At 41.0% G+C, this 115,343-nt stretch carries 85 protein-coding genes (2 of these 85 cut by a window edge); 25 read left to right on the top strand and 60 right to left on the bottom strand.

Annotation, left to right across the window (positions count from 1 at the left end; genetic code table 11):
* From GR929_RS11110 to nirB, 24 genes are all read right to left on the bottom strand, one after another.
* Positions 1-604, bottom strand: the 5' portion of a protein-coding gene (locus GR929_RS11110; protein ID WP_159519752.1) for a site-specific integrase. The gene continues 605 nt to the left of window position 1, outside the view; only the first 604 of its 1,209 coding nucleotides appear in the window; the start codon lies at positions 602-604; the stop codon falls past the left edge of the window.
* A 345-nt stretch (positions 605-949) separates the two neighbouring features.
* Positions 950-2,899 (bottom strand): glycoside hydrolase family 97 protein, encoded by a 1,950-nt coding sequence (locus GR929_RS11105; protein ID WP_159519750.1) that lies wholly within the window; start codon positions 2,897-2,899, stop codon positions 950-952.
* A 2-nt stretch (positions 2,900-2,901) separates the two neighbouring features.
* Complete coding sequence (locus GR929_RS11100; RefSeq protein WP_159519749.1) at positions 2,902-5,208, bottom strand: heparinase II/III domain-containing protein; 2,307 nt, start codon at positions 5,206-5,208, stop codon at positions 2,902-2,904.
* 21 nt (positions 5,209-5,229) lie between these two features.
* Entirely contained in the window at positions 5,230-6,624 is a 1,395-nt protein-coding gene (locus GR929_RS11095) for a glycosyl hydrolase family 28 protein (protein ID WP_159519748.1), read from the bottom strand.
* A 12-nt stretch (positions 6,625-6,636) separates the two neighbouring features.
* Entirely contained in the window at positions 6,637-7,614 is a 978-nt protein-coding gene (locus tag GR929_RS11090) for a family 43 glycosylhydrolase (protein ID WP_159519746.1), read from the bottom strand.
* A 32-nt stretch (positions 7,615-7,646) separates the two neighbouring features.
* Positions 7,647-9,668, bottom strand: coding sequence for an alginate lyase family protein (locus GR929_RS11085; RefSeq protein ID WP_159519744.1), 2,022 nt, complete (start codon positions 9,666-9,668; stop codon positions 7,647-7,649).
* 163 nt (positions 9,669-9,831) lie between these two features.
* The gene (locus tag GR929_RS11080; RefSeq protein ID WP_159519742.1) at positions 9,832-11,514 is read right to left on the bottom strand and encodes a glycoside hydrolase family 43 protein; all 1,683 of its coding nucleotides are present in this window, start codon (positions 11,512-11,514) and stop codon (positions 9,832-9,834) included.
* A 29-nt stretch (positions 11,515-11,543) separates the two neighbouring features.
* A complete protein-coding gene (locus GR929_RS11075; protein WP_159519740.1) occupies positions 11,544-12,749 on the bottom strand; it encodes a glycoside hydrolase family 88 protein in 1,206 nt (401 codons plus the stop codon).
* 160 nt (positions 12,750-12,909) lie between these two features.
* On the bottom strand, positions 12,910-14,184 hold the full coding sequence (locus tag GR929_RS11070) for an alginate lyase family protein (RefSeq protein WP_201300973.1): 1,275 nt from the start codon (positions 14,182-14,184) through the stop codon (positions 12,910-12,912).
* A 71-nt stretch (positions 14,185-14,255) separates the two neighbouring features.
* Positions 14,256-15,653 carry an IPT/TIG domain-containing protein gene (locus GR929_RS11065; RefSeq protein WP_235934275.1) on the bottom strand — a complete coding sequence of 466 codons (1,398 nt, stop codon included), beginning with the start codon at positions 15,651-15,653 and terminating at the stop codon, positions 14,256-14,258.
* Between the two features lie 70 nt (positions 15,654-15,723).
* Positions 15,724-17,490 (bottom strand): RagB/SusD family nutrient uptake outer membrane protein, encoded by a 1,767-nt coding sequence (locus GR929_RS11060; protein WP_159519736.1) that lies wholly within the window; start codon positions 17,488-17,490, stop codon positions 15,724-15,726.
* A gap of 12 nt (positions 17,491-17,502) precedes the next feature.
* On the bottom strand, positions 17,503-20,715 hold the full coding sequence (locus GR929_RS11055) for a SusC/RagA family TonB-linked outer membrane protein (protein ID WP_159519734.1): 3,213 nt from the start codon (positions 20,713-20,715) through the stop codon (positions 17,503-17,505).
* A gap of 336 nt (positions 20,716-21,051) precedes the next feature.
* Positions 21,052-23,841, bottom strand: coding sequence for a two-component regulator propeller domain-containing protein (locus GR929_RS11050; protein WP_159519732.1), 2,790 nt, complete (start codon positions 23,839-23,841; stop codon positions 21,052-21,054).
* Positions 23,842-23,988: 147 nt separating this feature from the next.
* Complete coding sequence (locus GR929_RS11045) at positions 23,989-24,198, bottom strand: hypothetical protein (protein ID WP_159519730.1); 210 nt, start codon at positions 24,196-24,198, stop codon at positions 23,989-23,991.
* Between the two features lie 98 nt (positions 24,199-24,296).
* Positions 24,297-24,440 (bottom strand): hypothetical protein, encoded by a 144-nt coding sequence (locus GR929_RS11040; RefSeq protein ID WP_159519728.1) that lies wholly within the window; start codon positions 24,438-24,440, stop codon positions 24,297-24,299.
* Between the two features lie 701 nt (positions 24,441-25,141).
* Positions 25,142-25,855: a Crp/Fnr family transcriptional regulator gene (locus tag GR929_RS11035; protein WP_159519726.1), complete on the bottom strand. Its 714-nt coding sequence runs from the start codon at positions 25,853-25,855 to the stop codon at positions 25,142-25,144.
* Positions 25,856-25,864: 9 nt separating this feature from the next.
* Positions 25,865-26,650 carry an ABC transporter ATP-binding protein gene (locus tag GR929_RS11030; protein WP_159519725.1) on the bottom strand — a complete coding sequence of 262 codons (786 nt, stop codon included), beginning with the start codon at positions 26,648-26,650 and terminating at the stop codon, positions 25,865-25,867.
* 20 nt (positions 26,651-26,670) lie between these two features.
* Entirely contained in the window at positions 26,671-27,528 is an 858-nt protein-coding gene (locus GR929_RS11025) for an ABC transporter ATP-binding protein (protein ID WP_159519723.1), read from the bottom strand.
* A gap of 68 nt (positions 27,529-27,596) precedes the next feature.
* Positions 27,597-28,691: an ABC transporter permease gene (locus GR929_RS11020; protein ID WP_159519721.1), complete on the bottom strand. Its 1,095-nt coding sequence runs from the start codon at positions 28,689-28,691 to the stop codon at positions 27,597-27,599.
* Between the two features lie 151 nt (positions 28,692-28,842).
* Positions 28,843-30,225: a CmpA/NrtA family ABC transporter substrate-binding protein gene (locus GR929_RS11015; RefSeq protein WP_159519719.1), complete on the bottom strand. Its 1,383-nt coding sequence runs from the start codon at positions 30,223-30,225 to the stop codon at positions 28,843-28,845.
* Positions 30,226-30,270: 45 nt separating this feature from the next.
* Complete coding sequence (locus GR929_RS11010) at positions 30,271-31,620, bottom strand: alginate export family protein (protein ID WP_159519717.1); 1,350 nt, start codon at positions 31,618-31,620, stop codon at positions 30,271-30,273.
* A gap of 625 nt (positions 31,621-32,245) precedes the next feature.
* Positions 32,246-32,959: a Crp/Fnr family transcriptional regulator gene (locus GR929_RS11005; RefSeq protein WP_159519715.1), complete on the bottom strand. Its 714-nt coding sequence runs from the start codon at positions 32,957-32,959 to the stop codon at positions 32,246-32,248.
* A gap of 88 nt (positions 32,960-33,047) precedes the next feature.
* Complete coding sequence (nirD, locus tag GR929_RS11000) at positions 33,048-33,401, bottom strand: nitrite reductase small subunit NirD (RefSeq protein ID WP_159519713.1); 354 nt, start codon at positions 33,399-33,401, stop codon at positions 33,048-33,050.
* A gap of 5 nt (positions 33,402-33,406) precedes the next feature.
* Positions 33,407-35,899: a nitrite reductase large subunit NirB gene (gene nirB, locus GR929_RS10995; RefSeq protein ID WP_159519711.1), complete on the bottom strand. Its 2,493-nt coding sequence runs from the start codon at positions 35,897-35,899 to the stop codon at positions 33,407-33,409.
* Between the two features lie 174 nt (positions 35,900-36,073).
* Here nirB and GR929_RS10990 point away from each other — a divergent pair, with 174 nt between their 5' ends.
* Entirely contained in the window at positions 36,074-36,658 is a 585-nt protein-coding gene (locus tag GR929_RS10990; RefSeq protein WP_159519709.1) for a DUF4202 domain-containing protein, read from the top strand.
* Here GR929_RS10990 and GR929_RS10985 read toward each other — a convergent pair.
* The 13 genes from GR929_RS10985 to GR929_RS10925 form a co-directional block, all read right to left on the bottom strand.
* Positions 36,655-37,371 carry a HesA/MoeB/ThiF family protein gene (locus tag GR929_RS10985; protein ID WP_159519707.1) on the bottom strand — a complete coding sequence of 239 codons (717 nt, stop codon included), beginning with the start codon at positions 37,369-37,371 and terminating at the stop codon, positions 36,655-36,657. The genes GR929_RS10990 and GR929_RS10985 overlap by 4 nt on opposite strands.
* A complete protein-coding gene (locus GR929_RS10980; RefSeq protein ID WP_159519705.1) occupies positions 37,368-37,835 on the bottom strand; it encodes a molybdenum cofactor biosynthesis protein MoaE in 468 nt (155 codons plus the stop codon). Before GR929_RS10980 ends, GR929_RS10985 begins: the two co-directional genes overlap by 4 nt.
* Before the next feature lie 75 nt (positions 37,836-37,910).
* On the bottom strand, positions 37,911-38,159 hold the full coding sequence (locus GR929_RS10975; protein ID WP_159519703.1) for a MoaD/ThiS family protein: 249 nt from the start codon (positions 38,157-38,159) through the stop codon (positions 37,911-37,913).
* 2 nt (positions 38,160-38,161) lie between these two features.
* On the bottom strand, positions 38,162-39,133 hold the full coding sequence (locus tag GR929_RS10970; protein WP_159519701.1) for a GTP 3',8-cyclase MoaA: 972 nt from the start codon (positions 39,131-39,133) through the stop codon (positions 38,162-38,164).
* A 10-nt stretch (positions 39,134-39,143) separates the two neighbouring features.
* Complete coding sequence (locus tag GR929_RS10965; RefSeq protein WP_159519700.1) at positions 39,144-40,598, bottom strand: rubredoxin; 1,455 nt, start codon at positions 40,596-40,598, stop codon at positions 39,144-39,146.
* 7 nt (positions 40,599-40,605) lie between these two features.
* On the bottom strand, positions 40,606-44,103 hold the full coding sequence (locus tag GR929_RS10960) for a nitrate reductase (RefSeq protein WP_159519698.1): 3,498 nt from the start codon (positions 44,101-44,103) through the stop codon (positions 40,606-40,608).
* Positions 44,104-44,108: 5 nt separating this feature from the next.
* Complete coding sequence (locus tag GR929_RS10955) at positions 44,109-45,437, bottom strand: MFS transporter (protein ID WP_159519696.1); 1,329 nt, start codon at positions 45,435-45,437, stop codon at positions 44,109-44,111.
* Positions 45,438-46,067: 630 nt separating this feature from the next.
* Entirely contained in the window at positions 46,068-48,377 is a 2,310-nt protein-coding gene (locus GR929_RS10950; RefSeq protein ID WP_159519694.1) for a PAS domain-containing sensor histidine kinase, read from the bottom strand.
* 604 nt (positions 48,378-48,981) lie between these two features.
* Entirely contained in the window at positions 48,982-49,434 is a 453-nt protein-coding gene (locus GR929_RS10945; RefSeq protein WP_159519692.1) for a hypothetical protein, read from the bottom strand.
* Positions 49,435-49,525: 91 nt separating this feature from the next.
* Complete coding sequence (locus tag GR929_RS10940; protein WP_159519690.1) at positions 49,526-50,182, bottom strand: hypothetical protein; 657 nt, start codon at positions 50,180-50,182, stop codon at positions 49,526-49,528.
* Positions 50,166-50,657, bottom strand: a complete 492-nt coding sequence (locus GR929_RS10935) for an RNA polymerase sigma factor (RefSeq protein ID WP_159519688.1) — start codon at positions 50,655-50,657, stop codon at positions 50,166-50,168. The genes GR929_RS10940 and GR929_RS10935 overlap by 17 nt, the downstream gene beginning before the upstream one ends.
* A 134-nt stretch (positions 50,658-50,791) precedes the next feature.
* Positions 50,792-52,066: a mechanosensitive ion channel family protein gene (locus tag GR929_RS10930; RefSeq protein ID WP_159519686.1), complete on the bottom strand. Its 1,275-nt coding sequence runs from the start codon at positions 52,064-52,066 to the stop codon at positions 50,792-50,794.
* 665 nt (positions 52,067-52,731) lie between these two features.
* The gene (locus GR929_RS10925; RefSeq protein WP_159519684.1) at positions 52,732-54,966 is read right to left on the bottom strand and encodes an FN3 associated domain-containing protein; all 2,235 of its coding nucleotides are present in this window, start codon (positions 54,964-54,966) and stop codon (positions 52,732-52,734) included.
* 822 nt (positions 54,967-55,788) lie between these two features.
* Between GR929_RS10925 and GR929_RS10920 the strand changes: the two genes are divergently transcribed.
* Positions 55,789-56,307: a YybH family protein gene (locus GR929_RS10920; protein ID WP_159519682.1), complete on the top strand. Its 519-nt coding sequence runs from the start codon at positions 55,789-55,791 to the stop codon at positions 56,305-56,307.
* Positions 56,308-56,377: 70 nt separating this feature from the next.
* Here GR929_RS10920 and GR929_RS10915 read toward each other — a convergent pair whose 3' ends face one another.
* The 13 genes from GR929_RS10915 to GR929_RS10855 form a co-directional block, all read right to left on the bottom strand.
* On the bottom strand, positions 56,378-56,869 hold the full coding sequence (locus GR929_RS10915) for an NAD(P)-dependent alcohol dehydrogenase (protein ID WP_159519680.1): 492 nt from the start codon (positions 56,867-56,869) through the stop codon (positions 56,378-56,380).
* 473 nt (positions 56,870-57,342) lie between these two features.
* Entirely contained in the window at positions 57,343-58,356 is a 1,014-nt protein-coding gene (locus GR929_RS10910; protein WP_159519678.1) for a branched-chain amino acid aminotransferase, read from the bottom strand.
* Positions 58,357-58,549: 193 nt separating this feature from the next.
* Positions 58,550-59,353 (bottom strand): DUF2797 domain-containing protein, encoded by an 804-nt coding sequence (locus GR929_RS10905; RefSeq protein ID WP_159519676.1) that lies wholly within the window; start codon positions 59,351-59,353, stop codon positions 58,550-58,552.
* A gap of 11 nt (positions 59,354-59,364) precedes the next feature.
* On the bottom strand, positions 59,365-60,069 hold the full coding sequence (locus GR929_RS10900) for an HAD family hydrolase (protein WP_159519674.1): 705 nt from the start codon (positions 60,067-60,069) through the stop codon (positions 59,365-59,367).
* A 12-nt stretch (positions 60,070-60,081) separates the two neighbouring features.
* The gene (locus tag GR929_RS10895; protein ID WP_159519672.1) at positions 60,082-61,665 is read right to left on the bottom strand and encodes an aspartate:alanine exchanger family transporter; all 1,584 of its coding nucleotides are present in this window, start codon (positions 61,663-61,665) and stop codon (positions 60,082-60,084) included.
* Positions 61,666-61,745: 80 nt separating this feature from the next.
* Entirely contained in the window at positions 61,746-62,456 is a 711-nt protein-coding gene (gene pepE / locus GR929_RS10890; RefSeq protein ID WP_159519670.1) for a dipeptidase PepE, read from the bottom strand.
* 248 nt (positions 62,457-62,704) lie between these two features.
* Positions 62,705-63,505, bottom strand: coding sequence for an outer membrane beta-barrel protein (locus GR929_RS10885; RefSeq protein ID WP_159519668.1), 801 nt, complete (start codon positions 63,503-63,505; stop codon positions 62,705-62,707).
* 174 nt (positions 63,506-63,679) lie between these two features.
* On the bottom strand, positions 63,680-64,588 hold the full coding sequence (locus GR929_RS10880; RefSeq protein ID WP_159519666.1) for an outer membrane beta-barrel protein: 909 nt from the start codon (positions 64,586-64,588) through the stop codon (positions 63,680-63,682).
* Between the two features lie 131 nt (positions 64,589-64,719).
* The gene (locus tag GR929_RS10875; protein ID WP_159519664.1) at positions 64,720-65,754 is read right to left on the bottom strand and encodes a hypothetical protein; all 1,035 of its coding nucleotides are present in this window, start codon (positions 65,752-65,754) and stop codon (positions 64,720-64,722) included.
* A gap of 3 nt (positions 65,755-65,757) precedes the next feature.
* Positions 65,758-66,243 (bottom strand): RNA polymerase sigma factor, encoded by a 486-nt coding sequence (locus GR929_RS10870; protein WP_159519662.1) that lies wholly within the window; start codon positions 66,241-66,243, stop codon positions 65,758-65,760.
* A 39-nt stretch (positions 66,244-66,282) separates the two neighbouring features.
* Entirely contained in the window at positions 66,283-67,920 is a 1,638-nt protein-coding gene (locus GR929_RS10865) for a S41 family peptidase (RefSeq protein ID WP_159519660.1), read from the bottom strand.
* A 10-nt stretch (positions 67,921-67,930) separates the two neighbouring features.
* Positions 67,931-68,356, bottom strand: coding sequence for a deoxycytidylate deaminase (locus GR929_RS10860; protein ID WP_159519658.1), 426 nt, complete (start codon positions 68,354-68,356; stop codon positions 67,931-67,933).
* A 125-nt stretch (positions 68,357-68,481) separates the two neighbouring features.
* On the bottom strand, positions 68,482-68,856 hold the full coding sequence (locus GR929_RS10855; RefSeq protein ID WP_159519656.1) for a response regulator: 375 nt from the start codon (positions 68,854-68,856) through the stop codon (positions 68,482-68,484).
* A 376-nt stretch (positions 68,857-69,232) separates the two neighbouring features.
* On the opposite strand from GR929_RS10855, the gene GR929_RS10850 reads away from it, so the two are divergent.
* From GR929_RS10850 to GR929_RS10825, 6 genes are all read left to right on the top strand, one after another.
* Positions 69,233-72,448, top strand: coding sequence for a PAS domain S-box protein (locus tag GR929_RS10850; RefSeq protein ID WP_159519654.1), 3,216 nt, complete (start codon positions 69,233-69,235; stop codon positions 72,446-72,448).
* Between the two features lie 129 nt (positions 72,449-72,577).
* Positions 72,578-72,841, top strand: a complete 264-nt coding sequence (locus GR929_RS10845) for a DUF427 domain-containing protein (protein ID WP_159519926.1) — start codon at positions 72,578-72,580, stop codon at positions 72,839-72,841.
* Positions 72,842-72,907: 66 nt separating this feature from the next.
* Positions 72,908-74,227: a rhodanese-like domain-containing protein gene (locus GR929_RS10840; protein ID WP_235934269.1), complete on the top strand. Its 1,320-nt coding sequence runs from the start codon at positions 72,908-72,910 to the stop codon at positions 74,225-74,227.
* A 3-nt stretch (positions 74,228-74,230) separates the two neighbouring features.
* A complete protein-coding gene (locus tag GR929_RS10835; protein WP_159519652.1) occupies positions 74,231-75,193 on the top strand; it encodes an L-histidine N(alpha)-methyltransferase in 963 nt (320 codons plus the stop codon).
* Between the two features lie 10 nt (positions 75,194-75,203).
* Positions 75,204-76,061 (top strand): hypothetical protein, encoded by an 858-nt coding sequence (locus GR929_RS10830; protein ID WP_159519650.1) that lies wholly within the window; start codon positions 75,204-75,206, stop codon positions 76,059-76,061.
* A 277-nt stretch (positions 76,062-76,338) separates the two neighbouring features.
* On the top strand, positions 76,339-77,286 hold the full coding sequence (locus GR929_RS10825; RefSeq protein ID WP_159519648.1) for a pyruvate, water dikinase regulatory protein: 948 nt from the start codon (positions 76,339-76,341) through the stop codon (positions 77,284-77,286).
* Here the strand turns inward: GR929_RS10825 and GR929_RS10820 are convergent.
* Positions 77,222-77,554, bottom strand: coding sequence for a TraR/DksA family transcriptional regulator (locus tag GR929_RS10820; protein WP_201300972.1), 333 nt, complete (start codon positions 77,552-77,554; stop codon positions 77,222-77,224). The genes GR929_RS10825 and GR929_RS10820 overlap by 65 nt on opposite strands.
* Positions 77,555-78,056: 502 nt before the next feature.
* Here GR929_RS10820 and GR929_RS21775 point away from each other — a divergent pair.
* Positions 78,057-79,520: an MFS transporter gene (locus GR929_RS21775; RefSeq protein ID WP_201300971.1), complete on the top strand. Its 1,464-nt coding sequence runs from the start codon at positions 78,057-78,059 to the stop codon at positions 79,518-79,520.
* 40 nt (positions 79,521-79,560) lie between these two features.
* Positions 79,561-80,535: an ROK family protein gene (locus GR929_RS10810; RefSeq protein WP_159519646.1), complete on the top strand. Its 975-nt coding sequence runs from the start codon at positions 79,561-79,563 to the stop codon at positions 80,533-80,535.
* Between the two features lie 56 nt (positions 80,536-80,591).
* Here the strand turns inward: GR929_RS10810 and GR929_RS10805 are convergent, their stop codons facing one another.
* Entirely contained in the window at positions 80,592-81,614 is a 1,023-nt protein-coding gene (locus GR929_RS10805) for an NAD-dependent epimerase/dehydratase family protein (RefSeq protein WP_159519644.1), read from the bottom strand.
* 392 nt (positions 81,615-82,006) lie between these two features.
* On the opposite strand from GR929_RS10805, the gene GR929_RS10800 reads away from it, so the two are divergent.
* Positions 82,007-82,222, top strand: a complete 216-nt coding sequence (locus GR929_RS10800) for a hypothetical protein (protein WP_159519642.1) — start codon at positions 82,007-82,009, stop codon at positions 82,220-82,222.
* Here the strand turns inward: GR929_RS10800 and GR929_RS10795 are convergent.
* Positions 82,219-82,701: a pyridoxamine 5'-phosphate oxidase family protein gene (locus GR929_RS10795; protein ID WP_159519640.1), complete on the bottom strand. Its 483-nt coding sequence runs from the start codon at positions 82,699-82,701 to the stop codon at positions 82,219-82,221. The two genes, GR929_RS10800 and GR929_RS10795, sit on opposite strands and share 4 nt — an antisense overlap.
* A gap of 9 nt (positions 82,702-82,710) precedes the next feature.
* Positions 82,711-84,663, bottom strand: a complete 1,953-nt coding sequence (gene dnaG / locus GR929_RS10790; protein ID WP_159519638.1) for a DNA primase — start codon at positions 84,661-84,663, stop codon at positions 82,711-82,713.
* 142 nt (positions 84,664-84,805) lie between these two features.
* Between dnaG and GR929_RS10785 the strand changes: the two genes are divergently transcribed.
* From GR929_RS10785 to GR929_RS10770, 4 genes are all read left to right on the top strand, one after another.
* Complete coding sequence (locus GR929_RS10785) at positions 84,806-85,495, top strand: SIR2 family NAD-dependent protein deacylase (RefSeq protein ID WP_159519636.1); 690 nt, start codon at positions 84,806-84,808, stop codon at positions 85,493-85,495.
* A 1-nt stretch (position 85,496) separates the two neighbouring features.
* Positions 85,497-86,123 carry a porin family protein gene (locus GR929_RS10780; protein WP_159519634.1) on the top strand — a complete coding sequence of 209 codons (627 nt, stop codon included), beginning with the start codon at positions 85,497-85,499 and terminating at the stop codon, positions 86,121-86,123.
* A gap of 139 nt (positions 86,124-86,262) precedes the next feature.
* A complete protein-coding gene (locus GR929_RS10775) occupies positions 86,263-88,617 on the top strand; it encodes a TonB-dependent receptor (RefSeq protein ID WP_159519632.1) in 2,355 nt (784 codons plus the stop codon).
* 5 nt (positions 88,618-88,622) lie between these two features.
* Complete coding sequence (locus GR929_RS10770; protein ID WP_159519630.1) at positions 88,623-89,486, top strand: DUF4249 family protein; 864 nt, start codon at positions 88,623-88,625, stop codon at positions 89,484-89,486.
* A 31-nt stretch (positions 89,487-89,517) separates the two neighbouring features.
* Here the strand turns inward: GR929_RS10770 and GR929_RS10765 are convergent, their stop codons facing one another.
* The 4 genes from GR929_RS10765 to GR929_RS10750 all read right to left on the bottom strand — a co-directional run bounded on the left by GR929_RS10765 (position 89,518) and on the right by GR929_RS10750 (position 93,048).
* Entirely contained in the window at positions 89,518-90,213 is a 696-nt protein-coding gene (locus GR929_RS10765) for a ComF family protein (protein WP_159519628.1), read from the bottom strand.
* A gap of 360 nt (positions 90,214-90,573) precedes the next feature.
* Entirely contained in the window at positions 90,574-91,923 is a 1,350-nt protein-coding gene (locus tag GR929_RS10760; protein WP_159519626.1) for a DUF2254 domain-containing protein, read from the bottom strand.
* Between the two features lie 20 nt (positions 91,924-91,943).
* Entirely contained in the window at positions 91,944-92,096 is a 153-nt protein-coding gene (locus tag GR929_RS10755; protein WP_159519624.1) for a hypothetical protein, read from the bottom strand.
* A gap of 211 nt (positions 92,097-92,307) precedes the next feature.
* Positions 92,308-93,048: a DUF6261 family protein gene (locus GR929_RS10750; RefSeq protein WP_159519622.1), complete on the bottom strand. Its 741-nt coding sequence runs from the start codon at positions 93,046-93,048 to the stop codon at positions 92,308-92,310.
* 735 nt (positions 93,049-93,783) lie between these two features.
* Between GR929_RS10750 and GR929_RS10745 the strand changes: the two genes are divergently transcribed.
* The 4 genes from GR929_RS10745 (at position 93,784) to GR929_RS10730 (ending at position 98,678) form a co-directional block, all read left to right on the top strand.
* Positions 93,784-94,371: a non-canonical purine NTP diphosphatase gene (locus GR929_RS10745; protein ID WP_159519620.1), complete on the top strand. Its 588-nt coding sequence runs from the start codon at positions 93,784-93,786 to the stop codon at positions 94,369-94,371.
* Positions 94,368-96,695 (top strand): type IX secretion system anionic LPS delivery protein PorZ, encoded by a 2,328-nt coding sequence (porZ, locus tag GR929_RS10740; protein WP_159519618.1) that lies wholly within the window; start codon positions 94,368-94,370, stop codon positions 96,693-96,695. The genes GR929_RS10745 and porZ overlap by 4 nt, the downstream gene beginning before the upstream one ends.
* A gap of 15 nt (positions 96,696-96,710) precedes the next feature.
* Positions 96,711-97,436, top strand: a complete 726-nt coding sequence (gene recO, locus GR929_RS10735; RefSeq protein WP_159519616.1) for a DNA repair protein RecO — start codon at positions 96,711-96,713, stop codon at positions 97,434-97,436.
* A gap of 90 nt (positions 97,437-97,526) precedes the next feature.
* Positions 97,527-98,678, top strand: coding sequence for a methionine aminotransferase (locus GR929_RS10730; protein ID WP_159519615.1), 1,152 nt, complete (start codon positions 97,527-97,529; stop codon positions 98,676-98,678).
* A gap of 200 nt (positions 98,679-98,878) precedes the next feature.
* Here GR929_RS10730 and GR929_RS10725 read toward each other — a convergent pair whose 3' ends face one another.
* Positions 98,879-99,388 (bottom strand): SPOR domain-containing protein, encoded by a 510-nt coding sequence (locus GR929_RS10725; RefSeq protein ID WP_159519613.1) that lies wholly within the window; start codon positions 99,386-99,388, stop codon positions 98,879-98,881.
* Between the two features lie 106 nt (positions 99,389-99,494).
* Positions 99,495-99,740 (bottom strand): GIY-YIG nuclease family protein, encoded by a 246-nt coding sequence (locus tag GR929_RS10720; RefSeq protein WP_159519611.1) that lies wholly within the window; start codon positions 99,738-99,740, stop codon positions 99,495-99,497.
* A gap of 356 nt (positions 99,741-100,096) precedes the next feature.
* Here GR929_RS10720 and GR929_RS10715 point away from each other — a divergent pair, with 356 nt between their 5' ends.
* From GR929_RS10715 to GR929_RS10690, 6 genes are all read left to right on the top strand, one after another.
* Complete coding sequence (locus GR929_RS10715; RefSeq protein WP_159519609.1) at positions 100,097-103,276, top strand: SusC/RagA family TonB-linked outer membrane protein; 3,180 nt, start codon at positions 100,097-100,099, stop codon at positions 103,274-103,276.
* Between the two features lie 13 nt (positions 103,277-103,289).
* Positions 103,290-104,885, top strand: coding sequence for a RagB/SusD family nutrient uptake outer membrane protein (locus tag GR929_RS10710; RefSeq protein WP_159519607.1), 1,596 nt, complete (start codon positions 103,290-103,292; stop codon positions 104,883-104,885).
* A gap of 19 nt (positions 104,886-104,904) precedes the next feature.
* Positions 104,905-106,695, top strand: coding sequence for a hypothetical protein (locus GR929_RS10705; protein ID WP_159519605.1), 1,791 nt, complete (start codon positions 104,905-104,907; stop codon positions 106,693-106,695).
* 138 nt (positions 106,696-106,833) lie between these two features.
* A complete protein-coding gene (locus tag GR929_RS10700; protein WP_201300970.1) occupies positions 106,834-108,345 on the top strand; it encodes a cellulase family glycosylhydrolase in 1,512 nt (503 codons plus the stop codon).
* 42 nt (positions 108,346-108,387) lie between these two features.
* Positions 108,388-111,225, top strand: a complete 2,838-nt coding sequence (locus GR929_RS10695) for a TIM-barrel domain-containing protein (RefSeq protein WP_159519603.1) — start codon at positions 108,388-108,390, stop codon at positions 111,223-111,225.
* 78 nt (positions 111,226-111,303) lie between these two features.
* Positions 111,304-115,343, top strand: the 5' portion of a protein-coding gene (locus tag GR929_RS10690) for a hybrid sensor histidine kinase/response regulator transcription factor (protein ID WP_159519601.1). The gene runs 193 nt beyond the window's last position; only the first 4,040 of its 4,233 coding nucleotides appear in the window; the start codon lies at positions 111,304-111,306; its stop codon lies beyond the right edge, outside the window.

Genomic DNA, 115,343 nt, shown 5'->3' with positions numbered 1-115,343 from the left:
AAGATTTAAATGGATAAATGGCTTCTTTTATTCGGCCTCTTTTTATTGCGGCGTTAAAAACAGAACGAATAGATCTCATTTTAACACCAATTCCACCGTCAGTACCCCCTCTTGAGCGTAACCATGATTCATATTTTTCCAAAAATTCGGGTGTGATTTGATGAAAGATCAGCTCTTTGCCCTTGGAGAACTTTTTAACAGAGACAAGAGTGTCAGAGTGAATTCTGGCATTGCCAGTTCTGCCGGCTAATTTTTGTTCTGAGATTATCTCTTCCCAAAATGGATATATCACCTTATTGGCAGGATTGGTTTCAATGCGTAAGGCATTCTCAACATCAGACAAAGTATAATCGGATTTATTTTGTTCCAGATCAGTAACAATATTGGTTGCCCGGTCGATAAACTTTAGAAGCAGTCTGTTTTTCTGTAAATAATCTGAAGCGTGTTTATTGAATTTGCCTTGTTTTTCATCCCATTCCCTTTCTAAAGAAGTATAAGGAGTGCGAAAGAATATAGTCTTTCGGTCTTTAGTAATTCTTAGATAAATGGGATATTTACCCGTAGATAATTTTTTCTTCCTTAGAACTGTCTTAAAACTAATCATTTGGGATGAATTTTGGGTACAACATAGGTACAACAAATAGTCTAATAAAGGTAAATAAATAATAATTTATCACAAAGTTACGTTTTTTAAATGCCAGAATATCAGCTACATGAAGGGTTGTGACGTTAAATGAAAGTCAAAAAACACTTGCTCATAATCAGGTGGTCCCTGGTTCAAGCCCAGGTGGGCCCACTTAAAAACCAGAGAGCTACAACTAATTAGTTGTAGCTCTCTTTTTGTTTGTCACAATTTGCACACAGATTGCAGCTCAATTTGGGCTCAGTTCAATATTGGAGTGGTTAAGAGATAAGATAGTTTATTTTGTCGTGTACTTAGTAAAATCAGTTAATTTGGTTGAATATGAATGGCCACTCCTCCACTTGCCTGCAACTCGAAATTTAGGGTACTCTTATTATCTACTTCTTGTGTATTAATATTCACATTAGTTCGACTATTCAGGCTCATATCGTCATAATAAATGGTTGCCGTATAGCTTTTCCCGGGCTCAAGATATGAGCAGGGAATTTGAATGTTGCGGCCGTCATTGTTTGTTATTGCACCAACATACCATTCATCTCCTGAGCGACGTGCAACCGTAATGTATTTGCCAACTTCACCGTTTATTACTTTCGTATCATCCCAAACCGTTTTTACCGCGTCGAAAAAGGCAATCTCTTTTTCGCCTTGATAAGCAGACGGTTTATCATACCAATAAAGAAACTGCAATGGGCTATAAAATACAACAGACAAGGCCAACTGATGAGCATGTGTTGTTTTTATTCGATTGTTGTAATAGCAAATAGTATAATCACCTGCACCAGCAAGGAAACGAGTGAAAGGGAGTGTGGTATTATGCGTTGCATCCGGCATTTCCTCGTTTCCTCGAATGCCTTCCTGCGTCATAAGATTTGGGTAAGTACGACTAAACCCGGTTGGACGGTATTCATCGTGAATGTCGATCATCAATTGATACTTGGCAGCTTTTTTTACCGCCTCGTGTAACCAGGTTGTCCAACGGTTTGAACCGATGTGAACAAATCCAAATTTAACGCCCCTTACTCCCCATTTCCGGCATTGTTCAAACACTTCATCCAATCGATTAGTTAATGCGCGTTGATTAATGTAGTACATTATACCAACACCTTTGCTTGCCCCATAATTTACCAATTCATGGATATCCAAATCCCTGCTCTCATCAACCGTTGTAGCATCCGAAGTTACGTCCACTTCCGAGCCATACCAGCCGGCATCGAGATGTACATACTGAAGGTTATGCTCCGCAGCAAAATTAATGCATGCTATCGCTTCCTGAGTTGTCAGGTTCGATCGGATAACCTTTCCTGGTTTTATCCACGAAGTATTTTGGATTTGATTGGGTTTATTCAGATTTAATACAATGTCGTTATTTTCTAATAGTTCTCCGGGTGTATCTGCCGCCATAATCACTCTCCAGGGAGTTGAATAGGGGCGGGTAGCGTCAACGTTGCTATACATAGACAGCTTAATGGTATTTGCTTGATGATCATCCAATACAAACTTTCCTCTGCTATAATCAACCATTTGTGCTTCAAGTAGAGCTACATGTAATCCGCATTTCAAGTCCAACGTTAATGGTCGTTCACACTCACCCGGCCAATCTTCTAAAGGCAAATAACTATAAGGCCCCTGGGCCCAGCGTTCATAATAAGCCATAGTACCTTTGGGTAAGGTGTAGCTGGTTTGTTCTCCTTCGATATGTAAAAAAAGGCCATTTGAAGTTTCAGGGAAATGATAAGAGAAGGCAACTCCTTCATTATAAGCCCTCACCAAAAGATCCATATTATAACTCCGACGTTTATCGTAAAACGTTCCGGCATAACCTTCTTCCAAATCACCTTCCGTTCCAAATTTGTTGAAGTGAATCACCATTTCATTATAGTGGTTTTTGACCACGTTCCGTTCTCCATAAACCGGCTTCCAGGTTTCTTCAACCGAATTTCTCTCTACACCTTTAAAATCCAGGTTCTCGCACCACAAGTCACTGGGATCGTTTTCTATTGCCAAAGCCGACTCAAACAGGTTATTTTCTATAATTACTCCCAATTCTGATTCTAAAATGACAGGTTTACCTTCAAAAGAAAGCTGATAATACATTTGCTTTTTCCCATTGCGATCACTTTTCTGGAAAAACTCAAATACAAATTTTTCGTTTGGTGATTTTAAAACCTGTTTGGTGGATTCAATAATTTTTTGGGCATTTGTTTTACTGCTGAATATTAGCAGGACTATAATGATGGCGATATTATATTTTTTCATAGCTATTTAATAGTTGTTTTGATCCGTTTTGTTTGCAAATCATAATCACCATGATAAGTCTTATTATTGACTAAGATTGATGACTTATTTCCTGGAGAATACAGGCTAAAACTGGTTATTGGTTGCCCTTGAAAACTGATATTTGCTTGTCCGTTAAAATCCTCGACCAATGCTGAATATTTCGACAATGCATGCACCAATACCTGCCCATTACTCCTAACATAACTACCGTGGCTTAAAAACAAATCTTTTACGTTTTCTACCTTTGTTTTATCAGTCCCTTCATTAAAGGTTATCGCCATTATGTATGCATCGGTTTCCCATCCGTTGATACTGATAATGCTGTTGCGGTGTTTTAATCGTCCATCTGCTAACAGGTTGAAATAGACCTCAGTTATTTCCCCCTTTTGCGTGATGCGGACACCTAAGAAATCGTTTCCCTGGAAACGTTCAATCAACGGTAAATTAGTTTTGTTTTCTTCATTTTTAAGGATTATAGCAGACAGAAACTTGGTACGGCTTGTTTGCTCAAAATGACTAATTGACCAGTATGCCTGGCTTGTATTGCGATCTTTATATCCCAACTTTTCAGTTAAGCGCATTTTCTCCGGGAAGTCATGGGGTAATCCTCCATTGGGAAATGTTTCCGGAAACAGCGGGCGAACAAGCACCTCTGCGTCACCATCTTTTATTGATAAATCAAGTCCCCGGCGTTCTGAGTCCCCTTCGTAGTGTAGCAACCACTCAAATTGTCCCGGTTCGTCAGCCAATAAATCATCGAATACCAAGATAACATCACCTATCCAAATAAAGCTACGGTAGTTTCTGGAAAGAAGATGTGAGTAAGGTCCGGTTGCATCGGCCAAAAGATATTTAAAATCACTTGTGCCAATTAAATTATGAAGGCTCCCAGGGTTTACCACGCCAAAATACGGGTCTTTTTTTCGCTGCCCTTCACCGTTAAATAACACCACGTTGTGGGCTATACTCTGGCAATCATATTTTGTGTAAAGCGGCGAACTATACCCCGAATGCCCTGAATCGATAATCAGGTTTTTTCCCTTATGAAAAAGGATGTACGATCCGGCATCGGCATGTGTATGATTCCAGGTAAAACCCGATTTAACAGCCAAAAATGAAGCATCCTTTTTCCATGAATCACGTAACATTGCCCAACCCATGTCCGGGAACAGTTGCATTGTAGATAATTCCGGGCTATAACCTTCTTTCAGCTCCGGAAGATCGGGATTAAGAATAAGGCCATTTGCTGTACCAACTGTTAATCCCTCTCTGTCATCGCCATGATTTGTTTGTTTAAGGTACCAGGCATAACGGTCTTTTTGAATACCTAAGTTCCAAAGTAAAACCACACATGCATTTCCGTTTCGATGAGCACCGCCATCGCCAAAATTAACGGCAATCGGCCCATCTTCAGAATAATAAGTTGTCTGAATAAAAAAATCAGCCATAAGTTCCATTTGAGGAATTGCAGGCAATTCTACGTTTGGGAGTACATTTTGATGAGCCAAACGAAAAAGCAGATATTGTGAAAAACCAAAGTTAGCGTAGTTAATGCTTTCGTAAAATCCGCCATTGCGATCGAATGATTTGGGTTTATTTTGCAGAACGCTTCCAGCATAGTTAAACCACTCAACAGAATATGCTGAAACTTCTTTGACCCATTGCCTTGCTTCAGGAATCTCATCTCTTACTGCCAGGGCGGCAACCCCTGCCATATCTACGCAAGCACTCCACCAGTTGTGCCCCATGGTATCGAAAGTGTGGATGCTGGAATCGGCATTCAACCAATCATCCATAGCTGGTTGAATTCCCAGACGGACTATTCCTTCAGCAATCTGGCGACGCTCTTCAGGGTTTAAAAACTCGTAAACACAATCAAAACCAATAGACACATAAAACGTTGTATGTGCGGTACCCAAACCACCTTTCCATGGCGGAGTGCGTTGCAGTAATTCCCGGCCTTCCCAGGTTTCCCTGCTAATAATTTGTAGCAACGTATGCTTTATACGTTTGGCAAATCGTGTATCCCCTGTAACCCGATAAACTAATCCTAGAGTCTGCAAATCCGGTGCTCCGTTCTTGTCTTTTTCCAACAAATCTTCAGCTGTTTCCAGCTGTTTTATCCATGCCTCTTTCACCTCTATATTAGTTTCTATTTGCTTTTTCAGCCGGGCAACATTGGCATCAGTATGTAGTAAATAACTACGTCCGTTTGCGAATATGGAAGAGCCCGTAAAGCATACGATAACAATCAGTAGTATTCTTTTTATAAACAATCTCTTTTGCATTTTATCAGGCTTTCTCTATTTCTATTTGAAATCTACTTGAACAGCATGCTCTCCAATCTTAATATTGCCATCCGTAGCATTACTGATCAGTTTCCCGTTGATTTTTAATCCTTTAATTTGAATATCCTTCACGAGGCGCTCTTCATTATAACCAAGGATAATTGACGGATTAGCTCCCCAACCATTGTATTCAATATTTTCCAACGTAATATTTTCAATTCCCCGGCCAGAAGCCGAGCTGTATTTTGGATTAAATACAACTCTGAAATGAAATAACTGTCCTTCCTGAAAATCTTCTATACGGATGTTTTTGTAGCTCACATTCCTAACCAGGTTATTATCTGCGCACGCTATCGACAAACATCCCTGATAATTTCTGTCATCTTCATCGTGTTCCAAAATATCAATATTGGTAAAAGCTATATTTTCAATGGTATCACCACCAGCTTCTGCATTTCCATGCCCCCCAATATTTATCGGATGCGCAATGTCGGCCCAAAGTGTTGAATTTTTAACCTGATAATTTTGTGCATTACCATAAAACTGCCAACGGTGTCCGTAAATAGCAATACAATCGTCGGAGTTTCGCATAAACACATCGTCAATTACAACATCTGAGCACGCCATAAGGTCTATACCATCGCTCCAGCCCTGGTTGCTAAACGATTTGATATTTCGCACAGTCAAACCAGTTGTTTGACCTCCGTATATTGTGTAATGTTTTGGGTTAATAAAAATTGGTCCATCAACGGTTACATTTTGCGAATGCCGGATTTCAACTCCCCGTTCAGGCTGAAAGACAATTCCATGCCCGACTATTCTAACATCATGTGCATTATCAACTAACAATTTGGCTTTTATAACTGCACCACCATCAATAAATACTGTTTTATCAGAAGGGATGTGAAATACATCGCCAGGCAGATCCTTCGGTTGATGAAGCCCGGGGCCAAAATAAAGCACGTTTGGATCATCAGGATCGGGCTTGTTGGTTAATACAGCATTGGCAAAAATGTGCAGATTTTGAAGTTTATCTCCATTAACTTCAAGCGATATCTTACGTGGTTGATCGAGCGTGAAAGTTATGATTTGCTCCTGCACTTTTGGCGTAATCCCATAGGACAACGGACGGATCTGCACTGCGTTCACCAATCCATTATTCTTTCGAACCTGCACTTCAACCATTCCTGTAAAATCGAATGAAACCATCGACGCAGTACTTTGGGTATCCATATCCACCCCAACTTTATACTCATATAAATCTTTCCAATCGCCTCCGGGAATGCGAACTTTAACGGTAAAATCATCGTTATGCGCAGTATAAAACAACTCTTGCGGCACTTCGTAAGTTGTTAGCTCTTGTGCTTGAATAAGTGAAGCAATACTGATTAAGAATGTACAAATAATATATTTCATGTCGTTTCCTTTTTAGTGAACAAAAGGTGCTACCCCTTGAGGTTTAACGTTTTTGATGATTCCTTCCAGATCAAAATTTAAACTATCGAGGCAAAGTTGTCTTAATACATAGTCTTCATTCTGCGGAAAAATACGATGATAGAGAATATAATCCTGTCCATCGTGAGAAAATACGCAGTGATGACCGGGGCCATAAGTTGTACTATCGGCCGAGGTTTTGAGGATAGGACTATTGGAACCTTCTTCAAATGGGCCCCATGGGCTTTTTGCGGTGGCATATCGAACATTGTAGGTATGATCAATTGCTTTCCCGTTAGAATACATCAGGTAATAGATTCCATTCTTTTTCATCATAACCGGTCCTTCAAAATAATTAGGAGGTGTCACATCTGTTGGCTCTTTCAGAAAATCAACCATATTCGCTGCCAAAGGAACCATAAAACATTTGCCATTCACCCAGTTTAAGCCTGATCCCCAATAAAGGTATGCCTGATTATCGTCATCGATAAAACATTCTGCATCAATCATGTGGTACCCGGGAATCGTATTACCCGGTATGAGCGGAGTGCCATCTTCTTTCGCATTCTTCCAGGGCCCAAGCGGATGCTCAGCGCTCCCTGCCCAAATCTCGTTACCAACTGAAACATACATATAAAACTTCCCATCTGTTCCTTGTACTACAGAAGGAGCCCAAACCATATCATTCCCGGAAGTAGTACTTGTACACGCTTCTTTTGTTGGCCAGTTAATATGCTTTTGTTCGAATTGTTGAAAATCGACCGTTTCGAAAACCGCCAATTCTTCGCCACCCCACGGATCGATGGTAGCATAAATATAATATTTACCGTCATAGTGCACTATCGTAGGATCCGCAAAGTAGCCCTCCATGATAGGATTGGAGATTCTTTTTGCTTCTTGCGGGCTGCAAGCCGATATGCCTGCAACAATCAAAATTAGCAACAACCAATTTTTAATTTTTTTATCGTTCATATTATCGTTTTAAGTTTACAATTGATTAGTTATCAGTTTTCATCCATATTTACTGTTACATGATCAAAAGTTGTCGTGTTTTTTGAATTACTATTTCGGGAACTTACTGCCATACCAGCAAAGCATTGTGAAGTCATTGTTATTTCAACCGAATCAACTTCGAACCATTTTTCACCATCTGATGATTCAAAAACGGTGAATGTGTCTCCGTTACGTTTTAGCCTAAACCAGGCAGGTCGCCAGGTATAGGTATTCCCCAACGTTGATGACATTTCAGCGTTGGTTGACTTTCGGTATCCCATTCGTGCGAAACGGCCTCCGCCTTCACCTAATGTCATTGTAACTACAGGCGAATTGGCATTTAAAGACTCTCTTATCATCAAGCCTGTTTTAGATAATGATCCGGAAATGTCACTTATTCGGCAGGTAATTTCAAAACCGCCTACTACGGGTGTATAACAGAATGTCGCTTTATCTTTATTTCCTCCAATCTGATCGCCATTCCCACTAACAATAAAAGTTGAACCAGCAACATTCGCATAATGGCCCGTTCCGGTTATGTTCTCGCCTATGTTTGCTATTTCCCAGTTATCTGGTAAAACTTTTGGAGCCATTGGTGTTGCAGTAGCCACAGTTGAAAAGTCGCCAGTTCCAGATTGATTTAGTGCAGCCACTTTATAATAATAAATCGTTCCATTTGAAATGTCCTTATCGGTATAAACAGTGTAAGTGTTATCCTCCCATAGAGCAATGGTTTGGAACTCCCCATTTTTACCCAAAGCCCTCTCAATTACATAGCCTGTTGCTGTATAATCTTCTGGTGCTTGCCAGGTTAAAAATACTTTACCGATACCTGCTGTAGCCTTTAATTCTGTAGGCATACCTGGCACAGGGAATGGAGGAAATTTAGAATCTTCCAACGTAAAGGTAAGTGTCCCATATCCAAAATGGTCTTTACTTCCGTGTTCGGGGCGCATCAATTCGGCCATTCGTTGTACGTTGGGTGCACTTAACCCTTGTCGTACAACGTAATGATTGTATAACATTTCCCAAACCGGACGATCGTCCAAGCGCCCGCGTCCGTTAATTGCCGGCCATTTGTGATTTGAAGGTTGACAATTATTATAGAATTGAAAGGGAACTTCCTGCATCTGATTATACTTTGCGGTGTATTCAGCACCTGCAAGCAAGCGATTATTGTCGTACCCGAAAAGATCAAGCCCCTGGTTCCAGGCAATCTGACAGGCAGTACCTAATAGCCCGACTCCCAATTGTGCATGTTCCTGATCGCGACCGCTCTCTTGCCATTGTCCAAGGTTTTCCTCGTGTATATGATAAACAGCGTGTTTTATACTGCCAGTACCTTTACCATTTTTAAAATATTCAACACCTTCATCGTAAATCGCCTGATTATCGCACAACACTCCGATCGCAATTAACGCTGTAATGTTATTGGCATCCCAATTTGCCCAATAATAATCGATACATGCTCCGTTGTGATTTATCAGAAAATCATGGCAAACCGGATAGAAATATTCGACCATCATATTTTTGAATCGTTCAAAATCTTCACCCGACCAGCCATCATAAATTCTCATTATTTCCGCAGCCATAGCTAATTCCGATATGCCGATCCCTCCCAATCCAACAATATCAGTATTGCCACCAGAAGGTATTTGATTGACAACAGACGAATAATCATTGAAAATATTGATCGCACATTTGGCATAACTCTCATCTCCGGAAACATACCATCTGATGGCATTCAAATAAGCTGCATGGGCATCTTTAGACATTAGTTGCCGGAGATTCATATTAGCTTGCGGAGATGCTTTATAAGTATTTTGAGCCAGGGGATCTCCATTCAAGAGTCTCCAGCCATCAATCCAGGGATGTTCCTTTTCTGCAACCTTTGATTTCATTCGGTCAAGATCGGCCTGAGTATGCAAGCCGCCAGGATGAATAAAAGTAGTTTGTGCATTCGTAATAAACATACAGCATATCAATAACGACATTAGTACAATTATGGGTAAATTGAGATTTATTCTTTTCATCTGTTAAAATTGTCTGTTACAGTATCCATCATATAAAATTTCTGATGAGTAAAACCACTCTCTTTTTTGTCGTATCGAATGGTGAAGATTCCTAACAGCTTCTTATTTCTTTGTTTCCGATTCAAACCATCTTTTGTGTTAGCAGCTCTTCGTATTCTTCATATTACTCATTCTTCTGTAATTCAGCTATCCTAAACCAATCAAAATCGGCGTATCCACCTGCCCGTATACCTGGATCCATGACGGCAAAAATGCCAACTTTTGCACCAATCCATAATTCAGGCTGAGCCTGATGTGGCGTGCCTATCTTTTTAAAATTAGTTCCGTCTTCGCTGTAACTGAAGGAACATAACCCCGGTTCAGTAACATCTACCCTGAAAAAAACCTCATTAGATGAAATACTGGCTACCTCTTCCAAATGATCATTGGCTGTGTACCGATCAATCATGCTACCTTTGTACAGTTCAACATTATAACCTTCCTTATCTTTTGCCAGAGCCAAATAAGCGTAATCGTTGCCCATAACGGTCAATCCGGCCTTTTTACTTTGCCACACCTCCCATTCCAAAGTTAGCTTTAGTTTTGTGGTAGCGGTAAATTCAGGTGCCGGAAATTTCTGCATTAACAGGTTAGGCACCATCCATAAAGGCGTTGTTACCTCAGGTTTAGGATACACCAACAGTCGTAAATAATCCTGCTCTGGTAATTGTATCTTCCATTTTATGGAATGATTGGCTGCCCATTGCCATTGCAGCCCCAGTTTTCCATCGCTAAACTCATCACTTGCGGCTGGGGTATTTATCAGAAAGTTTCCACCCACATCAGGTTTTTTATAGCTTAGTACCGGTTCGCCACAACCATCTCCATCGTTGTCAATTCCCATAACCGGCCAACCATCAATCCAATTAACGGGTTGAAGATGAAGAATTCGGCCATATGCACCTTTATCCTGAAAATGAATAAACCACGATTCTCCTGCCTGCGTTTCTACCCAAGCTCCCTGATGTGGCCCATTGATGTTTGTTTTACCCTGTGCCAATACCACTTTTTCTTCATACGGGCCATAAATATTTTTTGATCTCAACACCAGCTGCCAGCCGGTTGACACTCCTCCTGCCGGTGCAAAAATGTAATAGTAACCATCTTTTTTGTACAACTTAGGCCCCTCAACTGTATGATGATTTTCGTGTCCATCGAAAACATGCTTTCCTTCAGAAATAATTTTTGTGCCCTCCGCATTCATTTCCCAAATGGTAAGCACACTGTTTATATTGGCTCGGCTTGCTGCCCATGCAGTTACCAGGTACAATTTACCATCTTCATCCCAAAGCGGACTTGGATCGATGACACCTTTTGCTTCTTTTATCAAAACGGGATTGCTCCACTTGCCAAAAGGATTGTTGGTTTTTACCATATAAATTCCCCAATCGGGATCGCCCCAGTAAATATAATATGCTCCGTTATGAAATTTAAAAGAGGGAGCCCATACTCCTTTCCCGTGTTGAGGCACATCAAAATTCTCTTTATAATTGAGATGAGGCAAAGCGTAATTTACAATTTCCCAATTCACTAAGTCTTTTGAATGAAGAATAGGTAACCCCGGACTACAATTAAAACTGGAAGCTGTCATAAAATAATCATCGCCAACCCGCAGAACATCAGGGTCGGAGTAATCGGCATGCAAAATTGGATTATTATAGGTTCCATCTCCATTATCCGAGATATATACCGATGAAATATCATTAGCCTGAACATCAGAGCATGTTATTCTATCTTCTGTTCGGCTTTGCCGTTGACAGGCAACCAGCAGTATTAAAAGTATTCCGGCTATTGGCTTAATCTTCATTCAATGAATTATAAAGTGGTCATTGAAAATCAGTGCAAGCGTTTGCCGGCATTAATTTTCTTCAGTCTCGTTAATGCCTCAATGTAATAATAATCGGCATAAATAATAGAAGCATCAATCTCACTCCCATTTGGATAATGGCCTGTTGAGTGCATCAAAAAAGCCTGGTTTTTACCGTTTGCCAAATAAGCATCTGTAGACAGGATTGAAAGCATTTTTATAGCTGCATTTTTATACCCGGCTTTAAGATTTTCATTATCCATAAAAGAAGATAATTCAAGCAAGGCCGATGCTGCAACACAGGCCGCCGAAGCATCTTTCGGTGCATCCGGAATTTTGGGGTCATCGAAATCCCAGTAAGGAATACCATCTTCAGGCAATCGTTCAAGAAACCGATCTGCTAACTTGGTTGCAAGATCGAGAAAACGTTCATCTCCGGTTTCACGATATGCCATGGTATAGCCATAAATTCCCCAGCTTTGTCCGCGTGCCCACATCGAATTATCGGCATATCCCTGGTGGGTTACTCCTTTGATAAAGTGCCCATCGATCGTGTCGAAAACAGCAACATGATAAGTAGAATAATCGGGGCGAATCAGAGTCGTCATGCATGTTTCTGCATGTTTTACTGCAATGTCGTACAAATGTTGACTACCTCCGTTTTTCGATGCCCAAAAGAGTAACTCCAGATTAATCATATTATCAATAATCGTGTTATGTGGCCAATTCATTTTTTCGCGCATCGAAGGCCACGATAGTATTGTTCCAACTTTCGAGTTATACAGGGTAGCCAATGAATCAGCAGAGGTCAGGATAACATCCTGATAAGCAGGATTCCCAGTTAAACGAAATCCATTACCATAGCTACTGTAAAGCATAAATCCAAGGTCGTGATTATCAACAGGCACCTCAAGAACTCCACCTAATGGTTCAGTAAAACCTTGCGCACTAGCAAGAATATCCGGGTTCTTCGATTCTTCATAGGCATACCATAATATCCCTGGCCAAAAACCACTACACCAGTCGTTTATCCCAACAAGATTCCAATCGGTCTGTCCAGAATATATATTCCGGGGCAAACTATCGCCACATGACATTGAGCTTAATGAAGCAATAACTTTCTCAACCGTATAGTCAAGCATCTGTTGTTCATCGAACTCCAACTTCTCGCGAGAGTTAGAACTACATGCCGACAAACAGATTAATACAATTATTGTATAAAAAAGGTTATTCATTTTATCTAATGATTCTTTGATATTTATTGAATGAATATCAGAATACAGAGGCAGCAGTTGAAATTTGTAGAAAGCATCCGAGATCTTTCGGATGCTATTCTTCTAACTAAAACTAAACCAAGTTAAACGACTCTGATCTTCTCTATTACTTTTACATTTCTTATTCAATTGTGAATAGTAGTGTTCCAAAACCCAATTGATCATATCCACCACTATTTGGGCCATAATCACCGCCACCGCCTTCAGGGCGATGCACTTTTGCGGCCATTTCGAGATAAGGGAAAGAAATGTCTTTTTTCTTCGTATAGTGATTATAAAGAAGTTCCCAAACGGGGCGTTTACCGCCTATTCCTCCGTCGCTGATTACTGTATGATTGACATTATCACAATTGTCGTAGGGTTCAAAAGGAACATTTAAGTTGGCATAGTTATATTTAGCAACATACTCTGCAGCCTTCAATATTTTGTTGTCATCATATCCAAAAAGATCATCTCCTTGATTATATGCCATTTGCGCAATGGTGCCCAGCAAACCTATGCACAACAATGTGTGCCCCTGGTCTCTACCACTCTCCTGAAGTTGAGCCAATGCATCTCCGTGCACATAATAAATAGCATTATCGAGGGCTCCGTTGCCTTCTCCTTCCATCAAATAAGAAATAGCTTCATTGTAGATGGCGGCATTATCGGTTAATACACCAATAGCCATAACATTGGCAATGTTGCACAAATCCCAGTTGGCCCAATAATGGCTGATACAGGTATTGTTATGCCTGACCAAAAAATCACTACTTACAGGGTAAAATAAATCCAATAGCCATTGTTTAAAGGCGGCAAAATCTGCTGTCTCCCATCCTTCATAATCGCGCATGATTTCCGCAGCATTGGCAAATTGATATCCATACAAACCCGCTGCGAGCTGTATATTTGAATTCCCACTTAGTTTGTCGCAGGTAGAAGCCCACCCATTTAGAATTTTTATGGCTGTTTCGGCATAGGAATCATCTCCCGATATTTTCCATCGTATGGCCGTTTGGTATGCAGCAGCAGCATCATTAAAAGCCTTAGCGTAGTTATCAGGATCGGGCTCTTCACGTGAGCCACCTCCTCTTACTAATTTTTTAACCGGTTGTGGCGTATAGCTGGAGGCGGAATGGTTATTGGCTGTCAGTTTTTCCCAGCCACTAAACCACGGTTCAGCTCCTGCTTGTACTTTCGCCTTCATACGGTCGAAATCTTCTGCCGAATGTAACAGACCTGGATGTATAAATGTCTTGTTCGGGTCAGTTTCTATTTTCTGCGGGGCGGTAGGTTCTTCATTGTTATTGTCATCATCATTGCCGTTAGTTATTGGTTCATTATCACTACCACATCCAACGAATAGACACACCATAACAATTATTACCCACAATATTTCAAGTTTTCTCATCCTCATTTTTACGATATTTATTTTCGAAAAAGGGGACACACAGGGATTTCGCTGTGTGTCCCTTCTAATTTTATGAATTAATTACTTTCCAAGCCATAAAATTCTACTTCTGCAACATTGCAAGAACCACTTGAACTATAGTAGTATATATATCTGTAGCTCGTTGCCTCATTTATCTCTGCTTCTGAATATTCATCAACCCCTGGCTCTGATTCTATCGTGTGAAGCACAGTAAAGTTGTTCAGGTAATCTGGATCATTCGAGGCACGAAGTTCACCGCCAACCATGCGGGCAGGATGAGACGCTCTTGGGGCATACCTGAATTTTGTGACAACAGCAGTTCTTCCATTACCAAGATCGTATCCAACGTAACCGGAGCTCGTAGCTCCATCTACAAAGGTGCTTAGGTCACCATCTACTGCAGCAATAATCTCGGTATCCGGATTATCGTTCCATGATCCAGAGTGTCCAATCAACGTTCCGGTTAATTTAGGAACCTCAATTTTCCCATAAAACTCGATCTCTGAAAGGTTTCCGCCCCCTGAGGCGAAGTATATATATATATACTGGTAAGCCGTGTTCCCAGCTTCTAAATCCACCTGAGTGAACTCTTCTGTATTTGGTGTTTCGGGTATAGTATAAAGAACATCATATTCTCCGCTTGATGGATTTGCTGCATTAGACGGATCGTTTGTACCTCTAATTTCTGCTCCTACCATTCTGCCTGCATGGGTCACTCGAGGGAAGAACCTGATCATGGTGGGAATTACTCCATATCCACCGTCAAGTTTATAGCCCAAATAGCCTACACTTCCATTTGCATCTACAAAGGTTTCGATATCTCCATCCACTCCGGCATCTATTTCCGTATCTGGGTTATTGCCCCAAGATCCAGAATGTCCAAAAAGCTCACCTGTAACTTTTTCAATGCCGACCAAGAATACCGGCCCTTCAATAGTCTGAGCCCCAACTTTCATAACAAAAATACCCGTACTTGTATCAGGTACCCGGAATTGAATCTCGGTATCATTAACTGAAATTATCTCTGCCTCAACTTCATTTATAGTAATATTAACATCGTCTGCATCCGAGCCAAAATTTGTTCCGGTAATTGTAACAGTATCACCCAGTCCTACACTTGTGGAGCTGTAAGAAGCGATCTTAGCTCCCGGTATTACAATAAATTCGTCCATAAATTGCTTTTCCGAAAGCCAAACCTTTACTGATAAATTTCCAGTGGCTGCTTGTTCGGGAACGGTAACGACAATCTCATTGTCTTCGGTACTGGTAACTTCAGCCTCAACTCCTGAAAAGGCTACCGTTACAGCCTCCGTACGGTCGCCAAAATTTGTTCCGGTAATAGTAACGGATGCCCCCGGACGAGCCATCTTTGGGCTAAAATTTTCGATGGTTATTTCGGGATATTCGGCTATTTCAGGATCAAAATCCTCTCGACATGACAGGACAAATCCCAAACCTATAACAATAATAAGTGTTTTATATAATATAGAATTTTTCATTTTCATCATTGTTTTATTACATCAATTAATAACCTGGATTTTGTAATAACTCTTTGTCTAAATTAATTTCATCCAAAGGTATAGGGTACAAATAATTCTTGAGCGTAAAATTTCGATTTACAGCCGGATCCTGAACAATTGCTCTTCTTGAGCCTACGCCGGTATATTCTTTTACAGCTTCTCCGAAGATATAGGATGAAGACTCATATAAATTATCGTCTCCTTCATAAACAGTACCTTCTATGATTGGCCCAAAAATGGTGGCGTTTAAAGCCTCTTCAGCAATTCCCCATCTCTTTAAATCGTTAAACCGGTTATTTTCCTGAAACAACTCCACAGCTCTTTCTCTTCGGATTTCCTGAAGAATATCCAAATTGTTATTGCCCGCCAGTGTATTCGTGAGAGGTGCAACACCTGATCTTCCCCTGACCAAATTAAGCGACTCATTCAATTGCTCATCAGTAATTGCTCCATTTAGCTCATACAAAGCTTCGGCATAAATCAGGTATACTTCTGCAAGCCTGATATGTGGAAAATCTGCTGATTCGGTAGTAGCCTCCCGGTAATTCGGATAATCATAAGATTTAAACTTACGGTTTCCGTAGAAAGGTAATGCTCCATCTACAAATTCTGGTGTTTCCTCTATGATTTCGATCCTTTGCTCATTTTCTCCTACATATGCATACAATCTATAATCACGATTCATCAGTTGTTGATAATGGTTTTGGTACCCCTCGAATAAAGGAGACTTATCGATGGGAAGTCCATCGGTAGCAAGAAACATGTCCATAAAATTTTGATTCACCGCGGAGTAATAAGCAGCATGACTTATGTTGGTTCCTCCCTGACGCAGAATATTATCGTACTTACTATAAAATATAAACTCCTTGTTCGTCGATTTGTCCAGACCCGCGGGGTTAGATCCTTCATCCTCGAGGTTAAAGAGATAATACATACTTAAGTTGTTCAATTCATCATTGTAATTCCATAACTCAAAACCACCATTGTCCATAACATCCTTAGACAATGTAACTGCTTGTTGAAACATATCGTCTACGGACGGATAGCTTTCCGGTTTAGTAGAGCCGGCTCCTTCATTGGTCCCATCTCCATCCGTTGCTGTGCCCACATATTTTTCCCATGTTGCTTCATATAAAAATGCTTTGGCCAAAAGAGATTGTGCAGCTTCCATACTAATATGCCCTTTGTCGCTGCTCGCAATATTAGCCTCCCTCGGCAAATCAGGGATTGCGTCCTCCAAATCTTGCTTAATTTGATTGAAGACTTCATATCTGCTATTTCTTGGCATATCCAGCTCATCTGTATCCAATACTTTTGTAACTACCGGGACTCCGCCAAAACGCTGGAGCAGGAAGAAATGATGGTATGCTCTAAAAAAATACGCAGCAGCAACATATGCTGCAATTTCTTCAGGCTCTCCTGAATATTCTTCAGCTTTCTCCAACAGAATATTATTATCTCTGATCTGCCCATAGGAATGCGACCACACGTCGTCTTGATTGGGAACAGTAATATTCCCTCTTCCATAAGCAGCATAATTTGCATAAGAGATATTTAAATCTGATCCACGGTCTAAAAGAAGTCCCTGAGCATCTTTCCACCCCCATAGGCCATTATAAAAACTATTAGCTGAAGCCCTGTAATGATCAGCGGTCTTATAATAAGACGACTCTGACAGTTTATCCTGCATTTCTAAGTCCAGAAATTTATCTTCACAGGCTGTTGAAACCAAAATTCCCAACAATATTATTATATAATTTATTTTTTTCATCTCTTTCAATTTTTAGAATGTCACATTTAAACCTAAAGAATAGGTTCTGTTAAACGGATAGGAACTATGGCTACTGGCACCAAACTCAGGATCCCAACCATCCTTGATACTGGTAAATTCAAACAAGTCATTTCCTGAGAAATAAATGCGGAAGTTGTCTAAAGCGTAATTACCAATGTTGAGGTTGCTGAATGTGTAGCCAACTACCAGTGTTTTCATTCTGATATAGCGGTTATTTTGCATTACAAAATCATTATTGGCCCAATTCCATTTTGCCCGGGTTGACTGTACTGTTAATCTGGGATAGGATGCGTCCGGTTTTTCTTCCGTCCAGGTCTTGCCTTCATATGCCGTGGTCTGATTGTTACCTACCGTTGCATATGGAAATGCCATATTGTCTTTTCTAACGATATTTTGATTAAGCACTCCCTGAAAGAAAGTACTAAAATCAAATCCTTTGTATTGGAAACCTAAGTTTATACCATAGGTATAGTGTGGCGCATTGTCTCCCATGTATTTTATATCACCGTCACCTTCAACTGTTGATCCTGAGCCGAGAATGATATTATCTCCATCCAGGTTAATTTTCCTGGTGTCTCCTGGACGCAAGCGAATATTTGCATCGCCTCCATTAGGAATATCTCCTCCATTATCCAATTGGTCGTAATAAGCCTGGACTTCTGCTTCATTCGCAAAAAAACCATCGGTTTGATAGAGAAAATACGAATTGAGCGGGTAACCTTGCACCGTTTTGTTGAGGCCAGCCGTATATGTGCTAACACCTTCCATGCTTACCAGCTCATTTCTTGCATCACTCATGTTGAGGGATACATTATATTTAAATTCACCGACGGAAGACCGCCACGAGAGTGCCGCCTCCCAGCCATGCACTTTCAATATTCCACTGTTTGTTTTAGGAGCATTTCCTCCCAGTATATCAGGATAATTTACCGCGATCAGCATTCCATCGTTCTTCTTATTAAAATAATCAAACGATCCTGATAGTTTATTATTAAGAGCTCTAAACTCAGCGCCATAATTAGCCATTCCTATTCTCTCCCAGGTACGGTTCAGGCTGGTTAGCCCATCCACATATGCTCTGGTTTGGTTGTCCGCAGGTGTACCAAAAACAACCGTACGGAGGGCTATTGAAGAAACGTAGTCATGGTTACCAATTCCAACCTGACCTCCCATCTCGCCATAACTAGCCTTTAGTTTGAGGAAGTCCAAACCCGGAATGTCTTGCATAAATGATTCTTCGGTAATAACCCAGCCTACTGAAGCTCCTCCGAAATTTGACCAGCGATAATCGGGATGGAACTTTGATGATCCGTCTCTCCGGCCGGTTAGCTCAAATAAATATTTATCTTTATAATTGTAATTGAATCGTCCTACATAGGACAGAAAGCCCCAGTTCGTAGATCCTCCTTCATTGGTCACATCGTTTTCAAGCGATGCAACATTCAAATCATAAATTCCATAATCTTCGAAACCTTGTCTTTTCCCTTTCAGTACATCTGTCGTTCTTAGTTCCGCAGTAGTACCCACCATTAAACCAAAGTTGTGATCAGTCCAAAGCGTCTTCTTGTAGTCGAGAAAAGCACCGTAATTTTCATAGGTGGTAAAATATTTCTCTTTTTCGAATGAAGGGGTTGTGCCGGGATTCACCGATTCAGGGGCTTTTTCTCCAAACCAAGTATAGGTAGGAACATTAATTTTATAGGTTTCGCGATCCCAAAACTCTTTATCTACACTTGCAGTAACCCTAAAGTTCAGGTCATCCGTAATATCCGCAATAGCGGCCATGTATAGTTTAAACTGATCGGTATATTTCTCTTCACGGCCACCATTTACAACATTAGCCACCGAGTGCCTGTTTCCGGCAATACCAAAGTTGGCATACCACTGACCATAAGGGTTTTTGGAAGGGAACAATGGAGGATCATTGGCCAAAGAAGTAACTCCTAACCCCCCAGATGGAGAGGAAACATGAGACCTCAGATAAGACAAGCCTGTTTCTAATTTTATCCTCTTCGAAATTTTATAATTGTGATTAAACCTTAAGTTATGTTGCTCTTTGCCATCATACGCGGGAATAAGATTACCTACGTTTTCAGCATATCCGGCAGAAATTCTATAGCTGGATTTTTCAGAGCCACCCGAAATACTGAAATTAGTTTGATGCGAGTAAGAAGTTCCATACATATCATCAAACCGGGAAGCGTCTCCGAGGTAAATATCTCCCCAGTACTCGGTAGTATATATGCCCGGTCCTTCTCCCGGTCCATCACCTTGCATTCTTTCCAGCGTTTCCCTGTTTCTCCAGCCCCAATACCAAGCAGTACCCGCATAGGCCAAATCCTCATCGGTAGCCTCCATAAACATTCTGGCATATTGTTTCATGCCTGGTACGGCAGGTTTTATACCAATCGAATTTACCCGAAGATTACTGGTTAAATTCACCTTAATTTTACCCGCCGAACCTCGCTTGGTTTCCACGAGAAGCACACCATTAGCTGCCCGGGATCCGTAAATGGCAGCAGCTCCATCTTTCAGTACACTTATAGACTCAATATCGTCTGGGTTCATGTTATAAAAAGCATCGTCATTCACAACAGGTGCTCCATCAATAACAATTAACGGAGTGCCTCCATTTACCGACGTTGCTCCTCTTATTTGCAAATTGAGGTCTTCGTTGCCGGGCCGCGAAGAAGTGCGGGTTACAACAAGACCCGGGCTTTGTCCTTGTAACGCCAATGCCGGACTTGTTACTGCACGATCTTTAAACGTTTCTGCTTTAACTGTCTCAATGGCTCCTGTAAGCGTTGCTTTTTTCTGTATTCCATATCCCACAGCAACGACTTCTTCCAAACCAATTGCTTCACTAAGCATGGTAATTTCAAAAGTAGTTTTATTTCCAAGAGGTACAGTTTGTGTTTTCATGCCTACGAATGAAAACTGTAATGCCTGCGCATCGGAAGGAACATCAAGCCTAAAATGACCATCCATGTCGGTCACAGTTCCGGTTGTTGTACCATCAACAACAACAGTTACGCCTGGAAGAGTAACTCCGTTTTCATCCTTTACGGTGCCACTTAAGGTTTTTGCCTGTTGAGCAAAAACCGAACTACTTACCAGCACTAATAATATTATAATAATACTGATGAGAGAAAACAGACCTTTACCTCTGTCTTTCAAAAAAACATTCGGATTCTTTTTTTTCATAAATTTTAGTTTTAACTGAATTATTGATTTACGTCATTTCTTGCTTGCCAAAAACTGGCATTTCTTTATCATCTCAGATTTTGTAAAGTTAGGTCAGACAAAAGCTGTTTTTCAAGAAAATGGTACTCTTTGAAGTATCAAATAATTATTTGAAACTCACTGGTCGGGAGTTTGTAAAATGCTGACAGTGTGGGCGTAAAGGCCCGGGTCAGATAAATTTCAAAAGAATTTCGTTCCATAGGGAATTTGGTACAATAAAAGGCTAATCAAAAACATCGTAAATCTTGTCGGTTAGTATTTGTTGCAAATTTGTTAAAGAAGAATATGGATTAGCTCTTAGGATTTAAGAGAATCAATATAATCGATAGGTGTTTTACCAGTGAATTTTTTGAAAACCCGATAAAATGACGTTTTGGAATTAAAACCGCATTGTCGGGCAATCGCCATCAGAGTTAGATTTTTTTGGGCATCGTTTTCAAGCAAATACCGCACTTCTCGCACTCGGTACTTATTTAAGAAATCAGAAAATCCCTGATCTAACACCTGGTTCAATGCTTGCGAGATATGGTGGGTCGGAATATTAAGTTTATTTGCCACCTCACTTAATTTTATATCTGCGTTTAAATAAGCTTTTTCTGTTTTAACATAGTGTCTTATCTTCTCAACGATAACATTCAAATCCTTATCACTGAGCCCAGAACTTTGATACTTGCGTACATCTTCATGCGCTTCAATATATTTTTGCTGAATCTTCATAAGCTTTGTGTAGGTACGATACAGGTATGCACAAATGGCAATTACAACGAGGATTATTCCAATCCAAAAAGTGGCACTTCTTGTAAATGGCTGGCTAACAATAATCTTTAATTCCTTGATGTTTTCAGTTTCTTCCGCAGCACTTACAACATTTTTAATTTTAAATACATATTCCCCTGGTTTTAATCCATCATAAAATATGGTATTCTTGTTGCCATTATTTTGCCATTTTTTATCCAAGCCCTCAAGCATAACAAAGTAGTTATTGTCATAGGGACTTAAATAGTTTAAATCTACAAACCGGAAACCAATGTTGTTAGATTTATAATCTAGAACCAACTCTTCAGAAAATTCAATTGGTTTGTTAAGAGTAGAATTGTCTTCTAATACAACATTCTTACCCGAAGTATATAAATTGGTAATTACAATTCGCGATTCTATAACTTTTTCATCAACATTTTCAGGATAGAATCCCATTAATCCTTTTTCGTTACCAAACCACAGTTGCCCATCGTTTGCCAAATACACAGCAGCAGGCGAAAACACCAAGCCCGGCAATCCATCTGAAATTGAATAATTCTTAAAACTATTTTCCTTGAGGGAGAAATGACAAAATCCTTTGAGTGTACTAATCCAAAAACTTCCGGGGCTGTTTTCGACAATTGAACAAACCGAGTTATCTGGTAAACCATCTTTCTGTTTGTAGACCTTATAATTATCAAGGTCATCATTTAGCATGTACAGGCCACCAATTTCTGTACATATCCACATATTTCCTGCCAGATCCTCGGTGATATAGTTTACCTTATTTGAATTTTCCGCGATTTTCGGAAGTTGGATTTCTTTTAAACTGTCGCCTTCAATGTTGTATACAGAAAATCCCTTGCTAGTCCCAAGCCAAAGCCGATTTTCAGAGTCAGTTGTTAAATAGAAAATCTCATTACTGTTTAATTGAGAATTTTCAATGTTATAGTTATTAATCTTTCCTTCACGCTCTTGAAAACTATAAATTCCATTGTGAGAGGCAATCCACAGCCGACCTTCATTATCCGTAGTAAAAGCGTAGTTATTACTGTTTAGAAATCTGTCATCGTCCAAAAATGAGCTCATATGCCTATTTATTGGATCGTAAACGCTTATTCCCCCTCCGTAGGTTCCAATAAGCAGATGGTTATTAAATGGATAAATGGCAAGAATAATATTCGATCTCAATTGCCCATCTGTATTATTATCACGGAAGAGTTTTATCTCGTCATTTTTATCCATGTGAATGAATCCATTCCTGGTACCAAAATAGCGGTTACCTTCAGGGGAAAAATAAAATGATCGTATGCTTTTATTTACCGTTGTATAATCAGTTGAAATATTGTGGAGATGAAAACCACCTAATACAGTATTTGAGAAATTTACTCCTCCTGAATATGTTCCAATCCATAAACGCTGATTTTCATCAAGAAGAAACGAATAAACTGAATTAGAACTCAATGATCTGGGATCATCCTCTAGTTTTTCAACAACGTCAATTTGATTTGTCCTGAGATTTAGTATCAGTAGTCCTGAACCATTGGTGCCAATATATAATTTTTCTCTATTATCACTTGAAATTGTTGTCACCAGGCAATCTCCAACCGTATTATTTTTTGTGAATATTTTGTTATTTAAATTGAACTCGACAATTCCCTTATTCGCAGTACCCAGGTACATTCTGTTACCAACTACACATAAGGAGGTAAACGTGTTGTAGTCTTCCTGATATTCAGACTCGAAATAATAATTATTAACCTCGTTATCATCAATTGTGATCCTGGTTAATCCATGACGCGTGGCTAACCAGCAGCTACCATGACTATCAAGTAGAATATCGGTTATATAATTTTGAGAACTTGTAGGATTCTCTTTATCAATTAATAAATGCTTTACAACTTTGGTGTTAATATTATAGATCACTAATCCTTTTTCGGTTCCCAGAAATAAACGATTTTCATCGATTAGCTGAATACTATTAATTGAATATTTTTCATTTAATGAAATTTTTATGAAACGATCCAGATTTTGCTGGTATCCATACAGTCCCTCCGATGTGCCAATCCACAGGTTCTTACTTGTATCCTCTTCAATCGACAGTATATTTTCAAGTTGATCTGGAAACTTTTCTGTATAAGGCCTTATCTCAATTCCATCAAAACGATCTAACCCATGAAGTGTCCCAAACCAGATAAATCCATGAGAATCTTTATAAATTACATTTACTTCATTATTTGATAAACCATTCTCAACTGAAAGTTTTGAGAAAGTTAGGACCGAACCATATAAAGCTGGCTGGCATAAAATTATAAAAAATAGAATAACTAGATGTGATAACGGTTTCATTGTCTCCTGCTCAAAACAAATTCAAAGATAAAAAAAGAAGTTTAGCTCAAATGAGAACTCCTCCTATTTATATCAGCCCTCAATTGAAATGTACTACTAAATAAAGCCATTTAGAATAATAAAATAATGATGGCCTTTAAAAATTATTCAATTTTGTTCTGTTCCAAGCCTCTCCTTTTCTATTTTCTCAGCCTGCTCTTTAACCAGTTGCTCATAATCTTTAACTTCATCATGAATTTTCAAAACTGGTGTTGGAACTGCACAAGTTTCTTTCTCAATTTTAGATGTTCGGACTGTTTTAGAACGCATAAAGCAAATTTCTCCATTACGAATATTGGAGTATTTGAGTTTTAACATATCAGCAAAATTAATTCCATCGCACAAGTAAGAAAAGAACCATAAATCACGGTCCCTCTTAGTCGTTTCGTTTCCATCACAATAAATTACAATTGCTTTTATTTGCTGTAAATTAAGAGCCAGCTTACGCCCTCGCCGGTTGGTATTTCAAATTTACCACTTCCAAAAGGATATTGATTTTCTTTTATTACGCCTGTTTTCTTCGCATCATTGACAACGCAACGAATTGCACGACGGTACATCCCTATGGTAGTATAAGATGCGTTTCTGAAATCTGGAGATTATCGTGGTGTTGATTATTTCTATCGGGATTCAGTATTCCTTTTTGAATATAGTAATAGTAAGATTTCTCAAATAGTTCTTTGTACAATTCCCTCTACTTCTGAAGTTAAAATCCACAGGAATTTTGAAGGAAGAATTAGTACAATCGAACAAGTTATTTCATCAAAATATTGATTGAGGGAATATGAATGAAGAAGTTAAAAATAGCTTTCGCTGTTATCTTCAGTTTGTTTTTTTCCAGGTATTCATAATGACTAAAATACGAAATGATTAACCCCAAGATTATGGGGGATAGTGAATATTTTTAACTTTGAATAGAGATAGAACGTTCTTTTTAAAAGGTGTCAAAATCGAGACCTAATTAATGCTGAGCCGTTGCATGTATTTGATAATAAATGTGTTTAAAGGATAGTTCAAGCCCAGGTGGGCCCACATCAATAAACAAGCGGTTACAAGTTTTTGTAGCTGCTTTTTTATATGTGTATTTCGGGAGAGCGCCTTAAACAGAATATTTTTATGATCTGGGTTCGAAGTTTTTTAGATGATTATTGCTGGTGTTTAGCGAGTATTATAGACTATCCAATAATGAAAGGACAGTGAAAGCAACTCATCACAATAGTTGGAGCTGATTTGCAAGGAATTATTTTTTTAAGCTATCGAGTTATCCTTCCAGGAAATATTGTGTTTCTTTAAGTTGCGCTTCAAATTTTTCAACATCTGGCATGCCTAGTTTTTTACCTTTAGCTGTTAACAGTCCTTCTTTTTTTAAGGCCGAAATAACACGAATTACCTGATCGGTTGAAGTGCCTGCAAAGTCTGCAATGTCCTTGCGTGAAAGCGTTATGTTGATGAAACCATCAGTTTGTCCAAACTTTTGCATGATGAATAACAAGCCATTGATTACTTTTTCACGAACGGTCATCTGTGCAAACCGTTTGGCATTGGCCTCGCTTTTCTGAAGCTGATCCGCATAAAAAAGCATAAAATCGAACATTAACGGCGGTGTTTTGTGTAACATTTCTATCAACACATCGGTCGAGAAGTTACAGAGAATAGAGTCAGTTAAAGCACTCGCGCTGATGTCGTATACGTAATTGGTTCCAAAGCCGCGGTGGCCAACAATCTCACCGTTTTTGGAAAAACGAATAATCTGCGAATTTTTGTTGGCTGTTTGTTTAAAAACTTTTACGCAGCCTTCGTAAATAAAATATAGCCCGCTGACAGGAGCTCCCTCGAGAATAAATTGCTGCTTTTTGTTGCACGGGAATGTATTTTTCTGCTTGAGATAGGGCTGTATCGCTTCAGTCTGAATGTGCTTTTTAATCAAGCAATTTTCGTTGGTGCAGGAATGACAGCTATAACTTTTAAGGTTCATGGGTTTATATTAATGATCCAGGAATGTTAGTAAGTGTTGACGATATTTATAAAAATTAGGATGCTCTACTACAGTATGACGTTCACGGGGGCGTTTTAATTTAATGTGAGCCACATCGCCTACTTTGGCATAAGGGCCGGAGGTCATCATAATCACCCGGTCCGACAAGAAAATAGCCTCGTCCACGTCATGTGTAACCATAATCGCTGTAATTTTTTCTTTGGACCACACATCAATCAGAACGTCCTGTAGTTCTACACGAGTCATTGAGTCGAGCATGCCAAATGGTTCGTCAAGTAATAAAACTTTTGGCTTTAAAGCAAATGCCCGGGCAATTCCAACTCGTTGCTTCATGCCCTGCGATAAATCAATCGCCTTTTTATGAAAGGCATCAGCCAGGCCAACTTTGCTCAAATAGTATTTACAAATGTCGTTTCGCTGGGCTTTTGTGGCATGCGGGAAAACTTGTTTCACTCCGATCATCACATTTTCAAGGGCTGTCATCCAGGGGAACAGGCTGGGCGATTGAAAGACAACTGCCCGGTCAGGACCCGCTCCGTTGATTGGTACCTCGTCAAGTAAAACCTGACCTGCTGTAATCTCATTCAAGCCTGCGACCATGGTTAAGAGGGTTGATTTTCCGCAGCCTGAATGACCGATGATCGATATAAATTCTTCTTCTTTAACTTGTAGCTGAAAATCTTCCAGCACGACAAAATCACCTGTTGGTGTTGGATAAGCTTTTGTTAGATCTTTACACTCCAACATGACCTTGGTATCGGTTACAATTTCCATTTTTATGAGTATTTGAAGTGTTAAACAATTGCCTTTTTCTGTCGCGGCAGTTGAGGCTCAATTTGTGGTAAATGATATACTTTTTTGTTTGACGCAGACCGGAATTTACCCAATTCCATTAAGTAGCTATTAATTGCATTACGTTCCTTCTTGAAATTTTCATCAGCATTGATTGTTGCTTTATCTCGCGGGCGTTTGAAATTGATTGGAAAAATGGTTCCCAAGGTAGCTCTTGGGCCCGGTTTCAATGGGATCACCCGATCAGCCAACAAAATACCTTCATCTACATCATTGGTAATGAGCATAACTGTTTTTTTCGACTCGCGCCAAATACGTTCAATTTCAATTTGAAGTGAACCACGGGTTAGGGCATCCAAAGCGCTGAGTGGTTCATCCAGTAATAAAATTTCCGGATCCATAGCTAATGCACGCGCTACCGAAACCCGCTGACGCATTCCGCCAGAAAGCTCGGAGGGCATTTTATGTAGTGCCGACGTAAGGTTTACCATTTCAATGTAACGGGCAACATGTTCTTTGCGTTCTTTTGATTTCATTTTTGGGAAGACCTGTTTCACGGCCATATTTACATTGCCGGCTACCGATAGCCAGGGGAGGAGCGAATAATTTTGAAACACCACACCGCGGTCGGGACCGGGACCTGAGATCCTTTTCCCTTTCAGTAATATTTCGCCCTCATCCGGTTCTATTAATCCGGCAATCAGGCTGATCAGGGTGGTTTTTCCGCTACCCGTAAAACCGACGATAGCAATAAATTCACCTTCTTCAATGGTAAGGTTAATATTTTTGAGCACTTCAACGCGGGATGATCCCGTTCCGAAGCTTTTGGATACATTACGTATTTCTAAAAATGCGGCCATGATTGTGAGTTTAAAGTTTTGATTTTCAAATTCCAAGTTGAATGTGATCGGTGACAAATATGCTTAATTTAAGCTCTGCTTTCGTAGCTAACAGCTTTTTGCACCAACATCATCATGCGGTCAAGGGCGAACCCAATTCCGCCAATAACAAACATAGCAACAATGATTTTCGCGTTCGAATCATTCGCACCATTTTGGAATTCTTCCCAAACGAATGAACCCAACCCAGGACTTTGAGCCAACAATTCAATGGCAATCAAAACCATCCAGGCAACCGATAGGGTAATGCGCAGACCCGTGAAAATAAGTGGTATTGAAGAGGGGAGGATTACTTTAAATACATTGCTAAAAACGCCCAGCCGCAGTACCTTAGAAACATTCAGGTAGTCTTTGTCGACCGAAGAAACCCCCATGGCTGTATTGACCAGAGTCGCCCACATGCTGCACAAGCCAACACTAATAAACGAGATGACAAAGGATTTGTCCATGTCGGCACTGGCCAGAATTGTTTTAACAACCATTGAGACCAATAACAACCAAACAACCGGTGATACGGGTTTAAAAATCTGGATAACCCAGTTTAATGCGGTGCGCAAGGTTTCGCTCAATCCTAAAACAATGCCTGCAGGAATGGCAAGTAGTGCCGCTAATAAAAAGCCGGCAAAGACAGTTTCCAGACTGGTCATAATTTGGTCAACAAAAGAAGGGCGACCGGTGTAGGTAATTGGTTCTTTCCCCTGAGCTTTACGCTTGGCATTGATGCCCGCGGTTTTTTCGCGGAAGGCTTCCTTGTCTGCACTAATCGTTTTGTGGTCTTCAATTAAGGTGACGGCTCCGTTCCAAACATCACCCGGCGAAGGCAACGAGTTCGGTTTACAGCTGAGATCTCCTGAGTCGATGCACTCCTGCATGGCCAATGCCGCTTCTTCACCCTGTGTTGCCAAGGTTTTTTCTATTTTACGTTCGCGTTCAACCGCGTATAAATAGTGGGCGAAATAGTTACAAACTCCCAGAAAAAGCAAAACAGAAGCAATTGGTACAATGACCTTTCGAAAGATAATCAGGCCATTCTTTTTAGGTTCTTCACCACGAATCAACCGGACTAAGGGCTCCAGAAAACTAAAGCCAAGCCAGTGAAATGAATTTAAAATTTTTCGTCCCATAATGAAATGTCTTTTTTTGCTGAAAAATGAGGCCGAGCCTCTCATCGATCGCTAAAGTTGGTGAGTGAAGGGCACACCGAGTTTCCGGAATGGTGCACCCTTACTGACACTTACCAACTAAAAAATATAGCTTGCCTTTTATTAGGATTGATTAAATATCTTTGTTTCCAATTGCAAATTGAGTGAGGTATTCATTTGGTTTCTTTCCGTCATAGAGAGTACCATCAATAAAGTCAGTCGTTGGTGTTTTAAATCCATCGGTTTTAGGAATATCTGAAGCCGGAATTTTTCCTTCTTCAACCAGCAGTTTAGCAGCTTTCATCCAGATGTCAGGCTGATATACTTTTTTAGCAGTTTCAAGGTACCAATCATCTGTTTTCGGCTCCGGTATTTGACCCCAGCGGCGCATTTGAGTCAGGAACCAAACGGCATCCGAATAGAATGGATAAGTTGCGTTGTACTTGTAAAATACATTGAAATCGGGCAACGAACGTTTGTCTCCTTTTTCAAATTCGAAGGTTCCTGTCATTGAGTTGGCAATTACAACAGAGTCGGCTCCAACATAATCAGGCATCGAAAGAATACCGACTGCTTCCGGGCGGTTCTTCGGATCATCCAGCCACTTACCGGCGCGGATCAGAGCTTTAGTAACAGCGACTGCCGTATTCGGATTTTTATCAATAAACTCCTGAGTCATTACAAATACTTTCTCCGGGTTGTTTTTCCAGATTTCGTAGTTGGTTACTACCGGAACACCTATTTGTTTGAACACTGCCTGTTGGTTCCAGGGTTCACCGACGCAATAGCCATAAATTGTTCCGGCTTCAAGGGTTGCAGGCATTTGTGGCGGAGGCGTTACCGATAATAAGACGTCGGCATCAACTTGTCCTTGAATGTTATCAGCTGTGTACATTCCCGGGTTTATGCCGGCTGCTGCCAGCCAATAGCGAATTTCGTAGTTGTGTGTCGAAACCGGGAAAACCATCCCCATTTTAAATACATTTCCGTTCGCTTTGTATTCTTCAATCACCGGTTTTAGTGCATCTGCTTTAATGGGGTGAGCAGGTTTACCATCAGCGCCGGTTGGAACATTGGCTTTCATTTTATCCCAAATGGCGTTGGAAACTGTGATGGCGTTTCCGTTCAGATCCATAGAAAAAGCTGTAACCAGCTGCGCCTGACGACCAAAACCTCCCTGGGCTGCAATAGGCTGCCCGGCCAGCATGTGTGAGCCATCCAGTTCTCCGTCAATTACGCGGTCGAGTACGTTTTTCCAGTTCGATTGCGCTTCGATGGTGACAAATAAGCCTTCATCTTCAAAATACCCCAATTCCTTGGCAATTGCCAGTGGAGCCATGTCAGTCAGCTTAATAAAACCGAAAGTCAACTGAGGTTTCTCAATATCTAAACTTAATGATGGAATTTCTGCAGACTTCTCGCTACTCTGCTTTGAACCGGAACTTCCGCAAGCACTGAACAGAATAGCCAATGTTGCGATTAGTCCGAATGGTCTTAATTTTCTTAGATGTGTCATAGTGTATTATTTTTTAGCTGTATTTATAATTTCTGCATGCAATGTTTAGAGGAATTTTGGAGAGAATGTAAGCATGATCCACCCCCAGCTTTGCATATCGCCTATTTCCTGCAAAGGGGTGCCAAATTTCAATTGCTTCATCGTTTCGGTTACGCCAAATAGTTGAGAGTAGCCGGCTTTTAGTACCAAGCCTTTGGCCAACGGACGAACCAGAACCAAGTCGAGCTCTGTTCCCAATCCGCCTTTGTAGGACTCGTTGGTTGTGCTATTGGTGCGTTCTTCAGCCGAAGCAAAGTAGTGAAGGTGACCAAGCAAGGTGGTCTTTTCAGAAAGTTTGAAAGTTGTTTTTAAGAACACATCAATTAGTCCGGCACTTTTTTCGTTACCACCGCCATGGCCGTTTCCTACATAGAAATAGTCCATAAAACCATAGAATTTGTGGTTAGTCCCGTACTTTGGAGACCAACCTTCCACTTCGGTAGTTGATTCATCATCACCACTCAGGTAATCTACTCCAAACATTGGTTTTCCGCTGACGCCTGTGTGCTGAATAAATAAATTCGCCATGAAACCGTTGAGATCAATGTTCTCATAATCGGAACCAGAATAAGTTTTACCAGCTGCGCCACCTGTGTAGTAAAACTGTCCGCCGAATTTCAAATTACCGGATGAAAAATTAGGGGTGATACCGATGGTAAAATTGCTGTGAGTTACACTTGCAGTATCGGTTGAGGTGTAAGTGTCGTTCAGTAGCATGAGGCCAATGTTGCCCGATTTCCAACTCTTTTTATAATAAGCCATTAATTGGGCTTTTGGAAGCGGCAGATTAAAAATTCGTGGATTTGCACCACCACCATTCATCGTTCGGTAATCGTTGCCAACCAATTTGGCAGGTTCCGGAGCTCCATCTCCATAACCGGTTTGGTTCCAGACGGCCATCAAATCCAATTGGGTTCCTTTACCATCATTAAACAAGTAGCGCACTGCGTCCAGTGAGCGCCCCTGCATAGCCCAGTCGAGGCTACCAAAAAGGCGGTGTCCGTCGTAAATTACTTCCTGTCGACCAACACGGAAGGTCGATTTTGTTGAAGCATAATATTCACCATATGCTTCGTGGGTACTTAATAACTGATCCGACTTGTTGATTTGTCCGGTTTCGCCCCAGATGCGCACATCCTGAAGAGACATTTTAAAACCAAGTTTATCGGTTTTGTACCCTGCAATTAACCGCGCACGGTGTTCGGTGAAAAAAGCCGGCTCTTGTCCGGGGAGAATGGGTTTTTTAAATCCATTTCTGAGTTCTGTTCTGGGACGATATTGTCCTTCCAAGGTGAATTGTGCGAACGTTGTAGTTACACAAGCCATCAATGCAAATAAAATAAATACCTTTTTCATCTCATTATAATTTTAAATTTTCAAATGCATTCAATGGAATTTGCATATCATCCTCTTCCTGTGCTTAAGAGTTTTTAATGCTTGTTTCATCTTCTGATTTGTTTTGGTAATATCTTTCTTGTTGATGTTGTAAAACTATGGTGCAGCAGACAAGGAAAATATGGAAATGAAAAGCTTAAAAGAGTCTTTTAGTCATGCAAAGCACAATTGATTAGTAGACTAAAACCTGCGAAACCGCATGTGTGTATTTGTAAGAGATAGGTAGTGAGTGAGATATGTAATTTCTTGGAGTGGGTTGCTCGGGCTTAAAGAGAGATTGCCACAAAGAGGTCAAGGTCAATTTTGAAGAATATCACATCTTTTATTCAAAAATGAATGGATATTTTTTAATTAGAAAATAAACTGTTTGATTCAGTACAAATAGATAATTTGTGATTGCCGAGTCAGGTTAGTCCGTCGTTTCTTTCGGCTTGTTGTTCGTATGAAGTGTAATTTGAGGATTAGTTTTTTTGAGCATGAAACGCTGTTTTCGGTGGTTGTAAAGGGTAGCCGTTTTTATTGTGCGGCGTAGCAAGCCAATAGTAAATGAGAGCTGGGAGTGAAGTATATATGATTGTGTGAGGGATTAGCTCTGAATGAAGTAATGATGTTCGTCAATCTCTTGTTTTAGTATATCGGTGCTGGGAATTCCTAACTTTTTTGCGTCGCTGATGATGAGCCCGTCTTTTTTAAGCACCGAGATGACACGAATTACCTGTTCTTCGGTGGTCCCCGCAAAATCGGCTATTTCTTTTCGGCTGAGGCGAATGCTCAGATAGCCTTTTTTCTGGCCAAACTTGCGGTTGATGTATAACAATGAGTCGATGACTTTTTCTCGCACAGTCATGTGGGCAAACTTGCGGACTTTTGTTTCGCTGCGGTTGAGCTCGTCGGCATAAAACACCATAAAATCGTAAGCCATTTGTGGAATTTCCTGCAACATTTTTCTCATATCGTTGGTGGAGAAGTTACAAAGCACGGTGTCTTCCAAAGCCACTGCGCCAATGGGGTAGTATTGATGAGTGCTGAATCCGCGTTGCCCCAGCATCTCGCCATCTTTGGCAAAGCGCAGAATTTGCTCCCGCCCATTAATTCCGGTGTTCAGCACTTTCACTTTCCCTGAGTAAACGAAAAAGATGCCATGAATCGGTGCTCCCTCAATAATGATGTTCTGCGTTTTCCGGCAAGGAATCGTATTTTTCTTTTTGAGGAATTTTTGCGCAACCTCATCGTGGCAAAATTTCTTGATCAGACAGCTTTCATTCTGACAACTGATGCATTCGATACGTTTTCTAATCATGATCTTTCATTTTTGGTATTTCGGCAATGCTGTTGCTCATTTTGAAATTGAATCATTTTGTTGTCGTTGATCGTCGATTTATGAAATTTTATTCAATTCCGATAAGTACATACCCCTCCTCAATTTTCACCGGGAAGGTTTTCAGCTGGAATTCTTCATCCGTCAGGCATTTGCCATCTTCCAGCGAAAAAGTTTTTTTATGAAACGGACACGCCACTTTCGGATGTCCTTCACTGTCGCCTGTCAGACCGCGCGAGATAGCCATTTCGCCTTTGTGTGGACATTGGTTTTGAGTAGCAAACCAACGCCCTTCGTTGGTAAAGTTGAAAACTGCAATTTGCTCTCCGTTAACGAGTACTGCAGCTCCTCCATTTCTAGGAAAATCCTCCACTGCAGCGGCCTTCACCCATTCTTTGATTTCGGTTTGTTCTTTTATTTCCATAATTGTTATGCTTTTGCAGGGATTTTTTGATCCCGTAGTGGTACAAATTTGATGTTATTATCGATTTCGTCTGAATTCACGAAATGACGGAATTTATTTCTTAATTCCGGAGTGCGGACAACTTCTGTCCATTCGCATTTGTAGTGAGATATCAGCTCGGCCATTTCCTCTTCCAGCTTGTTTCCTATGCCAAGTGAGTCTTTTACCACCACATCTTTCAGGTAGCCCAATCCGCCTTCCAGGCTAGCCAGCCATTTGGATGTTCGGGTTAATGGTTCGGCTGTTTTAATGTAGTACATCAGGAAGCGATCGAGGTATTTAACCACTGTTTCCTTGTCGATATCGGATGCCAGAAGGTCGGCATGGCGTGGATTGGCTCCTCCGTTGCCACACACGAACAAGTTCCAGCCTTTTTCGGTGGCGATGATTCCAAAATCTTTACCACGAGCTTCGGCACATTCGCGCACGCAGCCCGAGACGCCACCTTTTAGTTTGTGCGGAGAACGCAATCCTTTGTATCGGTCTTCAACCTCAATTGCAAACGAAACCGAATCGTGCATTCCGTAGCGACACCAGGTCGATCCCACACAGCTTTTAACAGTCCGCAGCGATTTTCCGTAGGCATGACCACTTTCAAAGCCGGCATCAATCAGTTCTTCCCAAATAGCCGGAAGCTGATCGACCCGGGCACCAAATAAGTCAATTCGCTGTCCTCCGGTAATCTTGGTATACAGATCGTATTTTTTCGCTACCTGTCCAATGACAATCAATTTTTCAGGAGTAATCTCGCCACCTGGAATTCGGGGAACGACAGAATAAACTCCGCGTTGCTGAATGTTTGCCAAAAAGCGGTCGTTGGTATCCTGTATTGTATCTTGTTTGGTGATCAAATCATTCCAGATGCTTGCCAGCAAAGAAGCCACAACCGGCTTACACGTTTCGCAACCTGAGCCTTTGCCATAGGCAAGAATCAACTCATCGTAGCTTTTAAATTCATTAATTTTAATCAAATCATATAATTCCTGACGGGTATAATCGAAATGCTCGCAGATGGTTTTTCGCACCTCCCGGCCTTGCGATTTCATATAGTGTATCAGCAAATCGTCAAGCATTGGAGCACAACCGCCACATCCGGTTCCGGCTTTGGTACACTTTTTAATTTTTGGGACTGATTCAGCTCCATCGGTTTCAATGGCACTGAGTATATCGCCTTTGGTAATGTTTTCGCACGAACAAATAGCGGCGGTGTCGGGTAGGTCGCCAACCCCAATTCCCGCAGCACCTTCTCCTCCGCGTGCTCCAAGTATAAAGTCCTCAGGATTTTCAGGCAAGGCTATTTTGTTATTGACGACCTGTTTCAGCATGTTGTATTCTTCGGCTTCACCAACCAGGATACCGCCCAGCAGATATTTACCATCTTCCGAAATGTTCAGGCGCTTGTATATACCACGTGATTTGTTTTCGTAAACGATGGTTTTAATTTTATCGCTTTCAACCAGTGCTTCGCCAAAACTGGCAACGTCAGTTCCGATTAATTTCAATTTAGATGAAAGGTCGAAGCCTAAGAACTCCTGCGATTGTCCACCAATATTATTTACCAAAATTTCGGCCATCTCGTAGCAAGGAGCAACCAGCCCCCACACCATATTGTGCACTACAACACATTCGCCAATTGCGAAAATAGAAGGATCGGCGGTTTCCATTTTGCTGTTCACCACGATTCCTCCGCGTTGATGGACTTCCAGTCCTGCACTCCTGGCCAGTTCGTCTCGTGGGCGAATTCCTGCAGAAATAACCAACAGGTCAGCATCCAACGTGGACCCATCGGCAAATTGCAAGCCTTCCAGTTTGCCATTGCCTGTAATCTTTTCGGTACTTTTATTGAGTAGCACTTCCAGATCAAAATTTTCCAGTTTCGATTTCAAAATATTAGCGCCCTGAGGGTCCAACTGACGCGGCATCAAGCGAGATGCAAATTCAATAATGCTGGTCGGCAGGCCGTCGTCCAATACTGCTTTTGCAGCTTCTAAACCAAGCAATCCACCGCCAATTACCGCAGCTTTACTGGCTTTTGGAATATATTTCTTGATTTTGTCGATATCGTCAAACGTGCGGTATACAAAAACTCCCTCTTTTTCAATACCCTCAATTGGTGGGACAAATGCCGATGATCCGGTGGCCAATACCAGGATATCATAGGAATAAGTCTTTTCTTTTTCGGAGCTTACCGTTTTCGCTTCTCTGTCAATGGCGATTACCTTTTCGTTGGTCAACAACTCAATGTTGTGCTCATCGTACCACCCGGCAGGCGCAAGTAGCAGCTCATCAGGAACAGTTCCGGTGTAGTACGATGTAAGGTGAACCCGATCGTAAGCCGGATGTGGTTCTTCGCCAAAAACAACCAGCTTATACTGCTCTTTTAAAGGGGAAGAGGCAAACTTTTCACAAAACTTGTAGCCGGTCATTCCGTTTCCAATTAATACAATTCTTTTCTTCATTTTTGGCTATATTTAATTTTTAAATCTTTTCAATAAGATGTAGAGATCCCCGGGAACCAGTTTTGGGTTCTTGTTTTCTCTTTAAAATCAGTACGGTAAATGCGATTAATATCCTTTTGTCAGGAAGTCAACTTTTCAGCTTAGTTCACGTTTAATCATTAAAATCTTTTTCTCATGCACAGTGAATCTTTTCAAAATGCAACGGAAGCGTTGAAAGCCGCCCATTTGCAAGATCCCAATATTGAACTTGTCGGTTCTGGCCAAGTCCCGGCGGAGTGGTTGTACACCCGGCGGCTGCTTGCTTGTTTGAAGCAAGTTTACCCCGATGCTTCGGAAGCGTTGACCATTGCAACCTACTGTCAGCATTTGCATCGATGGGAAGTTAAGCGATCTGAATATCCCGATGGCAGAATTGGCTACTTCCAGTGGCGCAACTTTTTGGGCGATTACCAAGCTGATAAAGCGAAGTCTATTCTGAAAGCCAGTGGCTACTCTGACGATTTTATTTCGGAGGTGGTTGACATCATGAAGAAGCTGAACATTCATCGGTTGGATGAAGCACAAAAACTGGAGGATGTGGTTTGTCTTGTTTTCCTTGAGCATTACATGAATGATTTTATGCCTGGAAAGTCGGATGCGCAACTGGTTCAGATTGTGCAAAAAACCTGGGGTAAAATGTCTGATCACGGTCATCATGTTGCTTTACAGTTAAACTTGCCTGAACCAACCCGCCGGGTTGTCGAGCAAGCCTTGGGTTAAATTGAAAACAGGTTAAATCGGTTTTCAAAAATTGAGAAAACCAATAGTTTGCCAGAGAGTACCTCACCGTATCCGGTGATTATTTTGATCATTTCGTTGGCCTGAAGACTGCCGGCAATGCCAGGTAAAACGCCTACCAGTCCAATATCATCTGTTTGATAAATCCCGTCCTTAGGAACGGTTGGGAAGAGCTGGTTGAAAGCCGGTCCGTTTTGATAGTTGAACACGGTAACTTGCCCTTCGTAGTTCATTACCGAGGCAAAAGCCAGCGGTTTGTTGAGTCGTTGTGTTTCGCTGCCCACTAGTTGGCGGGTGTCGAAATTATCGGAGCAATCTGCTATTACGTCATATGGTTCAAGCAGTTTGGTTGCATTGTCTTTATTTAGTCGGGTGTTGTATAATTCAATTTCAATGGCCGGATATAAATCAGTTAGCCGCTCTGCCGCCATTTCAATCTTCTTTTTACCAACTTGCGATGAAGTGTACAGCACCTGCCGCTGTAAGTTAGAGAGGCTGACAACATCATCGTCCACTATCCCAATTGTGCCAACACCTGCAGCCGCCAGGTATATCAGCAGGGGGCTGCCCAGTCCCCCGGCTCCAATAACAAGCACCCGGGCATTTTTCAGCTTTTGCTGCCCGGTTTCACCAATTTCGGCTAGCGAAAGGTGACGGGAAAAGCGGCTATATTCTTCTGTTGTTAGCTTCTTCATTCGGCGTGTTGGTATTCGTGTTTATGATGATGTGGGTGTGAAGGGGAGCTGCAATCGCAGTTTTGTCCCCATTCGCTGCTTCCATCGGTATAAAATTCGTGTTTCCAAATAGGCACTTCATACTTTACCCGATCGATTATGTAACGGTTGGCCTCGTATGCCGCAGCCCGGTGTGCCGATGCGGTAATAACCACTACGGCACATCCGGAAATATCGACATGTCCGACACGGTGCACACAGATCGCCTTGTTCAGATCCCATCTTTTATGGGTGTCGGCTAAAATCTCTTCAATCATTTTCTCGGCCATGGGCTCGTATGCCTCGTACTCCAAGTGAGTAACTGCTTTGCCTTTGTTATTGTCGCGCACTTCGCCACTGAACAAAACCACAGCACCTGAATTCGGATCGCGAAAGTCATCGAACAAGTTGGCGTAATGGATGGGTGTATGTTGAATGTGCTTCATTTATTTATTAGTCCTTTATCGTCATTTGATGGTTATTCATTGAATGTTGTGACTGTTCACTGCCAACGTTTCTAATTACCCTCCACTTGATGGTGGAATCAGGTAAACCGGCTCATCGCCTGTTTTCACTTCATTGTGAGGCACGAATTTTTCGTTGACTGCGATTCGGCAATTGTCCAAAATCTCACTGGCTTCAGGATTTAGTTTCTTAAGTTTTTGAATGAGTGACTGGTACGATGCCGGAAGTTTCAATTGTACTTCCATTTGCGGCGCGAAAAACTTTCGCAGTCCGGCAAAGCATGTAATTTGAATTTGTGTTTCCATTGTTATCCTCCTATATTTCTCATTGACAATTGGCTGCCATGAAACCTGACCGGTTGTTTTAGTAGTAGCAATTGCTGTAATTTTTGGGTTAATACTTCGGGTTTTTGAATAAAGGGTGCTAATTTTTCGCCACGGGCATTGCTCAGGCATCCGTAGAAATAGCCTCGGCTGTCCATCCGCAAGCGATTGCAATCATGACAAAAAGGTGTTGATTCGTTGGCGATAATTCCAAACGTCCGGTTTTCTCCAGCCGACCAGTAGCGTGCTGTTTCCGACTGTTTGCGGTGCAATTCCGTAATGCTGTAATGCTGATCAATGGTCTCCAGAATTTCTTTTTCTGAAAAGAACAATTTGTTGTTTCCTTCGAACAGATGGCCCATTTTCATCAATTCGAGGTACCGGATTTTAACGCCCAGTTGAGCGGCATAGTCTAACAGTGGAATGATCTGTGATTCATTCCTCCCACGCATGATGACAGCATTCAGCTTCACATGAAATCCAGCATGTAAAGCTGCTTCAATGCCGTCAAAAACCCGTTGGGGCTGATGATGTCTGGCGATTTTTTTGAACAGTTCCAGGTCAATAGCGTCAATCGAAATGTTGATTGACCGAAGTCCGGCTTCCTTCAACTGGTTGGCTGTTTGCTTCAAGTAATAACCATTTGTTGTCAGGCGTATATCCTCAATTCCGAGGTTTCTTATTTTACTAATCAGCTCAAAAAGGTCCATGTACAGCAGCGGTTCGCCACCCGTTAAGCGGATGCTTTTCAGGTTGACCAACTTATGAACGGCACCAATCATCGATGCAAACTCATCGGTGCTTAGCTGCTCTTCTTTGGGAGCAGAAATGGCAGCGGTTCCCGAAGCCGCTATGTCGTCGCTGACGCAGTATTCGCAAGAGAAATTACAGGTGTTCAGTAAGCTCACCCGCAGTTTTTCAAAACGTCTTCCGATATGGTCTTCAATTTTTTGCATCAATCTTTTTCTAGCTTGCTAATTCAGTTATTTCTAATTCGCTAAAGGCTGTTTTCGGGGTTTCACAAACCGGGCAACCGTAGTGATCCGGTAATTCATAAAATGTGGTACCCGCTTCAATATTGGTTAATAAATCGCCATATCGCTCGTCATACACTGTGCGGCATTCGGGACATTGGTGCACAATTTTATATGTGCGCCTGGGAGACTCCTGCCTGTTTAGGTGGCGCGTTTGGCTTTGCACAAACGACTGCGCATAGTATTTTTTCGAAATGTCATTTAGCTTTTCCGGCAGCTCATCCTTACTTAGGTTACCGGCATATTCCAGGTAATGGTTATTATTTGGATTGAAATCATAAGCATACTCAATGCTGTACTTTCGGGTGAAATCGTACTTGCCCAAAAAAGACAATCGGCCTTTAATTCGGATAACAACTGATGTAAACTTTTCTCCCGGCTGAGTCTGAATTCCAAATGACAATCCATAAGTTCGGATGTCAAGTTTGTCGAATGCAGAAACCAGGTATCGTTTTAGTTTAAACGCGTTCTCATCCAATAATGGTAAGTGCCAATTCAGTTCAAATGAAGAGTGGCGCATGTTAATTCCAAATCGCCCAATCAGTTCTTCCCAGTGTATTTTATCTTTGGTTTCAATATCTTTTATCAGAAGTGTTTTCCAGGGTGTGAAGCTTATTTTTACCACATTTGTTCGCTGGCAGAGCTGACAAACTTCTTTTAAAAATTGAATGGGATAGTTGTTGTTGCGCCAGTAAAACCCGGCCCAATACTGATCTTTCCCATCTATTTTATTTAAGCCTTCGTAGTAAGGAAAAAATCCGATTGGAAGGTCAATTTTTTTCGTGTTTTCTAGTGTAATTTTCTGTAAAGGTGAATTTTCGAGTGCATATAACAACGCTTCAACTGTTTCGAGCTTGTCCCGAATAATTAACTGCTCCAGTGCTTGGGCGAATGTCGCAATGTCATCTGTAAAAATTAGTCCGGGCCAAACTTGCGGGTCTTTGTTCGGATTTAAACTCAGGTACAAATGCCAATAGTTTGGTGTTTCGGATGCTACAAAATTGAGGTTTCCATAAAAAAGTGGCACCATATTTTGTTTTGGGTCAACGATGTTTATTCGCAGAACATGGTCGTAGGTAAACTGATCGATGATTTTCAGGTAAATACCGGAATATATCCACGATGTTGAAGGTAAAATGTCGACACAAGAATAAGAAGAAACTAAATTCTGAACTCCGGATGTGCGTTTGTGAATGGAAACACCACTTCTGTTCAGCTGTTCGGTTTTAAAATTCGTTGGCAGATAAAACAGAATATCTTGCCGCGATCCAAAATGAACATGTTTGTTCCCGGCCTTCTCTGCTACCAGCAGTATTTTGTATAGCAGGGCGGGAGAGAGCACTCCTCCTTTATTTAAAATTCGATATAGTTCTTTTGTTTCACTCATGTTTTACTTAGTTGATCGCAACCAATTCTTGTTTTTCTTTTAATATTTTTTGAATTTCCGGGCGACAGCTTCCACAGCCCAACCCGGCACTGGTGTACTCACAGACCGCATCCATATTATTAGCACCTGCCCGAATGGCTTTTTGAATATTTCCTACCCCCACATTGTTGCAGGAGCAAAGCAGTTTGCCAACGACTGGTTCAACAGGTTTACCTGTACGCAGCAGTTTATTTCGTAATCCGGCTAATTCGGTTTTTTTAATGATCAGCTTTTTGAATTCAGCAAATTCAGCTTTGTCTCCCATCAAAATTGCACCCATCAATACGTCATCTTTTACAATGCACTTTTTATAATACCGGGTGGCTTTGTCAATAAAAATCACTTCTTCATAATTTTTCGAACCATCAGGTATTCGGGTAAGTCCGATGGAGCAAAGGTCAATTCCGGGGAATTTCAAGATATTCATGGATTCGGTTCCGTGGTATTCACTCATTGGGTTACCATTGATATGGTCGGCTAAAACTTTTGCCTGATCTTCGGCGGCAGCAGTAATTCCAAAGAGGTTACCGTTCAGTTCTGCAATTTCGCCAATGGCATAAATAGATTGGCAGCTGGTTTGCAAGTGCTCGTTAATCAAAATTCCACGGCGGGTATCCACAACATCTTTGGCATACTCAATATTTGGCTTGGTGCCAATGGCGAAAACTACTGCATCAAACGAAATACGTTTTCCACTTTTAAACGAGACCAGGTATCGATTTTTAGGATCGGCTGAAACTTGGCTGACTTCGTCGTTAAAGAGAATATTCATTCCTTTTTCTTCCAGAATTTCACGAAGCAGACTGCCGGATTCATTATCGAGTTGACGATCCATCAGGCGTGGATTGCGATTAGCTAGGGTGACTTTAACGTTTAATTCCAACATTGAAGCGGCCATTTCCAGTCCCAGCAACCCCCCACCTACGACCAGTACCTGGTCGGCTGGTTTAACCTTGTCTTTAAAGCGATCGGCATCCTGTTTATCACGAATGGTAAATACTCTCGAATGTTTCATCCATTCCGGCTTAGCTACATTTGGGCGTGAACCGGTTGCCAAAATCAGCTTATCGTAACGGATGCTTTTCTTGTCGGAACAAAATATGGTCTTGTCTTTTGAATCAATTTTTTCAAGTGTTACACCAGCTTTCAATTTGATGTTTAAACGTTCGATTTCCTCATCACTTGTCTTTTGTAGGGCTTCCCAGCTCAACGTTCCGGCAATGTAATCGGGCAACAGTACCCGGTTGTAAAAGGGATGAATCTCTTTGGAGATGACGACAATTTCGTCAGCTGTGTTTTTTTCGCGATAGCTTCGTATAAATTGAATGGCAGCAGCTCCTGCACCTACCACAACAATTTGTTCCCGGGGTTTGCTGTATTTTGAAATAGCGACAGTTGTGTATTTAAAATCCGGTTCCTTCGATTTTGGGTCGACCAGGTCATTGGTAATATTGTTGGTGCGAGCATTGATGCCCGACAGCACTTTCCCCCAGTGCATGGGAAGAAAAACAACGCCCTGGCGAATTTCGTCGGTTACTTTTGCCGGAACCTGAACTTTACCGTTTCTACCTTCAACGACAACAATATCATCGTTTTTGATGTCGTGCAAGTCTGCGTCAATCGGATTGACTTCCAGGTAGGAATGCTCAATGTGCTGTTTCAGCTTTTGTACTTTTCCGGTTTTGGTCATCGTGTGCCATTGGTCACGAACACGGCCGGTTGTCAATATCAGGGGAAACTCTTTGCTCGGTTTTTCCGACTCGTTTTGAGGTTGAACGGCAAACAAATTTGCTTTTTGATTAGGGGTGTAAAATTTCTTATCCTTAAACAGACGCTCGGTTCCATTGCCGTTTATAAAAGGCCATTGAGCTGTTCCGTTGGTTTGAAGGTGATCGTAGGTTAATGATTCGAAAGAAAGGTTTGTTCCGGCGGTCAGCTGTTTGAACTCGTCAAAAACTTCGTTGGCACTTCTAAAGTTGAATCCCGAATAGCCCATTTTTCGAGCCACACGGCAAATAATTTCGTAGTCGGGCAGTGCTTCCCCAAGTGCTTTTACTACGTGGTTGATGTAGTTAATGCGTCGCTCCGAGTTGGTCATCGTACCATCTTTCTCCAGCCAGCCCGCTGCCGGCAGCACCACATCGGCGAATGGCAAGGTGTCCGATTTGTCGGAAATGTCCTGAACCACCACAAACTTAGCTTTTTGCAATGCCTTTTCAACTTTATTGGCATTGGGCAGACTAACCATGGGGTTGGTACAAATAATCCAGATTGCTTTGAGTTTTCCAGTTTCCAAAGCATCGATCATTTCGGTGGCGCTGTAACCAACTTTTGCCGGAACTTCATTAACCCCCCAAAAATCTGCTACTTCTTTCCGGTGAGCTTCATTATCCAGATTACGATGTGCCGGCAGTAAGTTGCACATGCCGCCCACTTCGCGTCCTCCCATGGCATTGGGTTGACCGGTTAGTGAAAATGGTCCCGAACCTGGTTTGCCAATTTGGCCTGTAATCAACGACAAGTTGATCAATGATAGATTTTTATTGACTCCAATTACACTTTGATTTAAACCCATGGCCCACATCGAAATGTAGCCTTTGGATTCTCCAATATATTTGGCTGCTAAACGGATGTCTTTTACAGGAACACCACAAATTTGTGCTGATTCGTCTACGCTGAGTTTCATTACCTGCTGCTGGTATTCATCAAAGCCATTTACATAGTTGCGTACGAAGTCCCAATCCAACAACCCATCTTCAATCAGGCAACGCCCAATGGCATTGTTGAGGTACACATCGGTGCCCGGTTTAAGTTGCAGATGAAGGTCGGCTGATTCGCAACTTTGAGTCCGGCGAGGGTCAGCTACAATGATTTTAACATCCGAGTCAGCAGCCTTTCGAGCTTCTACCCGGCGAAATAAAATGGGATGACACCAGGCCGGATTCGCTCCGGTAATGTAAAAACAGTCTGCTAAATCAAGATCTTCATAAGAGGCAGGTACCGCGTCTTCGCCCAATTGCATTTTGTAGCCAACCACAGCGGAGCTCATGCAAAGGCGCGAGTTGGTATCAATATTATTGGTGCCCCAAAAGCCTTTGGCCAATTTGGTGGCCACGTAATATTCTTCGGTCAGGCATTGGCCCGAAACGTAAAATCCAACTGAATCCGGGCCGAATTTTTTGATTAACGATTTGAAAACGGTAGCAACACGATCAACAGCTTCAGGCCATTCTACTTTGCGCAGTGGATGCCCTTTTCCTAACCGCATTTGAGGATACAGCAAGCGGTCGGATTGATTGTTGACCACATAATGCAGGTTCAACCCTTTGGAGCACAATTTACCCCGGTTGACCGGATGATCAGGATCACCTTTCACCTTAACCTTTCCGTCGGGCAGCCGGTTTACGAGTACTCCACAGCCTACACCGCAATATGAGCATGTTGATTTGTATTCTCCTACCTTCATCGGCATTAATATTTTTTGATTGTATTTTGAGTGTTGCTGTACGCATAGGCAGGATTAACTTTCAATTTTTCTTTGAAGTCTATCAACTCTTGCATTTCAGTCTGGGCTTCCAGTTCCGCTTCCTCAGAAAAACGAATGAAAAAGGCGATGAGTGAAATACAAACGACAATCATCCCGATAATAAAAAGCGCCTGAGGATAGGATATCCCTTCCATTTTGAATAGGAATCCTGCAGCAACAGCTCCGGCATTTCCGCCTGCTCCAACAATTCCGGAGATGGTACCTACAGCCTTTTTATTAATGAATGGCACGACAGAAAATGTTGCCCCTTCTGACATTTGAACAAAGAGGCTAAACAGAATCATTGATCCAATCGCAAGCGGTAGGACGGTCATTTTGCTGAACAGCATGATTGCAAATCCTTCGATTAGCAGCGTAAAAAATAGAAAGTAGACCCGTCCTCTGAGTCCAAATTTGATTCCTGATTTGTCGCCCAATATTCCCCCAACTGAACGAGCAAATATGTTCATCAGTCCAAACAAGCCGGCTATTAATCCTGCTGTTTTTACATCCAAACTAAAATAGTCGACATAATAGAGTGACGCGATATTATTGATGGTTAGTTCAATTCCAAAGCAAGCTCCATAAATTATAAACAAGCCCCATACGCGGTAATCTTTTAGCGCATTCAAGAAGGCACCTTTGTCGGCCTTTTTCTTAAACTCAAAATTGGGGTCTTTTTTTCGAAGGTCTTTTATATTGCCTTCCGGAGTATCGGTGGTGTATTTATAATAGACAATTCCCATGATGATCATAAATATCCCGGGGGCAATCATGGCCAGTCTCCATGCCTGACTTTCTATAAATCCGAAGCCTAATAAGGCTGCAAAAATTATGGGCATTACCATTTGGGTTACACCGCCACCCAAGTTTCCCCAGCCGGCAGTTGTAGCATTGGCTGTTCCTACCACGTTGGGCGCAAACATGAGGGAAGTATGGAATTGGGTAATCACAAACGAGGCACCTATGACGCCAATCATCAGCCGGAAAATCAACAGAGAGGTGTAGTCATTGCTTAGTCCCACCAGCATGACAGGAATTGATCCGAGAATGAGCAGCCAGGTATAGGTAATTCGTGGTCCGATTTTATCGGCAAGCCAACCAATAAACAGGCGGGCAAAAATGGTAATCATTACCGATGAAATGATGATGTTTCCGACTTGCGACTTCGAAAGAAGCAGCTCTTCTCGTATAACAGCCATTAAAGGGGCAACTCCGAACCAGCCGAAAAAGCATAAAAAGAATGAGAACCAAGTGATGTGGAATGTTCTCATCTGAACGGTCTTTAAACTGAATAAGTTAATTTTTGCCGCTTTTTGTGATTTAGAATTTCCCATACTCTTCTATTTTTTTAATTATTAAAGATCGTTTTGTCTTAAAACGTTTGTTCAAAGAAATGGAAAGAAAGCTATCATTTTGTCATTTTATCTGTTAATAAAACATTAAATTGATATTATTGCTTATAATATGATGCAATATGACCATGTAAAACATGGTTAAAAGACATAAAAAATAGCGCTTTATTGTATGGTTTAATTTAGGGAAACACCACTAATGTGTTGTAAATAAGCTGAGAACGACTATCGTTTATCATTCTTCGCATTTCTATTTGATTGACTGAAAGGGATGAACTTGTCATTTTGATTGCTTTGTTAACTTAACGCTAACAAAAAGATTATTTGTCAGTTGAAAGCTGGTGTTTACTCAGCATACTATGCGAGGCAATTTGAAACTCCATTTTAAGATGATTGGGATCATAGCCTATAGAATCAGCTTAAGGCATAGCGGTACGCGGACGGGTTTCTTAGTCTGTTAATTGTCTGTTTGATTACGAACAGTGTCTTTTACTTTAATATCCATTAGATGTTAATTCAAGGCTTCTCACATTCAGCGTAGTAATTATGCTATTTTGAAATAGAGAAATAGAAACTAGAGCCTTTACCTTCTTCACTTTTCACCCAAATACGACCACCATGTCTTTCAACAAATTCTTTACAAAGAATCAACCCTAAACCGGTTCCCTTTTCATTCTCGGTCCCCATTGAAGATATATTTTCATCAATCCGAAATAATTTTTTTATTGTCTCTTCAGACATCCCTTTGCCATTATCAGCTACTTCAACAATTACTTCATTTTTATTTTCCGTAGTAGAAATATCAATTTTTCCATTTGGAAAGGTAAACTTTAGCGCATTTGAAATCAGATTGCGTAAAATGGTACTAAGCATAGCCAAATCAGCAAAGACATATAGACTTTCAGGAATATCACTATTTATAGTAATCCTTTTGCTTTGAGCATTAAGAGTGAAAATTTCAACTGTTTTATTGATCGTTTCGTGCAGTGAAAGCTTCTTAGGAGTGAATTCCATTCTGCCTGTTTCTGATCGCGACCACTCCATCAGATTGGTAAGTAGCTCAATTGCTTTCTTTGAGGATTGTAAAATAAAGGTTGATAATGTTTCAACTTCATCAAGATCCTTTGCGTTTACGTTTTCCGCAAGTAGTTCGCTTAAACCAGCAATTGCCGAAAGAGGGCTTTTTAAATCATGGGCAATGATGGAGAAAAACTTATCTTTCATCGAATTTAATTCGCGAAGCTGAGCTTCACTTTCTTTCAGCTTATTTTCAGCTTTCCTAATTGAGGTAATGTCTTGGTTGAGGCCAAAACACTTTATTGTTTTTCCTTTGTCATTTTTAACAACTGCAAATCGAACAGCAACATAGCCCATTTCGCCATTTGCGTACAGCATACGGTGTTCTATTTGGCATGTATATTCAGCATCTGTGGTATTCATTGCTTTCTCGGTCTCCTGGGCAACTAGGTAACGATCATCCGGATAAACAAATCTATTGGCATATTCTTCTGGTGTCATGGTATTACCGCCGATCTCCTGACTGTTGGTTCTGAAAATGGAATAAAACGTATCGTTAAAATGAAATAAGTTCTCTTCCATGTTCAATTCCCAGGGACCTAAACGAGCAATTTTTAAAGCAATATTCAGTTGAATCTGATGATCACGAAGGGCTTGTTCTGATCGTTTCCGATAGGTGATATCCTGGACTGTACCTATTAATGATTTTGGTTTCCGGTTTTCATCGAAAACAAGCTTGCCGATACCGTGAACCCAGCGGGTTTCACTATTCGATCTTCGAATGATTCGATATTCTGCGTTAAATTGTTTTTGTTTATCTATAATCACTTCACAGAGGTAATTTTGAATATACTCCCGGTCATCGGGATGCAAAACGGTCTCCCAGTCATGATTAATTTTTTCATCAATGCTTCGCTCAAATCCATAAATATCTTCCAGTACTTCTGATAATTCCATGTATTTTTCTTCTATATTATACTTGAACGAACCAATATTTGCTGCTTGTTGTGATTCTCTAAAAAAGAGTTCGTTTTCGGCTAAACTCTCTTCCATATTCTTTCTGTCAGTAATATCACGGGCGATACCAATTAAAGAGCTTATTTCTCCATCGGACGTGACAAGTGGGGATGTGCTGGCTGAATGCCATCTCCAACTCCCATTTTTATGTTTTACCCGATATTCAACTCCGCTAAATTTTTTCCCGGTTGAGAAATGCTTAGCCATCTTCGTTCTTAAGCTTCCAATATCATTAGGATGGATGAGTGGAATGAAGGAAGTACCGATAATTTCGTCAACATCGTGGCCCAGGATTTCTTTCCAATTTGGGGAAATATAGGTGAAAACAGCATCTTTGGAGATCGAAAAAACAATGTCGGCGGCATACTCTACCATGGTTCGAAATCGCTCTTCGCTTATTTGTAGTTTCTCCAGCGCTTGCTTCTTTTCACTAATATCAATCACAGTTAAAACTGTTCTCATACTTGATTTAATTAGTGACGCAGAAAAAAGAGCTGAACGAAGTTTTTTTTCCCGGGTAAAAAAGACGGCTTCATATTCAGTCGGAACATCGGGGCTACCAAGCTTTCTTTTTCGGTTATATTCCTTTAATCGTTCGATTTCCTCAGGAGGCATTTTATCGGTCCACTTAGTGCCTGTTAGTTCTTCTTTTGAATAGCCACTTAATTTACAAAAGGCCTCGTTTACCATTGTAATTTCAGCATCGGCTTCAAACACCACTATGGCAGCGGAACAGTTTTCAAATATTTCACGATAAAGGCTATCGTTAGCTTGAAAGTCATTCTCATCAGGAATTCGATCCTTATTGTGTTTTTTATTTTGCATGTTCGAGATACAAATCTTTTTACTGCAGAAAAAACGTTAAGAATTAACAAAACATTATTGGAAATAGGTAATCATTCTAATGACAGAGCCAACCGAACCTTTCAAAAAAGGTACACTTTGTGCTGATTTAAAATACCATTCGTCTTTTTACGTTTGCACTGATGAGGCTATGTTTTTAGCTGAAGCTGAAGCAAAATGTTGTTGTTGGTAATATCTAACTTCAATCTATCTACACGGTATTGTTGCCTGCCAGCGCTCTCGCAGTACGAATAAATAGCTTTGCCTTTAAGCCTGTTATTTTTCAATAACATACGAACATACTTAAAAAACAAGACTTTGCAAATAATTGACTGGCAAATTAGTTATGAATATTATTGATCCTGGAATGGCCACACTTTCCCGAGAGCTATCGGAAAATGCTTAAAGTACAGATTTTTGTCAATAGGTAAAACGACGCATGCCTGATTGTTTTTCAGGTATAGCGCTCATGGTAATTCATTGGAGACCGATGGAGGGGAGAGGCACTGTAGAACTTTCTTTGTCGGTTAATCGGGTACTTAATTGTGTTAAGCGCTTTTATTCCTGTTGAATTTTTCGGTGTTAATTATAATACTTTGCCTTCTGCTGCCGCCTTACCATCCATGCTACGACCAATAATTAAGCCGATTAGCATTCCGAAAGAAATACCATAGGCAATACCTAATGACCGCTCAAAACTCGATAAAATCACAATTCCCAAAAGAATTCCGAAAGATGATCCTAAGCCTATCCCCAGGTTGGTGTAATACCCTTTAGAAATTAAAGAGAAGGTGTCCTTTAAATATTTTTCGAAATTCCTAAGTGCTTTCTGATGGTATTTTTTGCTGTTCCCTGAGGTTGAGTCCAGATTCAAACGATCAAGTTCTACTTCTATGGATTGAATTTCTTCCTCTGATAACCCCGTTCTTGTCAGTTTGCTAAGCACACGAGTAAATTTCTCATAAACCTTTCGTTCAGCTTTATTCGTTGTTTTGGTTTTTAAACGTTCAAAAAGGTTATAGGCTTCTTGTAATGTCATAATTTATAATGTTTTTCTGGTTAGTAGCTCAAAGCAATAATTATTACATGTAAGGCTTGTCTTTTTTTAACCCCTTATAATCGGACCGCTTTTAAGTGTTTAAGCTTTCCAGATCAGTCATTAACTCTTCCAGTTTTTTAAATACCCTGCCATAAACAATGTTTAAATCCCATTGGTAAATTCGACCACCAAAAAACGCCAACAAACCTAGAACTAAAATTAGAACAACGATTCCTATTAATGGGATTCCGTAGATCAGGTGCATATCAGGAAAACGATTTAGAACCTCACTCAATAGTCGTTCGCCTAGTGCGATACCCTCAGCATCTTTAAACCAAAAGCCTAAAATAAGCGACATAAATATAACCGGGTACAAAACCTTTGATATCCGTTTGTTGACTGCGACCTGCTTTTTAATCCACTGATCAAATTCTTTGAGGTATTGATAGCTGTTTTCACCTTTATCGATACGCTCTAACCCATTCAGCAAGCTTTTATTAATAACAACAAGTACGGTAAGTGTTACAAAAAATATGGCGCCCGTTAAGGGTATTCCCACAAAATAGGATACAATTAAAAAAGCAAAAGAGAATACAACGATTGCAATTAAATTAATGCGAAACATTCGTTTGAATTTATCAATGATATGAATTGACTTTTTGTTGTACAGATCGTTTATTTTGGGTGCAACTAAGGCATCACTTTTCAAAAAGCCTTCTTTCCAGATGTTTTCAATTGATTTTTCCATCTAATATTTTTTTTAGTCTGGTTTTTATTCGTTGAACACGGACACCAATATTATTGGGGTTTGTTCCTATAATATCGGCAATTTCCTGATAGGATTTTTCTTCCAGATAAAGCATAATAATAGCTCTGTCAATTTCTGATAGTTTCCGAATAGCCATATACAACAGATCTAGAGATTCGTCTGAAAATGCATAGTTATCTTCAGTTTCTTCAGTCGGTAAAGAGTCCGATACAAAATGCTGCCTGTTATTTTTCTTTTTCTTCAGTAAGGTCAAGCAAACGTTTAGCGAAATTCGGTAAACCCAGGTACTCCATTCCGATTGTTCTCGAAAGTTATCTTTACTCCTCCATATTTGTAAGCAGACCTCTTGATAATAATCTTCGAAATCTTCTTGCGAATTCGTATACGCCCGACATAACTTGATGATTATTCCGGCAAACGGCAAAATAAATGTATTATAAAAATCGCTACTCAATGTTGTTTTTATTTAGTTGGTGGCATAAATCAAAGATTATTACATGCAAGCTAAATTTTTATGAGCACGGTTATGTCGTTCAAAATATCCAACAAAGCGTTTCTCTTTTGCCATTAAGAAAAGAGTATTCCTGCTCACGTTTTCCCTTGACCCACTGGAATACCATCGGTATCAATAAGTTGGATTTGCTGCCGAGGATAAACAGGGATAATTTTGTTTTTGTATTCTGCCTTGTTGATTTCAGCAGTAATTTTTAGCAGAAGATCAGTTTTCCATTTTCTCCGTTCGCGTGCGCCAACCAAATAGCGGACAATTATGTTGGTCCATGAATCACTTGCCGCAACAAATATTTCCGGCTTTTCGGACACTTCTTCATTTAGGCCTGCTTTATACAAAATATTAGAATAACGTTTGGCCGGTTCGCGCATATATTTTCCGATCACGTCGTTAGCTGTTTTATCGAGCACTTCTATGGCAAACGGAATATCCGATTCGTTGGCTATAACCACATCCAGTTCGTCCCATACAAAAGGAAAATCGCCGGTGAGATTAATAACAGTTCCGGTCAGAATTTCATTATTTGGGAAGGTTACAAGTCGCCCGGTTGACTGTTCCGCGCTTACAAAGCCCGGTTGATAAGGTGAGCCAATTTCCCATACTGTGGTCGAAAGGAAATCAATCCGATACACATCGCCAAAAACATCGCCCACCCGAATTCGATCACCCACTTTGTAATATCTGCGAAAGGTGTTGAGCAACCAACCCGTAAAACTTTCAATTGGAGTTTGCAAAGCCCAAGATAAAGCTAGGCCAATAAGACCGAATGAACCGATAAGTGCGCGAATATCTCCTGCCACAATACTAAAAACCACACCAATGGCCAATACCCAAATAGCAATGGAAACAAGAGTAGTAATTCCCTCAATATTTTTTAATCCTCTGAATGATCGGCGCAAAATCGCTTTTATAAACCGGATGAGCAACCATGCCAGTATTAGACAGATGATGACAATCAGTATTTTTGGAAGGTTTACGATAAAGCTGTTCCACATATTCTGAATTGCCCCAATGGCTTCGTCTGCTGCTTTTTCGGTTTGGGTGCTGGAGTTTTTTACCACCTCAGTTGATAAAGTTTCAGTGGTGTCGGGTTGGCTGGCAAGCGCTTGTTCTTCCATGGATGCCAGATCACCTCCTGAAAACAGGAGAAGTATAAAACCTGTAACGGCAACCGCCAAAATGGTAGATTGTCTGAATTTTTTAAGACGATTTTCTGCTCCTTTTACTATTGCGCTTTTTGTAACTCCACGTTTTCCCCTCCGTTGACTCTTACTATTTATGAACTTAGTTTTGGAGTCCTCATCGGATTTGTCCCAACTCTTTTTGCGTCTATTTCTTTTTTTGAAGTTCATTTTGATGCCTGTTTCCTATGGTTTGTGCATGCGATTGCACGGCGTTATGTTATAAAAACAGGGGCAATTTGTAAAGGTTCATAATCAGCTTTCAAAGCGAAAAATAACGCTATTTAATTGTGTGAACAGCCCTCTGTTTCGTGAATTTGAACGATGCATTATGCGATTACCGATAGTTTAATTTCATTCAAAACAACGGTTGCCCCAGTTTCATGAACACAACTGTTTAATATTCACTGTCCTGAGTGTGTAGCTGATTTACCATGTTGCTTTGAGTTGGTACAAATCCTTTCTCTCGGGTATAGTCTCTCGGCGATCGGTAATGAAATAGTTATCAGCAGATTTTTTTTGATTGTACAATACTAAGAAATGCTTCTCAGCGCAATAGGTTCGTTTATTGTTATTACAAACGACTAGCCACGAGCCACTTGTCGCCGCGTGCGCTTAGAGAAGGGGTAGTGGTTTGCCAAATACGTTAAAAAAGTCCTGTTGTAATTTGAAATTTAATGTCTTTATTTCTTTAGATGATTTTTGATTATGCTCTAAACGGGTAATTTCTTGTCGAACAGATACACGGTTTAGATTTGTGAAATAATGTAAATTCTCTACATCAAGGATCATCCTATGTTTCCACAATCCTAAACGAATGAGTTCTTTATCTATCTTTAATTCATTTTTAATATTTTATAGACCTCGGTATTTACTTTGATCAAGTACAAGCCATCTTGAAAATTTGACATCTGAATTTCATCTCCCTTTCCTTCCAACAATAGAACTCCCGTTGATGAAAAGACTTGAAATTCGCTCTCGCTAGACAAAAACAGCCGATCCGTTACCGGGTTAGGATATACGCGTAACTTTCCGGCATCATTTAGAGCAATGTTGTCAGTTGTATTACCCAGAGATATTTCAACACTGATGTTGTTGCTGGTCGGGACAATATGGATCTCATGTAAAGGACTCCATTCACTGCCATTTTTTGTTCTGGCCTTAACGGTTGTATTCTTATCTATGGTCATACTTTGATTGGATATCGCACTGGCTGAAGCGGAAGCCGTCAAGTCCCACGTTCGTGGATCGGAACCATCAATCGTGTAATAAACAACTCCCTCAGCCCCGTCAAGTTGAATGCCCAGTCTTGTGTTTTTCCCGACATTCAAACTATCTGAACGTACTTCAACACCTTCTACAAAATATTTTGGTGGTTGTAAATAAGAATAATACCCACTCTCCTGCAACTTTGAAACAAAATCTTCTCCTCGTCCTCTTAAATCATTTCTAACAGCCAGCCGGGCTGCGTCCCATTCATGATCCCGATCCATTGGGTCAGAGCTCCGCTCATCACCCCATCGGGCCGATTCGCAAACAATAGCTTTATAGATATAATTGGTAAGATTATCCCAATAGGCAATGACACGATCGTCTGTCAACACGCCGTCGTTAAAAAAATATTGATAGACCAAATCATTAAAACGCATTCTGAAATCGACACTCGTCCAGAATGCCTGGAACCCATTATCGCCGGTATTTAGAGATTTGATCATATTAGACACGCTCGGCGCTCCGGTCCTTCTGCTTCCTCCGTCAAAAGAATCCTCTAAATCCCAGGGAATCCAGACCACCGGCCCGGCCGGATTATTACTGTTCCCATAATAATACTGGGGACCATCGCCGGGATTGGCATAGCCATATACCAGGAAACAGGCGATGCTTTGATCGATCATGACCCAGTTTTTCATTTCAGCGTAGGACATTTGACTATAATCTTTCGAAGTCGCTTCAAAAAAACGTGATTTACTTTGCCCCGGCTCACCAGACCGGTCATCGCTTGCGTTAGGCTCTTTCCCTTTTGCAGAAAAATAGTTCTCGTTTTCGCCGCCCAGATTATTGGCTAAAAAGTTGTCATCCGGTCGTTCACACGGATTATACAAGCCCCAGTATTTGCCGTTAAGGTAAAGGTGGACAAAGGTGCCGTGTGACCCGAAACCAGACATCAATATTTGTAAATCCCGTCCTAACTGGTCACGGGTGTAAACCGTTTTTTCACGATCCCAGGTGGAGCCCCACCCCTTGTTGTGACCCGACCGCAGGACGATTTTATCGTATTTGCCACAGGCTGTTTCACTTCCATGGGGTGCATCCGCAAATATTTCGTTCTTTAATTTACCGGCACCATAGGTTTTTTTAAAATTCAGGGTAAACGATTGCTTGTGATCGTAAGTGCCTTGGTCCCACCGACCGCCGCCGCCCTGTATTTTAATTCCGCAGTCCTCCTGCCAGTTTTTATATTTGTCTCCCTTGTATCCTTCCGGATAAATCATTTCAATCGAACATTCCCGTTCAAAATAATCACCTCTACTGGTCAATTTGGATCCCCAATGAATGCCGTTTTCACCCCACAAATCTTCTTTTTTCATCACAATCGACAAGGTAGGAATGTCTTTCAACCCTTCGATAATTTGATTCCCGTATTCAGGCGAATTAACAATTTCCGGGTCCATCTCTTCCGTCCAGAACACTTTCCCGGTTTCTTCTGGCGAATAGTCAAAACCATAGTCTTCCAGCATGGTGTTTTTTTGATGCTTCACCTGCTCCGGGAAAATGAACGTGTGGGTTTTAATTTTTGAATCCTCATAATTCGATGCATAAGCATAAGTCCGGACCATTGTTGTTTCAATGATGGTTATCGGTCCGGAATAAATTTGCCCGTTTGTAGCGGAAGGTTTACTCCCATCCAGTGTATAACGAATTGTGGCTTCCGGTGTCTCGCTCGATAATTCAAGTTGAAAGCTATTTGTATAGAACCCACGCTTAAAACTATAATCAACGGCATCGGTAGCAGTTTGTGCATTCACCAAAGTGGAACACAACAGGAACAATATTACAAGTATCTTAAGCATACCTTACTGTCATTTAATAATTATTGTCACCCTTTAATAACTAGTCAGTTGTGGAGTTTCATGTGTTTGTAATTGTTTATTTTTTGCAACACATGGAACTCGCTTTAAATAATCATGCTTCTGTGTGTGAATATTTTTACATGCTCGTTTCATCCAATTATCTTTTAAAGTTAATTCCTTAGTAGGTAACAAAAAAATAAATTGTTTACTCCCGAAAAAACAACCATGGAAATAGTTGAGCAAACGTCTGACATAGCAGTCTCTTACAGGAAATTGCCACATCTCGAAGTAAGAATAATGATACCCAGAAGTAGAGTCAAAAAAGTGGCTAATTAGTGTCTGTTTTTCATGAACAATCAGGCACGAGTAAAGTTTTTTGTTTTATTGACTAGTGCCCCTGCTCCCGCGCGATTCTTCCTGGATTCCGCATGTTTCCGTTTGCAGTTCTAATTTCGGCCTTTTTTGTATTCGTTTCAATCGGCAATTGGATCCCGGCTCCCCCCTTGATTCCGCCTTAAATCCGCAAGGTATTGCTGAAGAAAAGGTGCAATCGTGTGGAAGCGTGGCAAACGGGTGACAGGCTAAAGCCATCGTCATATCCGGTATTGTTTTGCAGAAACAAGGGCAGTTAGCCCGACAAACTGGTCGCTGCCGTTTGCAAAAGAACAACCACTGGCAATACCGCTCCTACGTTAGAAAAAGCCCAAAGGAAAATAACTGGCATTGGTTCGAAATAAAAGCGACAACAAGTTTTGGGGATTGCATTCTCACTAAAAATTTCGTATTTTATTAATTAAGTATCAATTAATTAAATACAAAATCATGAAAACAAATTTGACATTTTTATTAACGATCATGCTTGCGGCTTTAATTGCAGCATGCACACCGAGAGAACAACAAGTTGCCATGCAGGAAGAGGAAGTTGACCTGATTAATGACGAATTTACCGAGGCTAAGGAAGAGGTTCGGATGACCATGGACAGCATCGCACAAAGCATAAAAGATGGAGATATTGACCGGCTCATATCGTTTCACGCCTACAGCCCCAAGTTTACTGAATTTAAGAACGGGGAAGTTCGCAATGGCGCAAAAGCAAACGAAGAATTTGAACGCGGAGTTTTTGGTTCGGTTACCGAAGTCAAGAAATTCGATATGAATGATATGAAGATCGCGGTTTATGGAGACGTCGCCAACGTCACGCTTCACTCCGATTTTCAGTTAAAATTCGAAAACGACTTGGTCACCGTTAACGACCAAATATCACTGTTATTCGTCGATACGGAAAATGGTTGGAGAATCGTTCATGAACATCATTCCTCATTAAACCAAGCCGAAGAGTAAAAACCGGCGACTTTAATTAACACCCCGCTGGCGCGAACTGACTATTCGTGCCTTTTATATATCCAGTCCTTTAAACACCACCGCCGCCGCCATTAATTAAAATTTTCTGTCCCTGCTTTATCTCGCCAAGGTCTCTAAGAGCCTGAAGGGCAAGAGCCGATGCGTGTGGAATAGCGCTTGCTTCAACAAAGCTTAATTCATCAGGTTTCCTGATTACTGAATTTTCATTGATGCTGATATACTCTGCAAAAGTGCCAAAGCCATATTCGGATAGATCACCAAAGACTGTATCTCCAATTTTGAACTTCTTAACATTTACACCGATATCTTCAACTAAGCCCGCTAGTTCCATACCTGGAGTTTTCTGTTTTGGTTTGAATAAGCCAAACATTAACCGATATAAATACGGTTTACCTCTGACAAAACTCCAGTCATAATCATTAATCGCGGTCGCATGAATTCGAATTAGAACTTCGTTTACCTTCGGTACAGGCTTTGCTACTTTCTTAATCTCCAGAACCTTTTCAGGAAACCCATAGCTCTTAAATTGAATAGCTCTCATGTCTTTACAATTGTTTGGTTTTCGCTGCGACACCTGGAATTAGCCTAAGATAATCAAGCATATTTGTGTGCGTGCATGAATATACTTAACTCAAAGCTCGGGAAAAGGTTTAAGATACACTCACTCTCATTACATGTCCACTATTTCCTGATTGAAGTAGGCTAAAACCTCTTTGGAATGCTCTGTCACCTCTCTGGAGTGGACTAAAACCTGTTTGGAGTAGGGGCTACTCTCTGGAGTCCATTTTTTACAAGATAGGAGGCACTTTTTAGGGTAAAGGTAGCATCTTCCGATCCTGAATCGAGTTTAGGATGACCGAACTTGAGGTGGTCCACTTCACCCGAGGTATTGAAGTTGGGCCGAGCGCTGGTTGCTACACCTACAAATTGGTGTCTGCAACTTGGCAGGTACCAATAAAAAAGCCTCATTTACTAGTTGTAAACAAGGCTTTCAATATTTTTGGTTGAGGTAATTTATTCAATAACAGTCACCCATCCGTATGGATCAGGAGCATCGCCATCTTGTATGGCCCGAAGTTTTTCGTATAATTTGGTACTCCAGGTACCGGGCTCATTTCCGTAGAGGTATTCTTTATCCTCGTCGGCATCGTAAACTCGCTTGATTGGAGAAATGACCGCGGCTGTACCGCAGGCTCCAACTTCTTCAAAGGTTTCCAGCTCTTCAACAGGCACTTGCCGGCGCTCTATTTTCAAACCCATATCTTCGGCAATTTGGATGATGCTTTTGTTGGTAATTGAAGGCAAAATTGATTCTGACTTCGGCGTGATATAGGTATTATTCTTGATTCCGAAAAAGTTAGCCGGTCCACATTCGTCGAGGTATTTCTTTTCGCGGGCATCCAGGTAAAGTACGGCAGAATAACCTTCGGCTTTAGCTTTTTTGCCGGCTGTTAAGCTTGCCGCATAGTTTCCGCCCACTTTGTATTTCCCGGTTCCCAGTGGTGCCGCACGATCAAACTGCCGCATAATCAGCAAGTCGGTTGGTTTGAATCCTTCGGGGAAATAGGGTCCCACGGGCATTACAAAAACAATAAACAAGTACTCCTGCGATGGGCGCACACCAATTTCGGGGCCAACACCAATCAGCAGCGGACGAATATATAAGGAGGCACCGCTTCCGTATGGAGGAACAAATTCGATATTCTTTTTTACTGCCAGTTTAACGGCTTCCTCAAAGGTTTCGATAGGAACGTGAGGCATCAGAATGCCGTCGCTCGAGTGTTGCATGCGTTTGGCATTTTCATCCATCCGAAATACACGGACTTTACCATCTTTCCCTTTAAAGGCTTTCAATCCTTCAAAGGCTTCCTGGCCGTAATGCAACGACGTAGCAGCCATATGTATATTAAGGTATTCGGAATCGCTCAGTTCCAGTTCGCCCCACTCGCCATTTTTATAATAGCAACGAACATTCAGGTTCGTTTTGCGGTATCCAAAGCCAATCGTTTTCCAATCTTGAATTTCCATAGTTTTATTGTTTGCCAATCAGGTTTTTTTAGAAACCCTAAAATAAAGAAAAAATGGTCAATAGGGGATGTCATTTGATCCATTTCAACGTTTAAATAAATGTTTTACACACATGTTCAAAAACAGGCTAGTACCAATCTTTAATTCTTTTCGTGCTTAAGCTATTAATTTGGCAACTGTAACGAACCGTCAGTTATGAATTAACAGCAAGCCTTAAAAAGTATCCGTTGTGCTTTCGGATATTCAGCACCTGATTTTTGTCAAAAATAAGATATTGTCCTTTAATTCCCATCAGTTTACCAACAATCTCTGCTTGTTTATCGAAAGTTATACTTTTTACCTTTTCAGGATAAGCCGTTACCGGGTAGTGAAGCTCAAGTATTTCGTTTTCGTCGGAGAAGTATTGCTGCAGTTCGGCAGGTATCAGCTTCAATGCTTTCTGCTTTTCTTCGTCTAGTTTAATCGATTCATCAAGCTGATTTTGCAACATGGCCCGCCAGTTGGTTTTATCGGTAAAGTGCTTTTTTAATAACACTTCGATGATGCCTGCAATGTGTCGGTTTGGTGTTTTGGCCAGGCGAATGGCTCGGCTTGCTCCCTGGTCTATCCAGCGTGTTGGCACCTGATGATGACGGGTAACACCGACTTTTAATTCGCTCGAAACAGCCAGGTACACATAGTGGTCAATCAGGTCGTGCTCTTCGGCCCACTTGATATCGCGGGCTACACCGTATTGCGCTCGCGACAATTCCGGACGCATGATATCGGCTCCTGCTTCGGGTACTGTTTGATAGCAATTGTAGCAAAATCCCTGACTAAACGAAGTCTTGGTTTTCTTGCCGCATGAAATACAATTGATTTGTCCGTCAAAATTAAACTGAATGAGTTGGCCAATGAGCGCATTCATATTCACCAGCTCATCACCAATAGGCAATTGATATTGAATCGGATCATCCAACTCGGTTCTCATTTTTAGTATGTTCCCTTGGTATTCCATTTTCAGGCCATTTATGCTTTAGTGAACAATGTCAAAACATCACGTATTTCCTTTAGTTCAAAAAATCGGTCACTTTTGATGTCTTCCGGGTTCATTTGTTCGAGAACCCAGGTGGTACAATAAGGCACATGAACAGCCGTTCCGCCCAGGTTAATCACCGGAAGCACATCCGATTTTAAGGAGTTGCCGATCATCATAAAATGTCGGGCTTCAATATCCAGGTGATTTAAAAGCGCCTGATAATTGGTCTCTTTTTTATGGCTCATCACCTCAATATGATGAAAATAGTTGAGTAAGCCCGACTTTTTTAACTTCCGCTCCTGATCGAGTAAATCGCCTTTGGTAGCCAATACCAACCGATAGTTTGGCGCAAGCTCTTCCAGCACATCGCGAATGCCATCCAATAAAACAACGTCTTTGTTGAGCATGGTTTTGCCAATGTCGACTATGGCCTCCACCTCTTCCGGGCGTACTTTTTTATCCGAAATTAACAAGGATGTTTCAACCAACGACAAGATGAAGGCTTTAATTCCGTAGCCATAAATCTCCATGTTCTGAACCTCAACTTTGAACAGCTGTTCCATGATCTGTTCGCGGGGTTGATACGCTTTCAGCAACTCACAAAATTGCTGTTCCGCTTCACGAAAGAAGTTTTCATTTTCCCAAAGGGTGTCGTCGGCATCAAAAGCGATAACCTGAATATCTTGAAAGCTCATGATTCGAATCTACTAAATCAAACTTAAAATCTGCACAAACACAATTAATAACACCATCGCAATTGGGTAAACCGTTGCATAAGCTACTGACGGAGCATCGGTATCGGTCATTCCGTCGATGGCTGCCAGCCCGGGCGTACTGGTCATACTACCGGTTAAGGTCCCCAGCAGGGTTAGGATATTCATTTTTAGTGCATAGCGTGCAATAATGGTTGTTATAATCATGGGCACCAAGGTGATGATGATTCCATACACAAATAGCTCAACGCCATATTGCTGGAAGGTTTCTACCAGGCTCGATCCGGCTCCGGTACCCACCGCGGCCAGAAAAAACAACAAACCAAACTGCCGAAGTAGTTGATTGGCAGCACCGGTCATTGTCCACATAATAGGGCCGGTTTTTCCCGTACGTCCTAAAATAAGGGCTGTGAGTAAAATACCGCCTGTTAGTCCTAAGCTAAAGGAGAATGAGCCAAAGTTGATGCTTAACTTACCAACCAGGATTCCCAAAATAATTCCGGTCGCAATTGGGAAGAAATCGGTGTCCGACAAGCGGCGGTCGTCATCGCCAAAAATACGGGCGACCTGCTCCATGCTTTCTTTATGGCAAGCAACAATAATTTTATCACCAAATTGTAATTTAGAAGAAGGACTGGGTGAAATATTAATTCCCGAACGACGAATCCGGGTGATTGTTGCATTATAGGTATTCAGAATATTGAGTTGCCCCAGGGTTTTATTCACAATCTCTTTGTTGGTCACCAAAAATGAGCGCACATCATAGTGGGTGCTCAGTGGAATTTCGGTCGTTGTTTCCGGGCCAATCAACAACTGAACACGGCTCAAGGCTTCTTCGGTTCCAACAGCTTTAATAACGTCTCCTTTTTGCAGCATTGTATCCCGTGAAGGTGTAATTGCTGTATCTCCGTGCATGACACGCGAAACAACCGCTTTAGTCATAAACCGAATACGCAGTCCGCCAATGGTTTTACCAACGACATTTTCATTTTCAACCACAAAATTTTTGCGCATGATTTCGGGGTAACCGGCTGACATTTCCTTTTTGTATTGAGCTTCAGCATCCTTGATATTCACGCGAAGAAAACGAGGCAATAAGCTGACAAACAAAATGACGCCAATAACCCCAAACGGGTAGCCAATACCATAACCAATAGATGCCAGTGGTGAACCGGTTGTGTCGATAGCAGCAGCCAATCCGGGCGTGCTGGTTAACGCCCCGGTTAGCAAGCCAATACACAGGCTTTTATCAATTCCCATAAAATGGAAAATACCAAAGGTGATCAGACTGGAAGTGAAAATTAGTAAACTGGCCAGCACCGCCAATTCACGACCATTCTTTTTAAACGAGCCAAAAAATCCGGGCCCCGCCTGAATTCCAATGGTGAAGATGAATAATACCAGCCCCAGGTATTGAAAGTCCTTGGGAATGATGATTCCAAAGTGTCCGAAAACCAAGGCGACAAAAATTACGGCAGAGACATCGAGCGATATGCCTTTTATTTTTATCCGGCCAATGATGAAACCGATTAAAATGATCAGGAAAAGTGCAAAATAGCTGTTACTAAACAAACCCATGGCATTTGATTTTTAAGGCTACAAAAGTATAAACTTTTTGCCTCAACGTCTTTAAATGCCGTTATAAATAGGATGATTAACTATTCTTTTAACAGAAAGGAAAAATCGTCGCCGGGCTTTAGCTCGTATGGTGTTTTTCCCTGAATAAAAATACGGGTCGAGCGTTCGCCAATCAGTTCCAGTTTGTTGTCTTCCAGTTTCAGCATGGTTCCTTCGCGTAAACCAATTACGTAAACATTGGGGTTGATCTCCAAGAACTCGGATATCCGCTGTTCGCGGGTTTCGCCACCGTGTCCCTGGGGATTCGCATCGAGGTAGTGGGGGTTAATTTGAAATGAAACCAGGTTGATGGTGTTAAATCCCTTGGGATCAATAATGGGCATGTCGTTGGTTGTGCGTAGCGATGGGCAAGCCACATTCGATCCGGCACTCCAACCTACATAAGGTGTTCCGGCTTTCACCTTCTTACGAATCGGGTCCATCAAATCCTGATCGTGCAACATACGAACCAGCTGCCAGGTATTTCCCCCGCCAATGACAATGGCTGTAGCTTCTTCAACTGCTTTTACGGGATTCCTGAAGTGATGAATACCAACGACCTCGTGGCCTATTTCCTGCAAGCTTTCATTTACTTTTTGCTCATAGTCGTCAAACGAAAAGCTAACGGCCGCGTAGGGAATGAATAAGGCTTTTACTTTTTTTTTGCCTAAAAACTGCTGGATCTGCTTTTTTGGATACCCCAGATACGGTTCTCCGGGCATTGTTGAGTTGCTAAGAAGTAATAATTTCATCCGTTTAAAATTTTCAAGTTTTTTAAAACGTACTTTAAATTTGAGAACGGATGGAACCGCTCCGCGCTCACATAAACTTTTTTAATCATCTTTGTTTGTGAATTTTTGATTAAAAAAGTTCATGTTCGTTTCATCCGTTTATTCCTATTTATATGGTTCGAACCATCATTGATTTCAATACCTCAAACAAGTCAACTAAAATAAGAAAATCAAAAAGAATAAAACAGGAAATTTATCAGCAGCCTGGTTTAAAAGGAAAATAAGGCTACCCCAATTGAAAATGGGTATAATTCAGGTCCTTTATCGGTGACAAATAATGGTTGAAGATCAAGCGTTGCATATAAGTTGACAAAGCGGTAGCCGATTTTGACCATGCCCGAAAAACGAAAATCGTGGATATAAAAGTCATCCGGAGTTTTCAGCTTTTCCTTTTTCCCGTTTTCACGGTACTTCACTTTTGTATGCGAACTCAATCGCTTTTGAAGAACCACTCCGGTAGCCAGATAAATTCGATTTCCATATTGTTTTAAAGGAACCTGAAATTCAACCAATAATGGAACACTCAGGTAGGTCGACGAGAGCTTGGATTTTTGCTTCGAATCATAAAACTGTTCGATTGGCTCAATGCGATAGCCACCCTTTTCAATACTTGTTTTTTTATCGAGAAAGTAAGTTTGAATTTCCAGGCCCAATCCGGTTACCAGTCCAATCGTATTGCGGGTTCGCTGCAAGCTTTTCGAAAACTGGACCAGGTTTAGATTCAAGACGGTAGATCGCAGTAAGTTGACATCTAGAAAATCGGCATCCTCTTCAGGATACATCGAATAATCTTCATTGGTAAACCCATTTACGCCCAGATAAATTCCCGACCAATGACCTTTGAATTCATCGTCCCAGTAATTAAAGCCATCCGTTACTACACCATGTGGTTGAATAATATTGGGCTGGTGGCGTGACATGGATTGCTTAACCCGCAACGTATCTGTTGATTGTGCGTTGACAAAAAATACGCAAGCTACTAATGATAATATCAGAGCAAAATGTTTCATTCTAATCGGATGCTTTTTGTAGGGGTCATGTGGAACTCGCTTAAACGATTCTTTTGTGCGGACGGATTTTTTACGTGCTCGATTCATGACTTATTTCCTTAAACAAAGTTAAGCATGAAAATTGAAAAAAGAAGCCTGCTGGTAGCAGGCTTATCTATTTTCTGAAAATTGTAATTAGAAGTTAACCAAGCCAATTCCGATTGAGAAGGGGAAAAGCTCCGGTCCTTTATCTTCTTTAAAGAAGGTCGACAGGCTATAAGTGGCAAATACGCTGATATCTTTTAGCCCAATCCGCCCGGCAAGTGAATACTTAAATGGATTGATGTTGAAACTTCCACGATCTTTGCTCTTGGTGTGGTCGGTTTTATACTTGGTGTGCGAGCCAATATTTAAGCCACCAATTACGCCACCCTGAATAAACAGGTAATTGCTTCGCCGGTTGACTGGAACTTGAAATTCGAGTAATAGCGGAATGGTCAGATACGAAACCGTCAGTTTTGACTTGTCAAATCCGTCAGGATCAAGGTCTTTTTTCACAATCATTCCATTCACTTTTTCTATTGTAAGCGGGTTGTCAAAGCGATAGTTGTTCATCGACCAGCCCATGCCAGTTACCAGTCCTATCCGATTTTCTTTTAAGGCAATATTATATTCTAAGAAGTTAATATTCACTTCGATCGATTTTGGCTGATTGAGCTCCATGAATTCATCGGCTCCGAGGTAATTCGTATCGTAAAAGCCATTTACGCCTAGTTCAAAACCAGCCCAGTGGCCGTCAAAATTGTTATGTTTCCAGTTGTCTTTATCCCTATCTTCATCTTCCCAAAACCGGTCACGGTGCATGTTAATGTTTGTTTGTCCCTCTCGCTCTATAATCTCAATATTCCGCTTTCCAAAACGTATGTGTGTTGTATCGTTATCGTCATTATCATCAATATAAATCCGGTCTCTAAATAATCCCACTTCAGTTCTGCCGGGTCCTTCTTTTACTTCAACTACTTTTCCTACTTTGGTGGTGTCTTGTGCAACTAGTGCCACAGCAAAAAGGAAAATTAACAGGGTTGTTGTTACTGCTCGTTTCATCGTATTCAAATTTATATGTTTTTACAAGTGATTTGGTCGACTTCCTTTTTTTTTTTGAAAGCCTTGTGAAACATGTTTGCTTTGTTCTCGCTAGTAGGACGGGCGGCTATTTGGAAAAGTTACAGCTTGAATTAATCTTTTTTTAGCGGAATTGAAAAAGCGAACAGCCGGGTATTCAAACTGATTTCGGATAATTTTCCTTTTCCATTTTTTTCGTAGTCTACCCGTTCATTACTGACATTTGAAACGGCATCTAATCCTGCGGTTAAGATATTGCCCAAACTCAATGATTCATTTTTGTCTTTATTCAATACTCTCTCTGTCAGGTATTCATCTATACTCAGGTAATCAGGTGCATTCGACTGTTGATTCTTCTTCATTTCAACCAGCGCAATTGCTTGCGGATTGTCGTGTTTAAGCTGAATACTTTTAGGTTTTAAAGTTGCAGGAACGGTTTCTCTGATGGCGATTAATTGATTTGATTGCTTGTCTACAGGAGTTGTGATGGTTGGTTGAATGACCGAAATCGGTTGAATGACTTCGCGTTCTTCTATTTGTTGCTGATTTTCAGACTCATTCAAAACAATCGGTGCTTGATTCGGAGTGACGACCTTTTCTTTTTCGAAATCCGGCTGTTGTTCTTCGGCCAACTGAACCGGTTGTTGATTTGTAGTTGAATAATTCCAAATAGCATAAACAGAAAAGGAAAGGAGCAAAACCGCTGCAACGCGACTTGCCCAAAGCAATAAAACCTTTGTGTTTGATTTTTTGTAAAGCTGTTCCTTGTCAGTAAAAACAATATTAGGATCAACTTGAAGTTTCGTTTTCAGGAATTGGTCAAAATAAAGCTCTTTTTCAGGATTGCTGGTGATTTCATGAATAAACGCTTTTTCATCTTCCACGCTCAAGTCGTTTTCCATCAGGGCAATTGCCCGATAATCAAATTCTGAAGATTCAGTCAGCGCATTTTTTTTCAGAGCTTCTTTTCTTGGTAAAACCGTCAAATCGGGCTCCAGCTTTTTAATGGCCGAAACTGCCTTTAGTTCTTCATGAAGATCAGGATTATCATGAAGAAAATCTAAAAACGCATCAACCTGATTATCCGGTAAGTTACCATCAAGATAATCTAAAAAGTAGATCTCGTAATTTGTGCGGTCAATATTCATAGTTTAAACAAGCACATCTAATTTGCCAATATAATTCTTCAAAAATACCCGGGCGCGGTAAATATACACCTTCACCTGGGATTCATTCAGAGCGGTTAATTCGCTAATCTCTTTGTAGGAATAACCTTCATAGTCGCGCAACATCAGTACCGATCGCTGATCTTCCGGTAGCAAGCGAATGGCCTGATTCAGCACTTCGCCAATATCGGAATATTGCTGATTGTGCCCTTCATCCTGCAGTTGCAGATCATCGTAACGTTTTTGACGCTGATCTTTTCGGATTACATCAATTGTTCGATGGTAAGCCGTAGAAAACAAATATGATTTTATTTTGGCTGAATCAACCGTTCGCTTATGCATCCAAAGCTTTTCGAAACTGTCCTGAACAATATCTCGTGCCTTTTCCTGGTCTTTGATATTCTTCAAAACAAATCGAAAAACTCCATCTGCATAAAGATTTACTGCTTGGTTATATTCTTCAACCGTCATACTTATTTGGGTCGTTACACCTTTATGACGGTTAAGGTTTTATTTTGTTACAGCAAGTAACTGACTAAGTTGTTTTTTTGACTGAGAAAGCTGAATTGCCCGTTGCAATGTTTCATCGATATCCTTAATAATTGGGAAGAATCCTTCCTCTCCGATAATATTGCGGGCGATGTAGGCTTTTATTTGAGTTTCAATAATTTCACCACTTTTTGCCAGGCCCTTTCGATCGGTTTCCAAGCCTTCTTTGTTGGCATACACTAAAAACTGATCCAAAATTTTAGCATCATCCAGGTAATTATCAAATTCTTTCGCTGTTTTAAGTTCATTTAATAATTCCCGGTTGTTATCGCTATACTGGTATGCGAAATGATAAACCAGTGCTTTTTGCGTGATCTTCGAATAGTAATCGGAATAGCTGGATGTATCGGCAGCCACAAAATAGTCGGGCATCACGCCACCACCACCATAAACAGTACGTCCACCTGTCGTTTCATACTTCAGGGAGTCGGCGAATTGAATGCTATCAGCTACTTGAAACTCACCATGCTCGGCTCGGTCGATAATGTCGTGGTAATAATCCAGCTGGTCGCCTTCAACATAGGGCTTTTGAATACACCGACCACTCGGCGTATAATAACGGGCAACAGTTAGCCGGAGTGCTGAACCATCGCGAAAAGGAATTTGCTCTTGCACCAGTCCTTTTCCGAAAGAACGACGACCAACAACTAATCCACGGTCATTATCCTGAATAGCTCCTGCAAAAATTTCGCTGGCCGAAGCCGAATATTCATCAATTAAAACAATGATTTCTTTGTCTAAAGCAATACCGGACTTTGTAGCATTATAGGTTTTACGGGGCTGTGAATTTCCTTCGGTATAAACAATTAGCTTTCCTTTGTCCAAAAACTCATTAACCATGTTGACAACTGCCATCAGGTAACCTCCAGGATTTCCACGTAAGTCAACAATGATTTTTTGTGCTCCTGCATTGGCCAGTTTTTCGATTGCTTCAACAAACTCATCGTGCGTTTTTTCGGCAAATCGATTTACTTTTACAAAACCGGTTACGTCATCAATCATATAACTCACGTCAATACTGTAAATTGGTATGTCGCCGCGTGTGATTTCAAAATCGATCAAGTCGGGGATTCCCCGCCGTTTGACGCCAACAGTTACTTTGGTTCCTTTTTCGCCACGAAGAACATTCAACACATCTGTATTATTGATGTTAACGCCTGCAATGACTGAATCGTTGACTGTCACAATTCGGTCGCCTGCTAAAATGCCCAATTGATAAGAGGGGCCACCGGAAACAACATCAACCACTTGCACGGTATCATTGTGAATCGAAAACTGTACACCGATTCCACCAAAATTTCCTTGCATCTCTTCATGAACTTCCTGCATGTCTTTTGCAGGAATGTAGGCCGTATGCGGATCTAAATTTTTCAGCAATTCGGGAATTGTCTTTTCAACCAACTCGTTCGTTGAGACTGAGTCAACATATGCCTCATTTATTAATTCAACAATGGTGCTTAGTTTATTGGCTCGCTGAGGAAGGAAATTTTGTGATGACGGAGCCTGTATTTTGGTCAAACTATTGCCAAGTACAATACCAATAATTACTGAAACAGCAATTAAAACCGGCATGTAAATATTTGTCTTTTTTATATTCATTGACTTTTGTTTATTCTTCCGTTACAACCTGAACGACTTCAATATCAGCTCGCTTTAGTAAATTGATGCCATCCTCCAACCGGTAACTATCGGTAAACACAACACGTTTGATTCCGGCTTGAATAATCAGCTTGGCGCATTCGAGGCAAGGAGATGACGTAACGTACATGGTGCCACCCTCGCTGCTGTTACTGGATTTTGCAACCTTTGTAATTGCATTGGCTTCGGCATGAAGTACATATGGCTTTGTCTTATTATTGTCGTCTTCACAAATATTTTCGAAGCCAGACGGCGTTCCATTATAGCCATCGGAAATGATCATTTTGTCTTTCACCAAAAGTGCACCAACCTGGCGTCGCTCGCAATACGAATTTTGAGCCCAAATAGTGGCCATCTTCAAATAACGTTGATCAAGCAAAAACTGTTTATTTTCCATCGAATGAAGTGATTAATTGGCAAAAGTAATAAATCATCAGTCTTAAGTTGCCGAATGCATTACAAAAAAACGTTCACCTCTAAAAAGAAATGAACGTTTTCATGATATATTTTTGTGCACCAGTTTTAGACGTGCATGTATTTTTCTACCGTGTTTAAAAGGTCTTTTGATTTGATGGGCTTTGCCAGATAATCGTCGCAACCGGCATCCAGCGCCTTTTCCCGATCATCAGACATGGCGAAGGCCGTTTGCGCTACAATTGGCAAGTCGGGGCGTTTTGCTTTCATCACTTTAGTTGCTTCATAGCCATTCATTTCGGGCATTTGAAGATCCATCAACACTAAATCAATTTCTTCCTTATTAAAGATTTCAATTGCTTCTTTCCCATTTTTAGCCCAATAAATTTTCGCCTTAATTTTGCTTAAAACAGCACTCAGGTATAAAAAATTGGATTCAACGTCTTCTGCAATAAGTATTTTAGGGTTATCTATTATTGTCATGGTTGTATCGTTATTCTTGTTTGTTATAACCAAAGATATCGAAAGATTTATTCAAATGCCATAGTTTATCTTATTTTTTAAATCAGTAAGTAGAATTAAGTGTCAATCTTATTACTTTTAAATACAAACGGAAAACTAGTTTTAATTTCTTTGAATCAACTGTTAATAACAGAACCCGGGAGGTAACCTGAAACTCATTTAATGCTCACTGAAAACTCTCCTGTTGGCTAATTTAAAATCTGGATATTTGCAGTAAAAGTATATACTATCTTATGAAGTTCAAAAAAAAACCACCAACGAGTGCTCTTCTCTTCAAGTTATTTATTTACTTTTAATGGCAGCAGCAGAAATTAAAAATAGTTAATCTGGCAATTGCATGGAATCGGAAAATAGCGGGACGACGGCAAAGGAGCAAATTAATATCAGCGAGTTTTTCGAAATCGCAGAGCTACAAAAGCTACAAGACTTATTTGCAGAGGTGCACCAGATTGCCTCGATAATAACTTATCCTGATGGGACTCCGATTACACAAGCTTCTAATTTTTCCAGCTTATGTTCGGATGTGATCCGGCAAACAGAAAAAGGAGCTCGTAATTGTTTTCGATCAGATTCTGTTATTGGACACTACAATGCCGATGGACCAACTGTTCGGAGATGCTTGAGTGCCGGATTATGGGACGCCGGAGTGAGTGTAAAAGTTGGGGGTAAACATATTGCAAACTGGTTAATTGGGCAAGTTAAAGGAGACGATTTTGAAGAAGACAACATTGCCAGTTATGCCGATGAAATCGGGGTTGATCGAGGAAGGTTCATTCGTGCTTATCGTGAAGTTACTGTTATGAGTGAGTCCAAATTCCGGAAAATTGCGGAACTACTCTACGTCTATGTAAATCAACTGACAGAAAAGATTCATACCAAACAACTATTAGCTCAGGCAAATCATGAATTTGAACAGATTACCAAAAGCCTGCCTGATATTATCTGGATGGGAGAATGGAATACTGATACCGGCGAGGTAGTGCATTCGTATATTTCAGATGTTGCCGACGAGCTTCTGGTACTTCCCCAAGGTACAATAAACAATAGTTTCGATACGTATTTCTCATATGTTCTGCCAGAATATATGGAAAATGTAAATGTCGTTATTTCAAAAGCATTACAAAATCAGGAGAAAGAATATTCAATTGTTTATGAGATAAAAAAAGGTACTGGGGAAATTTCATGGTTCGAAACAATAGGGAAGGGTTATAAACACGGAAGCGCAGTAAGAATTGTTGGTGTTACGAAGGACATTACCGAAAGCAAAAAGATAAAACAACAATTAAAAGAAAACGAAGAACGATACCGGGAGCTAGCTGAGCATCTTCCATCGGGAGTTGCGGTGTATCGACCGATAGACGATGGCAACGATTTTGTTTTTGTCGATTTTAATTCATCAGCTGAAAAAATAACAAGTACCTCGAAAGACAGTATTATTGGCAAAAAGCTTTCTGAACGATTCCCCAACATGGAAGAGTCACCTTTATTTATTGCAATCAGAAAAGTATACGAAACAGGCGAAGAAGCTCATCTTGATCCTATTTATTATTCAGGTAGTGTGGAGGGCAGGTGGCGCGAAAACTCAATTTATAAGTTACCAAGCGGCGAAATAGTAGCTATTTTTAAAGATGTGACTGCTCTTAAAAACGCGCAGGACAAACTGAAACGAAAGAACAAGAAATTAAAAGAAGCAAAAAAATTAGCCAAGCAAAATGCTCATCGTTTTAAGGCATTGCATGATGCATCATTTGGGGGAATAGCCATTCACGATAAAGGCGTTATTCTGGATTGTAATTTCGGACTTTCAAAACTTTCGGGCTATTCGCATGAAGAATTGGTTGGCATGAACGGTTTATTGCTAATTGCTGAGGAAGCCCGGGAGTTAGTCATGAATAATATTATTGGAGGGTATGAAGAATCATATGAGGTAATCGCTGTTAAAAAGAATGGTGAACGATACCCGGTGAGATTAGAAGGAAGAATGATTCATTACAAAAGCAAAAAAGTAAGAGTTGTTGAATTCAGGGATATAACAGAGCAAAAAAGGCTTGAAAAGGAACAAATAAGAAGAGAAAAGCTACTAAATGAAACAGGGCGAATAGCGAAAATTGGAGGTTGGGAACTTGATCTTGCAACCATGAAACCCTATTACTCAACTGAAGCTAAGCGGATCTATGGATTGCCTGTTGATGATGAACCTCCGAAAGGAATTGAGGGTTTGAAAAATTATCCATTAAAAACACAAAAGACAATTAAACAAGTCTTAAAACAAGCAGTAGATACCGGTAAGCCCTTCGATTTGGAAACTCCTTTTATTAGCGAAAAAGGTGAAGAAAAATGGGTTCGGACAATTGGGCTGGCGGAGAAAGAAGATGGAAAGGTTGTCCGACTGTATGGAACAATACAGGATATTACTGATCGAATTAAACAAGAACAGCGAAACTTGAGACTCAGCGAAGCTATTGAACAGAGCCCTGTAGGCATAGTCGTAACAGACCTGAAAGGAAGGATTGAATATGTGAATTCGGCGTTTCAAAAGGTTAGCGGGTATACTCAAGAAGAAGTAATCGGGGAAAAAACGAACATGTTATCATCGGGCTGTCACGATTCTCAATTTTACAAGAATTTGTGGAATACCTTATTATCAGGTAAGAGTTGGCAAGGTGAGTTTTGTGATAAAAAGAAGAATGGAGATTTGTATTGGGAAAGTGCACGCATTTCTCCTATAAAAGACAAAAATGGAAAAACACTCAACTATCTGGCAATAAAAGAAGATATTACAGCGACTAAACAAATGATTAGTGATTTAAAAGAATCGAAAGAAAAGGCTGAGCAATCTGATCGACTGAAGTCGGCATTCCTGGCCAATATGAGTCATGAAATCAGAACTCCAATGAATAGTATCCTTGGCTTTATCGAGCTGATACAAATGCCCGACTTAAATGATGATGATAGAGCTGAATTTTCGAAGGTTATTAATGAAAGTGGTGAACGACTTCTGGATACGATAAATGATCTAATCGAATATTCTAAGATTGAAGCAGGAGACATTCCTCTTGTTATTGAAGAATTTAGGCTCGCTGGAGTTTTTGAATTTCAATTTAATTTTTTTGAACTAATTGCGAGAAAAAAAGGCTTGGATATTTCTCTGAGTATTTCGGAGGACCTGCAAAGCACAAGAGTAAAAACAGATAGAAATAAACTGAATTCGATTCTAACAAACCTCATAAACAATGCCATTAAGTTTACCAACCAGGGAAAGGTAAGTTTTGGTTTTGAACTGGAGCAAAATCAGGTAAAATGCTATGTGTCTGATACAGGAAATGGCATTCCGGAAGAGAAGATTGACGCGATTTTTGAGCGCTTTATACAGGCCGATTTGAATCTGACAAGAAAATACGAAGGATCCGGACTAGGGCTGGCAATTTGCAAGGGATATCTGGATAAGATGGGTGGAACTATCTGGGTAGAATCAGAGGTCGGGAAAGGAAGTACGTTTTACTTCACGGTTAACTATGACAAAGAAATTAATCGTGTTAGTTGCACTGACTAGGTGGAGCATCTCCTCAGTTAAACAAACAGTCTGTCAATTCTCACATAGCTAGATTGGTCCATCCTTGTCGCGCTATGAAGCTACTGACGACTATGATTGTGAGTTGACATCAACAAATAGTGCAATGAGATCAACCTGAAACGGAAAGCAATCGCTGAAAGTCAGGACATCGTCAATGTGGAAGGAAACAGGCATTTCCCATTGGAATCATTAAACAAAGAATATTTAAAAGATAGTGACACTCAGACGGCTTGCTACTGGAACGGAACCACATCTTACGATGACCGGGTAATTGATGGTAAGGAAAATCACGATGCGGAGCCCTTCGGCATAGCAAACAGCATCAAAAGGTGTGTCGCACTTTGGAAAGGTGTACAAGTGATCAGTGATTAAGGTCAAATAAACATATAAACCAACTCAAATACATTTTGTTGTTTGTTATAAACGAAAGCAATCTAAATGAGTAATAAATCTATGTTTACTGAAATATCGACAGATGAGTTGGTGGCTTTATTGTCATCTCCCAAAGCAAAATTTATTGACATCCGTCCGGTTGATGCCTATAACGGTTGGCCGCTTCAAAATGAACCGCGAGGTGGTCACATCAAAGGTGCAAAAACTCTGCCTGCTAAGTGGGGTAATTATATTGATTGGATTGAAATAGTCCGGTCGAAAGGAATTTTACCCGAACATGAAATTGTGTTGTATGGCTATTCCAAAGATAAAATGGAAGAGATCGCAACCCGCTTTCAAAAGTCTGGGTACAATCAAATTAAAATTTACAATCATTTTCAGGATGAGTGGTCGCCAAACACTGAATTACCGATGGATTTTCTTCCACGTTTCGAAAATTTAGTGCCCGCCAGTTTTGTAAACAAAATCATTTCAGGCGAAAGACCATTGGAGTACGAAGGGAAAAAAGTGGTCATTGTTCATGCTCATTATCGCAACCGTGATGCTTATTTGAGTGGTCACATTCCGGGGGCGATCGATATGGATACACTTGCCCTTGAAGCCACGGAAACCTGGAATCGCCGATCACCGGAAGAATTGGAGCAAGCGTTGCTTAAGCATGGAATAACGTCAGACACACTGGTTATTTCCTACGGGAAATTCATGTTTCCCGATAATGATGATGAATTTCCGGGGAGCGCAGCCGGCGACATCGGAGCCATCCGCAATGCCTTCATCATGATGTATGCAGGCGTGAAAGATGTTCGGGTGTTAAATGGTGGATTTCAATCCTGGGAAGATGCGGCATACGAAATCGCCACTGATGATGTTCCCAAAACTCCGGTTGAAAATTTCGGGGTAAATATTCCTGTAAAGTCTGAACTTGCTGTTGACACTCCTGAAGCGAAAGAAATGCTAGCCTCTTCAACGGCCGATTTGGTTTGCGTTAGAAGTTGGCCCGAGTATATTGGCGAAGTAAGCGGTTACAATTATATCGAAAAAAAGGGCCGTATTCCCGGAGCTATTTTTGGCAACTGCGGTTCCGATGCCTATCACATGGAAAACTATCGCCACGTGGATCATACAACTCGCGAATTTCATGAAGTAGCGAAGATTTGGGAACAGGTTGGCATTACCCCGGATAAACATCTGGCCTTTTATTGTGGTACCGGATGGCGCGGTAGCGAAGCTTGGTTTAATGCCTGGCTGATGGGCTGGCCTCGTGTTTCGGTATTCGACGGTGGTTGGTTCGAATGGAGCAATGATCCGGAGAATCCGTATGAAACAGGAATACCTGAAAACAGCAATGCTGAAATTTATTCTTAATCCATGGAACAACAGACACTTATTTCCGAAATTGGTACTGACACGCTAAACGGCCTTTCTGCAAGTCCGAAATACCTTCTGTCAAAATATTTTTACGATGATCAGGGAAGTTCCATTTTTCAGGACATTATGCAAATGCCGGAATATTACCTCACTGATTGTGAATTTGAAATTTTCTCAACGCACAGAAAGCAAATTACCAATGCGTTTAAAGATGGTGTTCAAGGATTTGATTTGATCGAATTAGGATCTGGCGATGGATTGAAAACAAAAGTCCTGTTACAATTCCTCATGGAAAGTTCGGTTAGCTTTCGTTACATTCCGATAGACATCAGCCACAAAGCCAATGTGGAACTGGTAAACAGCTTGAAAAAAGAACTTCCGTTGTTGAATGTCAGCGCCCAAACCGGCGACTATTTTCAGGAAGTGAAAAAGTTAAATGGCCACTCCGGCTTACGCAAGGTTATTTTATTTTTAGGTTCAAACATTGGAAATTTTTCTGAAGAGGAGATTGATCTCTTTTTCAGTCAACTCTCCGGTCTCTGTCATCAGGGAGACCGGGTACTCATCGGTTTCGATCTGAAAAAATCACCCGATGTGATTATGAACGCATACAATGATTCCCACGGACACACCGAAAAATTCAACCTCAACCATTTGCTACGGCTGAATAAAGAACTCAATGCCAATTTCAATCCAGCCAATTTTGAGCATCATACCGAATACAATCCGGAAACAGGAAAAGTGAAAAGTTACTTGGTCTCCAAAACGAAACAAACAGTGTCGGTTGGCGACCTGGATACAGATTTTCATTTCAATCCATGGGAGACTATTTTCATGGAACTTTCTCAAAAATTCGATTACCAGGGTATTGAAACGCTGGCTCAGAATCATGGATTTAAAGTGGTAGAAAATTTTACCGATAATCGGAATTACTTTGTGGACTCACTTTGGCAAAAAATTTAAGCTCGAAATTATGGAACAAACAGACAGTTGGCAAAAGCTATCCATCTCCTTTAATGATGATTTAAAAAAGAACCTCCATCGGCAACACATTGCAGTTCAATTTATCGCCTTGGTTGGCCGATATCTCATTCCCGAGAAGCCCGACAAAAGTAATATTAACATGCAGTATGTTCCCCAAAAGCAAATTTTTCTGGGAAGTCAATTGCCTCGTGGAATGTTCGTTGGCCTGCAACTACACCAATTAAAACTCCAGGTTCTGGATGAGAATTTATCACTGCTCAGTGAAATTTCACTGGTAGGGAGATCATTTGAAACTTCATTCTTTGAACTAAAAACTGAACTTCAAAAACTGGGAGTAGACGTTAGCGAGTTAAAAACGAAACAGCCCTACGAACTCGATATGGATTTGCTGAAAGATGGTTTCTGTAGTCATGCTCATTTGGCTGAAATGGTTGACGAAAGCATCCGATATCGGCATAATGCAGAGCTGATCATGAAAGAATTTGCCGCTACCTTTTCAATTGTTGAACCGGTGCGTATCTGGCCTCATCATTTTGATACCGGTACTTTTGCCACGCTGGCACAAAATGAAAAGGGAGAAGCTTCGAAAACCATCGGGCTTGGCTGGGCTATTCCCGACGGTATGGTTGATGAGCCCTATTTCTACCTAAGTTTTTCGTCTGAAAAATCGAATAACCTTACGGACGGATTAAAAGAATTACCCAATGGAAAATGGATGACTCCCGATTGGAATGGCGCCGTTTTACCGTTGAGTGAAACCCTTAGTCAGCCAACTGCGAATGAACAATACGTTGGAGTCAAGTCCTTTTTTGAAAATGGTATTGATCAGCTTCTAAAGCGTATTTAACTCGATGCCTACTAAGCCCTAGAAAACCGATCCGGTTGTTAGGATTCGCAAAACCATCAATTGTTTAGTGGAAAAGGATGGAATCAACCAGGCGACAAGTTCATTGATCATGTCCATCTCGTATCAGGAAACAAGATGGGAAAGTATAATGAATTGCTTGCAAAGTGATAATGAGTTTTTGATTCTTCTCTCTCCTTTTATGTTTTAAAACTTTCTGGCTCTTTTTATAGAAGTTTTATTTTATCTTATTGGAAACAAAGTATAAAGTGTAAAGAACGTGGAAGAACGAGAAAAAAAGGAAAAAACAAAACCCATTTATGTCGTGTCGGGAGGGAAAGGATTAGCCGGAAACAACATGGTTCAGTCAATTCTGATTCAATATCCGAACAACGATGTTCCGGTTATTATTGTTCCTAATGTGTCGGACGAAAAAAAGTTGAAGGAGATTGTATCTAAGGCAAAAAAGAACGGAGGTTTGATTACCCATACGATGGTTAATTCCGACTTAAGAAAGAGCCTGATCAGACAAGCAAAGGAAGAGGGTGTCAAGCAGATTGATTTTATGGGTGAGCTGGCCGATTATCTGGATAGCACATTGGGCATTCCTTCGTTGAAATCACCCGGCCTTTTTCGCGAGATTAACCAGCGGTACTTCGATCGTATTGATGCGATTGAGTTTACGTTGAATCAGGATGATGGAATGAGTCCGGAGCGCTTAAACAAGGCTGAAATTATTTTGTGCGGAGTCTCGCGATCGGGGAAAACACCGTTGAGTGTGTACCTGTCGATGTATGGATGGAAAGTAGCAAACGTTCCTCTGGTGAATGGAATTAAGCCACCCCGGGAGTTATTTGAGGTTGATCCGAAAAGGGTATTTGGTTTACATATTAGCCCGCAACACCTGATTGCCCACCGAATAAAGCGATTAAAAAGTTTACCGCGTCATGACAGCTCAAAATACACCGACGAAAAGTTGGTAAAAAACGAAATTCGGAACGCTTCATTTGTATTCAAAAAGGGTGGTTTTACGGTCATTCACGTATCAAGCAAACCGGTTGAATCCAGCGCTAATGAAATCCTGAATATTATGAATGAACGTTTTGAATACGGTGGACGAAAAATTACATCTCCCTATCAGGATGCGGCGAATCCGGTTGGACTTAATGAGAACATTGAACACAATACAAACTTTGAGGCATCATCAGAAGACGACCCAAAGGAATAGCTTGTTTGCAGCGGGCACACAGTCCGAAATTCTCTTCGTCAACTTTTGTTAATACATTGTTGAGTTTGAAGAGTTTTTCTTCTGCTTTCCGCAAAGCCGCTTCTGCAACACTTTTATTGTTGATGGCATCCATTCTGGAAATTCGACCGATCGCATTCTCAGGAGTAATGGGTTGGGTGTTTTCTTTGTAGTCAATAATGTATTGGCGGGTTTTTTCAATTTCCCTCAGAATTCTGACTCGAATTTCTTCTTTGTTCAATTTATCCATTTGATTTTTTTATCTCTTGCAATTTATCCAAATTTGACTACTTCTCAAACCACGATTAACGATGCAAATAATTTTTATGCAGTGGTGTGTTGCATGTGCAACACGCTGATAGCCTGTCGGATTTGCTCTTGCGTCAATAGTCGCAATATTAAAATCCATTGAAACAACATGATTGAATGTTGAGAAATAGTTTTACAACATGTTTGGATTGAACCTAAATTAGGAGAAACAGGATATCCTGATCCGGAAAAACAATTTAAATTTTTAAATTTGCTCTGCCTAAATCACAGAGCATTGGGATGCTTTTTAAATAAACCTAAAATAATACATGATGGAACCGATTAATAAACTGCGTTTTAGCACAACTTATTTTTATGCTATTGTTTATAATTCCGGATTTTCTGGTTCTTTTAAGTCTAAATTCTCCCATAGCTCCGTTAATAAACAGAAATTACCTTAAATAATAATAAATAATTTAAAACTATCCTTAATTAACTTAATTATGCAAGAGAGTAAGAAGAATTATGTAGTGCCAATTTTTATGATGATTTTACTTTTTGGTATGATCTCATTTGTTACCAACTTGGCAGCACCGATGGGTATCGTACTGAAAAATCAGTTCAATGTTTCTAATAGTTTGGGAATGCTTGGAAATCTGGCAAACTTTATCGCCTATGCTGTTATGGGTATTCCCGGTGGTATTTTACTTCAAAAAGTCGGATATAAGAAAACGGCACTTATTGCTGTCGCGGTTGGGTTCGTAGGGGTCGGCATTCAATACTTGTCAGGACACGCTGAAAGTTTTGCCGTGTATTTACTCGGTGCCTTCATTGCGGGATTCTCCATGTGTTTGTTAAACATTGTAGTAAACCCGATGCTAAATAAACTTGGAGGAGAAGGTAACAAGGGAAACCAGCTTATCCAGGTGGGTGGTTCTTTCAACTCAGTTATGGCCACATTTACCCCGGTATTTGTAGGTATTCTTATTGGTGAAGCAACAAAGGCTTCTATTCCCGATGTATATCCGATCCTGTACATTGCCATGGCTGTTTTTGCTCTGGTATTTTTTATTCTTCGATTAACACGAATTCCTGAACCACATGCCGACCAACCTAAAGAGGCACTGGGCGGACTTATGTCCGGAGCTTTAAAATTCCGCCATTTTGTTTTGGGAGCCATTGGTATTTTTGTATATGTAGGTATTGAGGTTGGAACTCCAGGGATTGCCAACTTATACATGACAACTCCTACTGAAGAACAGGCTGAAACAATTATTGCTGAATATGAGAAACAGCAATCCGATGCAGCTTATCTTGAAGAAATCACAGCTCTTGATGTTAAAAATGCCAGCGTTGACGGATATCGGATGCAAGTTGTCAGTGAAATAGCTTACGAAAGTTCAAACAGAATTATTGACGGTAGAGATACGCCGGGATTAGGAATTGGAGCTGGAATCGCCGGCGGAATTGTCGGATTTTACTGGCTGTTGATGTTGGTTGGTCGTTTGACTGGTGCTGCAGTTGGAAGCACTGTTTCCAGTAGAAAGATGTTAGGTTTTACTTCATTTCTTGGAATCGTTTTGATTGTGTTGGCAATTTTCTGGCCGGAGGGAACAATGATCTCAATGCCGGCATTTCAATCAGGAACCGCGGGTTTGAGTTTTGGCCTTGTTCCTGTTCCAATTAAATTCTTATTCATAGCCTTGGTCGGACTTTGCACCTCAATCATGTGGGGAAGTATCTTTAACCTTGCGGTTGAAGGACTCGGTAAATATTTAGCTGCTGCTTCAGGAATTTTTATGGTGCTCGTAGCTGGTGGAGGTATTCTTCCCGCAATTCAAGGATGGTTGGCTGATGTGGCTGATTATCAGGCGAGCTACTGGTTGATTGTGGTTTGTTTCGGATATCTGTTATTTTATGCAGTTATTGGAAGCAAAAACATTAATACAGATATTCCGGTTGAGTAAGTAGTTGCTGGAGATAATAAAAATTTAAAATTATAATGAGATGAAAAAAGTAACAATAGGTGTTGATATTGGTGGAACAAATACGGCAATTGGTGTGGTTGACAATAAGGGTCAGGTTATGGTTAAAGACTCAATTTTAACACCATCGCACGGAGATATTGATAAATATATCAATGAGTTAACGATTGCGATTCAAGAGTTGATTAAGTCGGTGAAACTGATGAATGACGATATCGAAATTTTAGGAATTGGTATCGGTGCTCCAAATGGTAATTATTACAACGGGACGATTGAATATGCTCCAAATCTTTCTTTTAAAGGAGTTGTTCATTTTGTTGAACTTATGCGTAAAAGTTTCCCCGAAATGAAAGCTTTAGCGCTGACTAATGATGCGAACGCAGCAGCTATCGGCGAAATGATTTATGGTGGAGCCAAAGGCATGAAAAACTTTGTCATGTACACACTTGGAACCGGAGTGGGAAGTGGCGTGGTTGTTAATGGCGACTTGGTTTACGGACATGATGGTTTCGCAGGAGAGTGCGGACACACAACCTTAATACCGGGCGGTCGTTTGTGCGGTTGTACTGCAAAGGGGCATTTGGAAGCCTATTGTTCTGCACCAGGCATGAAGCGTACGGCTTTTGAGATTATGGCTCGCGACAATGCCACAGATAGCTTGTTGGCTGATAAATCGTTTAATGAGTTGAATTCTAAAATGATTTTTGATGCTGCAGAGAAAGGAGATAAGGTTGCCTTAGAGGTTTTTGAGCAAACCGGAAAATGGTTGGGACAAGGACTGGCGGATACCGTTCATCACTTGAGTCCTGAAGCTATTTTCTTATTCGGTGGCCCAACTGCAGCTGGTGATTACATTTTTAAACCAGCAAAAGCCAGCCTGGAGGAACATTTATTGCCAATCTTTAATGGTAAGATTAAAGTTTTACCTTCAGAATTAAGACTCGGAGACGCCGCAATTGTTGGTGCCAGTGCTTTGGTTTGGAAGGAAGTCGAATAGTAAGATTGATCAAATCGATATATAAAAAAACGGGTGCTTAACTAAGCACCCGTTTTTTATATAATATCTTTCTGAAAAAGATGTGCAATGTCAGCAATGGTCGTATCCAGATCGCGGTAATGAAAATCAATTGTTTCTTGAATTTTATTCCCGTTGTAACGGTTGATCCGGTTAGATCCGGATATCGCTTCTTTTGTAATTTGCGGGCGTTTTCCCGAGAAAAAACTGGCTACCCGCGCAGCACGCCAGGCAACTTGTAAAATCATATCGGAAGCAAAAGTTCTTGGGCGGGGCTTTTGCAAACTGTCAGCTATTTTATTGAAAAAATTCTGATAACTCATATTGCCGGCATTCAGGATGAAACGTTGGTTTTTAGTCCTGTTAAAATTGCTGTCGTCCATGAGCTGAACCATTGCTGCAGCAACATCACGAACATCAACAAATCCGGTTTCTCCTTTGGTGTAATATTTTAATCCTTTCCCAATTGCTTGAAAAAGCTTGGGGCTGCCAATATCCCAGTTTCCCGGACCGAGAATTATCGATGGGTTCACAATTACAGCGTCAAGTCCTTCTTCGATGCCGCGCCAAACCTCCATCTCTGAAAAAAACTTGCTCAGGCTATAGCCCGATTTTTGTTTCGACGGTATCCAATAGGTTTCTTCGTTTATTTCGCTACCATCCTGCGTTCTTCCTAAGGCTGCAATAGAGCTGATATGGCCAAACTTTCTAACCTTATTGTGAATGGCTGCATTAATCAGGTTAGCGGTTCCTTTTACGTTATTATTGAGCATACTGTCGCGGTCGTTGGCATGAAAAGATACGATAGCTGCACAATGATAGACTTCAGTAGCTCCAACAAGTAAATTTTCCAGACTGTGGTAATCCAGAATGTCTCCTTCGACCCACTCAATTTGGCTAAATAGTTCTTCGGACTGATCGCTGTAGTACGAAAAAACTTTCTTCACCCATTTAACATTGCTGGTCGGGCGTTTTAAAACGCGCACCTTTTTTCCTGAACTCAGCAGGTTAAACAGCAAATGTGATCCAACCAATCCGGTGCCTCCTGTCACAAAAATCATAGCGTAATTTTGCCTAAAGATAAAACATTAAAGAATCTGTGAAAATTGATGATATTGTAGAATGGTGATTATTTTCTAATTTTAGAATATGAATGACGAAAAAAGTATATTTTTTGAAACCAAAGAAGATTCTAATCGGCGGAGAATGAGAGAATCGCAGATGCGAAGTTCTCACGAGCGGTTTATTTTTTTTCTTCACTTGTGCTGCGAAATGCATTTGTTTGATATAAAAGAAGTTCACCCAAATCATTTAAAAAATAACTTTATCATCGAATGAACTTACTACAGAATTACCCTCAAAGAATAATTGATTTCATTAAAGAATCTCTATCAGTAAATTTCCTGATCTCGTAAAACAGGGGGTCCAAAATATCTCAATCAAAATAAGCCCTTTGATTGAAATTGAATTGATAACCAATTTCAGTCCCGGGAAAACGTTTAAAGAAGCTTTTGCCGACAGCGAGAAAGTTGATAAGGATGATTTAACTTATCAAGTACTGTCGTTTGATGATCTAATCAAAAGTAAGATCAACACCGGAAGGGCAAAGGATAAGCTAGACGTTGAGGAATTACATCGAATGAGACTCCAAAAAGGAGATAACTCTTAGGAGTTCCAGGGAGTTACTGCTTTGGCTCCAAAAACCTTTCCTTTAATGTCTTTAATATGCACTTTCATAATGCCGACATTGACAACCGCGGGCTTACTAAACTTAAATTCGCGGTCGCTGTATTGAGCCATTACAACCTTGAGCAGTCGGTATTTTTCATCGTAATCGTCAACAATTTCAATTTCTCCTTCAACAACCACCGATTTTGATTTAACACGATAGCTGCATCCAACACTCACGTCTTGCCAGGCAAGTTCTTCGCCCAATGTCCAGTTAATGCAGATGTTCGGATTTTTTTTTATCGTCTCCCACATGCGGCCTTCCTGTGCCGAATGCAAGATGATGGTGTCATTCTCCAAGGCGAAATTCATCGGCAATACATACGGGTGGTCATTATCAGACATGGCAACAAAACAGGTTTTGCACGCTCTTATTACTTCGTCGATCTCTTCTCGATTTTCAATAAACAGGGTTCTCATATCTTTTCGTTAACGGGTAATCGTTCGGTTTCCAAGTTGAATGGAAAGGTGTTTTTCCACTTTCTTTAGGTTGAGATATTGGTTCTGAATCGTCATGACTTTCTCCATGTCGTTCTCAGTTGCTGCCAGCTGGATGCCTTTTTCCAGATCCGAAAGCATGTTTTTCACCTTTCGCAGTTTATATTCCTGAACGATTTTCGGAACCAGTAAATCCAGAATTTCATCTTCGGCTTCAACAAAAGCACCACCTCTCGTCCAACGTTTACTTTCGGTGTATTTTTCTGAAATCAAATCACTGGCCATTTGACTGATTCGCTGATCCTGGTGATGGGTAAAAAACTGGCTTGGATTAAATTTCTTGTTATCCAGATTTTCCCTGAAAAAGTCCAGAAATTGATTGATCAGTTCGTTATCTGAATACAGACCATCATTCTCCAGTTCGCTGAGCACAAAATGTCCAACTGAAATAGAGAACTTTTCTTCGGGGTTTTCGCCTTCTTCTTCAAAAACTTCAGTGTGAAAGTATTTCATCAATATTCGCAAAATCTCTCGTTCTTCAATTTCGCACAGATTTTTGATAACCTTTGGAGTAGGAGGTGGCGCGGGTTGTCGTTGTTGGGCTGCTTTATCCCGGTATTCCTTCCGTCGAACCTCCTCCGACTCTTTTTGCATCATCTTACGCATTTCGGTATACAAGATATTTTCTTCAACATCCATTAAGCTACTGCATTCTTTGATGTATAACGATCGGGTAATTGCGTCGGGAACTACCGATATAGAATGGACAATATTGTTGATCAGTCGTGCTTTGCTTACCGGGTCGTTATCAGCATCTTTCAATAACAGATTTGTTTTGAAACGAATGAAGTCCGTTTGGTTTTTATCGATGTATTCCTGAAGTTCCGTGGAGCTCATCGATCTGGAAAACGAGTCCGGATCTTCACCCTGGGGAAGTAGCAGTACTTTGACATTCAACCCTTCTTCCAGCACCAGGTCAATTCCCCGAAGTGAGGCCTTAATTCCGGCTTCGTCACCATCGTAAATAATGGTTATATTGGGTGAAAAACGCTTGATTAATCGAATTTGGTCAGGCGTTAGTGCCGTTCCCGACGAGGCAACCACATTTTCAATCCCCGCCTGATGAAAGGCCAACACATCGGTGTATCCTTCAACCAAATAGCACTTGTCTTGCTTGGTAATTTCACGCTTGGCCTGAAAGATACCGTACAACACCCGGCTTTTGTGATAAATGTCCGACTCCGGCGAGTTCAGGTATTTGGCTATTTTCTTATCATCCTTCAGTGTTCGCCCACCAAAGGCTATCACGCGGCCGGCTACGTTATGAATCGGAAACATCACCCGGCCGGCAAAGCGGTCGCGCACCCAATCGTCGCGTTTGATAGTCAGCCCCGTTTTTTCGAGGAATTCCATCTGGTATCCTTGTCTTTGTGCCGCTTGGGTAAACTTATCTTTCCCATCCGGGCAATAGCCCAGCTCAAACTTTTTAATGATGTTATCCTGCAATTGCCGCTCGCGCAAATAGCTGAGCCCAATAGTTCGGCCCTCATTTTCTTCCCACACAAATCGAGTAAAATACTTCTGAGCAAAGGCCGAAACAATCATCATACTTTCGCGCTCGTCTTTGAGCTGCTTCTGTGCTTCCGTTTCTTCCTCTTCTTTGACATCAATGTGGTATTTTTTGGCCAGCCACTTCAACGCTTCAGGGTACGAAAGGGATTCGTGCTCCATGATAAAGTTAACCGAATTGCCTCCTTTCCCGCAGCCAAAACACTTAAAAATGCCTTTGGCAGGAGATACCATAAACGATGGAGTTTTCTCGTTGTGAAACGGACATAACCCAAGCTGATTGGTTCCCCGCCGCTTTAAACTTACAAACTCCGAGACTACTTCTGTAATCTCTGCGGCATCCATTATGCGGTCAACTGTTGACTGGTCGATCATAGCCACAAAAGTAGGAAAATAGAGTTGAATTGATGAGGCCTGTTGAAAAGTAATTGGATTTCGAATTACGCGGATGCGAAGAGTACTACCTTTCGTTTTTCAGCTTGAATAAATTATCTTTAAAACAAAAAACGCGATATTCATGAAAAAGAGATTAGTGATATTGACCGGTGCCGGGATGAGCCAGGAAAGTGGGATTCGTACTTTTCGGGATATGGGAGGCTTATGGGAAGAATATGATGTCACAGAGGTGGCCACTCCAGAGGCATGGCACAGAAATCCGGAATTGGTTATGAAATTTTACAACGATCGGCGAAAGCAGCTATACGAATGCGAACCAAATCCGGGACATGTTGGTTTAGCAGAGCTGGAAGCCGATTTTGACGTGCAAATTATTACTCAGAATATTGACGATTTGCATGAGCGGGCGGGAAGTTCGAAAGTACTGCACTTACATGGCGAATTAAAAAAGGTGAGAAGTACACGTTACGATGACTTAATTTATGATTTAGATGGCTGGGAGTTGAAGTTTGGCGACACCTGTGAAGAGGGCTTTCAGCTTCGGCCACATATTGTGTGGTTTGGCGAAATGGTTCCGGCTATGGATGAGGCCATGCCACTGGTAAAGAAAGCCGATATTTTTGTGGTGGTCGGTACTTCGCTCAATGTATATCCGGCTGCCGGATTGGTTCATTATACTCAAGATGGAGTTCCAATTTTCGTTGTTGATCCCGAGCGTCCGCCGGTTCATCGAAATGGAATAGAATTTCTTGAGGAGAAAGCCGGACTTGGTGTATCTACTCTGAAAGAGAAACTTAAAAAATTGAAATAACGTGAGAAGAATTTTACTTGTTGTACTATTTGCCTTGAACGTTTTTGCGCTTCGGGCACAACGCTTTGAAGGTGGGGTTTTAGGTGGATTTAATGCGTCTCAGGTTTCGGGAGATAACACCAATGGTTATCGCAAACCCGGTTTGTTGCTTGGTGGTTATGTGATGCGGGATTTCAGTCGGGACTTATTCTTTGGAATGGAAATTAAGTACTCGCAAAAAGGAAGCCGCAAAAACCCGTCGAATAAAACCACCAATGTGCAACAAAAAGACCTTGAAAAATATATCATGCGTTTGGGTTATGCTGAAGTACCCTTCTTTTTGGGATATCGAACAAGCGATCGGATTTCAATCCTGGCAGGGCTATCGGCCGGATACCTGGTGCACAGCAAAGAACTGGACAATTATGGTGAAATCCCGGAAGTTGAACAACGCGAATTCAATGCTTTCGATTTTCAGGCTTTTGTTGGCATGAGATACGACTTTATTGATCGACTAACACTTGATTTAAGACTTGGCTATTCAGTCCTTCCCATTCGCGATTTGCCGGGGCAAGCTGTTTCCTATTGGCTGGATGATCAATATAGCAATGTAATAAGTACAGGTTTGTACTATCGGTTAGGTCGCTGATTTTGATTGTTTTCGGAGTCTTGTAGTCGCAGTTTCCTGCATTTAGTCCATTTTTTTGACAAAAAACTGCAACGTTTGAGTATTAAGGTTGTCTTATAGAGAAAGCTGAAAATAAAGAACAACTGAAAACAATTAGAAAATGCTCAGAAAATTACTTCTCTTGGTTGCTGTATTGCAAGGTGCAGTGGGGCTGCACTATGCACACGCTGACGAAGACGACAAAGCTGATCGCAAGATCATCAGTGGTCATATTCTCGATTCTGAAAGTGGTGAAAGCCTGATCGGGGCTTCCGTATTAATTAAGGAATTGGGAGTTGGCACGATCAGTAATAGTTATGGTTTTTATTCCCTTTCAATTACACCGGCATCATACACCTTGATTTGCAGTTACATTGGTTATGAAGATTATGTACAGAAAGTTGACATGACCGAAGATCTCCGCTTGCAGATTGAGCTGACTCCTTCGTCAGAAGAATTGGACGAAATTCAGGTTAAAGGAGAGCGCCGCGACCAAAACATCAAACAGGTTGAAATGGGAGTAGAAAAACTTCAGCCCCATACCATTAAATCGATTCCGGCATTAATGGGTGAGGTTGACCTGATTAAAGCCATCCAGTTATTGCCGGGAGTTCAATCTACTTCCGAGGGTGGTTCCGGCTTTAGTGTTCGAGGTGGAAGTCCTGATCAGAATCTGATTTTACTTGATGAAGCAACGGTTTACAATGCTTCGCATTTGATGGGTTTCTTTTCGGTATTTAATAATGACGCCATCAAAGATTTGAAATTGTATAAAGGTGATGTGCCGTCGCAATATGGTGGTCGCTTATCGTCGCTTTTGGATGTGCGGATGAAAGATGGTAATTCGAAAAAATTTGAAGGGGCAGGAGGAATTGGCACCATCTCAAGTCGTTTAACAATTGGTGGCCCGCTGGAAAAAGATAAAACCACCATGCTGTTGTCTGGCCGACGAACGTATATGGATCTGTTTTTGCCTTTGTCGTCGGATGAAGATGTGCGTGACAGCCGTTTGTATTTTTACGATGCCAGCTTGAAATTGACTCACCGGTTCAACGAGAATAACCGCCTTTATATTAGTGGGTATCTTGGTCGCGATGTGATGAAAAGTTCCTTTTTCAGAATGGGTTTCGGGAACAAAACCTTCACTGCCCGGTGGAACCATATTTTCAATCAAAAATTGTTTATGAATCTGACGACGGTTTGGAGCCGTTACGACTATGAATTAGGCACCGCGGAAGATGAACCAGAATCCTGGCTTTGGGAATCAGATTTAGAAGATGTTGGTTTGAAAGCTGATTTTAGTTATTACATCACACCCGAGCATTCGTTGAAGTTTGGACTGCAGAGCTTTCATCACACGTTTAATCCTGGTGCAGCTATGGGCGTTGGCAGTCAGTCCATATTTGGCGAATACATTATTGAGAAGAATTACGCTCTGGAGCATGCTGCTTATTTGGAGCATCAACATAAAATAGGCGATAAGCTAGTGTTGAAGTATGGAATCCGGGCATCACTTTTTCAGAATATTGGGGAGGGAACAGTATACGACTTTGACAACAACTACGAGGTGGTTGATTCCACAATCTATAGCTCCGGAGAGGTATACAAAAACTATTGGGGCCTGGAGCCACGTTTTGGGATAAACTATTTGTTTGCAAAGGACTGGTCGTTTAAATTCAACTACAACCGGTCTCGTCAAAGCATTCAGCAGGCTACGAATACGACTGCTGGCAGCCCGCTGGATATTTGGTTCCCGGCCAGTCCAAATGTGAAGCCACAAGTTGCCGATCAGTTTGCATTTGGGGTATTTCGAAATTTACAGAATGGCGTTTACCAGCTTTCGGTTGAAGCGTATTACAAAGACATGAAAAACACCATTGATTTTGCAGATCATGCTGAATTGTTGCTCAACAAATACCTGGAAGGTGAACTCCGGGTTGGAAATGCAAAGGCTTATGGAGCAGAATTTTTAGTGAAGAAGACCGAAGGGAAATTAACCGGATGGATCGGCTACACCTTGTCCCGATCGGAACGAAAGATTCCTGAAATTAACGACGGCAAAACCTACTCCGCACCTTTTGATAAAACACACGATTTAAGTGTGGTACTCAATCACCAGCTAAGCAAGCGTGTTTCATTGTCAGCCAATTGGGTGTATTCAACCGGCCAGCCGGTTACTTTGCCTGTGCAGCGTTACGAAGTAAATGGTACCGTTATTCCGTATTACTCGGAACGAAATGGTGCCCGCTATGACGATTATCACCGACTTGATTTATCGCTGGCACTTCAATCTAAAAACAAGAAACAAAGACCATGGAGTGGCGAGTGGGTTTTTTCAATTTATAATGTTTACAACCAAAAGAATACCTGGGCACTAAATTTTGTCCAGGATGAAGAAAACCCCAATGAAACGTATGCAGAGAAAACTTATTTGTTTCCGATAATTCCGGCAGTTACTTACAACTTTAAATTTTAACCATCATGCCATTCAAATATATATTTTCAATCGCTTTTTTAATTGTTTTGCTGCAATCGTGCACCGAACGTGTAGACATTGATCTGGAAGAGGCCGGGGAGCCTCGCTTGGTTGTTTTTGCTGAAATAACCAACGAAGTAAAAGCACACGAAGTCTGGTTGGGGAAATCAGCGCCCTATTTTAGTAATCAGTCTCCAGAAATGGTTTCCGGAGCTGTGCTTACTATTGAAAATGATTTTCAAACCATTCAACTAACTGAAGATGCAGATCGACAGGGAATCTATTTAACGCCAAAGGACTATAGCGGAGTGGTTGGTGCGCACTACAAATTAACAGTTTCGGGTGTTGATGTGAATGGAGATGGTCAACTGGAAACTTATGAGGCCGAAACCGAAATGAAAGCTTCAGCTCCGGTTCAGGGAGTTGCGGTTGCGTATAATGCCAGCTGGGAAGGCTGGGAGGTGGGGCTTTACAGTAAAGATCCTGCCGAAACTGAAGATTACTACCTGTTCAAAGTCTACAAAAACGGGGTGCTTTATACGGATTCTATCCACAATTATTGGACAGCGGATGATCGCTTTTTTAACGGTAATGAGATCAACGGACCTGTTGTTCAGTATTTTGATGAAGAGAATGGAGAGTTTGTTGAGCAGGGAGATACCATTATGCTGGAAATGGCTGGAATTACGAAGGAATATTACGATTTTATTGCAGCAGTGGATCTTGAAACTGGCGAAAAGGTTCCCATGTTTAGCGGACCATCAGCCAATCCTAAAGGAAATGTAAGCAATGGAGGACTTGGCTTTTTCGCTGTGATGGAAGTACAACGTGGACAAGCCATTTATACTGGGACTGAAGTAGAGAATTAGTAATGATAATTAGGCGTGTTTTTTTCCTGAGTTAGGCAATGGCCAGGGTTAGCAGACTTATTTTACAGTCGCAGCTTTTAAAAATGGTGGCAGCACAAGCCTCCAACGTGGCTCCGGTTGTTACAACATCGTCAATTAGTAAAATGTGTTTGTTTGTAAAGTTTGCAGGGCTGATAACCTGGAATATATCTTCCACGTTTTCCCAACGTTCATAGCGGTTTTTTCGGGTTTGTGTACTTGAAAACGTCTTTCTGACGAGGGCGTCATGTTCAATCGGAATTTGCAGAACATCAGAAAGTCCCTTAGCCAGATGATAGCTTTGGTTGTAACCTCTTTTTCGCTCTTTCCGCGGATGAAGAGGAACCGGGCAAATCAGATCGATATGTTGAGTGAAGTTGGAATCTTTGATTTCTCCGGCAAACCGACTACCCATAAATTCACCCAATTCTTTCATGCCCTTGTATTTTAGATGATGAAGAATTTTTTGATAGTTGCTCCCTTTTTTAAATTCAAAAAAGGCGGTTGCTCTTTCGATCGGAACACGACCGTAGAAAATTTGTTCCATCCGGTTTTCAGGCTCTAAATGGAAATTGGTGCGTGGAGCATGAAGTAGGCATTTTAAACAGATGTAGTTCTCATCTGCGATTAGTTTTTCCCCACAAACCAAGCAAAGGCGGGGATAGAATAGCTCCAGAAGTGCATTTATATAATTCAGTGTTAACGGCATTTTGAGCAATTGTGGTGACTCAGTATTTCAAAAACTGTAATATTTTAAAAAGGTTAAGTTAATATACCTTGGCTTTTGGTTAACAATAGGTTGATGCTATTATAATTCAGTCGTAATACAAAGATAAAACAAGCCCCTTAATTTTAGAAGGTCAACATACAAGTGATTGACAACTAAAATTATAAAAAGAATTTTTAATATCATACGAAAGTGAGTCTGTTAATACTTGATAGATTTTAGATTAACAGGATTATTCTCGGCCTTCCCGTTCCCTTTTTGAAATTATTCCCAAATGAGGTTGCTTCCCGGCAACCTTTTTTTTTTTGATTTTTTGGCTGATGAGTATTTGCCACAGTTACGTCAGTTTTTTTGATCTAAAACGTGCATCAATTCACGGTAGTGGGAGATGACCTCTTCCTGGTCATCCTTTTCAGGGACAAACTCCCGTACTGCCCGTTCAATCATTTCGCCATGATGCTGAATAACCGCTGACTGTTCTTGCTGTTGAGCAAGCGTGGCGATCGTTATTAAGTTTTCTAATAGTCGTTTTAGTATCGAAACATGACTGTTTCCATACTGTCTGATTTGACTGAAAGCAGTATTCGTTACGGTTGTGAACGATGTTGTTTTCAGGATGACGCGTAATCGGCCTTCTTCATCTTTTAAATGGGGAGAAGGAAATTTCCGGTTGACCAGTTTGCATAAAATTGATCCCAGATGATCAATGCAGGTAAGCGCTGTATATGGATCATTTATTCCGGGCGATAGCGCCCTGATAGCCACTTCAACCAATTGATGAATAGCAAATTCTGCATCTTGTTCCGGAGTTCTTTTCGATCCGATAATAAATAGACTTTCGATATGGCTCTGGAAATCATCGTCGAATTGGTTCATGCTTTCTACCGTTACGAATTTATTTCCTTGAACGATAAAATCACCAGGACGATATTGACAATCAATCAGACAATTGTTTTCCTGAGCGACCTCTACAAGGCCATCACGATCAATTGCTTGCAGGTATCCGCTTTTGTGGGCATTAATCGTGTATGTGCCGGTATATTTTTGTTTTTCATTCTCAACATCTGATGCTTTATCTTCATTTTCTTTGGCTTCAATGGTATTGGGGAATAACAGATCGATTCGGTTGTCCAATTCATAATATACGTTGGCAACCACTTGGTCGGCCTGGATTGAGGTAGCTACATGATGAATAAAATAGATGAACATACCCACGTTAGCAATGGCCAGCAAAACCCCAAAGTTAACAGATAGCGCCGGGACAAAAGCATTTTCTTCACCGGCATAAATAGACCGTAGCACAATCAGACAGTAAATAAAAGTAGCGATGAATGTTCCAAGTGCAACCTGATTTCCGACATCCTTCATGAAATTGCGCAATAACCGGGGGCCAAATTGCGAGGAAGCCAGAGAAAGTGCAACAATCGTAATCGAGAAAGCAACACCGGCTACTGTTACCATCGATCCGGCAATGGTAGCCAGCACCGAACGCGCGCCTTCGGGGCCCACATCAAACAAAATTCGAGACACAGAGGAAGAATCGATATCGATGGTCTTGTCCAGGGCAATCATGAGTAAGGCGGCTACAATGGCAGAGAGTAACATCAATGATGGAATAAACCAAAAACTGGTGTGGATCGCCTCCCAACTATTGGACAGTCTTGTTTTGATAAATTTAAATCCGATACGCATAATTCGTTTTTTTAGGTGACTCATTCGTCAGAATACAAGTGTGTCAATAAATTTTCGACCGGAGCTAGTTTGGACTCAGCCAACCCGCCAACGAAAACAATCATTGAACTGACAGACAATAAAAGAGCTTGATAAATGCTCAGCAAGCGGACATTGTCTGGAAGATCGTTCATTGGTTCAAATTTCGTTCAGTATACCTTTCCCGGTAATTGCGTTGAAAAGCAACGTAATTAGAAACGGAAAGGCTTGTGTTTTGTTCGGAATACGAAAAAAGGATGGTTTGAACGAATTCGCGAATAGTTGCGGTTAGCATTCAGTTCTGAACTCTACCTCCCGCAGGCACCGATTTGTATCCTTGACTGCGGGAGGTATTTCATTGTCATTTTAAGTAGGCTGAACTGGTCCGTCCTCTTTATTCTCCTTTTTATGGATCAGTTTGGCGTAGGTTTTACGCAGCTCGTCCAGTTGGTTAAACAAGGTCATGAGCGTTTCAGAAGGAGTAAAATTGACTGCTTGTTCAATGGCTGTACAAAACTGTTCGTAACTGCTGGCTGCCGCTGCTTCCAGGCTGGTTGCCGAGGGGCCGTCGGCAGCGGCTTCCAGGGCATTTCGTTCCTGATATAGGGCATCAAATTCGGTATTGGCCGTTTCCAGACCGGTCATCATGTCTAAAATATCGGTTGCTGTGGCATCGGCTTTCAGCGATTGCTGTTGGTCGAATTTTCTGAAAAGCTCGTTCAAAATGCCGGTTTGCGTATTCATTGCCATAACGTTTGCATCCCAATACGGGTCCATAAATATTTTCAGGCGTTGGGCGGCTTCTTTTTTTAGTTCATCGCGCCCGAGTAGGTGCATGGTCACGTTTCGCTTTATTTCGGCAAAACGGTCGTCTCGATCCTCGTCCATCGCGGACAGGTTAGCAGTCAGTACACTCTTTGAAGCTTTGTTCATTTGGTCGCCCATTGCCTGGTTGTCGGCTTCCAGTTGGTTGAAAGTTGCCTGGGCGACTCCACCTATTTCAGCTATAACCGGCCGGGCATAATCCACGGTCGATTTGTTGATCGAGTACAGGTGTGCGATGGTCAGGTGTCGCGCGTAAAGCGCAACAAATGATTTTAGTTCCATAAGGGTTGTTTTTGGGTTAATAAAAAAGAACTTACTTGATTTTTTGTTTTTGCTGGTTTGGTCTGTTTTTTTGTGAAAAAAAATTTTACGCGTTCACTCTGCTCCCGTTGGACCAAAAAAAAATTTAAATTGCTTCTCCTGATGAACAGAGAGCCGAATTCATTTCTTTTACAGCTTCTCAGCAACCAGATTCACTCAAAAAAAAATTTAAATTGCTTGTTCGTGACCCGGTTTATTCAAATTAAAATTTAATGCCTGGGTTTAGTACTGATTTGTTTTTTTTGTGACCCGGCTTTCTTCATCACTCCCTTGGGCTGCCTGAAAAAAAACTGACTATGCTAATTTAACGATAAGTAATAAGTGATCGTGTATTTTTCAACATTATTTTATGAACTGCACGTTTTGATGGATGAAGTGGCCTTCTGAGCTCATGAACGGGCATTTTAGGTGGTGAACCATATCCGCAAGCTTTTCTGACTGAGCTCCCTTTTTCGGTCTTGAATCAGCATATCAATAATTTCTGCATTGGTCATTGGTAGGTTTTTGTAAATTTGAGTGCTTTAAAATTAATTAGAAATAAATGAGGCAATTCATTCCGATCGATTTCTGATCAACAAGACTTGCCTAAACTCTTGAATCGAATGATGAAACGAGCATATAAAAGTTCTTGCACACAGGAGGAAGATTATAAGCGAGTTCCATATGATGCCTTTAAAAACAAAAAATTATAATTATATGAAACTTGTTTTTGCAACCAATAATCCACACAAATTAAAAGAACTTCAGCAAATACTGGGAGGACAAATTCAATTGCTCAGTTTAGCAGATATTAATTGTAACGAAGAAATACCGGAAACCAAGGAAACTCTGGAGGGAAACGCTGCTGAAAAATCGTTTTTCATTTACAACAAGTATGGCTACAACTGTTTTGCCGACGATACCGGTCTGGAAATTGAAGCATTGAACGGAGCTCCCGGAGTGTATTCGGCCCGGTATGCCGGAGAAGAAAAGGATGCTGTTGCTAATATGAAGAAAGTTCTTGATCAGCTAAAAGAAATAAAAAACCGGAAAGCTCGTTTTAGAACCGTAATTTCGCTTGTTATTGATGGCCGGGAAGAGCAGTTTGAAGGAGTTGTTGATGGCGATATTCTGACAGCGAAGCAAGGCGAAGAAGGTTTTGGTTACGACCCGATTTTTCAGCCCGAAGGATGTAGTCAATCTTTTGCTGAAATGGATGCGCAACAAAAAAATAACATCAGCCATCGTGGGCGTGCTGTTCAAAAGCTGGCTAACTATTTGAAAACATTGAATTCAGATTTATGATACGATTTAACATTCTGTGCCTGTTTGTTTTACTTTCATTTGGGCTTTCTGCTCAGGTTGGAGTTGGCAAGTGGATGGGGCACTTATCCTATTATTCAGCTCAAAAAGTAATTGTCAACGGTACTAAAGTTTACTGCATTAGTACCGGAGGACTGTTTATTTACGACCAGGCTGATAACAGCATCCGAAAGTTGAATCAAATCAATGGATTGTCTGATGTTTCGCCAAAGGCAATGGCGTTTGGCGAGCAAAATAGTGTCGTTGTTCTGGCCTATGAAAACAGCAACCTCGACTTAATTTATGAGGATGAGATTTTCAATCTTTCTGATATTAAGCGAAAACAAATTCAGGGGGACAAGAATATCTACAACGTTCTGGTTGTTGGATCAACAGCCTATTTATCGTGTGGGTTTGGCATTGTTGCTGTGAATTTGGATAAGAGGGAGATAAAAGATACTTACTACATTGGCGAAAACGGTTCGCCGGTTGTTGTAAATGCAATGACCTATGATGGTGAATCGTTGTATGCAGCCACTAAAGAGGGTATTTTTAAAGCTGATGCGAATGAGCCAAACCTACAGAATTTCAATCATTGGACCCGGATTGAAACAATACCTCATGCCGGTGAAGAATTTACCCAACTCGGTTTTTTGGGTAACTCCGTAATTGCATGCTATTACAATGCTTCAGCCGGGAAACATGAGTTGTATAAAGGATCAGGGGACAACTGGACTGCTTATTTGACAACTATTGATCAGGTGCTTGACATGCAGGTATGTGACAACCAAATTGTTATTTCGCAAGGCGGATTTGTGGGTATTTATGATGAAAATGAACAACTGGTTGAAGATGTCATCGACTACAATTATCCGAACAGAAAAGTATATGATATTGTCGTTGCTCAGGGGTATTACGACAAAGATGGGGCTGTTTGGCTGGCGGATAAGAACGAAGGATTAGTTAAAAAAACAGGCGGAGATTATGAGCAGATTACCCCTCAAGGTCCTATTGATAATCAGGTGTTTTCGATGACGACCAATGGTGCCGATTTATGGGTCACAACCGGTGGCCGTTCTGATGCATGGGGCAATTTGGATAAGGCTCCGCAGCTCCAGTTATTTCGCGATGGAAGCTGGAGTGTTTTTAACCGAAAGACGCACGATGAATTTGAAGCATTTGAAGATATTGTAAATGTTGTGGCCGACCCGGCCGACCCCGACCATATATTTGTTGGAACCTGGGGCTTTGGAGTGGTTGAAATGCAAGGCCGGGAGTATGTCGATCGGCACGACCAGTTCAACAGTACCTTACAAACTGCGATCCCCGAAGATTCTGCTTCGGCGTATGTGAGAATAGGAGGAATGGCTTTCGACTCAGAAAATAACCTGTGGGTTACCAACTCCCAGGTTGGAGAACCCCTGTCGGTTTATAAAACAGATGGAACCTGGGAATCGTTCCAGTTCCCCGGAGTTGATAATACAGTTGTTGGTGATATTGTTATTACTGGCAATGATGATAAATGGATTATTTTACCGCGGGGCAATGACCTTTTTGTTCGGAAAAGTGATGGAACGGATGGGAGACACCTAAAGTTAACAACTTACTTCACCAATGGCACGGTGGAAGAAATTAACCGGATGAATGATATTTATTCGATTGCCAAGGATCATGATGGTGCTATCTGGATCGGTGCTTCCAACGGAGTCGCCGTTTTTTATAATCCCGAGGATATTTGGGACGAAAGTACTTTTTATGCAACACCGCCTGCCCTGGACTTGAATGATGGTATTTTTCACGCCTTGTTGCGAACCGAAAAGGTGACTGCGATTGCTGTGGATGGGGCAAACCGCAAGTGGTTCGGGACATCAAACTCCGGTGTGTATCTGGTCTCCGAGAATGGTGACGAAGAATTGCTTAATTTTACAGTAGATAACAGCCCGTTACTATCGAACACCATTCAAAGTATAGCCATCAACCCGCAAAGTGGAGAAGTGTTTTTCGGAACACCCGAAGGTATTATTTCATACCGAGGTGAGGCAACGGGAGGTGCTGATGAGTATGCTGATGTGTATGCCTTTCCCAATCCCGTCCGCGAAGATTACGACGGGGATATCGTCATTACCGGATTGTTGGCTGATACCGATGTGAGAGTAACAGACATAAGTGGAAACCTGGTTTATAAAACCACTTCGCTGGGTGGGCAAGCTATTTGGGATGGAAAAAACCTGAACGGCAACCGGGTAAGTACCGGGGTTTATGTTGTTTTTGGAAACGATAAGTCTGGCGAAAAAACGTTCACCACCAAGATTCTGTTCATACACTAATAGAAATAAAAGGTCGTGCTGGAAAAAACCCGAGGTATCTTTTTGCATCACATTAATTATTCTGAAACGAGCATCATTGCCCGGATCTACACCGAAAAGTTTGGCAATCAATCATACTTAATTAATGGGGTTCGTAAAAAAAAGGCTGCGATGAGGAAAAGTCTTTTTCAGCCATTATTCCTGTTAGATTTGGAAGTTTATTATCGACCGGGACGTAATTTGCAGCGGCTGAAAGATGTCCGATTTAGTATCCCTTTTGAGCATATTCCTTTTGATATCACAAAAAGTTCTCAGGCCATTTTTTTGGCTGAGATTCTGCTGAAGTGTCTCAAAGAAGAAGAAGAAAATCCGGAGTTATTCGACTTTCTATATCATGCCATTGCCTTATTGGATATGAAGAAGGATGGGATCGCGAATTTTCATCTCGCATTTTTGTTTCATCTTACCCGTTTTTTGGGTGTTGCGCCGCAGAAATCGGAGCATGCCAATACGGTTTTTTTTGATCTGGAATCGGCTGCTTTCTCTGTTTCCGAACCCTTGCATAACCAATATATGAATGCTGAAACCACTGGAAACTTTAAACAATTATTTCAATTTGATTTAGGTAAAATTGAACAGCTGTTAATCGATAAACGTCAGCGGACTATTTTATTAGAGCAGTTGATAAAGTACTATCAAATTCATCTGGATATTTCTTCAAACTTAAAATCATTAGTTGTTTTAAAAGAAGTTATGGAGTAATTGATTGGTTTGAATTAATTCCGTAATTTTAGACATACTCTCAATGGACTATCACCACTTTTGTTATTTTTGCAAACTCATTGCTTAATTATGGTGCAATCAAAATTACCCAATACGAGTTCAAATGTTTTTTCCTCGATTAACAAACTAATCGAAGAATCCGGAGCTATTGATATGGCTGTTGGAAAGACCGATTTTAATTGTCCGCAGCAATTGATTGATCTGGCTACTAAATACTTCAATAATGGTTTTAATAACTATGCTCCGCTGGAGGGGGTCCTTCCTTTGAGAAAAGCCATTAGTGATATGGTTGAAAAGAAGTATGCTCAGAAGTTCAACCCGCATACTGAAATTACCATTACTGCGGGAACAATACAGGCTATTTATACGGCGATCAGTTCAATTGTTAAAGATGATGATGAAGTCATCGTGTTTGAACCGGCCTTTGAGTCGTTCGCACCGTCGATTATTTTAAACGGTGGTCGACCTGTTTACGTGAAGTTAAAGGCTCCATCATTTAAAATTGACTGGGAAGAGCTACGAAAAATGGTTTCTTCTAAAACCCGGATGATCATTCTAAATTCACCTCACAATCCTTCGGGAGCTGTTTTGTCAGAGAACGACTTGTTCCAATTACAGCGACTTACAAATGGCACGAACATCATCATTTTGAGCGATGAGATCTTTGAATCCATCATTTTTGATAATCAGATTCATCAAAGTGTTGCCCGCCATGACAAGTTGGTGGAGCGCAGTTTTATCATCTCGTCTTTTGGCCCGCTGTATAACATCAATGGATGGGGAATTTCATACTGTTTGGCGCCTGAAAAGCTCATGCGCGAATTTCGTAAAATGCAGCAAATTCAAATTTACAATGTGAATACGCCCTTGCAGTATGCACTAGCTGATTACCTGCCGCTAAATCAAAATTTTGAAGAAGTCTCAGAATTATTTCAGGGTAAACGGAATTATTTTAACCGCTTGCTGGAAGGCAGCCTCTACGACATTGTTTATGCACAAGGCGGTTATTTTCAGCTATTGGATTACTCGAAACTTTCAGACGAGCCGGATTTTATTTTTGCCGAACGCTTAGCCCGGGATTTTGGTATTGGGACAACTCCTGCTTCTGTTTTTTATCACGAGAAAACCAACCAGAGTTACCTGCGTGTGTGCTTTGCTAAGGACAATGGTAAACTGGAGCAAGCAGCCGAAAAGTTACTGCAAGTTCCATCTATGATCTAATAAGAGACGATCTGTTTTTTTAGTTGACACTGAATCACTTTTGATGCAGGTTGGATCATGTTGAATTTTGGGAACAAGAATGTAGATGGTTGGGCGATAAAAAAACTTGGGATTAACAACACTGTTGTCGCAAGTTACTACTTGCCGTCCAATCAATACCATTAATCCCAAGCCTAAATGTGAACGATACTATCGTTCGATTATTTTTTAATCAGCAACCAGGTGTCAGCGTATTTGGGGTAATTATTTCTGATTTGGTGAACCCGTTTTCTGGCTTCAAGCTCTTCGTTATACGAATTAACACAAACCCGGTAATAGCCGGTTTCGCTGTGCAATACAATTGGGTTAAACCCTTGCGGGATTAGCTCTTGCTTATAACGGTTGGCATTTTCGTTGCTGCTAAAACTACCGATGATTACAAAGTAAGTGCTGCTTTCATTTTTTATCTGATCTTCTTTCTGTGCGAAAGTAAATGTCTCACTCTGAACGCGTACTGGCTTTTCCGTTTCTTCCGGCTCTTCATACATTCGATCCGAAGTAGGATTCTCTCTCACGTCAGAAGTTGTGGCTGGCACTGAAAATACTTTTGCCTGAGTATCTTCTTGCATGGTATCGGTGGTTTGTCCATCATCCTTTTTAAGTTTTTCAAAAACCTTACATCCTGATGATAATACACCCAGGGCTAGAACGGCAACCATTATTTTTTTCATGACTAGTTTTTTAATTGTTTTGTTGTTTTGAACTTCAAAAATACGAAAAAGCAATGCGGCTTATTGTGCATTGTGGTACAGATTATTAACGATTGATTGTTGAAATCTAAAAATTAAGAATCTTTTTGAGGTATCGCTGGCCTGCAACGGTTCGGTAAAACCGGCTTCGGCGGATGGCTTCCTGTTTACTGGCAAAACCTTCGTTGTAAAGAATTACCCAACCTGTGAGGCCTTTGGTAACTTCCACTTTCCCTTGGTTGTGGGCAATCTCGGTTTTTTTCAGATCCTGGCAAAACCCGTAATAAAAACGGTGATGCTCCTGATTGTATATTACGTACGAGTAAAAATTCATTCTGCAAAAATATAAAAAGAGATGAACTCTTTACTGTGATTTTCATTCGGACTACAAAATCTTTTATCATAAAAAAACAAATTTTCCGAAAATCTTGACATTGCTGGGTTACTGGTCAGTATATCAGATTGATATGGCTATTTGCCAAGCTGCTGATTAACAAATGCCCCGGTGGAAATTAACAAATGAGCAGTATGTATTAACGATTTGACTACCAGTCGTAAACATTTTTTCATTCCTTTCGGACGGTTCTTGTCTACTTTTGAGAAAGCATAGGAGAGGAATTGGAGCGGTGAGCTTTTAATTCCAAACAATAACTAAACTAGTTGAAATATCTAATCAATAAACTTTAACGTATGAAAGAAAAACGCAATGATGAGAGTTTTTTTAAGAACTCCATTAAAAGATTGTTTGGTGTGCATTTGAGTGCGGCCTTGCTAATCTTTTCAATGCTACTTGTCTTTTCCGGGAATGCTCAAACTACAGAGCGCATGATTTCCGGAGTTGTTACAGAAGCAGATTCCGGAACACCAATCCCCGGTGCATCTGTTGTAATTAAAGGAACTACAAATGGAACAGTCACAAATTTCGATGGTGAATTTACGCTAAGCGTATCGAATGAAGATGTGTTGTTGATCTCGTTTGTTGGATTTGCTTCTCAGGAAATTTCGGTTGTCGGAAAATCAAATCTGCAGGTTGCCCTGGAAGAAGAAGTTGAACTCTTCGATGAAGTTGTGGTCGTTGGGTATGGGGTTCAGAAAAAGAAACTGGTAACCGGAGCAACAATTCAGGTTGACGGGGAAGAGCTTCAAAAGCGAAGCACAACAAGCGCGCTTCAGGCTTTACAGGGACAAACTCCCGGTGTGCAAATTTCGTCTACTTCAGGACAACCGGGCGAAGGGATGAACGTAACCGTGCGTGGTTTGGGAACCATTGGAAACTCCGGTCCACTTTATGTTGTTGACGGTGTTCAAAGTGGCGATATCTCTTACCTGAACAATTCGGATATTGAAAGTATTGATGTACTGAAAGATGCTGCTTCGGCTGCCATTTACGGATCGCAAGCAGCAAACGGAGTTGTTTTGATTACAACGAAATCAGGAAAAAAAGGAAGTGCTCAGATTTCATTCGATTCGTATTATGGCGTTCAAAACATTGCACGGAAGGTTGATATGATGAATAGCAAGGAATATGCCGTCATCATGAATGAAACCGCAATCAATTCGGGCAAGGCACCATATTTTAACGCCGATGAAATTTCTGCGATGGGAGAAGGCACCGACTGGATTGATGAAATGATATACGACGATGCGATTACTCAGAACTACACACTGGGAATAAATGGAGGTACCGACGCTTCGGTTTATTCTATTTCGCTTTCGTATACCGGGCAGGAAGGAACCGTTGGTGGACCTTCTGTTTCAAACTACGACAGGTACAATTTCCGGGTTAATACGGAGCACAAATTATATGACGACTATGTAAAAGTTGGACAGCACTTAACTTTTGGTTACGTTGAGAAAAGAGGAATTGGCGTTGGCGATCAATACAACAATACCTTGCGTGGTGCATTTAATACCAGTCCGTTTTTACCGATGTATGATGATGAAGGTAACTTTTTGAATAACACATCAGGAGCTGGGGTGATGCACAATGGAGAGGTTTGGGATCCTTGGGTTGAAGGAGAAAATAACCCGTATGCCTCGATGGTTTTAAACAATCAATCTAAAAAGAATAATCAAAAACTTTTTGGGGATGTGTATATTGAAATCAATCCGATTAAAAACTTAACCTTTAAAACCACCTTGGGAGTTGATTTTTACACCGAAGAAAGCCGCTCCTACAAGCCTGCTTATGAGTTGTCGATTTATGCATTTAGAACTCATGATGAAGCCAGCCAAAATTTAAGTAAAGGACTCGCGCTAACCTGGAACAACGTTCTTTCCTACGATTATCAAATTGATGATCATTCTTTTTCTGCACTTGTTGGCACTGAGGCTTATCGAAACCGAGGAACGTGGCTCAATGTTTCTAATGCCGATCTGATTATTTCTGATTTGGATCATGCCTATATCGACAATACGACGAATACTGAATTAACCAGATTAAGTTACGGCGGTGCTCCAAATGATGAATCGATGTTGTTATCTTACTTTGGGCGTTTAAGCTACAACTATCAAGAAAAATATATGTTGAATGCGACTTTTCGTCGTGACGGATCTTCACGCTTTGACCAGAGTCATCGCTGGGGTAACTTCCCATCGGTATCTGTTGGTTGGGTGGCTTCAAACGAAGGATTTTTAGAATCAGCGCAAAGTTGGATGGACTTTCTGAAAATTCGCGCCAGCTGGGGGCAAGTAGGAAATCAAAATATCAGCCCATGGCAATATTTAGCACCGATTAAAACATCAAATACCAATTATTATTTTGGTTCTGCAGATTACGATGCTTCGGGCAATACAGTAGGAGCTTATCCTAGTCGGTTGTCGAATTTAAATTTGCAATGGGAAACATCGGAACAAACCAATATTGGTATCGATTCTCGTTTTTTGGATGCACGATTAGGCTTAACAGTTGATTGGTACAACAAGACCACAAAAGATTGGTTGCTCGAAGCACCAATACTTGCAACTGCGGGTGCCGATGCGCCATACATCAACGGTGGTAATGTGAAAAATACCGGTATTGAGCTGGCTCTAAACTGGAATGACCAAATTGGTGATTTCCATTATTTCATATCAGGAAACATCGCCAAAAATAAAAATGAAGTAACTGAAGTGCCCACCGAAGATGGTATTGTACATGGAAAAACCAACATGTTATATGATAATGCACTGGAGTTTTATCACCGGGCCGAGACTGGATTTCCGATTGGATATTTCTGGGGATGGGAAACGGATGGTATTTTCCAAAACGAAGCGGAGGTAACAGCGAATACGAACTCAGCAGGGAAAGTGATTCAACCCTCTGCCAAACCAGGTGATGTACGATATGTTGACCAGGATGGCGATGGCGTTATCAATGAAGCTGATAAAACGATGGTTGGCGATCCCAACCCGGATTATACGTTTGGATTCTCTTTTGGATTTGACTATAAGAATTTCGATTTCTCGATGTCTGCAAATGGAGTCGCCGGAAATCAAATTGTACAAACCTACCGAAATCATTCAAGTGCATTTGCTAACTACACAACTGAATTTCTTGGTCGTTGGCATGGCGAGGGGACTTCAAATACGATTCCCAGAGTAACCGAAACAAACATCAACTATCTCTTTTCTGACTTATTTGTGAAGGATGGCGATTTCTTGAGAATTAGCAATATTACCTTAGGGTATGATTTTGCGAAGTTGATTAATAACAAATACCTCAGCCAGGTGAGACTGTTCACATCTGCTCAAAATGCCTTTACATTTACTGAGTATAACGGAATGGATCCTGAAGTTGGTTATGGAGTTGAAAATGGCTCATCAGGTGTTGATGTGGGCTACTATCCTCGTCCGAGAACATTCTTAGTTGGCCTTAATGTTAAATTCTAAAATCTGAAGGATAATGAAAAAAATACACATATATATATTGACTCTGGGCCTGTTTTTATGGAGTGCCTGCTCAGAGAGCTTTTTGGATAGTGAGCCAATTACGTCGCTTACTGATGTAAACTTTTATAAAACAACCGATGATGCGGAGTTGGCTATTGTAGGTTGTTACGATGGACTTCAGGTGGTTTATTCTGCCGGAAATGGAATGGCTTTCCCTGTTATGGCAGAAGTGCTGTCCGATAATTGCTTTGGAGCAACAGGGGTATCAGATAGCTATAACTATCAGGTTGCTGATGAGTTTGATTTATCCCGTTCTCCTGCCGAAGTGGATATGCTTAATGACTATTGGAAAGCATATTACAAAGCAATCTATCGTTGTAATGTTTTGCTCTCGAAAATGGATCAGATAGAATGGGGCGAAGACCTTCAATTACGCAATAATATTGAGTCGCAAGCTCGTTTTTTAAGAGCTTATGTCTACTTCGATATGGTTCGTCTTTGGGAGAATGTTCCGCTGTTAACTGAACCATCTAATGAAAACATTCCACAAGCCAATCCGGATGATGTATACAAGTTGATTGCCGAAGATTTGCAATTTGCTGCTACAAATGGAGCCGAAACTGTTGAGCCGGGCCGAGTTAATAAATGGGCAGCTAAAGCCATGCTTGCTCGAGTTTATCTTTTCTATACCGGTTATTACGGAAAAACTGATTTGTTAACCATTGCCAAAGGCGATGTGCTACAAGGCCTGGAAGATATCATTACCGCCGATAAGTATGGATTGGTTGAAGAGTATAAAAACCTGTGGCCCGCAGCTTCCTCTACCCCAAATGAAGCTGGTGATGGATTGACCACAACCTATGCGGGAAAAGACAACAAGGAAACCGTTTTCGCCATTAAATACAACATTACGTCAGATTACGACGGAAACACCGATGGCAATCATTGGATGGTGATGTTAGGATTACGGTCACAGTCTTTTTCTCCCTATGGAAAAGGTTGGGGATCTTGCACAGTGCTTCCATCATTATACAATGCCTACGAAGAAGATGATGTGCGCAAAGAAGCCTCTATTATTGGTATTGCAGAAGAAGGATTGGATTTTGACAACAGCGATCAGCGCGAATACACGGGCTATGCTTCAAAAAAATACATTCCATTGTCTAATCCTGACGGAAAGGATGTTGCTGAAATAAACGGTGCTTCCAACTTCATGATCGGCCAATATCAGGATTACGTGGTCATTCGCTATGCCGATGTGCTGTTGATGGCAGCCGAACTAGGTAGCTCAAATGCTCAGGACTATTTTGACGAAATACGTTTACGTGCAGGATTGGACAGTAAAACGGTCAGTCCGGCAAATCTGTTGGCTGAGCGCCGTTACGAGTTTGCTTTGGAAGGCATCCGCTACTGGGATCTGTTGCGCCAAGGCTTGGAAACTGCTGCAAATACCATTGCAACAACTCAAACAGTATTGAACGGTGGAGTAGAAGTAACCAAGAAGATTGAAAAGTCGAAAATTATGGCGACCAAAGGTTTTCAAGTTATTCCTCAAACGCAAATCAGCTTGTCTGATGGAGTATTGATTCAAAATGACGGTTGGAAATAATATTAAAAAAGAAGAAAGTATGAACACACGCAAGTTAAATATATTTGTAGCTCTTTTAGGCTTGGTCCTGGCTTTTGCATCCTGCCAGCCTGATGAGTTCTCGCTTGGAAAAATAATTTCCAAAGACGATTTGCAATACAGCATTACCCAAAATGCTGACGACCCAAACATGATTATCCTCGAAAGTTTAACTCCGGGAGTGACTCCGCTATGGGTTACACCGGCAGGGCGTTCTACAGAACTAAAAGATACGGTAAAAATCGCTTTTCCCGGAGAATATAAATTCGTTTATGGAGTACAAAGTGCCGGTGGATTTGTGCAAGCTGATACCATGGTGATTTCCATTACAACAACAAACCTAAGCTATGTTGATGATCCATTATGGAACATGTTGACCGGTGGTGTTGGCGAATCCAAGACCTGGATCCTTGATAACGGGAAATATGGACTGACTAATGGACCAATGTATTTTGCGGATCCTTCTCAGGAACAAGTTTGGGGGAATTATGAAATAAATTGGGATCCTTCTGGATCATCTGTTGGCGCTACTGATCAGGACTATGCTGCAGAGATGACTTTTGATTTGATCGGTGGGCCTCATTTAACTTCGTATAAACCAAATGAAGGAGATGTAACGGAACAAGGTGTTTTTGATCTAAATGTGAAAAATCATACACTGAGTACGACTGATGCTACTATTATTCGTTTGGCGGCTGTCGCTCCTAATGCAAAAAACTGGAATACCAATGTAAAAGTTCTTGATTTGACTGAAAATCAGTTGAGGGTAGCCATCTATCGAGATAATAATGATGAGCAAGAATGGTGGTATGTCTTCAATTATGTTTCAAAAGATTATGCGGATAATTACCAATATGCAGACCCTGAACCAGAATTGCCTGATGGATGGCAAGATATCATATCAAAAACTGTTAGTACAACTATCGTCTGGAAGCTTTCGGAAAGCAATCCATTGGATTGGGCTAATCTTGATGGTTCGATGATGAACGGCTGGCAAGCTCCTGAAGATTATCCCGATTGGTTGGGTACTCCTGATCCATCGGCGTATGGAAGTTTCTCCATGACGATGAATTCTAGCGACGAATCAGTTGTATTTGTAACTCCTGACGGAACAACAACTAACGGAACCTATTCGTTGGATGACAAAGGTATTTACTCTTTTGATGTCACCGTTCCTTCCTTTACTTTGATCAATTGGGCAAGTTTTGCGCCTGATGCCAATAACCACTTACGTATTCTTCAAATTAAAAAGGATTTGTCGGGTAATGTGACTGATATGTGGGTAGGTGCAAGAGATGCTTCTGCCCCTCAGTACACGGCTTTCCATTTGGTTGCGCAGACTGGTGGTGGAAGTGACAATGGACCTCAAGGGACAGAAATCGCGTTTGATAATTCCAAGTTGGCTATTGGCGACATTGAAGAGAAAGGTAATTTGCGTTTGGAAATATATAACGAATATGGTTCAACGAAAGCTGACCCTGGCATTAATACAGCCGACCTGGTTTTCAGTAATCGTATTGATGTCACCTTTACGATCAGTGGAATAACGTTGAAAGATGGTGCCGCTGGTAGTTATGACGCATCAATGTATTACGCCGATGCAGATTGGTCTCCTAACGGGAATGGCGATGTTATTACTGTAAATGGCGACGGGACATACACTGTTTCTTATGCCCCTCCAAGTGATGTTGAAGGAGTTGTTGTATTTGTAGTTGATATTGTCGGCATGGGTGCGGATATTTCCGATATGTCGGCTGTTACTGCAACAATTGATAAAGTTGTTACTTATTGATAGAAACTGAATAGAATGAAGTAATTCAATTCCCCCCGGAAGCTATTGCTTCCGGGGATCAAATAAAATGTCATTTCCGAACAGGAACGAATGACAATAATCTTTGAAAGCAATACCTTGAATCAACAAAACCGAAAGATGAAACAGACAAATGAGTGGATGTGCCTATTGATGATAGTAGTGACCTTTCTGGGATGCAGTAACGATCCCGGGAAAGAAGTGACTCCAGAAAAGCCTGAAGTAACACTCACAGCGTCACCAACCAGTTTCTCGTTTGAGGCAGCAGGGGGAACAGCTGATTTATCAATTAGCAGCAATGCCGTTTGGAAAATTAACTACAACACTTCGGAGTGGTGTAAACCCTCAATTCAAACAACATCAGGGAATGCAACAGTTACCTTAACGGCTGAAGAAAATACGATAGAACAAGAACGTTCGATGAGCATGACCCTTACTGCAAAGGGAGCTGATGATATCTCACTTCAAATTACACAGGCAGCTGCAGTTATAATTCCACCTGATCCTGAACCAGCAGATTCAATTGCCCCGGATAATACAGGAATGGCCAGTGATGCTAAAGTGATTGCTTCGAAAATGTACTTGGGCTGGAATCTCGGAAATACTCTGGAAGCCATTGGTGGAGAAACGGCCTGGGGTAACCCCAAAGCCAGCAACGATTTGATTGTTGCCGTTAAAAATGCCGGGTTCAATGCGATTCGAATTCCTTGTGCGTGGGACAACTATATCGAGAATCAAACCACCTACAAGATTAAAGAAAGCTGGCTGGCTCGCGTAAAAGAAGTGGTTGATTATTGTGTCGATAATGACATGTATGCTATACTCAACGTCCATTGGGATGGAGGTTGGCTGGAGAATAATGTCACGCCCGAAAAGCAGAACGAGGTCAACAAAAAGCAAGCTGCTATTTGGAAACAAATTGCCATCACTTTTCGTGATTACGACGAACAGCTGCTTTTTGCCGGAGCGAATGAACCTGCTGCTGAAACGCAAACTGCTGCTGATGTTTTGGCAGTTTATATGCAGACTTTTGTAGATGTTGTTCGGGCTACCGGAGGAAGAAATACGTATCGGAATTTGATTGTGCAGGCCCCTGTAACAGATATCGACAAAGCAGATGAATTGATGAGCATGCCAACTGATGAAACTGAGAACCGACTATTGGCAGAAGTGCACTACTACACGCCATGGCAGTTTTGTGGACTAACCGAGGATGCCAGTTGGGGAAAAGTGTTTTACTTCTGGGGAGAAAATTATCATTTGGACGGAGCAACCGGTCGTTTCCCGGACTGGGACTGTGAAGAAGATTTTGTGAAAGCACAATTCCAGAAAATGAAGACCAAATTCGTCGATGAGGGAATTCCTATGATTTTGGGCGAATATGGTGCTATCCGCCGAACGATTCCCGGCAATGACGAGTGGCAGGAAAAACACAATGAATCGCGAGCGTATTTTAATGAGTATGTGACCGAGCAAGCTAAAAAATATGGGTTGGTGCCATTTTATTGGGACGAAGGAAGCCTCAAGAATGATGGCTTCGGAATTTTTGACCGGAGTACCAATACGGTTGGCGATCAGCAAATTTTGGATGGATTAATCAAAGGAGCCGAAGCTGAGGATTACCCATATTAAAGTCTGTAGATAACAATAATTGAAGAGAATAAAGAAGAAACCATGAAGAAGTTAGTTGCCATCGCATTGATTGCGGTATGTTGTTTTTCCTGTGCGCAAAAAAACTGGGAAGCAAATAAGGAAGGAGTCGTTGTTTATCCTGAAATGGATTCGGATAACGACGCAAAGGCTGTTCGAATTATACCGATCAATGATGAGATTATTCGCGTTACAGCATCGGCTACAAAGGCATTTGCCGAAGATAAAAGCTTAGTAGCTCTGCCGGTTACCCAAAGTGTTGATTTCTCCACAGAAGAGCAGGACGATTTCATCCGGATTTCAACTGCCCAAACAGTGGTTGAGGTGTCCAAAATAACTGGCGAAGTGCAGTTTTTTGATTCGGAAGGTAACCGTTTGCTTCAAGAAAAAACGGCCGGAGGAAAAGAGTTTGACCCAATTGAGGTTGATGGAACCAAAGGATACTCCATTCGACAAGTTTTTGAATCTTCAGAAGATGAGGCACTCTATGGCTTGGGTCAGCATCAGGCTCATGAAATCAACTACAAAGGGAAAAACGAGGAACTTTTTCAATACAATACCAAAGTGTCCATTCCATTTCTTATTTCAACAAAAAATTACGGTTTACTTTGGGACAACTACTCTTTCTCGCGTTATGGAGACAAACGCCCATACGGTCAGGTTGACCAATTCAAACTCTTTAATGCTGACGGAGAAGAAGGTAGTTTGACTGCCACTTACATTGATGACACAGAAAGCAACCATGTTTTTACCGTTCGTCAGGAAAGCACGATTGATTACGAAAACCTGACTACCATTAAGAACTTCCCGGAGGGTTTTACGTTTAATCATGCCAAAATTATTTGGGAGGGTGATATCCAACCGGAAGAGTCCGGCCTGTTTCACTTTCTGCTTTATTATGCCGGGTACACTAAAATTTGGATTGACGGTCAACTCGAGGCTGATCAATGGCGGACAGCATGGAATCCGTCTGTTGCCAAATTTCAATACCAGATGAAAGAGGGAGAAAAATACCACCTCAGGTTAGAATGGATTCCGGATGGTGGCGTATCTTACGTCGGTTTGAAAGCCTTGTCTCCTGTTGATCCTGAAGTGCAGGACGATATTGCTTTCTGGTCAGAAATGGGGGATCAGATTGATTACTATTTTATGCATGGTGACAATATGGACGGAGTGATAAAAAACTACCGGACATTGACCGGAAAAGCTCAGGTGATGCCCAAATGGGCTATGGGATTCTGGCAAAGCCGCGAGCGTTATAAAACACAGGATGAACTCCTCAATACACTGAAAGAATTCAGGGAAAGACATATTCCTATCGACAACATTGTACAAGATTGGTCGTACTGGGAAGTCGATAAGTGGGGATCTCACGAATTTGAAAAGGCGCGTTTTCCTGATCCAAAAGCCATGATGGATGAAGTGCACGATAACCACGCCAGAGTCATGATTTCGGTGTGGCCCAAGTTTTATTTGGGAACGAAGCATTACGATGAGTTTGATAAAAACGGATGGATGTATCAACAAGCAATAGAAGACAGCGTTCGCGATTGGATTTCCCCCGGATATATAGGCTCTTTTTACGATGCATACAACCCGGAAGCACGCGAGCTATTTTGGAATCAAATTAATGATAAGCTTTATCAGAAAGGAATTGATGCCTGGTGGTTGGATGCGACAGAACCGGATATTTTATCGAATGCCAGCATGGAGTATCGCAAAGAATTAATGAACCCAACAGCGCTTGGGTCTTCGACAAAATACTTCAATGCCTACGCTTTAATGAATGCTAAAGGAATCTACGAAGGACAGCGAAAAGAAAATCCCGATGATCGTGTATTTATTCTTACTCGTTCGGGCTTTGCCGGGTTGCAACATTATGGAGCCGTAACCTGGAGTGGCGATATTGGTACAAGCTGGGAAGATATGGAAGCGCAGATTCCTGCAGGAATAAATTTTGCAATGTCAGGATTACCATACTGGACAATGGATATTGGTGGTTTTTGCGTGCAAAAGCGCTTCGAAAATGCCAGGGAAGGAAGCGAAGATATGGAGGAATGGCGCGAATTAAATACCCGCTGGTACCAGTTTGGTGCTTTTGTTCCCTTATTTCGTGTCCACGGACAATATCCATATCGCGAAATTTACAACCTGGCACCGGAGAATCATCCGGCATATCAATCGATGCTGTATTACAATAAATTACGCTACCGTTTGATGCCTTATATTTATAGTTTGACTGGAGCCGTTTATCATGATGACTATACGATTATGCGTGGTTTAGCGATGGATTTTACAGACGACCACCGGGTGCAGAATATTGGTGACCAGTATTTATTTGGCCCTTCGCTAATGGTTTGCCCGGTTTATAATTACAAAGCACGTCAGCGCGATGTTTATTTCCCAAACAATGGAGGGTGGTACAATTTGTACACCAGCGAGTACATTGCCGGAGGACAGAAGGTAAATGTGAATGCACCATTTGAGCGAATGCCGGTATTTGTACGTGAAGGATCGATCTTGCCAATTGGGCCCGAAATTGAATATACGTCGCAGAAAAAAACCGAGTTGATCAAGCTATATGTTTACACTGGAGCCGACGGTTCGTTTGAGTTGTACGAAGACGAGGAAACCAATTACAGTTACGAAGACGGGGCATTTTCAACTATCCCGTTCTCGTATAACGAAGAGTTAAAAACATTGACAATCGGTGAGCGGAAAGGTGAATTTGAAGGTATGTTGGCTGAGCGTCAGTTCGAAGTAATCTTTGTAAAAAAGGGTAGTTCCATGACGTTAGATTTTTCGAAAAACAACGGAAAAGTTATAAGTTATGCGGGTTCGAAAGTGGATGTAGCAATGTAAGAGGTCAAGAAAAGCTGTTATATCCTTAATAGTATTTCTTTTTTCTTGTATCTTTTACGGTTCTAATACAGGATGTTAATGAGTGACTGTCTGCTGAAAAAAAATGATTCGAAAATTGCTAATTTATTGTTGGCTCTTTTGCTGATTGGCATCATGGGTTTTGCCAACGAATCACAGGTAAACACGCAGTATAAATTCATGCACCTGACGATTAACGACGGCTTGTCAAATAATCAGGTGCGTTCAATTTTGAAAGATAGTCAGGGTTTTATGTGGTTTGGGACAGGCCGGGGACTGAATCGTTTCGATGGGTTGAGATTTAAAACCTACAAGCACGATCCTTATGATAGTACATCTATTCCGTTTAATGCCATTGACTTTTTATCTGAAGATTCGGCAGGACAGATTTGGATTAAGTCAGTGAACGACTTCGCCATTTTTAATCCGCAAAAGGAGACGTTTTCAAGTCCGGATTCTTATTTGAGTGAATTTTCAATTCCTCTGATATCTTTATATACTATTTTTAACGATCAAGAGGGAAATACGTGGTTCGTGAATAATTCCTCTGGTCTTTACCGACTGAATGATTCAAGTCGTTCGGTGACTGTTTTAAAACATCAGGAGGACGACCCGACTTCAATTAGTAGTAATTCAATGATGGCTCTTAATCAGGATTCCAAAGGGAATTTTTGGGCCATTTCATCCTCTGGCATGCTTGAAAAGCTAGACCGGGACAGCCTGCATGTTTCCTATCGTATTCAACTGAATGCTGAGTTTAAGAGTGCCGCCAATAACTATCGGATTTTTATTGATTCGGAAGATGACGTATGGGTTTATTCGCTTGGTCAGCCCTACGGTGCTTTCCTTATTGATACCTCTACCGGAAATGTTTTGCATGTTAATACTAAATCGGAGAAAGCCCGATTAAACAATGACCTGGTGTCGTCAATTGTTGAGGATGAGGAAGGCATGATCTGGTTGGCTACCGATCATGGCGGAATAAACAGGGTGGACAAAAATGGTTTTTCTGTTATTTACGTGACCAATAATCCGGATGATAAATACAGCCTCATTCAAAATAGTGTGAATTATCTGTATAAAGATTCTCAGAACATTATTTGGGCTGGAACATACAAAAAAGGCGTGAGTTACTATCACCAAAGTCTGATTCGTTTTGATCACTACCGGCATGTCCCATCTATCTCATCAAGCTTGCCTTTTAATGATGTCAACTGCTTTGTAGAAGACAAAAAGGGAAATCTCTGGATTGGCACAAATGGAGGTGGTCTGCTTTATTTCAACCGAAAGACCGGCAGTTACCGGGTTTACAGGAACGATTCTTCCGATCCGAACAGTTTGAGCAATAATATCATCGTTTCGCTTTTTATTGACCGAAATGATCAGTTGTGGATTGGTACTTATTTTGGTGGATTGGATCGATTTGATGGTCGTGTTTTTCACCATCACCGACATGATCCGGACAATCCTGCATCATTGTCAGATAACCGCGTTTGGGAGATTTTTGAAGATTCGAAGCGCAATTTATGGATTGGAACCTTGGCTGGAGGTCTAGAGTTGTATGATCGCGAAAGAGGCGTTTTTTATCATTATGCTTCTGAAGATATGAACTCCGTAGGCTCTAACTTCATCATGTCAATCATGGAAGATTCTGAAAGTAACCTGTGGTTAGGGACATCTGACGGAGTAGATCGTTTGAACTTGTTAACCAAGCGGTTTGAACATTTTACGCCTGAGCCCGGTGTCCCCGGACGATTGAGTGATAAAAATGCCTTGGGGATTCACGAAGATGCTCGTGGACTAATCTGGATTGCAACTCCCGAGGGGTTAAACTTATATAGCAAGCATGAAAACCAGTTCAGGGTATTTACTGAAAAAGATGGGTTGCCTGATTCGAATGTCAAAACAATACTTGAAGATGAACAAGGTAATTTATGGATTGGAACAACCAACGGTGTTTCAAAAATCGAAATAACCAATTTTTCAGGTAATCCGGAAATTGACCAATTGGAGATTCAAACCACCAATTACGACATGATGGATGGTCTTCAAGGCAAAGAGTTCAATGAAAATGCAGCTTACCGTACGAAAGCCGGCGAACTGATTTTTGGAGGAGCAAATGGGTTTAATCTATTTAAACCGGAGAATCTGGAAGAGCAAAAACTCAGCAACGAAGTTGTATTGACAAACTTAAAGGTTTTCAATCGTGAGGTGCCGGTTGGAACGCCGATTCAAAATCGGATTATTCTTGACAAATCAATTACACAACAGGATAAAATTACTTTGCGTCACAGCGAAAATGTTTTCTCTCTGGGCTTTACTTCTTTGAATTTCTTTCAACCCGAAAAGAATAGTTTCGAATATAAGCTGGAAGGGTTTAATGAAGCTTGGTTGAAAACTGACCCGCAAAACGCAGAGGCCACTTTTACGAACCTAAATGCTGGTGAATATGCGTTTCATGTGCGTGTATCGAACGATGGGGGCAAAAGCTGGCAAGTGTTGACCCCACCCCTGAAGATTGAAATAACGCCTCCTTTTTGGAAAAGTAATTATGCTTTTGGGTTTTATGTATTATTTATCGTCGGCTTGCTATTGCTGGCGCGTCGTATTTTAGTTGAACGAGAGCGATTGAAATTCGCAGCCGAGCAAGAACACCAGGAAGCAGAGCGCATTCATCAGTTAGATGGTTTAAAGACAAAATTTTTCACCAATATTAGTCATGAGTTTCGCACTCCTCTATCCTTGATTTTGTCGCCAATTGAACGATTAATTGGAGAGACAAAGGATGAAAAGTTAAAAGCTCAATTGAAATTTATCCATCGCCATGCGCGAAGGCTTTTGGCCATGGTAAATCAACTGCTCGATTTTAGGAAGATGGAGGTTCAACAGATTGAGGCCAAAGAAAACTGGGGCGATTTAATTGGATTTATAAAAGAAGTTGGACTCTCTTTTCAGGATTTAGCGGCAAATAAGGGAATCAAGTTCAGGTTTAAAGCTGAAAAGGAAGATTTGTTTACTTATTTTGATCAGGATAAAGTTGAAAAAGTGATCTCCAATTTGTTGTCGAATGCGTTTAAGTTTACACCTGAAAAAGGTAAAATTACATTGCGGTTAAAATACATTGAGTCAGATGTTGACTCTGAAAATAGTAGTCAGCGGGGAACGGTATTAATCTCCGTCAAGGATAATGGAATTGGAATACCAGTTGAAAAACAAGAACGAATTTTCGATCGTTTTTTTCAGGATGATCTTCCAAATTCGTTTGTCAATCAAGGAAGTGGAATTGGTTTGTCGCTGGTAAATGATTACGTTAAAATATTGGGAGGAACTATCCGAGTCGAAAGTATCGTAGATAAAGGTAGCGTTTTTGAAGTCGCGCTGCCGGTGCAGTTGTTTTCGCAAGAACAAATTGATTTAAAAAATCAGTCCGAGGATTCTAAAGAGCCAGTCATTTATTATCGGGAAAATCGCGCGGCTTTTAACGATGAAGTTAAATCTGATTCGACTAAAAAAAATATTTTATTGGTTGAGGATAATGAAGATTTCCGCTTTTACCTGAAAGACAATCTGAAAGAGCACTATAATGTGTATGAAGCCGGGAACGGTAAAATAGGATGGGAGATGACTCTGAAGAAGCTCCCTGACTTGATTGTAAGCGACGTTGTGATGCCCGAAATGGATGGAATTGAATTTTGCTCGAAAATTAAAGGTGATGGACGAACCGCTCATGTTCCTCTCATTTTATTGACTGCTAAGGTAGATACCGATCCAACACTTGAGGGCTTCCAGTCTGGTGCCGATGATTATATTTCGAAGCCGTTTGATTTTAGGATTTTGGAATCGCGCATTGAGAACCTGATTAATTCCAGAGAACAGCTGCGACGATCCTATCAATCGATGATTGGAATGAATCCGGAGAAGATTAAAGTCACATCACAGGATGAAAAATTCTTAATAAAAGCACTCGGTATTGTTGAGAAAAATTTGGATAATACCAAGTTTTCGGTTGAAAACTTAAGCAAAGAAATAGGGATGAGTAGAGTTAGCTTATATAAAAAACTAACTCTACTTACTACAAAATCGCCGGTTGAGTTTATTCG

Source organism: Sunxiuqinia indica (assembly GCF_009847015.1).
Classification (GTDB): domain Bacteria; phylum Bacteroidota; class Bacteroidia; order Bacteroidales; family Prolixibacteraceae; genus Sunxiuqinia; species Sunxiuqinia indica.
Note: the sequence above shows the minus strand (reverse complement) of the source record. Positions and strands in the feature narration are given on the sequence as shown.

Coding starts and splice junctions, on each gene's coding strand:
- GR929_RS10840 (WP_235934269.1), top strand. CDS start 72,908: ATGAGTAATAAATCTATGTTTACTGAAATATCGACAGATGAGTTGGTG.
- GR929_RS10910 (WP_159519678.1), bottom strand. CDS start 58,356: ATGGAAATTCAAGATTGGAAAACGATTGGCTTTGGATACCGCAAAACG.
- GR929_RS21775 (WP_201300971.1), top strand. CDS start 78,057: ATGCAAGAGAGTAAGAAGAATTATGTAGTGCCAATTTTTATGATGATT.
- GR929_RS10695 (WP_159519603.1), top strand. CDS start 108,388: ATGAAGAAGTTAGTTGCCATCGCATTGATTGCGGTATGTTGTTTTTCC.
- GR929_RS11010 (WP_159519717.1), bottom strand. CDS start 31,620: ATGAAAAAGGTATTTATTTTATTTGCATTGATGGCTTGTGTAACTACA.
- GR929_RS10705 (WP_159519605.1), top strand. CDS start 104,905: ATGAACACACGCAAGTTAAATATATTTGTAGCTCTTTTAGGCTTGGTC.
- GR929_RS10830 (WP_159519650.1), top strand. CDS start 75,204: ATGGAACAAACAGACAGTTGGCAAAAGCTATCCATCTCCTTTAATGAT.
- GR929_RS10805 (WP_159519644.1), bottom strand. CDS start 81,614: ATGATTTTTGTGACAGGAGGCACCGGATTGGTTGGATCACATTTGCTG.
- GR929_RS10775 (WP_159519632.1), top strand. CDS start 86,263: ATGCTCAGAAAATTACTTCTCTTGGTTGCTGTATTGCAAGGTGCAGTG.
- GR929_RS10865 (WP_159519660.1), bottom strand. CDS start 67,920: ATGAATATAAAAAAGACAAATATTTACATGCCGGTTTTAATTGCTGTT.
- GR929_RS10700 (WP_201300970.1), top strand. CDS start 106,834: ATGAAACAGACAAATGAGTGGATGTGCCTATTGATGATAGTAGTGACC.
- nirB (WP_159519711.1), bottom strand. CDS start 35,899: ATGAAGAAAAGAATTGTATTAATTGGAAACGGAATGACCGGCTACAAG.
- GR929_RS10720 (WP_159519611.1), bottom strand. CDS start 99,740: ATGAATTTTTACTCGTACGTAATATACAATCAGGAGCATCACCGTTTT.
- GR929_RS10855 (WP_159519656.1), bottom strand. CDS start 68,856: ATGACAATAATAGATAACCCTAAAATACTTATTGCAGAAGACGTTGAA.
- GR929_RS10895 (WP_159519672.1), bottom strand. CDS start 61,665: ATGGGTTTGTTTAGTAACAGCTATTTTGCACTTTTCCTGATCATTTTA.
- GR929_RS10955 (WP_159519696.1), bottom strand. CDS start 45,437: ATGAGAACATTCCACATCACTTGGTTCTCATTCTTTTTATGCTTTTTC.
- GR929_RS10945 (WP_159519692.1), bottom strand. CDS start 49,434: ATGACATTACAAGAAGCCTATAACCTTTTTGAACGTTTAAAAACCAAA.
- GR929_RS10715 (WP_159519609.1), top strand. CDS start 100,097: ATGAAAGAAAAACGCAATGATGAGAGTTTTTTTAAGAACTCCATTAAA.
- GR929_RS10925 (WP_159519684.1), bottom strand. CDS start 54,966: ATGCTTAAGATACTTGTAATATTGTTCCTGTTGTGTTCCACTTTGGTG.
- GR929_RS10725 (WP_159519613.1), bottom strand. CDS start 99,388: ATGAAAAAAATAATGGTTGCCGTTCTAGCCCTGGGTGTATTATCATCA.
- GR929_RS10930 (WP_159519686.1), bottom strand. CDS start 52,066: ATGAACTTCAAAAAAAGAAATAGACGCAAAAAGAGTTGGGACAAATCC.
- GR929_RS11030 (WP_159519725.1), bottom strand. CDS start 26,650: ATGGAAATTGTAACCGATACCAAGGTCATGTTGGAGTGTAAAGATCTA.
- GR929_RS10880 (WP_159519666.1), bottom strand. CDS start 64,588: ATGAAACGAGCAGTAACAACAACCCTGTTAATTTTCCTTTTTGCTGTG.
- GR929_RS10975 (WP_159519703.1), bottom strand. CDS start 38,159: ATGGAAACACAAATTCAAATTACATGCTTTGCCGGACTGCGAAAGTTT.
- GR929_RS10915 (WP_159519680.1), bottom strand. CDS start 56,869: ATGAGAGCTATTCAATTTAAGAGCTATGGGTTTCCTGAAAAGGTTCTG.
- GR929_RS11060 (WP_159519736.1), bottom strand. CDS start 17,490: ATGAAAAAAATAAATTATATAATAATATTGTTGGGAATTTTGGTTTCA.
- pepE (WP_159519670.1), bottom strand. CDS start 62,456: ATGAAATTATTACTTCTTAGCAACTCAACAATGCCCGGAGAACCGTAT.
- GR929_RS11005 (WP_159519715.1), bottom strand. CDS start 32,959: ATGATTAGAAAACGTATCGAATGCATCAGTTGTCAGAATGAAAGCTGT.
- nirD (WP_159519713.1), bottom strand. CDS start 33,401: ATGGAAATAAAAGAACAAACCGAAATCAAAGAATGGGTGAAGGCCGCT.
- GR929_RS10785 (WP_159519636.1), top strand. CDS start 84,806: ATGAAAAAGAGATTAGTGATATTGACCGGTGCCGGGATGAGCCAGGAA.
- GR929_RS10810 (WP_159519646.1), top strand. CDS start 79,561: ATGAAAAAAGTAACAATAGGTGTTGATATTGGTGGAACAAATACGGCA.
- GR929_RS10970 (WP_159519701.1), bottom strand. CDS start 39,133: ATGCAAAAAATTGAAGACCATATCGGAAGACGTTTTGAAAAACTGCGG.
- GR929_RS10860 (WP_159519658.1), bottom strand. CDS start 68,356: ATGGAAAATAAACAGTTTTTGCTTGATCAACGTTATTTGAAGATGGCC.
- GR929_RS10980 (WP_159519705.1), bottom strand. CDS start 37,835: ATGAAGCACATTCAACATACACCCATCCATTACGCCAACTTGTTCGAT.
- GR929_RS10900 (WP_159519674.1), bottom strand. CDS start 60,069: ATGAGCTTTCAAGATATTCAGGTTATCGCTTTTGATGCCGACGACACC.
- porZ (WP_159519618.1), top strand. CDS start 94,368: ATGATACGATTTAACATTCTGTGCCTGTTTGTTTTACTTTCATTTGGG.
- GR929_RS10755 (WP_159519624.1), bottom strand. CDS start 92,096: ATGAACGATCTTCCAGACAATGTCCGCTTGCTGAGCATTTATCAAGCT.
- GR929_RS11035 (WP_159519726.1), bottom strand. CDS start 25,855: ATGAACCTTAAAAGTTATAGCTGTCATTCCTGCACCAACGAAAATTGC.
- dnaG (WP_159519638.1), bottom strand. CDS start 84,663: ATGATCGACCAGTCAACAGTTGACCGCATAATGGATGCCGCAGAGATT.
- GR929_RS10990 (WP_159519709.1), top strand. CDS start 36,074: ATGCACAGTGAATCTTTTCAAAATGCAACGGAAGCGTTGAAAGCCGCC.
- GR929_RS10870 (WP_159519662.1), bottom strand. CDS start 66,243: ATGACGGTTGAAGAATATAACCAAGCAGTAAATCTTTATGCAGATGGA.
- GR929_RS10745 (WP_159519620.1), top strand. CDS start 93,784: ATGAAACTTGTTTTTGCAACCAATAATCCACACAAATTAAAAGAACTT.
- GR929_RS11085 (WP_159519744.1), bottom strand. CDS start 9,668: ATGAAAAGAATAAATCTCAATTTACCCATAATTGTACTAATGTCGTTA.
- GR929_RS10710 (WP_159519607.1), top strand. CDS start 103,290: ATGAAAAAAATACACATATATATATTGACTCTGGGCCTGTTTTTATGG.
- GR929_RS11020 (WP_159519721.1), bottom strand. CDS start 28,691: ATGGGACGAAAAATTTTAAATTCATTTCACTGGCTTGGCTTTAGTTTT.
- GR929_RS10965 (WP_159519700.1), bottom strand. CDS start 40,598: ATGAGTGAAACAAAAGAACTATATCGAATTTTAAATAAAGGAGGAGTG.
- GR929_RS11100 (WP_159519749.1), bottom strand. CDS start 5,208: ATGCAAAAGAGATTGTTTATAAAAAGAATACTACTGATTGTTATCGTA.
- GR929_RS10730 (WP_159519615.1), top strand. CDS start 97,527: ATGGTGCAATCAAAATTACCCAATACGAGTTCAAATGTTTTTTCCTCG.
- GR929_RS11025 (WP_159519723.1), bottom strand. CDS start 27,528: ATGGCCGCATTTTTAGAAATACGTAATGTATCCAAAAGCTTCGGAACG.
- GR929_RS10905 (WP_159519676.1), bottom strand. CDS start 59,353: ATGGAATACCAAGGGAACATACTAAAAATGAGAACCGAGTTGGATGAT.
- GR929_RS10820 (WP_201300972.1), bottom strand. CDS start 77,554: ATGGATAAATTGAACAAAGAAGAAATTCGAGTCAGAATTCTGAGGGAA.
- GR929_RS10885 (WP_159519668.1), bottom strand. CDS start 63,505: ATGAAACATTTTGCTCTGATATTATCATTAGTAGCTTGCGTATTTTTT.
- GR929_RS11070 (WP_201300973.1), bottom strand. CDS start 14,184: ATGAGGATGAGAAAACTTGAAATATTGTGGGTAATAATTGTTATGGTG.
- GR929_RS11040 (WP_159519728.1), bottom strand. CDS start 24,440: ATGTACCGTCGTGCAATTCGTTGCGTTGTCAATGATGCGAAGAAAACA.
- GR929_RS10760 (WP_159519626.1), bottom strand. CDS start 91,923: ATGCGTATCGGATTTAAATTTATCAAAACAAGACTGTCCAATAGTTGG.
- GR929_RS11075 (WP_159519740.1), bottom strand. CDS start 12,749: ATGAATAACCTTTTTTATACAATAATTGTATTAATCTGTTTGTCGGCA.
- GR929_RS11050 (WP_159519732.1), bottom strand. CDS start 23,841: ATGAAACCGTTATCACATCTAGTTATTCTATTTTTTATAATTTTATGC.
- GR929_RS11055 (WP_159519734.1), bottom strand. CDS start 20,715: ATGAAAAAAAAGAATCCGAATGTTTTTTTGAAAGACAGAGGTAAAGGT.
- GR929_RS11045 (WP_159519730.1), bottom strand. CDS start 24,198: ATGTTAAAACTCAAATACTCCAATATTCGTAATGGAGAAATTTGCTTT.
- GR929_RS10850 (WP_159519654.1), top strand. CDS start 69,233: ATGGAATCGGAAAATAGCGGGACGACGGCAAAGGAGCAAATTAATATC.
- GR929_RS11105 (WP_159519750.1), bottom strand. CDS start 2,899: ATGAAAAAATATAATATCGCCATCATTATAGTCCTGCTAATATTCAGC.
- GR929_RS10750 (WP_159519622.1), bottom strand. CDS start 93,048: ATGGAACTAAAATCATTTGTTGCGCTTTACGCGCGACACCTGACCATC.
- GR929_RS10875 (WP_159519664.1), bottom strand. CDS start 65,754: ATGAATATTGACCGCACAAATTACGAGATCTACTTTTTAGATTATCTT.
- GR929_RS11080 (WP_159519742.1), bottom strand. CDS start 11,514: ATGAAGATTAAGCCAATAGCCGGAATACTTTTAATACTGCTGGTTGCC.
- GR929_RS10940 (WP_159519690.1), bottom strand. CDS start 50,182: ATGGAAAAATCAATTGAAAACATCTGGAAAGAAGGCTTTTTGAAAAGT.
- GR929_RS10920 (WP_159519682.1), top strand. CDS start 55,789: ATGAAAACAAATTTGACATTTTTATTAACGATCATGCTTGCGGCTTTA.
- GR929_RS10985 (WP_159519707.1), bottom strand. CDS start 37,371: ATGAAGAAGCTAACAACAGAAGAATATAGCCGCTTTTCCCGTCACCTT.
- GR929_RS11015 (WP_159519719.1), bottom strand. CDS start 30,225: ATGACACATCTAAGAAAATTAAGACCATTCGGACTAATCGCAACATTG.
- GR929_RS10835 (WP_159519652.1), top strand. CDS start 74,231: ATGGAACAACAGACACTTATTTCCGAAATTGGTACTGACACGCTAAAC.
- GR929_RS10950 (WP_159519694.1), bottom strand. CDS start 48,377: ATGCAAAATAAAAAACACAATAAGGATCGAATTCCTGATGAGAATGAC.
- GR929_RS10765 (WP_159519628.1), bottom strand. CDS start 90,213: ATGCCGTTAACACTGAATTATATAAATGCACTTCTGGAGCTATTCTAT.
- GR929_RS10770 (WP_159519630.1), top strand. CDS start 88,623: ATGCCATTCAAATATATATTTTCAATCGCTTTTTTAATTGTTTTGCTG.
- GR929_RS10795 (WP_159519640.1), bottom strand. CDS start 82,701: ATGAGAACCCTGTTTATTGAAAATCGAGAAGAGATCGACGAAGTAATA.
- GR929_RS11090 (WP_159519746.1), bottom strand. CDS start 7,614: ATGAACGATAAAAAAATTAAAAATTGGTTGTTGCTAATTTTGATTGTT.
- GR929_RS11095 (WP_159519748.1), bottom strand. CDS start 6,624: ATGAAATATATTATTTGTACATTCTTAATCAGTATTGCTTCACTTATT.
- GR929_RS10960 (WP_159519698.1), bottom strand. CDS start 44,103: ATGAAGGTAGGAGAATACAAATCAACATGCTCATATTGCGGTGTAGGC.